This is a genomic window from Streptomyces yerevanensis, from assembly GCF_000716805.1.
In the GTDB taxonomy this organism is placed as follows: Bacteria; Actinomycetota; Actinomycetes; order Streptomycetales; family Streptomycetaceae; genus Streptomyces; species Streptomyces flaveus.
On the sequence record NZ_JNWJ01000020.1, the window covers coordinates 1 to 111497 of the forward strand.

106 protein-coding genes and 4 pseudogenes are annotated in these 111497 nt (G+C 70.2%); 63 read left to right on the forward strand and 47 right to left on the reverse strand.

The genetic code is table 11. From position 1 onward, the window contains the following. The coding region (locus OP79_RS21320; protein ID WP_063741960.1) for an ATP-binding protein at positions 1-1773 on the reverse strand (1773 nt) is incomplete at its 3' end. A gap of 547 nt (positions 1774-2320) precedes the next feature. Between OP79_RS21320 and OP79_RS21325 the strand changes: the two genes are divergently transcribed. The 5 genes from OP79_RS21325 to OP79_RS21345 all read left to right on the forward strand — a co-directional run bounded on the left by OP79_RS21325 (position 2321) and on the right by OP79_RS21345 (position 7680). After that, entirely contained in the window at positions 2321-3127 is an 807-nt protein-coding gene (locus tag OP79_RS21325; RefSeq protein WP_157857336.1) for a S1 family peptidase, read from the forward strand. Between the two features lie 371 nt (positions 3128-3498). After that, positions 3499-4260 carry a two-component system response regulator CseB gene (gene cseB / locus OP79_RS21330; protein WP_033322018.1) on the forward strand — a complete coding sequence of 254 codons (762 nt, stop codon included), beginning with the start codon at positions 3499-3501 and terminating at the stop codon, positions 4258-4260. Position 4261: 1 nt separating this feature from the next. After that, positions 4262-5518, forward strand: a complete 1257-nt coding sequence (locus tag OP79_RS21335; RefSeq protein ID WP_033321902.1) for a sensor histidine kinase — start codon at positions 4262-4264, stop codon at positions 5516-5518. A gap of 139 nt (positions 5519-5657) precedes the next feature. Further along, positions 5658-6683, forward strand: a complete 1026-nt coding sequence (locus OP79_RS21340) for a D-alanyl-D-alanine carboxypeptidase family protein (RefSeq protein WP_033321903.1) — start codon at positions 5658-5660, stop codon at positions 6681-6683. A gap of 55 nt (positions 6684-6738) precedes the next feature. Further along, a complete protein-coding gene (locus OP79_RS21345) occupies positions 6739-7680 on the forward strand; it encodes an endonuclease/exonuclease/phosphatase family protein (RefSeq protein WP_342669540.1) in 942 nt (313 codons plus the stop codon). A 168-nt stretch (positions 7681-7848) separates the two neighbouring features. On the opposite strand, the gene OP79_RS21350 is transcribed toward OP79_RS21345, so the two are convergent. Further along, positions 7849-8112 carry a hypothetical protein gene (locus OP79_RS21350; protein ID WP_033321904.1) on the reverse strand — a complete coding sequence of 88 codons (264 nt, stop codon included), beginning with the start codon at positions 8110-8112 and terminating at the stop codon, positions 7849-7851. 187 nt (positions 8113-8299) lie between these two features. Here OP79_RS21350 and OP79_RS21355 point away from each other — a divergent pair, with 187 nt between their 5' ends. The 10 genes from OP79_RS21355 to OP79_RS21400 all read left to right on the forward strand — a co-directional run bounded on the left by OP79_RS21355 (position 8300) and on the right by OP79_RS21400 (position 20151). Continuing rightward, positions 8300-9274 carry an EamA family transporter gene (locus OP79_RS21355; RefSeq protein ID WP_078491918.1) on the forward strand — a complete coding sequence of 325 codons (975 nt, stop codon included), beginning with the start codon at positions 8300-8302 and terminating at the stop codon, positions 9272-9274. Positions 9275-9417: 143 nt separating this feature from the next. After that, positions 9418-9762: a hypothetical protein gene (locus OP79_RS21360; protein ID WP_033321905.1), complete on the forward strand. Its 345-nt coding sequence runs from the start codon at positions 9418-9420 to the stop codon at positions 9760-9762. A 206-nt stretch (positions 9763-9968) separates the two neighbouring features. Further along, a complete protein-coding gene (locus tag OP79_RS21365; RefSeq protein WP_033321906.1) occupies positions 9969-10787 on the forward strand; it encodes a TIGR03084 family metal-binding protein in 819 nt (272 codons plus the stop codon). After that, positions 10784-12493, forward strand: a complete 1710-nt coding sequence (locus OP79_RS21370) for an acyclic terpene utilization AtuA family protein (protein WP_281193227.1) — start codon at positions 10784-10786, stop codon at positions 12491-12493. The genes OP79_RS21365 and OP79_RS21370 overlap by 4 nt, the downstream gene beginning before the upstream one ends. Then, on the forward strand, positions 12490-14088 hold the full coding sequence (locus OP79_RS21375) for an acyl-CoA carboxylase subunit beta (RefSeq protein WP_033321908.1): 1599 nt from the start codon (positions 12490-12492) through the stop codon (positions 14086-14088). The genes OP79_RS21370 and OP79_RS21375 overlap by 4 nt, the downstream gene beginning before the upstream one ends. Before the next feature lie 10 nt (positions 14089-14098). After that, positions 14099-15997: an acetyl/propionyl/methylcrotonyl-CoA carboxylase subunit alpha gene (locus OP79_RS21380; protein WP_033321909.1), complete on the forward strand. Its 1899-nt coding sequence runs from the start codon at positions 14099-14101 to the stop codon at positions 15995-15997. 8 nt (positions 15998-16005) lie between these two features. Next, a complete protein-coding gene (locus tag OP79_RS21385; protein ID WP_033321910.1) occupies positions 16006-17139 on the forward strand; it encodes an acyl-CoA dehydrogenase family protein in 1134 nt (377 codons plus the stop codon). Between the two features lie 59 nt (positions 17140-17198). Then, on the forward strand, positions 17199-18773 hold the full coding sequence (locus OP79_RS21390; protein WP_033321911.1) for a 4-coumarate--CoA ligase family protein: 1575 nt from the start codon (positions 17199-17201) through the stop codon (positions 18771-18773). Beyond that, positions 18770-19504 (forward strand): enoyl-CoA hydratase family protein, encoded by a 735-nt coding sequence (locus OP79_RS21395; RefSeq protein ID WP_033321912.1) that lies wholly within the window; start codon positions 18770-18772, stop codon positions 19502-19504. Before OP79_RS21390 ends, OP79_RS21395 begins: the two co-directional genes overlap by 4 nt. After that, positions 19492-20151: a TetR/AcrR family transcriptional regulator gene (locus OP79_RS21400; RefSeq protein WP_033321913.1), complete on the forward strand. Its 660-nt coding sequence runs from the start codon at positions 19492-19494 to the stop codon at positions 20149-20151. The genes OP79_RS21395 and OP79_RS21400 overlap by 13 nt, the downstream gene beginning before the upstream one ends. Positions 20152-20200: 49 nt before the next feature. Here OP79_RS21400 and pdxH read toward each other — a convergent pair whose 3' ends face one another. Continuing rightward, on the reverse strand, positions 20201-20839 hold the full coding sequence (gene pdxH / locus OP79_RS21405; protein WP_211270842.1) for a pyridoxamine 5'-phosphate oxidase: 639 nt from the start codon (positions 20837-20839) through the stop codon (positions 20201-20203). 358 nt (positions 20840-21197) lie between these two features. Here pdxH and OP79_RS21410 point away from each other — a divergent pair, with 358 nt between their 5' ends. The 3 genes and pseudogenes from OP79_RS21410 to OP79_RS54015 all read left to right on the forward strand — a co-directional run. Further along, the gene (locus tag OP79_RS21410) at positions 21198-22298 is read left to right on the forward strand and encodes a citrate synthase 2 (protein ID WP_033321915.1); all 1101 of its coding nucleotides are present in this window, start codon (positions 21198-21200) and stop codon (positions 22296-22298) included. 340 nt (positions 22299-22638) lie between these two features. Further along, complete coding sequence (locus tag OP79_RS21415; protein ID WP_033321916.1) at positions 22639-23469, forward strand: endonuclease/exonuclease/phosphatase family protein; 831 nt, start codon at positions 22639-22641, stop codon at positions 23467-23469. Positions 23470-23571: 102 nt separating this feature from the next. Next, positions 23572-23697 (forward strand): annotated as a pseudogene (locus OP79_RS54015) (IS5/IS1182 family transposase); the annotation flags it as partial. Between the two features lie 64 nt (positions 23698-23761). Here the strand turns inward: OP79_RS54015 and OP79_RS21420 are convergent. The 4 genes from OP79_RS21420 to OP79_RS21435 all read right to left on the reverse strand — a co-directional run bounded on the left by OP79_RS21420 (position 23762) and on the right by OP79_RS21435 (position 25649). Beyond that, positions 23762-24145 (reverse strand): hypothetical protein, encoded by a 384-nt coding sequence (locus OP79_RS21420; protein ID WP_211270839.1) that lies wholly within the window; start codon positions 24143-24145, stop codon positions 23762-23764. Continuing rightward, positions 24133-24417 (reverse strand): hypothetical protein, encoded by a 285-nt coding sequence (locus tag OP79_RS21425; protein WP_189322995.1) that lies wholly within the window; start codon positions 24415-24417, stop codon positions 24133-24135. Before OP79_RS21425 ends, OP79_RS21420 begins: the two co-directional genes overlap by 13 nt. An 87-nt stretch (positions 24418-24504) precedes the next feature. Next, a complete protein-coding gene (locus tag OP79_RS21430) occupies positions 24505-25251 on the reverse strand; it encodes a PP2C family protein-serine/threonine phosphatase (RefSeq protein ID WP_033321917.1) in 747 nt (248 codons plus the stop codon). Positions 25252-25328: 77 nt separating this feature from the next. Then, a complete protein-coding gene (locus tag OP79_RS21435) occupies positions 25329-25649 on the reverse strand; it encodes a GYD domain-containing protein (RefSeq protein ID WP_033321918.1) in 321 nt (106 codons plus the stop codon). 263 nt (positions 25650-25912) lie between these two features. Here OP79_RS21435 and OP79_RS51905 point away from each other — a divergent pair. Continuing rightward, positions 25913-26053, forward strand: a pseudogene (locus OP79_RS51905) (IS5/IS1182 family transposase); the annotation flags it as partial. Between the two features lie 344 nt (positions 26054-26397). After that, a complete protein-coding gene (locus OP79_RS21440; RefSeq protein WP_033321919.1) occupies positions 26398-27786 on the forward strand; it encodes a PAS domain-containing protein in 1389 nt (462 codons plus the stop codon). A gap of 79 nt (positions 27787-27865) precedes the next feature. Here the strand turns inward: OP79_RS21440 and OP79_RS21445 are convergent, their stop codons facing one another. After that, a complete protein-coding gene (locus OP79_RS21445) occupies positions 27866-28621 on the reverse strand; it encodes an SIS domain-containing protein (protein ID WP_033321920.1) in 756 nt (251 codons plus the stop codon). Positions 28622-28968: 347 nt separating this feature from the next. Here OP79_RS21445 and OP79_RS21450 point away from each other — a divergent pair, with 347 nt between their 5' ends. Both OP79_RS21450 and OP79_RS21455 read left to right on the forward strand, forming a co-directional pair. Then, positions 28969-29661: an iron-dependent transcriptional repressor DtxR gene (locus OP79_RS21450; RefSeq protein WP_033321921.1), complete on the forward strand. Its 693-nt coding sequence runs from the start codon at positions 28969-28971 to the stop codon at positions 29659-29661. A gap of 682 nt (positions 29662-30343) precedes the next feature. After that, complete coding sequence (locus OP79_RS21455; protein WP_033321922.1) at positions 30344-31213, forward strand: alpha/beta fold hydrolase; 870 nt, start codon at positions 30344-30346, stop codon at positions 31211-31213. A 44-nt stretch (positions 31214-31257) separates the two neighbouring features. On the opposite strand, the gene OP79_RS21460 is transcribed toward OP79_RS21455, so the two are convergent. From OP79_RS21460 to OP79_RS21470, 3 genes are all read right to left on the reverse strand, one after another. Then, positions 31258-32865: a hypothetical protein gene (locus tag OP79_RS21460; RefSeq protein WP_033321923.1), complete on the reverse strand. Its 1608-nt coding sequence runs from the start codon at positions 32863-32865 to the stop codon at positions 31258-31260. Continuing rightward, complete coding sequence (locus OP79_RS21465) at positions 32862-33653, reverse strand: ABC transporter ATP-binding protein (RefSeq protein ID WP_033321924.1); 792 nt, start codon at positions 33651-33653, stop codon at positions 32862-32864. Before OP79_RS21465 ends, OP79_RS21460 begins: the two co-directional genes overlap by 4 nt. A gap of 200 nt (positions 33654-33853) precedes the next feature. After that, on the reverse strand, positions 33854-34534 hold the full coding sequence (locus tag OP79_RS21470) for a bifunctional DNA primase/polymerase (RefSeq protein WP_033321925.1): 681 nt from the start codon (positions 34532-34534) through the stop codon (positions 33854-33856). A gap of 327 nt (positions 34535-34861) precedes the next feature. Here OP79_RS21470 and OP79_RS21475 point away from each other — a divergent pair, with 327 nt between their 5' ends. Together OP79_RS21475 and OP79_RS56430 are read left to right on the forward strand one after the other, a co-directional pair. Next, positions 34862-36247 carry an NsdA family TPR-like regulatory protein gene (locus OP79_RS21475; protein ID WP_033321926.1) on the forward strand — a complete coding sequence of 462 codons (1386 nt, stop codon included), beginning with the start codon at positions 34862-34864 and terminating at the stop codon, positions 36245-36247. A 1392-nt stretch (positions 36248-37639) separates the two neighbouring features. After that, entirely contained in the window at positions 37640-38698 is a 1059-nt protein-coding gene (locus tag OP79_RS56430; protein ID WP_157857337.1) for a hypothetical protein, read from the forward strand. A 377-nt stretch (positions 38699-39075) separates the two neighbouring features. On the opposite strand, the gene OP79_RS21485 is transcribed toward OP79_RS56430, so the two are convergent. Then, entirely contained in the window at positions 39076-40359 is a 1284-nt protein-coding gene (locus OP79_RS21485) for an ABC transporter substrate-binding protein (protein ID WP_078491932.1), read from the reverse strand. A 118-nt stretch (positions 40360-40477) separates the two neighbouring features. On the opposite strand from OP79_RS21485, the gene OP79_RS21490 reads away from it, so the two are divergent. Both OP79_RS21490 and purU read left to right on the forward strand, forming a co-directional pair. Beyond that, complete coding sequence (locus OP79_RS21490; RefSeq protein ID WP_033321927.1) at positions 40478-40978, forward strand: SCO4402 family protein; 501 nt, start codon at positions 40478-40480, stop codon at positions 40976-40978. Positions 40979-41065: 87 nt separating this feature from the next. Next, positions 41066-41950: a formyltetrahydrofolate deformylase gene (gene purU / locus OP79_RS21495; protein WP_033322030.1), complete on the forward strand. Its 885-nt coding sequence runs from the start codon at positions 41066-41068 to the stop codon at positions 41948-41950. A gap of 65 nt (positions 41951-42015) precedes the next feature. Here purU and OP79_RS21500 read toward each other — a convergent pair whose 3' ends face one another. Then, positions 42016-43446 (reverse strand): zf-HC2 domain-containing protein, encoded by a 1431-nt coding sequence (locus OP79_RS21500; protein WP_033321928.1) that lies wholly within the window; start codon positions 43444-43446, stop codon positions 42016-42018. Beyond that, on the reverse strand, positions 43443-44024 hold the full coding sequence (locus OP79_RS21505) for a sigma-70 family RNA polymerase sigma factor (protein WP_033321929.1): 582 nt from the start codon (positions 44022-44024) through the stop codon (positions 43443-43445). The genes OP79_RS21500 and OP79_RS21505 overlap by 4 nt, the downstream gene beginning before the upstream one ends. Positions 44025-44418: 394 nt before the next feature. Here OP79_RS21505 and OP79_RS21510 point away from each other — a divergent pair, with 394 nt between their 5' ends. Continuing rightward, positions 44419-44829, forward strand: a complete 411-nt coding sequence (locus tag OP79_RS21510) for an STAS domain-containing protein (protein WP_051744797.1) — start codon at positions 44419-44421, stop codon at positions 44827-44829. A gap of 241 nt (positions 44830-45070) precedes the next feature. Further along, a complete protein-coding gene (locus OP79_RS21515; RefSeq protein ID WP_033321931.1) occupies positions 45071-45583 on the forward strand; it encodes an EF-hand domain-containing protein in 513 nt (170 codons plus the stop codon). On the opposite strand, the gene OP79_RS21520 is transcribed toward OP79_RS21515, so the two are convergent. After that, positions 45567-47159 carry a class I adenylate-forming enzyme family protein gene (locus OP79_RS21520; RefSeq protein ID WP_078491920.1) on the reverse strand — a complete coding sequence of 531 codons (1593 nt, stop codon included), beginning with the start codon at positions 47157-47159 and terminating at the stop codon, positions 45567-45569. The two genes, OP79_RS21515 and OP79_RS21520, sit on opposite strands and share 17 nt — an antisense overlap. Positions 47160-47319: 160 nt before the next feature. On the opposite strand from OP79_RS21520, the gene OP79_RS21525 reads away from it, so the two are divergent. The 4 genes from OP79_RS21525 to OP79_RS21540 all read left to right on the forward strand — a co-directional run bounded on the left by OP79_RS21525 (position 47320) and on the right by OP79_RS21540 (position 51627). Continuing rightward, complete coding sequence (locus tag OP79_RS21525) at positions 47320-48513, forward strand: amidohydrolase family protein (protein WP_033321932.1); 1194 nt, start codon at positions 47320-47322, stop codon at positions 48511-48513. 24 nt (positions 48514-48537) lie between these two features. Further along, positions 48538-49692 carry an acyl-CoA dehydrogenase gene (locus OP79_RS21530; protein ID WP_033321933.1) on the forward strand — a complete coding sequence of 385 codons (1155 nt, stop codon included), beginning with the start codon at positions 48538-48540 and terminating at the stop codon, positions 49690-49692. Between the two features lie 9 nt (positions 49693-49701). Next, positions 49702-50577 (forward strand): acyl-CoA dehydrogenase family protein, encoded by an 876-nt coding sequence (locus tag OP79_RS21535; RefSeq protein WP_033321934.1) that lies wholly within the window; start codon positions 49702-49704, stop codon positions 50575-50577. A 486-nt stretch (positions 50578-51063) separates the two neighbouring features. Next, a complete protein-coding gene (locus OP79_RS21540) occupies positions 51064-51627 on the forward strand; it encodes an ATP-binding protein (RefSeq protein ID WP_033321935.1) in 564 nt (187 codons plus the stop codon). 449 nt (positions 51628-52076) lie between these two features. On the opposite strand, the gene OP79_RS21545 is transcribed toward OP79_RS21540, so the two are convergent. After that, positions 52077-53003 (reverse strand): cyclase family protein, encoded by a 927-nt coding sequence (locus tag OP79_RS21545; protein ID WP_033321936.1) that lies wholly within the window; start codon positions 53001-53003, stop codon positions 52077-52079. Between the two features lie 97 nt (positions 53004-53100). Between OP79_RS21545 and OP79_RS21550 the strand changes: the two genes are divergently transcribed. Genes OP79_RS21550 through OP79_RS21560 form a run of 3 tightly spaced genes read left to right on the forward strand, consistent with a single transcriptional unit; the run spans position 53101 to position 56256 of the window. Continuing rightward, entirely contained in the window at positions 53101-54015 is a 915-nt protein-coding gene (locus OP79_RS21550; RefSeq protein ID WP_033321937.1) for an SDR family NAD(P)-dependent oxidoreductase, read from the forward strand. 24 nt (positions 54016-54039) lie between these two features. After that, the gene (locus OP79_RS21555; RefSeq protein ID WP_033321938.1) at positions 54040-55197 is read left to right on the forward strand and encodes an acyl-CoA dehydrogenase family protein; all 1158 of its coding nucleotides are present in this window, start codon (positions 54040-54042) and stop codon (positions 55195-55197) included. Positions 55198-55206: 9 nt separating this feature from the next. Further along, positions 55207-56256, forward strand: coding sequence for a Zn-dependent alcohol dehydrogenase (locus OP79_RS21560; RefSeq protein ID WP_033321939.1), 1050 nt, complete (start codon positions 55207-55209; stop codon positions 56254-56256). 27 nt (positions 56257-56283) lie between these two features. On the opposite strand, the gene OP79_RS55315 is transcribed toward OP79_RS21560, so the two are convergent. The 3 genes from OP79_RS55315 to OP79_RS21575 form a co-directional block, all read right to left on the reverse strand. Then, entirely contained in the window at positions 56284-56472 is a 189-nt protein-coding gene (locus OP79_RS55315) for a hypothetical protein (RefSeq protein WP_033321940.1), read from the reverse strand. Between the two features lie 194 nt (positions 56473-56666). Then, positions 56667-57410 carry a TetR/AcrR family transcriptional regulator gene (locus OP79_RS21570; RefSeq protein ID WP_051744798.1) on the reverse strand — a complete coding sequence of 248 codons (744 nt, stop codon included), beginning with the start codon at positions 57408-57410 and terminating at the stop codon, positions 56667-56669. A 25-nt stretch (positions 57411-57435) separates the two neighbouring features. Further along, a complete protein-coding gene (locus tag OP79_RS21575; RefSeq protein ID WP_033321941.1) occupies positions 57436-58641 on the reverse strand; it encodes a serine hydrolase domain-containing protein in 1206 nt (401 codons plus the stop codon). A 283-nt stretch (positions 58642-58924) separates the two neighbouring features. On the opposite strand from OP79_RS21575, the gene OP79_RS21580 reads away from it, so the two are divergent. After that, entirely contained in the window at positions 58925-59752 is an 828-nt protein-coding gene (locus tag OP79_RS21580; RefSeq protein WP_051744799.1) for an SDR family NAD(P)-dependent oxidoreductase, read from the forward strand. A 99-nt stretch (positions 59753-59851) separates the two neighbouring features. Here the strand turns inward: OP79_RS21580 and OP79_RS21585 are convergent, their stop codons facing one another. Continuing rightward, complete coding sequence (locus OP79_RS21585; RefSeq protein ID WP_033321942.1) at positions 59852-61018, reverse strand: lactate 2-monooxygenase; 1167 nt, start codon at positions 61016-61018, stop codon at positions 59852-59854. A gap of 159 nt (positions 61019-61177) precedes the next feature. On the opposite strand from OP79_RS21585, the gene OP79_RS21590 reads away from it, so the two are divergent. Both OP79_RS21590 and OP79_RS21595 read left to right on the forward strand, forming a co-directional pair. Beyond that, complete coding sequence (locus tag OP79_RS21590) at positions 61178-61522, forward strand: hypothetical protein (RefSeq protein ID WP_033321943.1); 345 nt, start codon at positions 61178-61180, stop codon at positions 61520-61522. A gap of 196 nt (positions 61523-61718) precedes the next feature. Then, positions 61719-62612, forward strand: coding sequence for an alpha/beta hydrolase (locus OP79_RS21595; protein ID WP_033321944.1), 894 nt, complete (start codon positions 61719-61721; stop codon positions 62610-62612). 358 nt (positions 62613-62970) lie between these two features. On the opposite strand, the gene OP79_RS21600 is transcribed toward OP79_RS21595, so the two are convergent. After that, complete coding sequence (locus OP79_RS21600) at positions 62971-63987, reverse strand: GlxA family transcriptional regulator (protein ID WP_033321945.1); 1017 nt, start codon at positions 63985-63987, stop codon at positions 62971-62973. Between the two features lie 71 nt (positions 63988-64058). Between OP79_RS21600 and OP79_RS21605 the strand changes: the two genes are divergently transcribed. After that, entirely contained in the window at positions 64059-65393 is a 1335-nt protein-coding gene (locus OP79_RS21605) for an MFS transporter (RefSeq protein WP_033321946.1), read from the forward strand. A gap of 31 nt (positions 65394-65424) precedes the next feature. Here OP79_RS21605 and OP79_RS21610 read toward each other — a convergent pair whose 3' ends face one another. The 7 genes from OP79_RS21610 to OP79_RS21640 form a co-directional block, all read right to left on the reverse strand. Next, positions 65425-65724 (reverse strand): helix-turn-helix domain-containing protein, encoded by a 300-nt coding sequence (locus OP79_RS21610; RefSeq protein WP_033321947.1) that lies wholly within the window; start codon positions 65722-65724, stop codon positions 65425-65427. A gap of 4 nt (positions 65725-65728) precedes the next feature. Then, a complete protein-coding gene (locus tag OP79_RS21615; protein WP_033321948.1) occupies positions 65729-66073 on the reverse strand; it encodes a type II toxin-antitoxin system RelE/ParE family toxin in 345 nt (114 codons plus the stop codon). Between the two features lie 84 nt (positions 66074-66157). Further along, entirely contained in the window at positions 66158-66775 is a 618-nt protein-coding gene (locus tag OP79_RS21620) for a flavin reductase family protein (protein ID WP_033321949.1), read from the reverse strand. A gap of 82 nt (positions 66776-66857) precedes the next feature. Then, the gene (locus OP79_RS21625) at positions 66858-67742 is read right to left on the reverse strand and encodes an enoyl-CoA hydratase/isomerase family protein (RefSeq protein WP_078491923.1); all 885 of its coding nucleotides are present in this window, start codon (positions 67740-67742) and stop codon (positions 66858-66860) included. A 160-nt stretch (positions 67743-67902) separates the two neighbouring features. Continuing rightward, positions 67903-70128, reverse strand: a complete 2226-nt coding sequence (locus OP79_RS21630; protein WP_033321951.1) for an acetate--CoA ligase family protein — start codon at positions 70126-70128, stop codon at positions 67903-67905. A gap of 602 nt (positions 70129-70730) precedes the next feature. After that, positions 70731-71945 carry a flavin-containing monooxygenase gene (locus OP79_RS21635; RefSeq protein ID WP_033321952.1) on the reverse strand — a complete coding sequence of 405 codons (1215 nt, stop codon included), beginning with the start codon at positions 71943-71945 and terminating at the stop codon, positions 70731-70733. A 146-nt stretch (positions 71946-72091) separates the two neighbouring features. Continuing rightward, entirely contained in the window at positions 72092-72481 is a 390-nt protein-coding gene (locus OP79_RS21640; RefSeq protein WP_033321953.1) for a cupin domain-containing protein, read from the reverse strand. Between the two features lie 186 nt (positions 72482-72667). Here OP79_RS21640 and OP79_RS51920 point away from each other — a divergent pair, with 186 nt between their 5' ends. From OP79_RS51920 to OP79_RS21665, 6 genes and pseudogenes are all read left to right on the forward strand, one after another. Then, positions 72668-72847, forward strand: coding sequence for a hypothetical protein (locus OP79_RS51920; RefSeq protein ID WP_245685402.1), 180 nt, complete (start codon positions 72668-72670; stop codon positions 72845-72847). Positions 72848-72892: 45 nt separating this feature from the next. Continuing rightward, a pseudogene (locus tag OP79_RS21645) lies at positions 72893-73153 on the forward strand (Zn-ribbon domain-containing OB-fold protein); the annotation flags it as partial. Positions 73154-73184: 31 nt separating this feature from the next. Next, a complete protein-coding gene (locus OP79_RS21650) occupies positions 73185-73796 on the forward strand; it encodes a GNAT family N-acetyltransferase (protein WP_033321955.1) in 612 nt (203 codons plus the stop codon). A 231-nt stretch (positions 73797-74027) separates the two neighbouring features. Further along, positions 74028-74477, forward strand: coding sequence for a hypothetical protein (locus OP79_RS21655; protein WP_033321956.1), 450 nt, complete (start codon positions 74028-74030; stop codon positions 74475-74477). Then, on the forward strand, positions 74477-74896 hold the full coding sequence (locus OP79_RS21660) for a Zn-ribbon domain-containing OB-fold protein (RefSeq protein ID WP_033321957.1): 420 nt from the start codon (positions 74477-74479) through the stop codon (positions 74894-74896). The genes OP79_RS21655 and OP79_RS21660 overlap by 1 nt, the downstream gene beginning before the upstream one ends. A 98-nt stretch (positions 74897-74994) precedes the next feature. Then, a complete protein-coding gene (locus OP79_RS21665; RefSeq protein WP_033321958.1) occupies positions 74995-75270 on the forward strand; it encodes a type II toxin-antitoxin system Phd/YefM family antitoxin in 276 nt (91 codons plus the stop codon). Between the two features lie 197 nt (positions 75271-75467). On the opposite strand, the gene OP79_RS21675 is transcribed toward OP79_RS21665, so the two are convergent. Next, positions 75468-76124: a pyridoxine/pyridoxamine 5'-phosphate oxidase gene (locus tag OP79_RS21675; RefSeq protein WP_033321960.1), complete on the reverse strand. Its 657-nt coding sequence runs from the start codon at positions 76122-76124 to the stop codon at positions 75468-75470. Positions 76125-76245: 121 nt separating this feature from the next. On the opposite strand from OP79_RS21675, the gene OP79_RS21680 reads away from it, so the two are divergent. After that, positions 76246-77115 carry a GNAT family N-acetyltransferase gene (locus OP79_RS21680; RefSeq protein ID WP_033321961.1) on the forward strand — a complete coding sequence of 290 codons (870 nt, stop codon included), beginning with the start codon at positions 76246-76248 and terminating at the stop codon, positions 77113-77115. 61 nt (positions 77116-77176) lie between these two features. Here the strand turns inward: OP79_RS21680 and OP79_RS21685 are convergent, their stop codons facing one another. Both OP79_RS21685 and OP79_RS21690 read right to left on the reverse strand, forming a co-directional pair. Next, positions 77177-77602 (reverse strand): pyridoxamine 5'-phosphate oxidase family protein, encoded by a 426-nt coding sequence (locus tag OP79_RS21685; RefSeq protein ID WP_033321962.1) that lies wholly within the window; start codon positions 77600-77602, stop codon positions 77177-77179. Positions 77603-77813: 211 nt separating this feature from the next. Next, complete coding sequence (locus OP79_RS21690) at positions 77814-78980, reverse strand: thiolase C-terminal domain-containing protein (protein WP_425428587.1); 1167 nt, start codon at positions 78978-78980, stop codon at positions 77814-77816. A gap of 135 nt (positions 78981-79115) precedes the next feature. Between OP79_RS21690 and OP79_RS21695 the strand changes: the two genes are divergently transcribed. Continuing rightward, a complete protein-coding gene (locus tag OP79_RS21695; RefSeq protein WP_033321964.1) occupies positions 79116-80306 on the forward strand; it encodes an acyl-CoA dehydrogenase family protein in 1191 nt (396 codons plus the stop codon). Next, complete coding sequence (locus tag OP79_RS21700) at positions 80306-80782, forward strand: nitroreductase family deazaflavin-dependent oxidoreductase (RefSeq protein ID WP_033321965.1); 477 nt, start codon at positions 80306-80308, stop codon at positions 80780-80782. Before OP79_RS21695 ends, OP79_RS21700 begins: the two co-directional genes overlap by 1 nt. A 223-nt stretch (positions 80783-81005) precedes the next feature. Here OP79_RS21700 and OP79_RS21705 read toward each other — a convergent pair whose 3' ends face one another. After that, positions 81006-81653, reverse strand: coding sequence for a TetR family transcriptional regulator (locus OP79_RS21705; RefSeq protein WP_078491924.1), 648 nt, complete (start codon positions 81651-81653; stop codon positions 81006-81008). A gap of 180 nt (positions 81654-81833) precedes the next feature. Here OP79_RS21705 and OP79_RS57075 point away from each other — a divergent pair. The 3 genes and pseudogenes from OP79_RS57075 to OP79_RS21715 all read left to right on the forward strand — a co-directional run. Beyond that, a pseudogene (locus OP79_RS57075) lies at positions 81834-81992 on the forward strand (VOC family protein); the annotation flags it as partial. A gap of 165 nt (positions 81993-82157) precedes the next feature. Beyond that, on the forward strand, positions 82158-84548 hold the full coding sequence (gene afsK, locus OP79_RS21710; RefSeq protein ID WP_033321967.1) for a protein serine/threonine kinase AfsK: 2391 nt from the start codon (positions 82158-82160) through the stop codon (positions 84546-84548). A 258-nt stretch (positions 84549-84806) separates the two neighbouring features. After that, complete coding sequence (locus OP79_RS21715) at positions 84807-85340, forward strand: hypothetical protein (RefSeq protein WP_033321968.1); 534 nt, start codon at positions 84807-84809, stop codon at positions 85338-85340. Between the two features lie 15 nt (positions 85341-85355). On the opposite strand, the gene OP79_RS21720 is transcribed toward OP79_RS21715, so the two are convergent. Genes OP79_RS21720 through OP79_RS21730 form a run of 3 tightly spaced genes read right to left on the reverse strand, consistent with a single transcriptional unit; the run spans position 85356 to position 87729 of the window. After that, the gene (locus OP79_RS21720; RefSeq protein WP_033321969.1) at positions 85356-86129 is read right to left on the reverse strand and encodes an enoyl-CoA hydratase/isomerase family protein; all 774 of its coding nucleotides are present in this window, start codon (positions 86127-86129) and stop codon (positions 85356-85358) included. Next, a complete protein-coding gene (locus OP79_RS21725) occupies positions 86126-86569 on the reverse strand; it encodes a Zn-ribbon domain-containing OB-fold protein (RefSeq protein WP_033321970.1) in 444 nt (147 codons plus the stop codon). The genes OP79_RS21720 and OP79_RS21725 overlap by 4 nt, the downstream gene beginning before the upstream one ends. Before the next feature lie 11 nt (positions 86570-86580). Continuing rightward, positions 86581-87729, reverse strand: a complete 1149-nt coding sequence (locus tag OP79_RS21730; protein WP_033321971.1) for a lipid-transfer protein — start codon at positions 87727-87729, stop codon at positions 86581-86583. Between the two features lie 153 nt (positions 87730-87882). On the opposite strand from OP79_RS21730, the gene OP79_RS21735 reads away from it, so the two are divergent. Then, positions 87883-89523, forward strand: coding sequence for a FadD3 family acyl-CoA ligase (locus OP79_RS21735; protein WP_106972442.1), 1641 nt, complete (start codon positions 87883-87885; stop codon positions 89521-89523). A 3-nt stretch (positions 89524-89526) separates the two neighbouring features. Here the strand turns inward: OP79_RS21735 and OP79_RS21740 are convergent, their stop codons facing one another. Together OP79_RS21740 and OP79_RS51940 are read right to left on the reverse strand one after the other, a co-directional pair. Next, positions 89527-90162 carry a hypothetical protein gene (locus tag OP79_RS21740; protein WP_033321973.1) on the reverse strand — a complete coding sequence of 212 codons (636 nt, stop codon included), beginning with the start codon at positions 90160-90162 and terminating at the stop codon, positions 89527-89529. Between the two features lie 610 nt (positions 90163-90772). Further along, a complete protein-coding gene (locus OP79_RS51940; RefSeq protein ID WP_078491933.1) occupies positions 90773-90988 on the reverse strand; it encodes a DUF397 domain-containing protein in 216 nt (71 codons plus the stop codon). Between OP79_RS51940 and OP79_RS21745 the strand changes: the two genes are divergently transcribed. Both OP79_RS21745 and OP79_RS21750 read left to right on the forward strand, forming a co-directional pair. Continuing rightward, on the forward strand, positions 90982-91269 hold the full coding sequence (locus OP79_RS21745) for a ribbon-helix-helix domain-containing protein (RefSeq protein WP_051744800.1): 288 nt from the start codon (positions 90982-90984) through the stop codon (positions 91267-91269). The genes OP79_RS51940 and OP79_RS21745 overlap by 7 nt on opposite strands. Further along, entirely contained in the window at positions 91269-91664 is a 396-nt protein-coding gene (locus OP79_RS21750) for a type II toxin-antitoxin system VapC family toxin (protein WP_033321975.1), read from the forward strand. Before OP79_RS21745 ends, OP79_RS21750 begins: the two co-directional genes overlap by 1 nt. A gap of 161 nt (positions 91665-91825) precedes the next feature. Here OP79_RS21750 and afsS read toward each other — a convergent pair whose 3' ends face one another. Together afsS and afsR are read right to left on the reverse strand one after the other, a co-directional pair. Continuing rightward, positions 91826-92038, reverse strand: a complete 213-nt coding sequence (gene afsS, locus OP79_RS21755; RefSeq protein WP_033321976.1) for a regulatory protein AfsS — start codon at positions 92036-92038, stop codon at positions 91826-91828. 231 nt (positions 92039-92269) lie between these two features. Continuing rightward, on the reverse strand, positions 92270-95221 hold the full coding sequence (gene afsR / locus OP79_RS21760) for an SARP-family global regulator AfsR (protein ID WP_033321977.1): 2952 nt from the start codon (positions 95219-95221) through the stop codon (positions 92270-92272). Positions 95222-95488: 267 nt separating this feature from the next. On the opposite strand from afsR, the gene OP79_RS21765 reads away from it, so the two are divergent. The 3 genes from OP79_RS21765 (at position 95489) to OP79_RS21775 (ending at position 98561) form a co-directional block, all read left to right on the forward strand. Continuing rightward, entirely contained in the window at positions 95489-96721 is a 1233-nt protein-coding gene (locus OP79_RS21765) for an amidohydrolase family protein (RefSeq protein ID WP_033321978.1), read from the forward strand. A gap of 20 nt (positions 96722-96741) precedes the next feature. Continuing rightward, entirely contained in the window at positions 96742-97644 is a 903-nt protein-coding gene (locus tag OP79_RS21770; protein ID WP_245685403.1) for an LLM class F420-dependent oxidoreductase, read from the forward strand. A gap of 170 nt (positions 97645-97814) precedes the next feature. After that, a complete protein-coding gene (locus tag OP79_RS21775) occupies positions 97815-98561 on the forward strand; it encodes a response regulator transcription factor (protein WP_078491926.1) in 747 nt (248 codons plus the stop codon). 120 nt (positions 98562-98681) lie between these two features. On the opposite strand, the gene OP79_RS21780 is transcribed toward OP79_RS21775, so the two are convergent. Next, entirely contained in the window at positions 98682-99497 is an 816-nt protein-coding gene (locus OP79_RS21780; protein ID WP_033321980.1) for a hypothetical protein, read from the reverse strand. Between the two features lie 51 nt (positions 99498-99548). After that, a complete protein-coding gene (locus tag OP79_RS21785) occupies positions 99549-100295 on the reverse strand; it encodes a hypothetical protein (protein WP_211270840.1) in 747 nt (248 codons plus the stop codon). Positions 100296-100604: 309 nt separating this feature from the next. Between OP79_RS21785 and OP79_RS21790 the strand changes: the two genes are divergently transcribed. From OP79_RS21790 to OP79_RS21805, 4 genes are all read left to right on the forward strand, one after another. Next, a complete protein-coding gene (locus tag OP79_RS21790) occupies positions 100605-101381 on the forward strand; it encodes an SDR family NAD(P)-dependent oxidoreductase (protein WP_033321981.1) in 777 nt (258 codons plus the stop codon). Between the two features lie 107 nt (positions 101382-101488). Next, on the forward strand, positions 101489-102607 hold the full coding sequence (locus OP79_RS21795) for an LLM class flavin-dependent oxidoreductase (protein ID WP_078491927.1): 1119 nt from the start codon (positions 101489-101491) through the stop codon (positions 102605-102607). 93 nt (positions 102608-102700) lie between these two features. After that, positions 102701-104476: an N-acyl-D-amino-acid deacylase family protein gene (locus OP79_RS21800; protein ID WP_281193229.1), complete on the forward strand. Its 1776-nt coding sequence runs from the start codon at positions 102701-102703 to the stop codon at positions 104474-104476. 40 nt (positions 104477-104516) lie between these two features. Then, positions 104517-105974, forward strand: coding sequence for an aldehyde dehydrogenase family protein (locus OP79_RS21805; RefSeq protein WP_033321984.1), 1458 nt, complete (start codon positions 104517-104519; stop codon positions 105972-105974). Between the two features lie 22 nt (positions 105975-105996). Here OP79_RS21805 and OP79_RS21810 read toward each other — a convergent pair whose 3' ends face one another. From OP79_RS21810 to OP79_RS21820, 3 genes are all read right to left on the reverse strand, one after another. After that, positions 105997-106413: a prevent-host-death protein gene (locus OP79_RS21810; RefSeq protein WP_033321985.1), complete on the reverse strand. Its 417-nt coding sequence runs from the start codon at positions 106411-106413 to the stop codon at positions 105997-105999. Between the two features lie 95 nt (positions 106414-106508). Then, positions 106509-106739 carry a hypothetical protein gene (locus OP79_RS21815; protein ID WP_033321986.1) on the reverse strand — a complete coding sequence of 77 codons (231 nt, stop codon included), beginning with the start codon at positions 106737-106739 and terminating at the stop codon, positions 106509-106511. Between the two features lie 74 nt (positions 106740-106813). Then, a complete protein-coding gene (locus OP79_RS21820; protein WP_033321987.1) occupies positions 106814-107452 on the reverse strand; it encodes a LysE family translocator in 639 nt (212 codons plus the stop codon). Between the two features lie 206 nt (positions 107453-107658). Between OP79_RS21820 and OP79_RS21825 the strand changes: the two genes are divergently transcribed. Beyond that, a complete protein-coding gene (locus tag OP79_RS21825; RefSeq protein ID WP_033321988.1) occupies positions 107659-108111 on the forward strand; it encodes a DUF5707 domain-containing protein in 453 nt (150 codons plus the stop codon). A 43-nt stretch (positions 108112-108154) separates the two neighbouring features. On the opposite strand, the gene OP79_RS21830 is transcribed toward OP79_RS21825, so the two are convergent. After that, a complete protein-coding gene (locus OP79_RS21830; protein WP_033321989.1) occupies positions 108155-109303 on the reverse strand; it encodes a winged helix DNA-binding domain-containing protein in 1149 nt (382 codons plus the stop codon). Between the two features lie 101 nt (positions 109304-109404). Here OP79_RS21830 and OP79_RS21835 point away from each other — a divergent pair, with 101 nt between their 5' ends. Then, on the forward strand, positions 109405-110067 hold the full coding sequence (locus tag OP79_RS21835; RefSeq protein WP_033321990.1) for a hypothetical protein: 663 nt from the start codon (positions 109405-109407) through the stop codon (positions 110065-110067). Positions 110068-110197: 130 nt separating this feature from the next. Here the strand turns inward: OP79_RS21835 and OP79_RS21840 are convergent, their stop codons facing one another. Both OP79_RS21840 and OP79_RS21845 read right to left on the reverse strand, forming a co-directional pair. Beyond that, positions 110198-110443: a DUF397 domain-containing protein gene (locus OP79_RS21840; RefSeq protein ID WP_078491928.1), complete on the reverse strand. Its 246-nt coding sequence runs from the start codon at positions 110441-110443 to the stop codon at positions 110198-110200. Positions 110444-110453: 10 nt separating this feature from the next. Next, a complete protein-coding gene (locus OP79_RS21845) occupies positions 110454-111305 on the reverse strand; it encodes a helix-turn-helix domain-containing protein (protein ID WP_033322039.1) in 852 nt (283 codons plus the stop codon). Positions 111306-111497 lie beyond the last annotated feature (192 nt).

Below are 111497 nucleotides of genomic sequence, written 5' to 3' on the forward strand. Positions count from 1 at the left end.
GGGTTGCGGGGTGGTCGGCTCGGGGGCGGGCGTGGTGTCTCGTACGGGGTGATCGGCGGCGTCGGCTCGTACGGCCTCGTCCGCCGGCGAGGGCTCGAAGCGCGCCGTGCTCCGTACCGCCTGGCGGAAGCTGCTGAAGCGGGCGGCGCGGGTCCGGGCGTCTTCGGCCGGGGTGGGGCGTGGTTGGGGAGTGGCGACTGCGGGGCGGGCGCGTTCGGCCTGGGCCTGGGCTTGGGTTTCTGCTTTGGCCTCGGCTTCGGCGAGGGTGCGGCCGCGGCGGCGCTTGGGGAGGCCGCCGGCGGTGTCGCGCTCGCTGTTTCTGCCGTTCCCGGTCTTGCTCTCGCCGGTGCGGTCCGGGGACTCGTGGGTGGGGACGGGCTCCGGGTCCAGGTCGGGGAGAGCGCGGGCAGTGGCGTACGACTCCGGAGTGTGAGCCGGGATCGGGACCGGGAGCCCTGGCGTGGTCCGCGGCGAGGCGGGTGCGGATTCCGGGGCGGCGGGTCCGGTGAGGCCGTATGCCCCTGGGGTCCGGGCCTGGGACTGAACCTGGCCCTCGGGCGTGGTCCGCGGCAGGGCGGGTGCGGGCTCCGGGGCGGCCGGGCCGGCGAGGATGTCCTGGGGAATGAGGACGAGGACGCCCGTACCGCCGCGCGCGGAGGGGCGGAAGGAGATCTTCAGCCCGTACTTGCGGGCGAGGCGGCCGACGACGGCGAGGCCGAGGCGGGTGCCGGTGAGGCCGCCGAGTCCGGAGTTCTCGCCGGAGACGGCGCGTTCGGCGCGGCGCAGCTGTACGTCGCCCATGACCAGGCCCGCGTCCTCGACGGAGACGATGACGCCGGCCGGCACCTCCTCCACGTAGACGTGCACTTCGGCGGTGGGCGGCGAGAAGTTCGCGGCGTTGTCGAGGAGTTCGGCGAGCGCGTGCATCACGCCCTCGGCGGCGTGCCCGGCGACCGCGGCCTCGCTGGACGAGTGGAGGCGTACGCGCTGATAGCCGCCGATCCGGCCCATCGCGCCGCGCAGGATCGACTCCATGACGATGGGCCGTGCCCAGCGGCGCCCCGAGCGTGCGCCCGTGAGAACGGCGACGGAGTCGGCGAGACGGCCCGCCTGCGCGGTGCGGTGATCGAGGTGGAGGAGGTCGGCGAGTACCTCCTCGTCGGAGTGCTTCTCCTCCATGGCCCGCAGATCGGCGAGCATGCTCGTGGCCAGGGCCTGCATCCGGCCGGCCGAGTTGGCGGCGGCCGAGACTGCGGCGGCGCCTTCGGTCCTGGCCTGGCGCAACTGCTCGGCCAGGCGGTCGTTCTCCGCGCCGAGGCGGGTGCGCTCCCGGGCGAGTTCGGTACTCAGGCGCGCCTTCTCCTGGGTGAACTGCTCGGCCCGGCGCATCAGTTCACGCTCGAACTCCTCGGCCAGGCGGGTCTGTTCGCGGCTGGCCTCCTCCGCGATACGCGCCCGCTCCTGAAGCAGCCGCCCGGCGTCGTGGGTGACCGCTTCGAGGCGGCGGCGCAACAGGCGCGCTTTCTGCGCGGCATGGCTCGCGAACGCGACGACCGCACACAGCAGCAGAGCAGCGGCGCCCGCCCCGCACGCGAGGGGTAAGCGAAACGAGTCGGGAGCCGCGACGACCGCGCCGACGACGGCGAGCGCGGCCGGTACGGCGGTGATCAGCGGCGCGAGCGCGACTGCACGCAGGCGGGGACGTTCGCCTCTGGGGTGCGCGAGGGACGGCCGATCTGTGCTGGGGCGCGCTGGAGTGATGGGCGCGGTCATGAATCGTGTCCTCGGTCGTGTCCTGGGCGGGATGCGACACCTGGTGCTCAACTGGCGGTCACTATATGGGAGTTCGTGATCGTACCGGGAAGGTTCGGGAGCGGCCTTCACAACTCGGGTACGAATGCCGTTGCCTTGCCGCCGCGCTCAGTTCAGGTGGTCCAGCCGTCGGCCGCGGCTTTCGGCGACGCGGAGTGCGTCGCGGAGGGCCTCGGTCAGCTTATCTAGAGGTCCAACTCGATGGCTGACACGTGTGTTTGGGCCGTAGACCTCTCGTGCACCTCACTGATATCCGATAGCTCACTGGCACGTTGTGTATGTGTGATCTTCAGAGCAGAGAGGGCGATCTCGCCTGTGGACGGAAGCGTCTGCTGGGTGATCGCCCCTGTTACACAGCCGAGGGGAGGCCGCGATCGGCCCGATACGGGACGGAGGCCTGCTGGAGGAATGACGGACTCACAATCCTCGTCGGAAGGGGCGGCCGGGCGTCGGCCGCCCCGCGAGTCCGCCGGGGCCGCGCCCGGTGGCAGACGGAAGTGAGTCCACCTTGCGCAAGTCAGTGAGCCGACGGGCGGTCACCTCCCTCGCGGGTGTCTGCGCGTTGGGAACCGTGTTCGCCATGGCACCCGTCGCCTCGGCGATCGTCGGTGGAGTGCCGGTACCGGACGGCGAGCGGCCCTTCGTCGTACAGATCGAGCAACAGGGCGACGACGGGACCTGGTCGCACTACTGCGGCGGAGCACTCGTCCACAGCCGCGTTGTCGCCACGGCGGCGCACTGCGCCAGGTTCGCCGAGCAGGGCATGGTCAAGATCCGGCTGGTCCTGGGGCGGACCGACTCGAGCACGCCCGGCGGAACAGTGGTGACCGGCGACCGCTTCTCCGTCTACAGCCACCCCGACTTCGACACCGCGACCAACACGGACCTGGGGCTCATCGTGCTCGACAGCTCGGTCGACCAGCCTCGCGCGGCCCTGCCACCGCTGGGAACGCAGCTGCGGCCGGGGCGTCTCGTACGCGCCGCCGGTTGGGGACGTACCGATCTCGCCGATCCGAACAAGCCGTCCCGTATGCACGAAGTGAAGTTGCCCGTCAACAAGTTCGACACGGAGGGCGGTGTCTGGGACAAGGAGTTCATCTGCGCGGGCACCGCCGAATCCCGGGTCGGCCCCGGGGACAGTGGGGGACCGTTGTTCGATACGAAGGCCTCCGGCAAAACGGTCGTGTACGGGCTCGTGACCGGCGACACGAACACCTGCACCGGGCTCTTCACGAACCTGGCCGACCCCACCATCTGGAAGCCGTTCCGCGACCCGCTCGCCTCTCATGGGCTCGGGCACGTCATCCCGGACTGAACCACACGGGTGGCGTACTGGGTCAAGGCGCTCCCTTCGGGGGCGGCTTCACTTGGATTCGATTCGACCCAAGGGGTCGACGCTCTCCGACAGGGACTCTTGCGCTGCCGACCAGTCGTCATCCAATGCCGAGTGCATGGCGAAGGTAGGCCCAGGTGACCTGCTGGATCAGGGCTACACGCTCGAGGCTTTCGTCTGTTGCTTCCCGGACCTCGTAGCCCGCGATCCCGCCGAGAGATCGCCGATACGCGGCCGATACACGGTTGAGCCTGGGCGGAGGCACGGTTCTGGCAGGGTGAGAGAGCCCCCGAACCTACCTCCGGACGGAAAAGATGCCCTCTTCAGCAGCTGACGGGGGCGCGCCCGTGTCCATGCCCGCGCCCGTGACGATCCTGCTCGTCGAGGACGACGCGGTGATCCGCAGATCCGTCACGATGGCGCTGGAGCGCTACGGCTACCGCGTCACCGCTGCCGCCGACGGCCTGACCGGACTCGAACTGTTCCGGGAGGGCCGGCACGACCTGCTGTTGCTGGACGTGATGCTGCCCGGCCTCGACGGCATCGGGCTGTGCCGCCGGATCCGGGAGACCAGCGTGGATCCCGTCCTGATGATGTCAGCGCGCGGCGACGCCCTGGACGTCGTCTCCGGCCTGGAGGCAGGGGCCGACGACTACGTGGTCAAGCCCGTCGACACCGCCGTGCTGGTGGCCCGGATCCGTTCGCTGCTGCGGCGGGCCACATTCACCCCGGCCCCCGGCCCGGCGGCCGGGCCCGTGGCCGATCGTCCGGGCCTGTCGGACCAGCCGGACCCGCCGGACCGGTCGGGGAGGCCCGGCCGCGACCGGCACGCTCGGCTCGTCTTCGGCGACCTGGTCATCGACACGGGCGGCCTGGAGGTGTTCCGGGCCGGTGAACCCGTCGCGCTGGCTCCCACCGAACTGCGGCTGCTGCTGGAGTTCGCCGCGAACCCGGGCATCGTGCTGGACCGGCAGACCCTGCTGCGCGACGTGTGGGACTACGGCTGGGACGGCGACAGCCGCGTGGTCGACCTGTGCGTGCAGCGCCTGCGGAAGAAGATCGGGGCCGAGCGGATCGAGACCGTCCGCGGCTTCGGCTACAAGCTGCGGCGCTGACGTGGAGACCGTACGCGCGCTGCCGCACTGGCGTTCGCTGCGCTGGAAGATCGCGCTGCTCGTCACCGTGGCGTGCTGTGCCATCGCGGTGACCGTCGGGCTGCTGGTCCACCGCAGCACCCTGGATCGGTCGATGAACGACGGTGCGGCCAAGGCCCTGACCCAGTTGTCCGACGCTGTGGAGGACTACGAGCGGGACGGCGTCCCGCCCGACGGTCTGGTCGTCTCGCCCGGGGAGATGCCCGACGAACTCCTGCGCCGCCTCCAGGACCGGCAGGGCAGGGCGGTCGGCTCCGCCACCTGGTACGACGGTGACACCCCCGGCGACCACCCCTCGATGTGGGCCGTTCGGACCCTCCGTGGCGCTCCCGTGGCGGTGAGCGCCGACATGACCTCCGACCTGCTCACCCGGCGGGCGCTGGACCGGCACATGTGGAAGTACTCCCTGGCGGCGCTGGCGGTCGTCGTACCGCTGTCGGCGCTCGCCGCCGAGTTGCCGAACCGGAGGCTGCGCCGGGTGGCGCGGACCGCCCGCCGGATCGCCGGGGGCGATCTGGCCGCCAGGACCGCGGCCGGTGGCCGGGGCGGTGACGAGATCACCGAGATCTCGGCCACCGTCGACTCGATGGCCGACAGTCTGCGCGAACGTCTGCTGACCGAGCAGCGCTTCACCGCCGACGTCGCCCATGAGTTGCGTACGCCACTCATGGGCTTGGTGACCGCGAGCGGGCTGCTTCCCGAGGGCGAGACCACCGACCTGGTGCGTGACCGGGTGGGGGTGCTGCGGACGCTGGTGGAGGATCTGCTGGAGATCTCCCGGCTCGACGCGGGCGCCGAGCAGGCCGAACTCAGGCCCGTACCGCTCGCCGAGATGGTCGGAGAGTCCGTGGCCCGCACCGAGCTGGACACGCGGTTCACCGCCACCGGTGCCCTGTCGGCGGAGACCGATCCGCGCCGGCTCGACCGGATCGTCGCCAACCTCGTCGTCAACGCCCACCGGCACGGCCGCACGCCCGTCGAGGTCGAGGCGGCCGGGACGACCGTGACCGTACGGGACCACGGCCCGGGCTTCCCGGCGGAGCTGCTCGCGGACGGCCCGCAGCGATTCCGCACGGGTGCGTCGGAGCGCGGCCACGGGCACGGCCTCGGGCTGACCATCGCGCTGGGGCAGGCCCGGGTCATCGGGGCGTCGCTGGAGTTCGCGAACGCTCCCGACGGCGGGGCGCTCGCCACCCTCCGGCTGCCGCCCGCGGGCTGACGCCGAACGGCCGATACCGAACGGATGCCCGGCCGAGCGGCGCCCGATCCGTGGCCGGAGCCGAGCGGAGATCCGCCCCGCGGAAGGTGGTCGACGTGCGTGAACGCCGCGCACCTGCCCCCTTGGAGGTGTCCCTCCCATGTCACCGGTTCCCTTTTCCGGAGAGCCCGGCGCAGGCCGGGCCCAGCCCTCGTGGTCCACCGGCTCATGGCTCCCGCCCCGCCGGCACGACCAGTCCGGGCGGCGCTTCACGGCCGGCCTCGCCGCGGGCGCCACCGCACTGGTCACCCTGGCGGTCCTCGCCGTCGCCGTGTTCACCTCCGGCAACAGCCCGGGAACCGGAGCGGGTTCGCTGCCGTGGCCGGCAGAGGGGCAGACGAGCGTGGTGGTCGAGGGCCTCGGCGCCCACGGTGACCTCGGTACGCGGGGCGAGCGGACACCGGTGCCGATCGCCAGCGTCACCAAGGTGATGACCGCCTACGTGATCCTCCGCGACCGTCCGCTGCGCGCGGGCGAGGACGGCCCCCTCGTCACCGTCGACCGGACCGCCGCGAACGAGTCCGTCTCGGGCGTGGAGTCGAGCGTGCCGGTCAGGGAGGGTATGCGGCTGAGTGAACGACAGCTGCTGGAACTGCTGTTGATCCCCTCCGGCAACAACATCGCCCGGCTGCTGGCCCGCTGGAACGCCGGCTCGCAGGAGGCCTTCGTCACGAAGATGAACCGGGCCGCCCGTGACCTGGGCATGCGCCACACCACCTACACCGGCGCCAGCGGCATCGAACCCACGACCACCAGCACCTCGGCCGACCAGCTGAGGCTGGCCCGCCGGGTCATGCGCGACGAGGTGTTCCGGACCATCGTCGCCATGCCCAGCACCACCGTGCCCGGTGTCCCCGGGACGATCCGCAACACCAACACCCTGCTCGGCACGGCGAGCGTGATCGGCCTCAAGACCGGCTCCAGCACTCCCGCCGGTGGCGCCCTGATGTGGGCGGCCACCGCGTCCGACAAGGACGGCCGGGACCGGCTGATCCTCGGAGTGGTGCTGCACCAGCGCGTCGGCACCGACCCCCGGCAGGGGCTGCGGGCCGCTCTCGCCACGAGCCACGCGCTGATCGAGGGCGTACGGCGATGGCTATCGACGACCTCGCCCGGAACACGGTGAGACGGCAGTGACAAACTCCCTCGACACCGCGCCCGCCCGACCGGAACCCGATTCCATCCGCCCACGGAACGAGGACACCGGCGTCCGGCGGCCGCCGCTGGTCCTCGGCTCGCTCGCGGTCCTGGCCACGCTGGTGATGCTGGGCCACGCCCTCGTCCCCAACCGGGTCGGCCGTCTCGGCAGCCTCGTCGAGACCTTCCTGCCCTGGACGGGTCTGGCCGTGCCGCTGCTGCTCCTGTGCGCCCTGGCCCGCCGGTCCAGGGCCGCCGCCGTATCCGTGCTGCTGCCGGCCGTCGTCTGGTGCTCGCTCTTCGGCGGGACACTCGTCGACAAACGGGAGGACGGCGGCAACCTGACCGTCGTGACGCACAACGTCAACGAACACAATCCGCGGCCGGTGCGCACCGCCCATGCCCTGGCCGCCTCCGGCGCGGACGTGGTGGCTCTCGAAGAGCTGGGCGGCCTGTCGACAGCGACGTACGAGAGAACGCTGGCCGACACCTACCCGTACCACTCCGTGCAGGGCACGGTCGGTCTGTGGAGCAGGTATCCGGTCGCCGACGCCCGTGCGGTCGACATCGCGCCCTGGCCACGTGCCCTGCGCGCCACAGTCCGCACGCCCGAGGGACCGGTCGCGGTCTTCGTCGTCCATCTGATGTCCGTCCGCTTCACCGCCGGTTCGGGGTTCACCTCCGACGCACGTGACGCAGCCGCGCGGCGACTCACCGCCGCCGTGCGCGCCGAGCCGCTCCCCCGCACGATCCTCGTGGGCGACCTGAACGGTACGACCGACGACCGGGCGTTTTCCGGGCTCACCTCCCAACTGCGGTCCGTGCAGGCCGAGTCGGGCGCGGGGTTCGGTGCCAGCTGGCCGGCCTCGTTCCCGGTGGCCCGGATCGACCACATCCTCGTACGCGGTGTGGAGTCGCGGTCCGCCTGGACCCTCCCGGCCACCGGCAGCGACCACCTGCCGGTGGCGGCGTCGGTGCGGGTGTGAGCGCGGGCTTCCGGAACGGCTAGCTTGATCTCCTGGAACTGGCTGCCCCTGCGCGCTTGCGCTCCGAGCGCACAGGGGCAGCCCTCCGTTCCCGCCTTCTCTCAACGGAATGTGCCCAACGTCCCTCACCCCCTGAAGCGCCATAACCTGCGCAAATGCTCGACAGCTCTAGATGACCGAGGCTCCCGCCTCGGTCATGCGGCGGTCGAGTTCGGCGTCGAGACTCGTCTCCTCCGTCGGCGTGGGGTCGTAACCGTTCCATTCGCGCAGCATCTCGCAGGTCCGCTCGGCGCGCTTCGCCCGCTCGGCGGGAGTGAGGAGCGTCCCGACGAGGTGAGCGAGGTAGGCGCGCAGGGACATGCCTTCGCCTGCCGCTATGGCGGCGAGCCGATCGCGGACGGCGGTGGGGATGCGAATGTTCGCGTCAGTCATGGTGGCCTCCTGGCCGCCAGGGTGCGCGTGCGTACCCGTAGTCGCGCAAGCCTCATGCCCGACATGAGTGACCATTCGAACGGGCGAGCCTTGACGTCGTTCGTAAGCTGCTAAATACGTTTACGCCCCTGGGAAAGGTCATTACTCTGCACATTGAAGTGCAGCATACTGAACAGCCTCGTCCTGGATGGCCCTTGTGAATTCCCCCCGCTCAGACCGGTCCCCGTCGGCTGACGTAGCCCCGGGTGCCGCCAAGCCGCCGGAAGCAGTCGCGGCGCCCGACCAGTCGGGCCCGAGGCGGCGATGGGGCTCCCTCGGCCCCGTCGGGCTGGTGCTCGCCGGATGCGTGTCCGTTCAGTTCGGTGGGGCGCTTGCCGTGAGTCTGATGTCGCGGGCCGGGGCGCTCGGGGTGGTGAGCCTGCGGCTCATGATCGCCGCCCTCGTGCTGCTCGTCGTCTGCCGGCCCCGGCTGCGCGGGCATTCGCGGGCCGACTGGGGGACCGTCGTCCTCTTCGGGATCACCTTGGCCGCCATGAACGGGCTCTTCTACCAGGCCGCCGCCCGCATCCCGCTCGGCCCCGCCGTCACCCTGGAAGTGCTCGGACCCCTCGCGCTCTCCGTACTGGCCTCCCGTCGCGCGATCAACCTCCTCTGGGCCGGTCTCGCCCTCGCGGGCGTCTTCCTGCTCGGCGGCGGGGGCTTCGACAGGCTCGATCCGGTCGGCGTCGCCTTCGCCCTGTCCGCGGGGGCGATGTGGGCCGCGTACATCATCTTCAGCGTGCGTACGGGCCGCCGGTTCCCCCAGGCCGACGGGCTCGCGCTGGCCATGGCGATCGGGGCGGTGCTCTTCCTCCCGCTGGGCATCGTCGAGGCGGGAGCGAAGCTCCTGAACCCGACCACGCTCGCCCTCGCCGCCGCCGTGGCCATGCTCTCCTCCGTCCTCCCGTACACCTTCGAAATCGTCGCCCTGCGCCGCCTGCCCGCCTCCACCTTCGCGATCATGATGAGCCTCGAACCGGCCATCGCCGCCATCGCCGGTTTCCTCATCCTCAGCCAGGCCCTCACCCTGACGGAGTCCCTCGCGATCGGTCTGGTCATCGCGGCGAGCATGGGCGCGATGCGGACGCAGGTCGGGCGGGGGAAGGCCCGGAACGTCAACTGAGTCGTCGTACGGCTCCCCGTGGCTGTGACGCGCGCCACACGTGCGAATGTCATACGAGCGAGCCGCCCGCGTCGTGTCGGAAGTGCGTGTGTCCGCATGCGCACCGCAAGGAAGACACAGACCACACCACGGGGTGATTCACCATGCGAAAGACCCTTTCCCTCCTCGCCGTTGCCGCCGGAGCCGTCGCCGCGCTCGGTCTCGCCGGGCCCGCCGCGCAGGCACAGGACGCGGGGGACGTTCAGGCGCAGGACGTGAACTGCGAGACCGGCATCAGTGAGAGCGACGACCTGGAGGGCTATGCCCTCTGCGACAACAACACCGGCGGCCCGATCGAGTTCCGCGTGAACCTCGTCTGCGGCTGGTCGGCCGACGTCTCCAGCGACTGGGTCCGCCTGGAGCCCGGCACGGGCGCACAGGCGGTCGCGGCCTGCCCGTCGCTGAGCACCGGCATCGGTGAGATCAGCGCGGAGCACCGGCCGGTCTGACGAGCCGGTCTCACGAGCCGAGCCGGTCTGACGAGCCGGTCTCGCGAGCACTGCGCGAGGGTCCGCACGCTCCATGCGTGCGGGCCCTCGTGTGTCTTGAGCCGCACCTCGAAAACCATTCCAAGCACGCTTGCTTGTTTTTGCGACCACTGTCATGCTCCAGAACACACCGCGCCGCACACCGCTGCCCCCGGAGGGAAGCCCCCGTGTCCGACCCGACGCCCGTACTCGACGACCTCCGCGAGGAAGGCAACGAACTCGACCGACTCGTAAGGGAGTTGAGCGAGGAGGAGTGGGCGCGTGCGACGCCCGCGCCCGGCTGGAGCGTCGCCCACCAGATCGCGCACCTCGCCTGGACCGACCGGGCCGCGCTGCTCGCCGTCACCGACGCCGAGGCGTTCGCGACGTACGCGCAGAAGGCCCTCGCCTCACCGGCCACCTTCGTCGACGAGGGAGCCGAGGAGGACGCCGGACTCCCGCCCGCCGAACTCCTGGCCCGCTGGCGTCACAGCCGGGCGGTCCTGCAGGTCGCGCTGCGAGCGGCAGCGCCCGGCGCGCGCTTCGGCTGGTTCGGGCCGCCGATGTCCACCGCCTCCATGGCCACCGGGCGGATCATGGAAACCTGGGCCCACGGGCAGGACATCGCCGACGCGCTCGGCGTCGTACGCACCCCCACCGCCCGGCTCCGCCACGTCGTCCGCATCGGCGTCCGGGCGCGCGACTTCGCCTTCGCCGTACGGGGGTTGAGCGCGCCGGAAGAGGAGTTCCGCGTCGAGCTCGTGGCGCCGTCGGGGGGCGACGACGGGAGCGACGACGTATGGACGTACGGCCCCGAAGACGCACCCCAGCGCGTCACAGGACCCGCGCTCGACTTCTGCCTGCTGGTCACCCAGCGGGCCCACCGCGCCGACCTCGCCGTGCACGCCGAAGGGCCGGACGCCGACCGGTGGCTGGACATCGCCCAGGCCTTCGCGGGACCACCGGGGGCGGGGCGCGAGCCCAAGGCCAAGGGGGCCGCCGGGTGAGCCCGGGCCGCCGGGTGAGCGCGGAGCAGCCCCCGCCCCTCCGCATCGGCAACGCCTCCGGCTTCTACGGCGACCGCTTCGACGCGATGCGCGAGATGCTCACCGGCGGCCCCCTGGACGTCCTCACCGGCGACTACCTCGCCGAACTCACCATGCTCATCCTGGGCCGCGACCGCCAGAAGGACCCCGGCGCCGGATACGCCCGCACCTTCCTGCGGCAACTGGAGGAGTGCCTCGGGCTCGCACACGAGCGGGGCGTCCGGATCGTCGCCAACGCGGGCGGCCTCAATCCGGCCGGACTGGCGGACGCCGTACGGCAGTTGGCCGACCGGCTCGGTGTCCCGGTCCGCGTCGCCCATGTCGAGGGCGACGACCTCCACAGCCGGTATCCGGACAGCCTCGCCGCCCACGCCTACCTCGGCGGCTTCGGCATCGCCGCCTGTCTGCGGGAGGGCGCGGACATCGTCGTCACCGGGCGGGTGACGGACGCCGCCCTGGTCACCGGGCCCGCCGTCGCCCACTTCGGGTGGGAGCCCGGCGAGTACGACCGGCTCGCGGGCTCCGTCGTCGCCGGGCACGTGCTGGAGTGCGGGGCACAGGCGACCGGCGGCAACTACGCGTTCTTCGGCGAGAGCGGCGCCACGCGCCCCGGCTTCCCGCTCGCCGAGCTCCACGAGGACGGCACCTGCGTCATCACCAAGCACCCCGGCACCGGCGGCCTCGTCGACGTCGGCACGGTGACGGCCCAACTGCTGTACGAGACGGCGGGCGCCCGGTACGCGGGACCGGATGTCACCGCTCGCCTGGACACCGTACGGCTCACGCAGGACGGCCCCGACCGCGTCCGGGTCGACCGCGTCCGGGGCGAGGCCCCGCCCCCGGCCCTCAAGGTCGGCGTCAACCGTCTCGGGGGCTTCCGCAACGAGGTCGTCTTCGTCCTGACCGGTCTTGAGATCGAGTCCAAGGCGGCCCTCGTACGGAGTCAGATGCGGGACGTGTTCGCCAAGTCCCGTCCCGCAGAGGTGCGGTGGGACCTCGTCCGCACCGACCGGCCCGACGCCTCGACCGAGGAGACCGCGAGCGCGCTGCTCCGGCTGGTCGTACGGGACCCGGTCCAGGAGAACGTCGGACGGGTGCTGAGCGGAGCCGCCGTGGAACTCGCGCTCGCCAGCTATCCCGGCTTCCATGTGCTGGCGCCACCGGGGAAGGGCACGCCCTATGGGGTCTTCGAGGGTGTGTACGTCCCCCACGGTGCCGTCGACCATGTGGCCGTCCTCCACGACCGGCGCCGGATCACTGTGCCGCCGGCCCACGACACCGCCGTACTCGACGACGTTCCGGAGCCGCCCCTGCCGGAGCCCTTGCCTCCCGGGGCCACGCAGCGCGTCCCACTCGGCCTTGTCGCGGGTGCCCGCAGCGGGGACAAGGGCGGGAACGCCAACGTCGGCGTCTGGGTGCGGACGGACGACGCCTGGCGCTGGCTCGCGCACACCCTCACCGTCGACCGCTTCCGCGAACTCCTCCCGGAAACGGCCGACTTGACCGTCGTACGCCACGTACTGCCCAACCTCCGCGCCCTCAACTTCGTCGTCGAAGGACTCCTCGGCGAGGGTGTCGCCTCACAGCACCGCTTCGACCCGCAAGCCAAGGCCCTCGGCGAATGGCTCCGCTCCCGTCACCTGGACATCCCGGAGGTGCTCCTATGACCGTCCTGGCGTCCACGCTCGACACCACCGGCCCCGACTACACGGCCAATCGCGAGGCCATGCTCACCAAGCTCGCCGAACTCGACGCCGAGCACGCGAAGGCCCTCGCGGGCGGCGGCGAGAAGTACGTCGCCCGGCACCGCGAGCGCGGCAAGCTGCTCGCCCGCGAACGCATCGAGCTGCTGCTGGACCCGGACACGCCGTTCCTGGAGCTCAGCCCGCTCGCCGCCTGGGGAAGCGACTACGCGGTGGGCGCCTCGCTCGTCACCGGGATCGGTGTCGTCGAGGGTGTCGAGTGCCTGATCACCGCGAACGACCCGACCGTACGCGGCGGCGCCAGCAATCCCTGGAGTCTGAAGAAGGCCCTGCGGGCCAACGACATCGCGCTCACCAACCGGCTGCCGTGCATCAGCCTGGTCGAGTCGGGTGGCGCCGATCTGCCCTCCCAGAAGGAAATCTTCATCCCCGGGGGCGCGATTTTCCGCGACCTCACCCGGCTGTCCGCCGCCGGGATCCCGACCGTGGCGGTCGTCTTCGGGAACTCCACCGCGGGAGGCGCGTACATCCCCGGCATGTCCGACCACGTGATCATGGTCAAGGAACGGGCGAAGGTGTTCCTCGGCGGGCCACCCCTGGTGAAGATGGCCACCGGCGAGGAGAGCGACGACGAGTCCCTTGGCGGCGCCGAGATGCACGCGCGCGTGTCGGGTCTCGCGGACCACTTCGCGGTCGACGAACCGGACGCCCTCCGCCAGGCGCGCCGCGTGATCGCCCGCCTCAACCACCGCAAGGCGTACGGCGATCCGGGCCCGGCCGCGCCCCCCAAGTACGACGAGGACGAGCTCCTGGGGATCGTGCCCGGCGACCTGAAGGTGCCCTTCGACCCGCGCGAGGTCATCGCCCGTATCGTCGACGGCTCCGACTTCGACGAGTTCAAGCCGCTCTACGGGACGAGCCTCACCACCGGGTGGGCCACGCTTCACGGCTATCCGGTGGGCGTGCTGGCCAACGCCCAAGGGGTGCTGTTCAGCGAGGAGTCCCAGAAGGCGGCCCAGTTCATCCAGCTCGCCAACCAGCGCGACATCCCGCTGCTGTTCCTGCACAACACCACCGGCTACATGGTCGGCAAGGAGTACGAGCAGGGCGGCATCATCAAGCACGGCGCGATGATGATCAACGCCGTGTCCAACTCGACGGTCCCGCACCTCTCTGTGCTCATGGGGGCCTCGTACGGAGCCGGTCACTACGGGATGTGCGGGCGGGCGTACGACCCGCGCTTCCTGTTCGCCTGGCCCAGCGCCAAGTCGGCCGTCATGGGGCCTCAGCAGCTCGCAGGGGTCCTGTCGATCGTGGCCCGGCAGTCGGCCGCCGCCAAGGGGCAGCCGTACGACGAGGAGGGCGACGCGGCGCTGCGCGCCATGGTGGAGCAGCAGATCGAAGCCGAGTCCCTGCCGATGTTCCTGTCCGGGCGGCTGTACGACGACGGGGTCATCGACCCGCGCGACACCCGCACCGTCCTCGGCCTGTGCCTGTCCGCGATCCACACGGCGCCCTATGAGGGCGTACGCGGTGGCTTCGGCGTCTTCCGGATGTGAGGGGGTCCCCGTGATTTCCAGTGTGCTGGTCGCCAACCGGGGCGAGATCGCCTGCCGTGTCTTCCGCACGTGTCGTGAGTTGGGTATCCGAACGGTCGCCGTGTACTCGGACGCCGACGAAAGCGCCCTCCACGCGCGCGTGGCCGACGCGGCGGTACGCCTCCCCGGTGCGGCGCCTTCGGACACGTATCTGCGCGGCGAGCTGATCGTGAAGGCGGCGCTGAGCGCGGGAGCGGATGCCGTGCACCCCGGATACGGCTTCCTCTCCGAGAACGCCGACTTCGCCCGAGCCGTCCTCGACGCGGGCCTCGTCTGGATCGGGCCGTCGCCCGAGGCGATCGAGGCGATGGCCTCCAAGACGCGTGCCAAGGAGCTGATGGGGCTCGCCTCGCTGACCGATGCCAAGGACGTCAAGGAGGACGATCTGCCCGTGCTGGTGAAGGCCGCCGCGGGCGGCGGCGGTCGCGGCATGCGTGTCGTACGCCGACTCGCCGACCTGGAAGGCGAGCTGGCTGCGGCGCGGGCCGAGGCCCTGAGTGCCTTCGGAGACGACGAGGTGTTCATCGAGCCCTACGTGGAGGGCGGCCGGCATGTCGAGGTCCAGATCCTGGCCGACGCGCACGGCACGGTGTGGCCGCTCGGCACCCGCGACTGCTCCCTCCAGCGCCGCCACCAGAAGGTGATCGAGGAGGCCCCGGCCCCGGGTTTGACATCCGAACTGACCGACTCCTTGTGCGCGATGGCCGTACGCGCCGCCCGCGCGGTCGACTACGTGGGCGCGGGCACGGTCGAGTTCCTCGTCGCCGACGATCCTGCGGCCGACCCCGGGGCCGGGGCGAAGGCCCACTTCCTGGAGATGAACACGCGCCTCCAGGTCGAACACCCCGTCACGGAGGCGGTGTTCGGCCTCGACCTCGTGGCCCTCCAGATCCGGGTCGCCGAGGGCGCCGCCCTCGAAACCGCCCCTCCACGCGCGCGTGGCCACGCGATCGAGGCCCGCCTGTACGCGGAGGACCCCGCGAACGGCTGGACCCCGCAGACCGGCACCCTGCACCGCCTCACCGTCCCCGACGTCCGCCTGGACACCGGCTACGAGGACGGCGACGAGATCGGCGTCCACTACGACCCGATGCTCGCCAAGGCCGTCGCCTATGCCCCCACGCGCGCGGAGGCCCTGCGCAAGCTGGCAGGCGCCCTGGAGAGGGCGACGATCCACGGTCCGGTCACCAACAGGGACCTCCTCGTACGCTCGCTCAGACACCCGGAGTTCGCGACGGCCCACATGGACACGGGCTTCTACGACCGGCACCTGCCCGAGCTGACCAGCTTTGGGTCGGGCGCCCCGTACGCACCCCTGGCAGCCGCCCTCGCCGACGCCCACGGCCGCTCCCGCTTCGGCGGCTGGCGCAACCTCCCCTCGCAGCCCCAGCTCAAGCGCTACCGCGACGAGGCGACCGGCACCGAGCACGAGGTCCGCTACCGGCACACGCGGGACGGCCTGACCGCTGACGGGGTACGCGTCCTGCGCACGGCCACCGACCTGGTGGTACTCGAAGCAGACGGCGTACGGCGGCACTTCGAGGTGACGAGGTACGGCGACGAGGTGTACGTGAACAGCACCGCGCTCACGGCCCTGCCCCGCTTCCCCGACCCCACGGCCCAGCAAGAGCCGGGCTCCCTGCTCGCACCGATGCCGGGCACGGTCGTACGGGTCGCCGAGGGCCTCACCGAGGGATCCCCTGTGCGGGCAGGAGAGCCCCTCATCTGGCTGGAGGCGATGAAGATGGAACACAAGATCTCCGCCCCCGTCTCAGGGACGCTCAGCGCCCTGCACGCAACTCCAGGCCGACAGGTGGAGGTCGGCACCTTGCTGGCGGTGGTCCAGGACAACGAGCCCCCTTCTCCCTGAGGAGCCCCATGCCCCCCGTAGTGGAAACCGAAGAACACACAGCCCTGCGAGCAGCGGTCGCAGCCCTCGGCAAACGCCACGGCCGCAACCACGCCCCCGACGAACTCTGGTCGGAAACAGCCAAACTCGGCTACCTGGGAGTCAACCTCCCCGAGGAACACGGCGGCGGAGGCGGCGGCATATCCGAACTCTCCATAGTCCTGGAGGAGTTGGGAGCCGCAGGCTGCCCCCTCCTCATGATGATCGTGTCGCCGGCGATCTGCGGCACGGTGATCGCCCGCTTCGGCACCGACACCCAGAAACAGGAATGGCTCCCAGGCCTGGCAGACGGCTCTCGCCTCATGGCCTTCGGCATCACCGAACCAGACGCCGGTTCCAACAGCCACCGCCTCACCACCACAGCCCGCCGCGACGGCACCGACTGGCTCCTCACCGGCCGCAAGGTCTTCATCTCCGGCGTGGACAAGGCCGACGCCACCCTCATCGTCGGCCGCACGGAGGACGCGCGAACAGGCAGGCTCAAGCCCTGCCTGTTCATCGTCCCGCGGGACGCGCCCGGCTTCGAACACCGGCGCATCGACATGGAACTCCACACCACGGAGTACCAGTTCGAGCTCACCCTCGACGACGTACGCCTGCCCGCGGGCGCCCTCGTCGGCGACGAGGACGCCGGACTGCTCCAGCTCTTCGCGGGCCTCAACCCGGAGCGCGTCATGACCGCCGCGTTCGCGATCGGCATGGGCCGTTACGCGCTCTCCAGGGCGGTCGAATACGCCCGCGAGCGCACCGTCTGGAAGGAACCCATCGGCGCCCACCAGGCCATCGCGCACCCCCTCGCCCAGGCCCACATCGACCTCGAACTCGCCCGCCTGATGATGCAGAAGGCTGCCGCCCTGTACGACGCGGGCGACGACACCGCCGCCGGAGAGGCCGCCAACATGGCGAAGTACGCGGCGGGCGAGGCGTGCGTGAAAGCCGTCGACCAGGCCGTGCACACCCTCGGCGGCAACGGCCTGACCAGCGAGTTCGGCCTCGCCTCGCTCATCACGGCGTCCCGCGTGGCCCGCATCGCCCCCGTCAGCCGGGAGATGATTCTCAACTACGTCTCCCACCAGACCCTGGGCTTGCCCAAGTCCTATTAGGCCGTGCAACAGTCCTGCCAGGCAGTACAGCGCCGTACAACGCCGCCCCAGGAGGAACCATGTTCCGCAGCGAGTACGCAGACGTCCCAGCCGTAGAAGAACCCATCCACGAGGCGGTCCTGGGCCGCGCCGCCGAACGGGGCGACACACGGGCCCTCATCGACGGCGTGGAGGGTACGACCCTCACGTACGCCCAACTCGACACGTTCCACCGGCGGATCGCCGCCGCGCTCGCCGAGGCGGGCGTCCGCAAGGGGGACGTACTGGCCTTGCACAGCCCGAACACCATCGCCTACCCCGCCGCGTTCTACGCCGCCACGCGCGCCGGGGCGTCGGTCACCACCGTGCATCCGCTCGCCACGGCCGAGGAGTTCGGCAAGCAACTGCGGGACAGCGCCGCCCGCTGGATCGTCACCGTGTCACCCCTCCTCCAGACGGCGCGCACGGCGGCCGAACTCGCGGGCGGCGTCCAGGAGATCTTCGTCTGCGACCAGGCCGAAGGGCACCGCTCGCTGCTCGACATGCTCGGCTCGACGGCCCCCGAGCCCGACGTGGACATCGACCCCGTAGAGGACGTCGCGGCCCTCCCGTACTCCTCCGGGACGACCGGCGTCCCCAAGGGCGTGATGCTCACCCACCGGTCCATCGCCACCAACCTCGCGCAGCTCGCGCCCACCATGCCGATGGGCCCGGGCGACCGCATCCTCGCCGTACTGCCGTTCTTCCACATCTACGGGCTGACGGCTCTCATGAACGCGCCCCTGAGGCAGGGGGCCACGGTCGTCGTGCTGCCCCGATTCGACCTCGACACGTTCCTCTCCGCCATCGAGAAACACCGCATCACAGGGCTGTACGTGGCCCCGCCGATCGTGCTCGCCCTTGCCAAGCACCCCGCCGTCGACGGCTACGACCTGTCGTCCCTGGAGTACATCATCAGCGCGGCGGCACCCCTGGACGCCGAGCTGGCAGCCGCCTGTTCGCGCAGGCTGGGACTGCCGCCCGTCGGCCAGGCGTACGGCATGACGGAACTCTCGCCCGGCACCCACGTCGTCCCCCGGGACTCTGCGAACCCGCCCCCCGGAAGCGTCGGAAAACTCATCGCCGGCACGGAGATGCGCATTCTCTCCCTGGACGACCCGTCCAAGGACGTCGGCGTGGGGGAGCGCGGCGAGATCGCCATCCGCGGACCGCAGATCATGAAGGGTTACCTGGGACGCCCCGAGACCACCGCCGCGATGATCGACGAGGACGGCTGGCTGCACACCGGAGACGTCGGTTACGTCGACGCCGAGGGCTGGCTGTTCGTCGTCGACCGCGTCAAGGAGCTGATCAAGTACAAGGGCTTCCAGGTGGCCCCCGCAGAACTCGAGGCCCTCCTGCTGACACACCCCGGCATCGCCGACGCCGCCGTCATCGGGGTCTACGACTCCGACAACAACGAAGTCCCGCACGCCTACGTAGTGCGCCAGCCGACGGCAGGCGACCTCACCGAAGCCGAGGTCATGCAGTACGTCGCCGAACGCGTCGCCCCGTACAAGAAGATCCGGCACGTCGACTTCATCGGCGGGGTGCCCAGGGCGGCCTCCGGGAAGATCCTGCGCCGCGAACTGCGGGACCTGAGGGAGCGCGCATGACCCTGGTGCGCCAGTCGCACGAGCGCGGCATCACCACCCTCACCCTCGACTCACCGGCCAACCGCAACGCCCTGTCGATCGCCCTCGTGGCCGAACTGGCGGACGCGCTGAAGCAGTGCGGCAAGGACGGCGACGTACGCGCCGTCGTCCTCACCCACACCGGGAACACGTTCTGCGCGGGCGCCGACCTGCGCCACACGCCGCAGCCGACGGCGCTCGTCCGGCTGCTGAAGCGGATCATCGAGCTGCGCAAACCCGTCGTGGCCCGCCTCACCGGACACGTACGGGCGGGCGGCCTCGGCCTGCTCGGCGCCTGCGACATCGCGGTCGCCTCCGCCGAGGTCACCTTCGCCTTCACGGAGGTACGCATCGGTGTCGCGCCCGCCGTCATCTCGCTGCCGCTCCTGCCCCGCACCGACCCGCGCGCCCTGGCCCGCTACTACCTCACCGGCGAGGACTTCGGATCGGCCGAAGCGGCCCGCATCGGCCTGCTGACGGCGGCCGGCAGCGACGTCGACGAGGTACTCGAACCCATCCTCGACGGCCTGCGCCGTGCCTCCCCCCAAGGCCTGCGGGAGACGAAACGGCTGCTCACGGCTAAGGTGCTGAAATCCTTCCACCAGGACGCCGGCGAACTGGCCGGGCTCTCGGCCCGGCTGTTCGCCTCCGCCGACGCCCGCGAGGGAATGACGGCCTTCCTCGAACGACGGGATCCCCCATGGGTGCTGTGAACACCGACGTCGTGGACCACGCCCCCAAACAGGACCGCGCCCCCAAACAGGACCGCGCCCCCAAACAGGACCGCGCCCCCAAGCAGGACCGCAGCCGCGCCACCCGCAAGCGCCTCCTGGAGGCCGCCGTCGCCTGCCTCGCCGAGCACGGCTGGGCGGGCTCCACGGTCTCCGTCGTCGCCGAATGCGCCGGTGTCTCACGCGGTGCCGCCCAGCACCACTTCCCGACCCGCGAGGACCTCTTCACGGCAGCGGTCGAGTACGTCGCCGAACAGCGCTCCACCGCCCTGCGCGCCCTCTTCCCCGACGGCCCCACGGACCGCCGCGCCGTCGTCCGCGCCCTCGTCGACCTCTACACCGGCCCACTCTTCCGGGCCGCCCTCCACCTCTGGGTCGCCGCCTCCAACGAGGACCAGCTCCGCCCCCGCGTCACGGAGCTGGAGGCCCGCGTCGGCCGCGAAACCCACCACATCGCCGTGGACCTCCTCGGCGCCGACGAATCCCGCCCCGGCGTCCGCGAAACCGTCCAGGGCTTCCTCGACATGGGCCGCGGTCTCGGCCTCGCGAACCTGCTCACGGATGACGGGGCGAGGCGGGAGCGGATCGTCGCGCAGTGGGCGAAGCTCCTGGACGACGTACTGGACTGACCGACCGCGGACGGGACGGTATCGACCGGTCACGGACCGAGTCGCCTGCTCAGGGACTGAGCCGCTCCACCCGCCACCCGCCCTCGGGGGTCGCGACGTACCGCAGCCGGTCGTGCAGCCGGTTCTCCCGCCCCTGCCAGAACTCGACCGCCTGCGGCTCGACACGGAAACCACCCCAGTTCGGCGGCACCGGAACCTGCTCACCCTCCGGGTAACGGGCGGCCAACGCGGCGTACGCCGCGTCCAGTTCGGCCCGCGAGGCGACCACAGCGGACTGCGCGCTGGCCCAGGCGCCGAGCTGGGAGCCATGCGGACGGGTCCGGAAATACGCCGCCGTCTCGTCACGCCCCGTACGCCGCGCGACACCACTGACGACGACCTGGCGGGCCAGCGCATGCCACGGGAACAGCAGCGAGACGTACGCGTTCTCCGCCAGGTCGCGCGCCTTACGGGACTCGTAGTTCGTGTAGAAGACGAAGCCCCGCTCGTCGTACTGCTTCAGCAGCACCGTCCGCGAACTCGGCCGGCCCTCCGCGTCCGCCGTGGACACGACCATGGCGTTCGGCTCGTACACCGCGCCCTGCAACGCGGCCTGCGCCGCCTGCCGGAACCAGCGCGCGAACTGCTCCACCGGGCCGTCGGCCAGCTCGGTCTCGTCGAGTCCCTCGGCCCGGTACTGCTTGCGCATCAGGGCCGGATCGAGGACAGGGTCATGGTCATGGTCGGTCACGCGGTCATCTTGCCGTATCCCGATCGCCGCATACCGAGGGTTACCCGGTGGGCGTGTGCTTCGTCACACGTGGCACTGAGTGCCGCGAACTCTCCCCAAAGATGGCACCAAGGGATATCGTCCTGTGGCCGAAACGGGTGACCGCCCGCCGCAGCGGGCATCACCGGGGTACGCACGCACGTGCGGACCGCGAGTCCAGCAGTGACCGTGGAACCGCACGTCGGCAACCCGACCATCACCGACGTACGCACACCCAGCAACTCCAAACGCAACCCCCACAACGCCACCCGTCGCACACATCATGAGGAGCCGCCTGATGTCCGACTTCGTACCCGGACTCGAGGGAGTCATCGCTTTCGAGACGGAGATCGCCGAACCGGACAAGGAGGGCGGCGCCCTGCGATACCGGGGCGTCGACATCGAGGATCTGGTCGGCCACGTCTCGTTCGGAAACGTCTGGGGCCTGCTCGTCGACGGCGCCTTCAACCCCGGCCTGCCGCCCGCCGAGCCCTTCCCGATCCCCGTCCACTCCGGCGACATCCGCGTGGACGTCCAGTCGGCCCTCGCCATGCTGGCGCCCGTCTGGGGCCTGAAACCCCTGCTGGACATCGACGAGCAGCAAGCCCGCGAAGACCTCGCCCGCGCCGCCGTCATGGCCCTCTCCTACGTCGCCCAGTCCGCCCGCGGCCCCGGCATGCCCATGGTCCCGCAGCGCGAGATCGACAAGGCCCAGTCCGTCGTAGAACGCTTCATGATCCGCTGGCGCGGCGAACCCGACCCCAAGCACGTCGCCGCGGTCGACGCGTACTGGACGTCGGCCGCCGAACACGGCATGAACGCGTCCACCTTCACGGCGCGCGTGATCGCGTCGACCGGCGCAGACGTGGCGGCAGCACTTTCTGGTGCGGTCGGCGCGATGTCCGGCCCCCTCCACGGCGGCGCCCCCTCCCGCGTACTCGGCATGATCGAGGAGATCGAACGCACCGGGAACGCCGACGCCTACGTACGCCAAGCCCTCGACAAGGGCGAACGCCTCATGGGCTTCGGCCACCGCGTCTACCGCGCCGAAGACCCCCGCGCCCGAGTCCTCCGCCGCACCGCCCGCGAACTCGGCGCCCCCCGCTTCGAAATCGCCGAAGCCCTGGAAAAGGCAGCCCTCGCCGAACTCCACGCCCGCCGCCCCGACCGCGTCCTGGCGACCAACGTCGAGTTCTGGGCCGCCATCGTCCTCGACTTCGCCGAAGTCCCGGCCCACATGTTCACATCCATGTTCACCTGCGCCCGCACGGCAGGCTGGTCCGCCCACATCCTGGAACAGAAGCGCACCGGCCGCCTCGTACGGCCGTCCGCGCGCTATGTGGGCCCGGGCACGCGCGACCCGCGCGAAATCGAGGGCTACGGGGACATCGCGCACTGAGTGCACTGAGTCCTCGCGTACCTGGGGCGCTGGAACGCAGACGACCCGCGAGCTCTGGTCCCCTCCGAGGAGGGAGCCGGCCGGACTTACCGGCGAGCTCGCGGGTCGGGTGACTGCTTGAGATTGGGCCGGCTGCGCGTAGCTATCCCGCGCTGGTCCGGCACCGCACTGGGTGTGGTGACGGGCCGCTAGCCCGCAGCCACCTCTCCTGTCCGGTTTTCATACATCTGCCGAACCACCTCCCTTCTGGATTAGCCACACCCTAGGAACCGCTCGGACTTCGTTCAACCGGTTTTTGGGTACGCCACGAATCTGCGGACTCTGGGAGGGCGGGCAGCGCATGCGCGTGGTGACGTGGAACCTGTGGTGGCGGTTCGGGCCGTGGGAGCAGCGGCGGAAGGCGATTCTGGCCGTGCTGCGGGACTTGCGGCCGGATGTGGTCGGGCTGCAGGAGGTGTGGGCCTGTGGCGGAGAGAACCTGGCGGAGTGGCTGGCGGACGAGTTGGGGCTGTACTGGACGTGGGCCGCTTCGGAGGCGCCCGAGTGGTGGCAGCGGCGGCTCGGGGACTCGACGGTCGACTTGGGCAATGCCGTGCTCAGCCGGTGGCCCGTGGTGGACCGGGCGGTGGTGCGGTTGCCGGCGCCTGACGGGGAGGACGACGGGCGGCTGGCGTTGTATACGCGGCTGGACGCGCCGACGCACCCGGTGCCCTTCTTCACCACACACCTGACCTCCCTCACGCACGCTTCGGCCGTGCGATGCGAACAGGTCCGCGTTCTCGCCGGGTTCGTCGCGGATCATCGTGGCGGGACGGCGTTTCCACCGGTCGTCACCGGCGATTTCAACGCCTGGCCCGACTCGGACGAAATCCGGCTGTTCGGCGGCTACAAAACGGCACCGGCCTTCCCCGGTCAGGTGTTCCTCGACGCCTGGGAGTACGCGGCTCCGGGGATCCCGGCGGCCACTTGGGCCGCGGCCAATCCCTACATCAAGCCCGGCAATCCCGACGTCCGCCTCGACTACATCCACGTCGGTCCACCGGGCCCGGACGCCCTCGGCCACGTCCGCTCGGTCCACCGCGCGGGCGACGGCCCCGTCGACGGCGTATGGCCGTCCGACCACGCAGCGGTCGTCGCGGACCTGGCGCCAGTCCCGGTACCGCGCCCCTAAGAGGTCGCGCAGACAGGCGCGGTGATGGCACCTCGGTCGCAAGGCAGGCACAGGTCCTGGCGATCATGGAGTTGCGACGCTCTGTGATCACCGGGGAGACCTGTGCCTGTACTGCCATCACGGCTGACCGAACCACTCTGGGGCCAATTCGTGGTCCTGCTGCCCGAGCGGCCGGGCTACCACCCGGACCATCCGCTGGGCTGCCACCGCCCACGCATCAGCGACCGGGCGCCCCTCGGAGTGCGCGGGATATACGCCGATCCGGCTTGCTGTCGCGGGATAGCGGTTTCCGTCACGGTGCCGAGCATTCCGGGTCGTCGACGATCACCGCGTTCGCCGGAATGATCACGACGTCTTCCTTGTCCTCCGCCTGCTCGAACTTTGTGGTGGCGTAGCCCCGCTTGCCGTCCCCGACACACTTCGTGGCGAGGTTTCCGAAGCCGTCCGGGAAGTTGTAGACCTCCGCCGCGGTGTCCTCGCCCGCGTTTCCCTTCACCGGGGCGTCGCCCTTGCCCCGCTCGTCGTCGTGCTCCTGGGAGCAGCCGGTGAGCAGGACGGCAAGCAGCAGCGCACCGCAGGTGGCGACGCCCGCTTGCGCCGGGCGCCGACGGCGCTGACAAGGCCGCGGGCGGCGCTTCCCCGACCGCGGCCCTGCCCGCATGCTCAGCTTGCGCATGACTTGTCCTCGACGATCTGGACGTTCGACGGAGCGCCGGCGTTCGTCGTGACGTACGCGCGGAAGCCGTGCCCCACGCACTTGGTGGCGAGATTCCCGAAGCCGTCCGGCATGTTGTACACCTCGGCCGGGCTGTCGTCACCCTCACGGCCCTGCACCGGGGCGTCACCCATGCCCCGCTTGTCGTCGTACTCCTGCGAACAGCCCACAAGAAGGCTTCCCGCAGTCAGCGCCAGGGCCGCGGCCCAGACCGATGCTCGTACACGCCTCATCAGGAGTCCCCCGTACCGCCAAATCGGATGGTGTCCTTGAAGACAGCGCGGTGGCCTGGCCCGGTTCCCCTGTTGGGCACGAACCGGCTAATCGTCCGAGACGCGTACGAGCGCGAGTGTGATGTTGTCGGGGCCGCCTGCCTCGATGGCGGCCTTCCACAGCTCGAAGACGGCCCGGGCGTCGTCGTACTCCCGCAGCAGGCGGTCGAGGACGTCGTCCGGCAGTGGGTCGGTCAGGCCGTCGGTGCAGATGAGATACGGGTCTCCGGGCGCCAGGGGCGAGGCCGTCAGGTGAGGGGTGACTTCGCGGTACCGCAGGGCGCCGCCGAGCGACTGTGTCAGCAGGGAGGTGGTGCGCTGCCCCGGTTCGAGCGGCGGGTTGTCGTCCACGCTCACCTGGCGCAGTCCGTCCTGCGGGGCGGCGAAGACCCGGCTGTCGCCCACGTTGAACGCCAGCAGCGATTCGGGCATCACGACCACACCGGCGACTGTTGTGCCCATGGTGGCGAGATCGTCGCCGTGGACGCCTGCCGCTTCGTATATCTCGCGATTGCAGGTGTGCAGCGCATCACGGACGGCGTCCTCGCTGTTCAGGACGGGTCCTGTCACCGCGAGTCGGTGGGTGACGAGGGCACTGGCCACCTCGCCCCCGGGATGCCCGCCCATGCCGTCGGCGACCGCGACGATCAGGGGTGTACCGAGCGGGAACACCAGCGTCTGCGGATTTTCGGTCACGGTGCAGGGCAACGTCCACGGGCCGATGACAAGGCTGTCCTCGTTCCGGTCGCGGATCAGCCCGGGATGGCTCAACGCGCTCACAGTGACGTGCGGCACCGCATGCCACCGCCTTCATTCAGCGACCTGGATGATTATTGCGATGAGGTCCGCGTACCCCCTGGAGGAGTCGTGCGTCATGCTCCAGGCGCGCGGTACTCCACTTTCTGTCGGACCGCCTCGTCGATCTCGTCGGGCGACAGCAGGACGACCGTGCTCGTGCGTACGCCACCGGCCGCCGACGTAACCAGACCCATGGCCACGGCAGAGGTGTTGCTGGGCAGGTCCACGGTGATGTAGGCGTCTTCGTCGCCGAAGGCCCAGTACATCGACTCGACCCGACCCCCGAGGCTCTGGACCATGCGGTCGACGACCTCGCGACGCGCTGTACCGCCCTCCTTGAGCAGTCCTTGCAGTCCATCCACGGTCAACTTGACCTTGAAGAGGTATTTCGACATCGGCTCGGTCTTTCATTTAAGTCCAGTACATCCAGGTAATTGCATTTCCTCCCTATTTTCCTTCCGAGGTGCGCTCACCGTCGCGAGCAGGGGCGCCGTACGGCTTACTGCCGCCCGACCGATGCTCCTGCCGGCCCTCCGCGGTCACGCCGACGGACTTGGAGGTCGCGCAGACAGGCGCGGTGATGGCACCTCGGTCGCAAGGCAGGCACAGGTCCTGACGATCATGGAGTTGCGACGCTCTGTGATCACCGGGGAGACCTGTGCCTGTACTGCCATCACGGCTGACCGAACCACTCTGGGGCCAAATCGTGGCCCTGCTGCCCGAGCGGCCGGAGTGCCACCCGGACCATCCGCTGGGCTGCCACCGCCCACGCATCAGCGACCGGATCCTCTTCGACAAAAGGAGGCCGCAGGCCCCTTAGGGGGCGGGGCTGTGACATATGCGGCTCCGCCGCGATGGGGGTCCCCCGCTCATGGGGGTCCCCCGCTCGAGCGAAGCCGAGAGTGGGGGAGAAGCCGAGAGTGGGGGAGCGACCAGCCACAACGAACCCGCAGCTTCGAACTGCCCTCCCAGCGGAGCGCTTCCGTTTCTGGCGTGCAACGATTTTCTTCAATCTTGTGGGAACCCGGTGTGTGCTGCGTCACGTTCGAGTTGAATGATTCCTAGTGAGTGATTCGCAGTGAGGGAACTGACGCGCGGGCCTACCGCGCACGACACGCCGACACGGCCTGCAGGGGGTGCCAGGTGAGTGCTTCCCGGCGTAGTGGGACCACGGACGAGCTGGGGCCGCAGGAGCCCGAGCGGGACGGGTCCGATCTGCTTGCCGCTTTGCTGGACGGGATGGACGCCGCGCTGTGCGCTTTTGACGCCGACGGAGTCGTGACCCACTGGAACCGTGAGGCGGAGCGGATTCTCGGGTGGAGCGCGGACGAGGCGGTCGGGCGGCACGGGTTCGCCGGGTGGGCCGTACGGACCGCGGACGCCGAGGAGGTCGAGAGCCGGCTGATGTCGGTGATGCACGCCCCGGGCCGGCAGGTGAACGAGTTCGCGCTGCTCACCAAGGACGGCGGACGGGTCCTCGTACGAACCCAGTCCGCGGCCGTGCGCGGACCGGACGGGAAGCCCGCGGGCGTCTACTGCGCCTTCAGTGAGGTGCACGCGCAGATCGATCTGGAACGGTCGATCGCGCTGAGCGAGGCGTTGCTCGAGGACGCGTCGTGGGGTGTCGTGCTCGTGGACGCCGATCTGCGGCCCGCCGTCGTCAACGCGCACGCGGCTCGCGCGCTGGGCGTAGGGCGTACGACCGTACTGGGACGCCCGCTGGGCGAGTTGCTCGCGCAGGGTGTCGAGGAGTTGGAGAGCGCGCTCACGCATGTGCTCGCCGAGGGGGCGCCGCCCGCGCCCGCCGAGATGTGGGTGAGCGTGCGTACGCCGGAGGGCGAGAAGCGGCGGTGCTGGCGGAGCGGCTTCCTGCGGCTGTCCTCGCCGCTCGCGGAAGAGCCCGTTCCGCTGGGTGTCGGCTGGCTCTTCCAGGACGTGACCGAGAGCAAGCAGAGCGAGCAGGAGGCCTCGCAGCTGCGGTTCCGGGCCAACCAGCTGCACCGCGCCGCGCGCGCGGCGGCCGAGTGCGAGGACCCGGCCGAGGCCGCTGTCGTCCATCTGGACTTCTCGCTGGCCGGGTTCGCCGACCACGCGCTGATCGACCGGGTCTCCGGCGCCGCCGTGCCCGACGGAGAGGGGACGGTGCGGCTCGTACGGGTCGCCGCCACGCCCTCGGGCGCTCCGGGCCCCAGCCTGCCCGCCGACGGACGCGCCGGACTGCCCGTGCGGTACGCCGAGGGGCATCCCGCCCTCCAGTGCGTGGAGCGGATCGGTCCCGTACGGGCGAGCGCGGGCGCGTCCGATCCCGACCAGGTCCGCGAGTGGGCCATCGCCCGGCAGTGGCCGGCCGACGCGGTGCACGCCCTGTGCGCGGTGCTGCGCAGCCGCGGCCGGACCTTGGGCGTCGTGACGTTCCTGCGGGGCGCCAGCCGTACGCAGTTCGAGCGGACCGACGCGATGTACGCGGAGGATGTCGGGGTACGGATCGCCGCGCTGCTGGACCTGGCGGAGGAGCGGCGGGAGCGGGACTGAGCCGCGCCGCCGCCCAGGAGCCGCGGCGCACCACCGCCCGCCTCACCGCCGAGAGATGATCCGGCTCACCGCCGGTGCCTCACTGCCGATAGAAGATCCGGTCCGCGTACTCCTCGAAGACGCGGCCGTTCCACTCGTGGCCACCGTCCACATTCCCCGAACGCAGCAGCGGGGGCTCGATGCCACGGTCCGCGAGGGTGCCGGCCGCCGTGGCCATCACCGCCTGGAGCAGGGCCGATGTGACGACCGTGGAGGCGGGGGCGAAAGGGGCGGGGACGGTGTCGAGGGTGAGTTCCGCGTCGCCGACCGCGATCTTCGAGTCGAGTACGACGTCGCAGTGGTCCTTCAGGTATGTACCCGAGGAGTGCCGGGACTTCGTCTCGGAGCCGTAGGCGACGGACGTGACCCCGATGACCTTGAGGCCGAGTTCGCGGGCGTGCAGGGCCATCTCGACGGGGAGGGCGTTGCGGCCGGAGAGGGAGATGATCACGAGTACGTCGCCCGCGCGCGCGGGGCTCATATCGAGGACGGCGGTCGCGAGGCCGTCGACGCGTTCCAGGGCGGAGCCGAGTGTGGCGGGCATGACGTCCACGCCGACGGCACCCGGTACGGCGAGCAGGTTCATCAGGGCGAGGCCGCCCGCCCGGTAGACGACATCCTGCGCGGCGAGCGAGGAGTGCCCGGCGCCGAAGGCGAACAGTCGCCCCTCGGCGGCGACGGTGTCGGCGATCAGTGTGCCGGCGGCCGTGATGGCCTCGGCCTCCTCGTCACGCACCCGCTCCAGCAGTCCGATCGCGGCGTCGAAGAACCGCCCGGCCAGCTCGCTCCCGCTCATCGGCGAAGCCCTTTCGAAGTCGCGTCGGTGTCGCGTCGGTGAACCCTTCGGTGAGCCACTGAAGGTGAGCCGCTGAACCGGGCGCCCCACCACAGCCGTACTCCCGTCGTGCCGCGGATCCGCAGATCCGCAGATCCGCAGATCACGTTGCGGTCTGGACCAGTGCGCTGTCAATACGGCCACGGGGCGGGTTCGGCGGCGGTCCCAGTACTGCCGTGGGAGCAGTTCCGTCATGGGTTCCTGCCGCGCGGCACGGTTGTCACCGGGATGCGTCAGAATTGACGTCAGGGCCAGCGCACACGCCGGTGAGCCACTCAGCCTCCGGCAGATCTCATCGAGGGGCACGTATGTCCGGACTGATCGACACCACGGAGATGTATCTCCGCACCATCCTCGAGCTGGAAGAGGAAGGTGTGGTCCCCATGCGCGCCCGTATCGCCGAGCGGCTCGACCAGAGCGGGCCGACCGTCAGCCAGACGGTGGCGCGGATGGAGCGCGACGGCCTGGTGGCGGTCGCCAGTGACCGGCACCTGGAGTTCACGGACGAGGGCCGTCGGCTGGCCACGCGCGTGATGCGCAAGCACCGCCTCGCGGAGTGCCTGCTCGTCGACGTGATCGGTCTGGAGTGGGAGCAGGTGCACGCCGAGGCCTGCCGCTGGGAGCATGTGATGAGTGAGGCGGTCGAGCGCCGCGTCCTGGAGCTGCTGCGCCACCCGACCGAGTCGCCGTACGGGAATCCGATCCCGGGCCTGGAGGAGCTGGGCGAGAAGGACGGCGCGGACCCGTTCCTGGACGAGGGCATGGTCTCGCTCGCCGACCTGGACCCCGGGACCGACGGCAAGACAGTCGTCGTACGCCGCATCGGCGAGCCCATCCAGACGGACGCCCAGCTGATGTACACGCTGCGGCGGGCCGGCGTGCAGCCCGGCTCGGTGGTCAGCGTGACGGAGTCGGCGGGCGGCGTCCTGGTGGGCAGCGGCGGCGAGGCGGCCGAGCTGGAGGCGGACACCGCTTCACATGTTTTCGTAGCGAAGCGCTGACGCCGAGTGATCGGGCGGGTTAGGGTTCCAACCTCCATGCAGGGATCGCTGAAGGGGTGACTCCGGCATGCGGCGGTTGCCCCGGGCGCCCATCAGGGAGGTGCGGGGCAATGGCCGGTCACCCCAGCCACTGTGGTGAACGGACGCACCACGTTCATCGAAGCCATCGATGACCCGACTGCCAACTCGCCTTTCTTTGCGGGCAGTTGACCAATCCGAAGCGCAGCGAATTCACGGGTTGCGTGTAAGTCTTTTCTTGGGAGGGGGGAGGCATATGCATCGCGGAACGTTCGAGGGCCCCGGCGCCCTGCGGCGCCGGGGCCTGTCCTCCCCTGTGCTGACCCGGAGCCCCGAGCTCCCAGGGTCATCCCCTTCGGACCGATTTCCCCGAGCGGCCCGCCTCCCGCTGAAGATCTCCCCTCGGCGGCGGCGATCAATCCCTGAAGGGTGTCACTCGAAGGAGGGGTGTTACCGTGCAAGGACCTCGTTTTCGAACGGACATTCGATAACGTGGGAGTAACGGAACCCCCGCACGGGACGCAGGAACATTCAACGGGCACAACCAGCGAGCACAAGCAGCGGCAACAACCAGCAGGAGCAGCGGTACGACGAGCCAGTACGAGCGCGACGGCCGACTCGTGCGGGACGAGCGGGCCGAGTGGATCAAGGGGGGTGCCAACGTATGGTGCGGCGCATCGACGTGACCGGAGCGGGCGGCGTAAGCCTCGCCGCCTGGGAGTTCGCCGATCCTCCCAAGACCGGGGAGGTCGAGCGGACGCCGGGCGTGCTGTTACTGCACGGCCTGATGGGCCGTGCCTCACACTGGGCGTCCACCGCCCGCTGGCTCTCCGAGCGGCATCGCGCCGTCGCACTCGACCAGCGCGGCCACGGCCAGAGCGACAAGCCCTCCGAGGGCCCGTACACACGTGAGGCATACGTCGACGACGCCGAGGCCGCGCTCGAACAGCTCGGTCTCGCCCCCGCCGTCCTGATCGGTCACTCCATGGGCGCGCTGACCGCCTGGCAGCTCGCCGCGAAGCGCCCCGACCTCGTGAGCGGCCTGATCATCTGCGACATGCGGGCCTCCGCACTCGGCGCGGCCTCACAGCGCGAGTGGGAGGAGTGGTTCAAGTCCTGGCCCGCCCCCTTCGCCACGCTTGCCGACGTCCGCAAGTGGTTCGGCGAGGACGACCCCTGGGTGGAGCGCCCGAACCCCTCCCGCGGCGAGTTCTACGCCGAGGTCATGGCCGAGTCCGACGACGGCTGGCGCCCTGTCTTCGAGCCCGGGCAGATGCTCAAGGCCCGCGAGACCTGGGTGTACGACGCCCACTGGGAGGAGCTGGCCCAGGTCCGCTGCCCCGCCCTCGTCGTACGCGGCCTCGACGGCGAGCTCGGCCGTGCCGAGTCCCAGGAGATGGTCCGCGTACTGCCCCAGGGCCAGTACGCGGAGGTCGCCGACGCCGGCCACCTCGTGCACTACGACCAGCCGGACGCGTGGCGGGCGGCGATCGAACCGTTCCTGGACGGGCTCGCTCCGCCGGGGGCGCGGTGAAAAAGCGAGCGCCGAGCCCCCTCACCCGTAAGACGCGCTCCGCCTCACCCTTTGCTGACCGCCGCCAGAATCTCCGGCAGCCGCCGTGCCGTCCGCGGTGCGGCGAGCCGTAGTCCCAGCAGGGTGATCCCCGCGCCGTACGCGGTCCCGAGCGGCAGCAGCAGCCATGTCCAGTCCTCGCCGCCCGCCGACACATGCAGCCAGATCGTGAGCGCGATGACCGGTGCGCACAGCAGGGCTGCCGCGACCATGCCGCCGAAGATGGAGATCCAGGCGAGGCCCGCCTGCCCGGGGGCCACGTTCTTGTAGCCCTCCTGCGGGATCGAGTACGGGAAGCGCGCGGAGGACCAGGCGCCGGTGGCCAGCATCGCGCCGAGCAACGCGAAGGACAGGCCCAGGACTTCGGGCAGGGCGGGCCAGTCGCCGAGCATCGCCGTGGTCAGGACCGTCACGAGCGTCGCGTACGGGAGCGTGATCAGCAGGAGCGCCAACGCCCGCGCCCGCAGCTCGACATACGCGTCCCGCGTGGAGGAAATGGTCAGCGCGACCATCCAGAACGCGGACGTGTCCTGCCCGAACTGGTTGTACATCTGGATCCCGAGCATCCCGGCGGCGAAGCAGGCGAAGTAGATCGAACCGGTGCCCTGCAGCGCGTTGAACACCGGCACGATCAGCCCGATCGCGAGCGAGGTCACCCACGCGGCCTTCGTCTTCGGGTCGCGCCACACATACCGCAGGCTGCGTTCCATGACCGTGCCCGTGCGGCCCGCGGGCAGCAGCCGGGACAGGCCGGACGAGCGGCCCGCCTTGTCCCGCGTGGGCTCGGCGGCCTGGAGCGTGGAGCCGTCCGGCGAGGTCATCAGCCGGGTCAGACTCCGCTGCCAGAGCGCCAGCAGGGCCACCAACGCCCCGGCACTCAGGACGAGTTGGGCGACTCCAGTGGCGTACGAACCCTCGTTCACCGAGTCCACCGCGCCGATCGCCGAGGCGGGCGGCACCCAGCGCAGCACCTCGGCCGCAGGGTCCAGCGTCGACAGGCCGGACGAACCGAGCTTCTGCGCCCCGAAGTTGACGAGCTGGGCGCCCACGGCGATCACCAATCCGCTCAGCACGGCGAGATCGCGGCCTTTACGGCTGGTCAGCAGCTGGATGTTGGCCGTCGCGACGGCACGCGCGAGGGCCACGCAGACGAGCAGCGCGAGGACGATCGCGACGACCCCGGTGACGTACGCGGCCGTGCTGTGCGCCATCGCGATCACGGAACCGGCGAACATGCACAACGTGAACAGCGGCCCGATACCGACCAGCGAGGCCACCAGCAGGGCCCGCACGAGCGGGCGCGGGCGCAGCGGCAGCATCACAAGGCGGGTCGGGTCGAGCGTCTCGTCGCCGCCGGCGAAGAAGAGGGGCATCACGGCCCAGCCGAGCGCCAGGACGGCGGTGAGCAGCACGGTGACGCTCGCCGCGTGCGTGTTGCCGCGCAGCGCGATCAGGCCGATGAGCTGGAGCGCGGCGAAGAGCAGCACGACGACGATCGACGCGACGTACGCGGCCCGTCGTCCGGCCGACTGCCGCAGACCGTTGCGCAGGAGGGACAGCTTCAGGCGTACGACGACGGGGGTGACCGAGCCGACGGAGGCGGTCGTGCTCATCGGGCGCCGCCGCCCAGCCAGTCGAGGTCGGAGGCGGTGTCGCGGCTGTTCGCCCCGACGAGTTCGAGGAACGCTTCCTGGAGGGAGCGCTCCGAGCCGCGCACCTCGGCGAGCGTGCCGTGGGCGCGGATACGGCCCGCGGCCATCACGGCGACCCAGTCGCACAGCGACTCGACCAGCTCCATGACGTGGGAGGAGAAGACGACGGTGGCGCCGGAGGCGGTGTAGCGCTCCAGGACGCCACGGATCGTCTGCGCGGAGACGGGGTCGACGCCCTCGAACGGCTCGTCCAAGAAGAGGACTTCGGGGTTGTGGAGGAGTGCGGAGGCGAGCCCGATCTTCTTCCGCATCCCGGTCGAGTAGTCGACGACGAGCTTGTGCTGGGCGCCGGCCAGGTCGAGTACGTCCAGGAGCTGGGTGGCCCGCTTGTCGACCTCGGCACCGGGCAGCCCCCGCAACCGCCCGGTGTACGCGAGGAGTTCCCGCCCCGAAAGCCGCTCGAACAGCCGCAGCCCCTCGGGCAGGACACCGATACGGGCCTTGACCTGAGTCGGATCACGCCACACGTCATGCCCGACGACCTCGACGGACCCCTGGTCGGGCCGCAGCAGCCCGGTCACCATCGACAGGGTGGTGGTCTTCCCGGCCCCGTTCGGCCCGACCAGCCCGATGAACCGCCCCGCGGGCAACTCCAGATCAACCCCCGCAACGGCGACCTGCTCCCCGAACCGCTTCCACAACCCCTGCACGCGCACGGCGACTTCGCCCACGTCGGCTCCCTCCGTCATGAGTGCACGATACGGGGAGGGGTCCTGTAAGAGCGCCCCGTAAGGGGCGCGGGGAACTGCGCGCTCAGCCACGTATAACCCGCAGGTAGATGTGTACCCGACGGGGCAGCGCCCCTATTAGGGGCGCGGGGCTGTTGTCGATTTGCGGCTCCGCCGCGTGGGCGCGACCAGCCACGACGGACCGCAGCCTTCGTACGGCCCTACCCGCGAAGCGACCGCCGTACGTCCCGACCACATGCGTAAGCGATAGGCGAGATCAACTCCTCCACATCAGGCAACCACCGGTTGGTGGGCGTGGGCCGACAGGCCCACTGAACCCTCCCGTGCGCCCCGGACCGCGTAGGCGGCGCAGCCACATACGTACCCTCACCGAGCACATCCAGATCGAGGGAGGCAAGCGGCCACCCCAGCTTCCGTACGAGATCGGGCACCTTCGCAGCGGCACCCGGCAGTACGAAGAACTGCACCCGCCGGTCCGGTGTGCAGGTCACGGGCCCGAGCGTCAGCTCCATGCGCCGCATGCGGGCGAGCGCGAGGAACCCCGCCGTCTCCGGGACGGAAACCGCGTCGAACGTACGGCCCGTAGGCAGCAGGATCGATGCCGTCGGCTGCTTCGCCCAGAGTCGGCGCGCGGCGGTCGCACTGCCCGTGGCCTGTGTCGGCCAGTCCTCCCGCGCCGGATGCGCGCCGGGTGCGATGCAGGCGGGCTCGCCGCACGAGCAGCGCTGCACCCCGTCGACGGCTTCCAGCCAAGTGCCGGGAAACACGTCCCAGTGGCGCTCCTCGGCATAGCGCACGGCGATGTCCTGCAGTGTTTCCAGTGCTTCCCCACGCTGCTTGGGGATCCGCGCGGCTTCGGTGCTGGTGATGGTCTCTTCCATGCACAGCTCAACTCCCGCACCCACCGGGCGTTACGGCCCCTGCGTGCGCGGTGGGGGAGCACCGTTTTCGCATGTGGGGCGCATGGATGCATGGGTGGGGGCGCGCACGGGCAACGGCAGCGGGGGCTGGGTAGCCACGTGTGGGGTACGGCAACGGTCCGTACCCCGGCAATCCTCGCATGTCTCGCATCTTCGGTTTGTCCGCGGGGCATTGATCTTCGAGGCCGGATCTTTTCGTTCCTTTCACGGAAGCCGGAGGAGGTTCCGGCCGCTGAGGACACGTCAACTCGGTGCGTGGGCAGGCACCGCAGCCACAGGGGGTACGCCATGGCCGCAAGGCCTCTCGTCGCCAGGCAGCCGAACGAACGGCTGCAAGCGCTCATCCAGGAAGCGGGCTGCTCGAACGCCGGGCTGGCCCGCCGGGTCAACATGTGCGGCGCGGAACACGGTCTCGATCTGCGCTACGACAAAACGTCCGTGGCGCGCTGGTTGCGCGGTCAGCAGCCACGCGGGCGGGCGCCGGCCATCATCGCCGAGGCGCTGGGCCGCAAGCTGGGCCGGACGGTCACGATCGACGAGATCGGGATGGCGAACGGCAAGAACCTCGCCTCCGGGGTGGGCCTGCAGTTCTCGCCGACCGTCGTCGGCGCCATAGAGCAGGTCTGCGAGCTGTGGCGCAGTGACGTGGGGCGGCGGGACTTCCTGTCCGGCTCGTCCGTCGCCGCTTCCGCGCTCGTCGAGCCGAGCCGCGACTGGCTGATCTCCGCGCCGGACTCCCAGGTGGCGCGCTCGGCGGGGCCGCGGGTCGGGACGGCCGACGTGGCGGCGGTGAAGGCGATGACGCAGGCGCTGGTGGATCTGGACCACCAGTACGGCAGCGGGCACGTACGCCCGGTGGTCGTGCACTACCTGAACAGCGTGGTCTCCGGGCTGCTGGCGGGCTCGTACCGGGAAGCCGTCGGGCGTGAACTGTTCGCGGCGGTCGCGCGGTTGACGGAGCTGGCGGGCTATATGGCCGTCGACACCGGGCAGCCGGGGCTCGCGCAGCGCTACTACATCCAGGCGCTGCGGCTGGCGCAGGCGGCGGGGGATCGCGGGTACGGCGGGTACGTACTGGCCGCGTCCATGAGCCACCTGGCCGCGCAGCTCGGGAACCCGCGGGAGATCGCGCAGTTGGCGCGGGCGGCACAGGAGGGGGCGCGCGGGCGGGTGACCCCGCGCGCGGAGGCGATGTTCCACGCCGCGGAGGCGCGCGGGCACGCACTCATGGGTGACGCGCGGGCGGCCCAGGTGGCGTCGGGGCGGGCGGTCAACGCGATGGAGGCGGCCGACGACGCCTCCGGGGACGATCCGCGATGGATCGCGCACTTCGATGAGGCGTATCTGGCCGATGAGTTGGCGCATTGTCATCGGGACCTCGGGCAGGCCCAGGCGGCCGCGCGGTGCGCGGAGGAGTCCCTCGCCGGGCACCCGGAGTCGCGCGCCCGGCGCCGCGCGATCGGGTTCGTCCTGCTGGCCACCGCGCAGGTGCAGCAGCGTGAGGTGGAACAGGCCTGCCATACGGGGACGAAGGCGGTCGAACTCCTCGGCACGCTCCGTTCCAACCGTGGCGCCGAGTACCTGGAGGACTTCCAGCAGCGGCTGGAGCCGTACCAGGACGAGCCGGTGGTACGGGAGTTCGGGGCGCGGCTGGATCTGCAGGCGGCGGCGTGAGAGGGCTCGAGGGGTCATTAACAGCGTCCTGCGCGGCGATTCTGTTACACGTGCGCGGTGGGGCGAGAGTCACGTCCTGAGCTGCGTGGCATCGGATTGTGGGGACCCGGTAGCGTGAACCGATGATTCCATAAGTCCCCCATTCGTAGGAGTCCCGGTGACGCAGAACGGACAGGGCGAGGAGCCCTCGCCGCGCCCCGCGCGCGAAGGCATCGTGCTGCCGTCCGACGCAGCGCCCCTCTGCTGCCGGGCACCCCACCGGACCACACGACGCCGGCGGGCGGCCAGTCCTGGGACCAGCCCTGGGGCCCCGGCCGGCCACCGCAGGCTCCGCCGGGCCAGGACCAGGGTTGGCAGGACCCGGCACAGGACGGGAGCGCCTCTGCTCCGTCCTGGGGCACCCCGTCCGACCCCGCGTCCGGCTGGAGCGGCGACCAGGGCTCGGAGTACGGAGCGCAGGGCTCCGCCACGGCGCCGCAGTACGGCCAGTACGGCACACAGAGCGCCGACGCCCCGCCCCAGTGGGGCGGGGCGTCGGCACCGAGCGGAGAGGGCCACCAGCCCCCTCCGGCCAACGCACCGGCTCCACAACCGCACCAGTCACCTGAAACGGGAGGGCTCCCCCCGGAGGGCCCGACCACGCCGCCACAGGGGGCGGAGGGATACGGTGCGCCGCAGGGGACGAACGGATTCGGACCGCCACAGGGGACGGCCGGATTCGGCACGCCGCAGGCGCCAGGTGGCTCCGCAGGGCCGCAGGCGCAGGGCGGATACGGCGCTCCGCAGGCGCCCACCGGTGCCTCCGGCTCGCAGACGCCGGATGCGTGGACTCCCCATGGCCAGTCGGCGCCACTGCCCCCGGCCGAGCACACGGCTCCGCAGACACCAGGCGGCTACGCCGCTTCACCGGACTTCGCGGGCCAACCGACCCCGCAGGGGTCCGGCAGACACGGTGCCCCGCAGGCGTCTGCCGAGCCGGACGCCTCGCAGGCGCCGGGCAATCCTGGTGGGCCGCAGGCGCAGGGAGGCGCCGCTGGTTCGCCGACGTTCGCCGGTCACTCGGCGCCGCAGGGGTCCGGCAGGCATGGTGCCCCGCAGGGGCCCACCGGTCCTGCTGCCCCACAGGCCCAAGGCGGTTACGCCGCCCCACAGAGGGTCGGCGACCCCGCAGCCTCCCGGACACCAGCCGCGTACGACGGCCCCTCCCAGCCCTCAGCCGGTCACGCGGCGCCCCTTCCAGCGCAGTCGCAGCCCTCCGGGCCGGGCAGGCACTCCGCGCCCCTGCCTCCCGCAGCCGGTGGAGACGAAGGCGCCACCCAGTACCTGCCGCCCGTCCCGACCGGAGCGTCCGGGGCGCCCGGCGACGAGGGCGCCACCCAGTACATCCCTCCCGTGAGTCCGGGTGCTCTGCCGCCGGAGGCCCCGGCGCCCTCCGACGCCGAGGCGACGCGGTTCCTCGGCCGGGTCCGGCAGGGCGGGCCGGGGCCGATGCCCGCCGCGGGAGCCACGGCCGCAGGGGCGGGCGCCGGGCCCTTGCCCCCCGCCGCCGACCCCAATGCCGAGGCCACGCAGTACATCGCGCCGATTCCCGCGCAGCCGCAGCCCACAGGCGCGGCGTACGGGATACGCCCTGGCGCGCCGGACGACCGGCAGCCGCCGGCCGAGTTCGACAACCTCTTCCGGGAGACGTCGGACGGCCCGGACGCCACGCAGCAGCTGCCGCAGTTCGACCTGCAGTCGGCGCCCGGCGGACGCGCCGCCAGGCGCGAGCGCGGGGCGGCGGCAGACAGCGGCCACGGCAACGGCGGCGGCAAGAGCAGCCGCGGTCGCATACCCCTCATCGCCGCCGTAGGCGTCGGCATCGCCGTGCTCGGCATCGGCGCGGGCGCCCTGCTCAGCGGCAGCGGAGGCGACGACAGCGGCGACGAGAACAAGACCGTGGCAGACACCGCCCCCACCGCCGAGGAGTCCCCGTCCGCCTCCGCCTCCGCCGACCCGGCCAAGGCCCAGGCCGTGGCCCTCGACAAGCTTCTGGCGGACAGCAACGACAGCCGTGACGCGGTGATCAGGGCCGTATCCAACGTACGGGCGTGCACCAACCTCGGCCAGGCCGCCACCGACCTGCGTAACGCCGCCGAGCAGCGCAACGGACTGGTCACCCGCCTCGCGAGCCTCCCCGTCGACAAGCTGCCGAACCATGCCCAGCTGACCGCCGCGCTCAACAGCGCCTGGAAGGCCTCCGCCTCGGCGGACACCCACTACGCGACCTGGGCCGACCAGGTCGCAGCCAAGAAGGGCTGCCCCAAGGGCCAGGCCCGCACCACCCCCCAGACCCGGGCGGGCAACCGCGAAAGCGGCACCGCAACCACCCAGAAGGCGAAGGCCGCTCCGCTGTGGAACGCCATAGCCCAGACCTACGGCCTGACAGAACGCCAGCCGACCCAACTCTGACGGGGGCGCCTACCGGGTGGGTGGGTTCGGTTCATGGGCGACTGCGGGCCGTCTGTGGCTGGTCGCGCAGTTCCCCGCGCCCCTAAAAGCAAAAGCCTGCGGCTTCCCGGCCCCTGGACAAGCCCGCACCCCCAACGACCCGCGACTTCCCTCCGGCGGGAGGGGGCGTGGGCCGGTGCGTCGTATGCCCGTCGCGTAGCTTCGGTCTCGGAGAACCCGCACCCTGTACCGGGCCAGGGTCGTATGCCCGCCCTGCGACGGGCTGACGCACCGGCCCACGACCCCGCACCCCTACCCACCCCAGGGGCGCGGGGAACTGCGCGACCAGCCACAACGAACCCGCACCAAAAAACGAACCCCCTGCTCAACCAGCGGAGCTAACCGGCGTTCTCCAGGATCCGAGACACGTTCGTAAACCCCTTCCGAGCCGCGACCAGTTGCCCATCGCGCACCACCTGGAAGGTCACATTCGAGTTGATCACCCGCGGGAACCCGCTCGCCGCGATCAGATCCTGGAAGGCCCAGCTCAGCGTGGGCGTCAGCCCGCCCGTATCGATCTTCAGTCCGTCATCGAGCGCCCGCCGCACCGTGCGTGCGGACACCTCACCGTCGCCCAGCGACTCGATGGTCTTCTCCAGGACGGTGTACGCGATCCACGTGGTCTGCACGCCCGCGTCCGAGGCATCGATCCGGTTGTCGCCGAAGGCCTCCTTCTGGATCACATCGCGCATCGCGTCCCAGCGCGCGTCGCTCGACGCGGGGTACCAGCCGGTGACGTACGCCCCCTCGTACGTACGGCCCGTTTCGTTGATCACCGACTGGTCGACGCTGCCGAGCACGGTCGCGGTCCGCACCGCCGGGTAGTCCTCGGCGATGCGCCGGAAGGAGTCCATGAAGGTGTTCGTGCGGTCGCCGAGCGCGGGCACCACGCATCCCTTCTTCGTGGGGTCGGACGTGGCCCGCTCGATGGCGTCCTCGGCATGCCGCGAGTACTCCGTGGCGTCCTCGATGGCCCGCAGGTCGCCGGCCTCCGCGTGCTTTCCGGCGGTGAGGCCGGCGTCGAGCAGCACCGGCAGGTCGTCGCCGGCGATCGTGTCCGGGCGTACGAGAGTGACGGGGCCGCAGTTCTTGGCGAGCTCCCGGCCGAGGCCGGCCAGCAGCGCGGGCTGGCCGCCGTTGACGGGGTAGGAGTTCGGGCTGGTGAACTCGTCGTAGGTGAGGCCGTATCCGCCGATGTACGGGATGCCGGCCGCCTCCAGCGGGGAGAGGAGGGAACGGCCGTACTGGCTGTACGAGCCCACGACCGCGACGACGTTCTCGTCGACAGCGCGCCGGGCGCACGCGGCGGCGCCCACCGAGTCGTTGCGCTCGTTGCAGGTGATCACGTTCAGCTCACGGCCGTTGATGCCGCCGCCCTTGTTGACCCAGCGTGCGTAGGTCTTCGCCATGGCGGGCATACCGGGCTTGTTCGTCGTCCTGGTCTTCTCCGGGGCCATGGTCATGACGGTCACGGGGCCGTCTCCGGAGCCCCCCGTGACCCCGGAGACCACCCCGCAACCAGCGGCGAGGGACGCACACGCCACCAGGGCGCCCGTGGACAGCATGGTGGCCCTGATGCGTCGGGGGCGGGGATGGTGGGGGGTGCTATGCCTGCCGGTCATGAGCATGCACGATTCCGCCACATTCCAAATGCCCGTGTGATCCTTGCTCAACAATCGGTGACGCCAAGGTGAATAGCAGGGGTCCACGCGGACGGATTCGGGTGGGAACGTACGATCGGTGACTGTGCAAGGTTCGGAGAACTCTTCCCGTCATGGCCGCCGCTCATCCACCATGGGCGGCATGCCACTCAACGACATGCCGTGGTGGCGCTGGCGCAGCAATGTGCGCTCCGCGCTGCACATGCTCTCCGACCCCGGCTTCCAGCAGAACGTCTGGCTCGCGGGCGTGGACGGATACGGCGACGTCACCGACGCCGTGTACCGCCTCGTCGAGGACACCTGGCTGGACAACTGGTCCGCCGAGAAATACGTCGGCACGATCTTCCGGGACTCGCAGGAGGCGGCGCTCGTCGACAGCGCCGTACTGCGCGTGCTGCGGATCATGCACCAGGTGGGGCCGGACGCGCCCGTCTCCGCCTACCTCGAGCACCAGGCGTGGCCGGAGGCCGTGCGGGCCGCCCGGGACGCGCATGTGCGGATGGCGACGAGCGACGGGGAGGACCCGGACGCACAACCGCGCACGCTCGAGGTGCTCCGGATCATGACGCGGTCAGCCTGACCGTACGTCCGGCCGTACGAGCGGTCGTACGTCCGTGGAGTGGAACGTGCGCTCTTCGCGTCGTACCGGTATGGGACCCTGGCCTGCATGACCGAGCAGTCCGTCCGCGGGGCCGAGCCCGCCGCCGACCAGTACGTCCTGACCCTCTCCTGCCCGGACAGGAAGGGGATCGTGCACGCCGTGTCGAGCTACCTCTTCATGACCGGGTGCAACATCGAGGACAGCCAGCAGTTCGGTGACCACGACACGGGGCTGTTCTTCATGCGGGTCCACTTCTCCGCGGAACCGCCGGTCACCCTGGACAAGCTGCGTGCCAGCTTTGCCGCCATCGGTGACTCCTTCCAGATGGACTGGCAGATCAACCGCGCCGAGGACAAGATGCGCATCGTCCTCATGGTCAGCAAGTTCGGCCACTGCCTGAACGACCTGCTCTTCCGCGCCCGGACCGGTGCGCTGCCCGTGGAGATCGCCGCAGTGGTGTCCAACCACACAGACTTCGCCGAACTCGTCGCCTCGTACGACATCCCCTTCCACCACCTCCCGGTCACCAGGGACAACAAGCCGCAGGCCGAGGCGCAGCTCCTGGAGCTCGTGCGCGAGGAGAGGGTGGAGCTGGTCGTCCTCGCCCGCTATATGCAGGTCCTCTCCGACGACCTGTGCAAGCAGCTGAGCGGCCGGATCATCAACATCCACCACTCCTTCCTGCCGAGCTTCAAGGGCGCGAAGCCGTACCACCAGGCGCACACGCGCGGGGTGAAGCTCATCGGCGCCACCGCGCACTATGTGACGGCCGACCTCGACGAGGGGCCGATCATCGAGCAGGAGGTCGAGCGCGTGGGCCACGAGCTCACACCGGACCAACTCGTCGCCGTGGGGCGCGATGTGGAGTGCCAGGCGCTGGCGCGGGCGGTCAAGTGGCATGCGGAGCGCCGGATTCTGCTGAACGGGCGGCGGACGGTCGTCTTCGCCTGAGGCCTGTCGTCTTTGCCTGAAGCCTGGCGCGTGGGCGTACGCGCCCCTGCATCACGTCCCCTGCATCACATCCGGCTCATCGAAGCCGCCGCGAACAGTACGTCCCTGATCGCCTCCCGGTCCCCCTTCTGCCCGGCTGCCGCCTCCTCAGGCGAGACATGGCCGGCCGCCAGGCGGCAGAACTCGACCCCGTCGAGCGCCACATGGGCCACTTCGTGGTCGGCGGAGGGCAGCGCGCCGGGGGAGTCGAGCGGGATGAGCCACTCGCCGCCGCCGGAACCCTCGATCTCCAGGCGCAGGCTGCGGCCCGGCGCACCGGCCGGAACGAGATGCCGCGCGCGGCCGGGCCCGGCGAGCCCCGCCTGCCGGCGGGCGGCCAGCGCCCCCGGCAGCATGCGTGCTCCGAGGTCGATCACCCGGTGCAACTGCCGCGGGGCGGGCGGCTCGTACGGATAGTCCACGGCCTCCGCGATGTCCCACGCGTGCACCCAGCACTCGAAGGCCCGGTCCAGCATCGCGTCCCGCAGCGGCAGCTCGAAGTCGCCGTACGGCACGGACAGTTGCCCGGAACCTCCGGCCGCGAACGACACCGTACGCACGAGGTCGTGACTCTGCTCGCGCCACGGTCCGCGTACGGAGCGGGTGTGCGGGAAGTGTGCCGCGTGCCAGAAGGCCTCGGTGCGGCCCGCCGGGGTCTGGGCGCGCGCGGCGATGTCGCCGAGCGGGTCGTCCAGGCCGAGAGCGACCGCTACGAGACCGTCGACGGCCAGCAGGTGGGCGATGACCTTCGCGACGGTCGTACGCCGGTTCGTGGGCTTGTCGCCCTCGAACCAGTGCAGCCGTACGGGCGCGTGCCACTCGGCGTCGCCGAAGTCCTGGAGCAGCGCGTCGAGCCGGGCGGTCTCCGCGTCGTACGGGGCCGCCCATTCGGGCACCGGTATACGGGGCGGGCGCCGGGCGAGGCAGCCCTCGAGCACCCGCGTGCGCAGCGTCGGGTCCAGATCGAGGCTCTCCGGCTTGTGCAGCAGCCCGACGGCCTCGCGCAGCCGCAGCGCCTCGTCCGCGCAGGCACCGCAGATCCCGAGGTGCTCCTCCACGGCCGCCGTCTCCTCCGGCGAGCAGGCGGCCAGCGCCCAGGCGCCGAGCAGCGACTTCAGCACCCGGTGTTCGAGCAGGAGCGGCGCCGGCGGCGGATCGGGCAGCGGCAGTCCGGTGTCCTCCACGGAGGAACGCGGCATGGGGATGCGCGGCGGCCCGTCGGGCGCCTGACCGTTCCTGGGTCCCTTGGCGTTGCCCGGCCCTTGCGGTCCGTTCCCGAAGTCCCCGCCGTCCCCTCCGTCCTGGCTGTCCCCGCCGTCCCGGCCGGGTGGGCCGTTGCCCTGGGCACCCACAGGGCCGCGGTACTCCTCCTCCGATTCCGCTTGCTCCCCGAGCGCGTCGTGGGCGTCGTCCTTCTCGTCTCCGTCGTGCTCCCCGAAGTGGTCCGCGTCGTTCACCGTCCACCCCCGTGTTCGGGCGGGGTCCCGGACGGTCCGCTGTCGTGGGCGGTGGCCAGCAACTGGAGACCGAGACGCAGCCGGCGGCGGGCCTCGTCCTCGGTGACGTCCAGGTCGGCGGCGGCCTGGCGGTAGTCGCGGCGCTGGACGTACGCCAGGTCCAGGGCCGCGCGCAGCGGGGCGGGCATGGCCGTGACGATGTAGTCGGCGCGGGCGGCCACCGAGGCGCGGCGCACCTTGCGCTCCAGCTCCTCCGTGCTGCCACCGCCGCCCCGGGCGAGCGCGGCGGTCTCGGTCTGGCGCAGGCGCTGCACGGCGAGGCGGTGGGTCAGCGTGGCGATCCAGGAGCGGAGGGGGCCCTGCCTGGGGTCGTACGCCTCCGGGTCCTCCCAGACGTGGGCGAAGACCTCGCGGGTGATGCTGTCGGCAGCCTGTTCGTCATTGAGCACGCGATGGGCAAGTGCGTGCACAAGTGAAGAGAAGCGGTCGTAAAGCTCACCGAGCGCGGCAGCCTCCCCCCGTGCGAGCCGCTGCTGCATCTTGCGGTCCCAGCGGGGTGGCGCGTCCCTGTCGGCCATGCGGCCCCCTCACCCCCGGTTGTGCCCGGCACATGTCCCTTGTTCACCGGATTCTTGTCCCCGGCATACTCTCGAATGTAGTCGGCAGCCCTGACGGCGCACGCCCCTTTGCCGCAATGCGCGCCCCTGAAAGGGCCGCGGATGGTAGTGACCTCCTCACGCTGTGCATGCGTCTACCCTTTCTCGTTCTGATCAGACAGGATCGAAGTAGACCGAGTACGACCGAAACGGGGCCCCTGAGACGCAATTCGTTTCGGGATCCGGGAGTTTCGCGGAGCGAGGGCGGGGCAGCCGCGCACCCAGGGAAATGCAGGAACCGCTTCCGCTTCCCTTCCCAGGTCTTCGCGGACTTTGCGGACATTATCGGGACCTTTTGGGGCCCGGTCCGGGCTCAATGGGAGATCAGCATCGTCGAGGGAGAGGCAGGCGCGTGACGCTCAGGGTGACCGACGGCGAGCAGGGTGGCTGGGCCGTGCTCCAGGTATCGGGCGAGATGGATCTGGTGACGTCACCGGTACTGCGACAACGGGTGCACGACGCCGTGGCCGACGGCCGGCACAGCCTCGTACTCGACCTCTCCGATGTGCTGTTCTGCGACTCCAGCGGCGTCGGCGTACTCATAGCCACCCGTCGGCTGATCAGCTCCTGCCAGGGCCGCCTCCGCCTCATCCTCCCCGCCCAGGGAGCCGTGGACGGCTCGCACGTCAACCGCGTCCTCGGCGCCCTCGGCGTCCGCCGCCTCTTCGATGTCTACCCGGACGTCGGCGCGGCCGTGGACGACGAGTCGAGCCCGCTGTCGGCGTGAACCCCTTCTGACCGATCTCCTTCCGACCGGTCCCCTTCGGACCCGTCCCTCCGGGCGGTTCCTGTCGGAGTGATCTCTGTCACGCGCCGACGTTGATCACCCTTGAGACATCGCGACGCCGTTGTCGCGGAATTACCCCGGTCTTGGCACAAGCGTCGTTTTTCGCTCCTCGGGAGCCCCCGGCGTCGTACGCTCCCTGCCAGACGCACCCCATCTGATGTGTAAGGCGGCCTGAAAAGACATGGTCAGCACCGAGTACGAGCGACGGATCGCCGCCCGGTTCGCCACCTTCGACCAGGACGGCAACGGCTATATAGACCGCGCGGACTTCAACGCGGCGGCCAAGGCGCTGCTCGCCGAGTTCGATACGACGGCCCGGTCCGAGAGAGGACAGGCCCTCTACATCGGCGCGGAGGCCTTCTGGCAGGGCATGGCCGGGATCGCGGACCGGGACGGCGACCAGCGGATCACCCGCGAGGAGTTCGTGAACGGCGCCGTCAAGCGGCTGCGCGACAACCCGGACCGGTTCGCCGAGATCGCCCGCCCGTTCCTGGACGCGGTACTCGCCGTGGCCGACAGCGACCAGGACGGCGCGGTGACGGTCGACGAGACCGCGCGCGTCCTCAAGGTCCTCGGCGTACCCGAGGACATCGCCGCCACCGCGGCCGGCGCACTCGACACGGACACCGACGGCCGCGTCACCGAGCCGGAGATCGTGACCGCCTTCGCCCGCTACTTCACGGTGCCTGAGTAGTTTTCGTCGCCTCCGTGGAGGCCGTACGCCCTGATGCAGTCCCTGGAGAAGACGCGTCCCCTGCAGAGCCCGAAAAACGCTCCCTCAGCTTGTACTTGAGGACCTTCCGCAGCGTCTCGTTGCGCGGAAGGGCGTCCACCACCTCCAGCTGCTCCGGCAGCTTGTGCACGGACAGCCCTTCCGCGCGGAGATACGAAGTAACCGTCTCCAGTGTCAACGCCGAAGCCTCCGATGGCTGTTCGACCGCCTCGATCACGGCACAGACCCGCTCCCCGCGCTCGGCGTCCGGCAGCCCGATCACCGCGGCGTCGCCGACGTCCGGATGCCGGTGCAGCAGATCCTCGATCTCCTTGGCCGAGATGTTCTCGCCCTTGCGGATGATGACGTCCTTCAGGCGCCCGGTGAGGACCAGATGGCCGCTCTCCGTGAGATGCCCGAGGTCCCCGGTGATCAGAAAACCGTCCTCGTCGAAGGCCTCGGCGGTCTGCGCCGCGTCCAGATAGCCCTTGCAGACGGCCTCCCCGCGCAGCCGCACCTCGCCGTCCACGATCCGTATCTCCATGCCTTCGGGAGGCCGGCCCTCGGTCGTCGCGAGGTCCTCGGGGGTGTCGTCCGGCGACCCCATCGTGATCATCGGCACCTCGGTCATGCCGTACCCGTGCGTGAGCTGGACCCCCATCTCGCGTACGACGGCGTGGTGCACCTCGGGCGGCTTCGGCGCCCCGCCGCCCGCGAGCAGCCGCAGCGTCGGGATGACCGGAGTGCCGGGCTGCTTGCGCTGCTCGGCGAGGAACATCGAGTAGAACGCCGTCGACCCGCCCGCCACCGTCACCCCGTGCTTGCGGTACCCCTCCAGAGACTCCGGCAGCGCGAACTTCTCGAAGAGCACCGCAGGAAACCCGTACAGCAGCAGCATCACCAGATAGTCCGGGCCGCCGATGTGCGCGAAGGGGAACGCGATCGAGCCGACATCGTCCGCCGACAGACGCAGCGCGTGCGCGAGACACGACCCGCCCGCGATCAGCGAACGGTCCGTGTGCAGCACGCCCTTGGGGTCGGAGGTCGTGCCCGAGGTCCAGTAGATCCAGCGCACGTCGGTGCCCGCGGAGGGCGGCGGGGGCAATACGTCCGGATCGCCGTCGGGCAAGGAGTCGTACGCCTCGAAGACGCCCCGCGCCCCGATGCGGTGCGCCATCGCCGTGTGGTCGAAGCCGCGCCACTGGCCCGGCACGGCGAAGTACGCGGCTTCGGACTCCCGTAGCGCGAAGGCGACTTCACGGTCCCGGTAGAAGGGGATGATCGGAGTCTGCACGGCCCCGAGCCGCGCCAGGGCCATGGCCAGCAGCACCGTCTCGATCCGCGTGGGCAGCTGCCAGGCGACGACCGAGCCGGGCCGCACACCCATGCCGTACAGGCCCGCAGCGGCCCTCTCCGCCCCCGAACGCAGCTCCTCGAAAGTGAGCGTGCGGTCGTCCTGGAGCAGGACGGGACGGCCGGGCGTGAGCGCGGCACGGCGTTCGACGAGTTCCCAGAAGGTGCGCGAGGCACCGAGGGCATGCGCGGTATCAGCAGTCACGACGGCTCCCCCAAGAGGCCTAAAACTGACGACCAGTCAGATCGTAGCCAGGAGCGTAGGCCGCGCCGCCTTGTCGGTCCAGGGGTGCGAAGCTAGCCTTCTTTCTGACGGTCCATCAGATACGGGCTGTCGCATCCGCCCGCCGGAGGGGACTGGACCCATGACCGAACTGCCTCGGATCATCAGCGTCGACGACCACGTGATCGAGCCCGCGCACCTCTTCGAGACCTGGCTGCCGAAGAAGTACCAGGACCGCGGGCCCAAGCCGCTGACCGCGGGCATCGGGGAACTCGCGTACGTGGGCGGCAAGTACCAGATCACGATGGACCCGGACGGACCGCCGACCGACTGGTGGATCTACGAGGACCTCAAGTTCCCGTACAAGCGCAACATCGCCGCCGTCGGCTTCGACCGCGACGAGATGACGCTGGAGGGCATAACGCGCGCGGAGATGCGGCCGGGCTGCTGGGACCCGGTCGAGCGACTCAAGGACATGGAGGCCAACCACGTCGAGGCCAGCCTGTGCTTCCCGACCTTCCCGCGTTTCTGCGGGCAGACCTTCGCCGAGGCGCACGACAAGGAAGTGGCTCTGGCCTGTGTACGCGCGTACAACGACTTCATGGTCGAGGAGTGGTGCGGCGACAGCGGCGGCCGGCTCATCCCGCTGTGCATCATCCCCCTGTGGGACATCGACCTCGCGGTCGCCGAGATCAAGCGGAACGCGGCGCGCGGCGTCAAGGCGGTGACCTTCTCCGAGATCCCCACCCACCTGGGGCTGCCGTCCATCCACTCCGGCTACTGGGACCCGTTCTTCGCGATCTGCCAGGAGACCGGAACGGTCGTCAACATGCACATCGGCTCCAGCTCCCAGATGCCCGCCGCCTCACCGGACGCGCCCCCCGCCGTGCAGGCCTCGCTCAGCTTCAACAACGCGATGGCCTCGATGATGGACTTCCTGTTCAGCGGCGTCCTGGTGAAGTTCCCGCGGCTCAAACTCGCCTACTCCGAAGGACAGATGGGCTGGATTCCGTACGCCCTGGAGCGCGCCGACGACGTCTGGGAGGAGCACCGCGCCTGGGGCGGGGTGCGCGACCTGATCCCCGAGCCCCCGTCGACGTACTACTACCGGCAGATCTTCTGCTGCTTCTTCCGCGACAAGCACGGCGTCGCCTCGCTGGACGTGGTCGGCCGTGACAACGCGACCTTCGAGACCGACTACCCGCACGTCGACTCGACCTTCCCGCACACCAAGGAGGTCGCCCTCGACCATGTGAAGGGTCTCGACGACGAGACGGTCTACAAGCTGATGCGCGGCAACGCGATCCGCATGCTGGACCTGGACTTCGACAAGTAGCCGGACAGGACGAGCGGACGCGTCATGGACCTCGCGTACACGCCCGAAGAGGAGGAGTTCCGCGCGCGGCTGCGTGAGTGGCTGGGCAAGGTGCTCCCCACGCTGCCCCCGAAGCCGTCCCCCGACGACTGGCCGGCCCGGCGCGCGTACGACCTCGGCTGGCAGCGCATGCTGTACGACGCCGGGTACGCGGGCCTGCACTGGCCCGTCGACGCGGGCGGGCGCGGGGCGACTCCGACGCAGCATCTGATCTTCCTGGAGGAGACGGAAAAGGCGGGTGCCCCCTACGTAGGGGCCAATTTCGTCGGCCTGTTGCACGCCGGGCCGACGATCGCCGCCGAGGGCACCGACGAACAGCGGGCGCGCTGGCTGCCGCCCGTGCTGCGCGGCGAGGAGGTGTGGTGCCAGGGGTTCAGCGAGCCGGACGCAGGGTCGGACCTCGCGGCGTTGCGCACGCGCGCGTGGCGGGACGGCGACGACTACGTGGTGAGTGGGTCCAAGATCTGGACTTCCCATGCGGAAGTCGCCGACTGGTGCGAGCTGCTGGTGCGTACGGATCCCCAGGCGCCGAAACACCGGGGCATCTCCTGGCTCGCGATGCCGATGGACGCCCCGGGGGTCACGGTCCGCCCCTTGCGTACGCTCGCGGGCTCCACCGAGTTCGCGGAGGTCTTCCTCGACGAGGTGCGGGTGCCCGTGGCCAACCGGGTCGGTCCTGAGAACGACGGCTGGCGCGTGACCATGGTGACCCTCTCCTTCGAACGCGGCACGGCCTTCGTCGGCGAGGTGGTGGCCAGTCGGCGCGTCCTGGGCGAACTGGCCCGTGAGGCGCGCAAGAACGGCCGCTGGGACGACCCGGCGCTGCGCCGGCGGCTGGGCAGGCTGAACGCCGAGTTCCGCGCCCTGTGGCGGCTCACGCAGTGGAACGTCAGCGAGTCCGAACGGACCGGCGGGGTCCCGGGCGTCGGGGGTTCGGTTTTCAAACTGAGGTACTCGCACGCGCGGCAGGAACTGTACGACGCCGCCGCCGAGGTCATCGGCCCGGAATCGCTGGACCTGTCCCGCGAGTGGACCCTGGACCGACTGTCGTCCCTCTCGTACACCATCGCGGCCGGCACCTCACAGATCCAGCGGAACATCGTGGCCGAGCGGATCCTGGACCTCCCGAAGGGGCGGTGACCTCCCGACATGGACTTCCAACTCACCGATGACCAGCGGGCGTTGCGGACAGGCGTACGCGAACTGCTCGCCGGCCGCTTCGGACGCGAACAGCTCCGGGCCGCGGTGGACACCCCGGGCCTCGACCGCGCACTGTGGCGCGAGCTGGGCGAGGCGGGCTTCTTCGCGCTGCGGCTCCCCGAGGCGGACGGCGGTGTCGGACTCGGGCTCCCGGAGGCGGTCCTGGCCTTCGAGGAGGCTGGCCGCGCCCTGCTGCCCGGCCCGCTGGTGGCCACGCACCTGGCAGCCGGCGAGGTCCCCGGAGCGGCCACCGGCGAGCGGGTCGTCGCGGCCGTGGACGGCACCCTCGTGGAGTGGCTGGACGAGGCGGACGTCGTACGCGGGGACGTGACGGGAGCCGTCGCGATGCGCTCGGCAGACCCGCTGACACCCCTTCACCGGGTGCCGCGGGCCGCTCCGGCCGACCCCGTGGCCATCCTGCTCACGGCCGCCGAGCAGCTCGGCTCGGCGGCCCGTACCTGCGAGCTGGCCGTGCAACACGCCCGGACGCGTGAGCAGTTCGGGCAGCCGATCGGGGCCTTCCAGGCGGTCAAGCACCTGTGCGCGGAGATGCTGGTACGCGTGGAGGTGGCACGCGGCGCGGTGTACGCGGCCGCCGTCACGGCCGATCCGCTCGACATCGCCGCGGCCGGACTGCTCGCCGACGAGGCGGCCGGACAGGGTGCTCGCGACTGCCTTCAGGTGCACGGCGGCATGGGCTTCACATGGGAGTCCGACGTGCACCTTCATCTGAAACGTGCCTGGGTGCGGGCCCGGCGGGGCCACAGTGCGGCGGACGCCGAGGAGGCACTCGCGGAGGATCTGCTGTCCCCGGCGGCGCGATAGGCGAGCCACTTGAACGGCCTCCGCGTGACCCCTTTGTCGCCGATCGTGGCACCCCGAAACGGACTGATGCCGCGGAATGTGGCATACCGGAATTACCGTGCGTCGATATCGGGTTGTGTCCGAGGTGTGATCCGTCACGGCCTGGAGTCGGCGGCGTGCTCCGGTACCTTGTGTGGGATGCGAGTGGTTCTGAGGCCGAGCCATCCCGGTGTTGCCCCTGAGGCGGCTCCGGGCCCGGCGGTGCGCCGCCCTCGCAGGGCGGGATCAAGCCCCGGTCCAGCCCGTTCGGCTCCCCACGGCGAGCGTCGCACAGTATGCCGCACGCATACTCCTTCGCGCTGGAATATGCCCGAAGCGCTTGTTGGGGTGACTGTACGTCAACCATGCTGTCACGCAAGGGAATCACGGTCCGTGACCCCTGTTTTGCCCATGATCGTGGCCCTTGGCCGCGAGGCGATGTGTCCGCCGGTTCGGATGGTGTGAACGGTGCAGGTGCTTCAAGCGCAGCTGGAGATCGGGCCCGACCCCGCAGAGGTGGGGCGCGCCCGCAGATGGGTCCGTTCGCGGATCGCCGGATCCGGTATAGGAGCCGATGAGCCGCTGGCCGAGACGCTGATCCTGCTCGTCTCCGAACTGGTCACCAACGCCGTGGTGCACACCGGCTGTCCGGCCGTACTGCGTCTGTCACTGCCGGATGCGGCGGGTGACGAGGTGACGGAGAGGGGTGCTTCGGGAGAGGCCTGCAGAGAGGTCCCCGCCACGGTCCGCCTGGAGGTGGCCGACACCAGCGACCGCCCGCCGCGCCCCCGGTGCGCGGACGGCGACGAGACCAACGGCCGCGGCCTGGCGCTCGTCGACGGCCTCGCCGACCGCTGGGGCTGGAGCCCCGAGGGTGCCGGCAAGCGCATCTGGTGCGAGGTGGACCGCTGTTCGGACCGGAGCGCGGACGCGGAGACGTGCGACGCGGCTCCGGCGGCGTGCGAGGGAGGCGCGGCAGCGTACAGGGGTGGCGCGACGACGTACGAGGACTTGGCGTACGAGGCGGTCTGATCGGACGGTGCGGTACCGCGCCCCTTAGGAGGCCGCAGGCCTCCTAAGGGGCGCGGGGAACTGCGCGACCAGCCACGACGAACCCGCAGCTTCGAAACGCGCTACCCGGCGGAGCGCCAGTGCGCCGGGTAATGCTTCCGTGCGTGCGCTCACAAATCGGTCGTAAGTGATGAATCCCCGAACAGGTGTTGACGTGACGTGTCCGTTTGATCACGCTTGTGGGCAGCGATTCGCCGTGAGGGGACGACGAGGGTTTCGGTGACGGGAGCCCTCGTCGAGTGCGGGTCGTGATTCGGCGTCGGCTCCTACAGGGCCACGGGGTGTCCTCGCTCGGGCGGGGGTCGTCCGAGGGGCAGGGCGGGTACGTCGGAGCCGGATGGCGGCGCGCAGTGCCGTGCTCGGGGCAGCGGAGCGCGCCGCCAGCCGATCAGTGCGACATCAATGGGGGCTCAGAGGATGGCGACCGGTGCCACGGGGGTTCCCGTGCCGCCGACGAACGGTTCGGGCATCGCCGACAGCAGGAACGTATAGCGGGATTCTTGTCCACAGGCTGTGGACAACTCTTCGAGATTCCAGTTCTGGCCCTGAAGCATGCCCATCTCGACGAGATCGAGGGCATGGACCGGCAGCCACAATCCTTCTATTTCCGGCGGAAACATCTCAAAGGTGAGGGTGTCGTTCGCGACCGCCGCGACATCGCGCGCATGAAACCACTCCGGAGTACGGACGGACAGTCCGGGCGAGGGGTACGCGTACGCGTGCTTGTCGCCCGCCAGATAGAGCTGGATCTGTCCGGTGCGTACGAGGACGATGTCGCCGGAGCGGACACGAATGCCCGCGAACTCCTCGGCCGCCTCCAGGTCCTCCGGTGTCACCGCGTGATCGCCCGCCAGGCGATCCGTCCCGCGCGCGCGGGCCACGTCCAGCAAAACGCCGCGCGAGACGATGTGCCGGGGCTTGTCGATACCACTGAACTCCGCGCCGGCGTGGGCCGTGACGGTGTCGGCCGGACGGCCGTTGTAGATCTTCCCCGAGTGCGAGACATGGGTGAGCGCGTCCCAGTGGGTCGCCGCCTGGAGCCCCATCGTCACGGCGTCGTCGCTGCACGCCACCGTTCCCGGACCGAAGATCTCCTGGTTGATCTGCACCATGGCATGCAGGGGATTGACGCGCCCCGGAATCATCCCGGTCTGCACGCCGTCCTGCTGGAGAGGGAGAGCGAGCGGGACGCGACGGCCGGTGCGGACGGTCGCGGCGGCCTCGCGTACGACCTCGTCGGTGATCAGGTTCAGCGTGCCGATCTCGTCCTCGGCTCCCCAGCGGCCCCAGTTGTTCACGCGCTTGGCGATCTCATGGAACTCGGCCGGCAGTGACATGGGTCCTCCCCGGGGCTTGTCTCCAGGTATCTGACGGGTCGTAGAATCAACTGAATCTAACGGTCCGTCAGAAACTCTGGGACGGGAAGGGGCCGGTGTGGGGAACTTCTTGGCAGACAAGGTCGTCGCCGTGACCGGAGCGGGGCGGGGCATCGGACGCGCCGTCGCGCTCGCGGCAGCCGCCGAGGGAGCGCGGGTCGTCGTCAACGACTACGGAGTCTCCGTTGACGGTGGTTCACCGACCAGCGACGTCGCCGATGCCGTGGTGAAGGAGATCCTGGCGGCCGGAGGTGACGCGGTCGCCGTCGCCGACGACATCTCGACGATGGCGGGCGGACAGCGCGTCGTCGACACCGCGCTGTCGTCGTACGGGCGGCTCGACGGCGTCGTCTGCGTGGCCGGGATCCTGCGCGAACGGATGCTGTTCAACATGTCCGAGGAGGAGTGGGACCCGGTCCTCGCCACCCACCTGAAGGGCACGTTCACGGTCTTCCGGGCGGCCTCGGCGGTGATGCGGAAGCAAGGCTCGGGCACGCTGATCGGCTTCACCAGCGGCAACCACCAGGGGTCCGTCTCCCAGGCCAACTACAGCGCCGCGAAGGGCGGGATCATCTCGCTGGTACGGAGCGCCGCGCTCGGCCTGCACAAGTACGGGGTGACCGCCAACGCCGTGGCACCCGTCGCCCGTACGCGGATGTCGGCGAACGTACCCATGGAGCTCAAGGAGATCGGCGAACCCGAGGACGTGGCCGCGCTGGTCGTCTACCTGCTGTCGGCCCGTGCCCGCGACGAGGGGATCACCGGGCAGGTCTACACGATCGCCGGGCCCAAGATCGCGGTGTGGGCGCAGCCGAGGGAGCTGCGGGCAGCGTACGCGGAGGGCGCGGGCTGGACTCCGGAGCGGATCGCGGACTTTCTGCCGGGGACGGTGGGGGCGGATCCGATGCCGATGCTGGAGCAGTTGGAGGCGATGGCCAAGGCGGCTTCGGAGAAAGCGCGGCCGAACGAATAAGAGCGCACAAGGGGTTGGGGACCTATGGAGTTCGGATTCAGCGCCGAGGACGAGGTCTTCCGGAGTGACGTACGAGCCTGGCTTCGTACGCACCTTGTCGGCGACCCGCCCCGGCGTGAGTGGGAGCGGGAGCTCGGGCGGGGCGGATGGATCGGGCTCGGCTGGGGCGTCGGCGGATACGGGAACCGCACCGCGAGTCTCATCCAACAGGTCGTCTGGGCCGAGGAGTACGCCCGGTCCCGCGCGCCCGCCCGATCGGGGCACGTCGGGGAGAACCTGCTGGCCCCGACGCTCCTCGCGCATGGTTCTCAGGAGCAGAAGGACCGTTTCCTGCCGCCGGTCGCCCGGGGTGAGGAGCTGTGGTGCCAGGGGTACAGCGAGCCGGGGGCGGGGTCGGATCTCGCCGGGGTGCGCACCGCGGCCGTACGCGACGGGGTTTCCTACCGGGTGACCGGCCAGAAGATCTGGACCTCCCTCGCCCACGAGGCGGACTGGTGCTTCGTGCTGGCCCGTACCGAGCCGGGGTCGCGGCGGCACCACGGGCTGAGCTTTCTGCTGGTTCCGATGGATCAGCCGGGGCGGATCGAGGTGCGGCCGATCCGGCAGATGACGGGGACCAGTGAGTTCAACGAGGTCTTCTTCGACGGGGCGCACGCGCGCGTGGAGCACGTTGTCGGGGGAGAGGGGCAGGGGTGGCGGGTCGCGATGGGGCTGCTCGGTTTTGAACGGGGGGTCTCGACGCTGGCCCAGCAGGTGGGCTTCGCGCAGGAGTTGGGGCAGGTCCTGGAGACGGCCGTCTCTACGGGGGCGGCGGACGATCCCGTCGTACGCGATCGTCTGGTGCGGCAGTGGGCCGAGCTGCGGACGATGCGGTGGAACGCGTTGCGGACTCTGGGCAGTTGGGGACCAGGGGCTTCTGCGGACGCCGGGGCTCCCAGTGTCGCCAAGTTGCTGTGGGGTCGCTGGCATCAGCGGCTCGGGGAGCTGGCGATGCAGGTACGGGGCCCGGAGGCGACGGTCGGGCCGGCGGACTGGACGCCTTCAGAGCCGTACGAACTGGATGCCCTGCAACACCTGTTCCTGTTCAGCCGGGCCGACACCATCTACGGCGGCTCGGACGAGATCCAGCGCACCATCATCGCCGAGCGGGTGCTCGGCCTGCCGAGGGAACCGAAGGGCTGAGGTGGCCACATGCGGGGCGTGATCTTCGACGGAAAGCAGGCCCAGGTCGTCGACGACCTGGAGATACGGGACGTGGGGCCGGGCGAGGTGCAGGTGGCGATCTCGGCGGCGGGGCTGTGCCACAGCGATCTCTCGGTGGTGGACGGGACCATTCCGTTCCCCGTTCCCGTGGTGCTCGGGCATGAGGGCGCGGGGGTGGTCGAGGCGGTGGGCGCGGGTGTCACGCATGTCAGGACCGGAGACCATGTGTCGCTCTCCACGCTCGCGAACTGCGGTGCCTGCGCGGAGTGCGACCGGGGGCGGCCGACGATGTGCCGCAAGGCGATCGGGCGGCCGGGGCAGCCGTTCACGCGGGACGGCCGGCCGGTGTACCAGTTCGCGTCCAACTCGGCCTTCGCGGAACGCACCTTGGTGAAGGCCGTCCAAGCGGTCCGCATACCCGAGGACATCCCGCTGCCCTCCGCCGCGCTGATCGGCTGCGGGGTGCTCACGGGCGTGGGCGCGGTGCTGAACCGCGCGCGCGTGGACCACGGGGACAGCGTGGTCGTGATCGGTACGGGCGGGATCGGACTCAACGTCATCCAGGGGGCCCGTATCGCGGGCGCGTCCACGATCGTCGCCGTGGATGCGAACCCGGCGAAGGAGGCGGCGGCGAGGCAGTTCGGCGCGACGCACTTCCTGACGTCGACGGAGGGCACCCGGGACATCCTCCCGACGGGCGCGGACCACGCCTTCGAGTGCGTGGGTCGAGTCGAACTCATCCGTCAGGCCATCGACCTGCTCGACCGCCACGGCCAGGCGATCCTGCTGGGTGTCCCGCCGGCGACCGCGGAGGCGTCCTTCCGCGTCTCGTCGATGTACCTGGACAAGTCGATCCTGGGCTGCCGCTACGGCTCCTCGCGCCCGCAACGCGACATCGCCCTGTACGCCCAGCTGTACCGCGAAGGCCGCCTGCTGCTGGACGAGTTGGTGACGGCGACCTATCCGGTCGAGGACTTCGAGAAGGCGAAGGCGGACGCGGAGGCGGGGCGGGTGGCGCGGGGGGTGCTGACGTTCTGAGGGCCGGGCTGCGTGGTCGTGGCGCGGTCATTGGGGGGTGTCGGGGCGTTTCCAGAGGGTGACGTGGCCTTTGTAGGTGGGCAGTTCACCGGGGATGACGTCGGTGATGAGGACTTCGGCGGTGTTGTTGGCGGAGGTGATGGAGCACAGCAGGAGACCGGGTTTGAGGACGCGGCCGTTGCGGAGCTCGGGGGCGGGCAGCGGGTGGGGAATCATCGCGGTCTCCTCGGCGAGGTCGCAGACGGTGGTGCGTTCGCCGCAGTCGGATGCGCCCCTGCGGCTGCCCGGTGACCCCCTCGCCCGTCCACACGGCGAAGTCGAGGTCGATGGCGGCCACGTCCTCCCAGGCCGGCAGAGACTCCGCCGGCGCCTGCGCGGTCTCGCCAATTGCCCTGTTGCCCGACGAGGCGTCAGTTCTCCGTGTGTTCGCTTCCTTCTGCGCGGGCTGCGCGGGCGCGCTGCGCGCGGAGCTCCACGGCGTCGAGGAACAGGCCGATCGCGGTCTCGAACTGGTCCTCTTCGTCGATTTCCGCGAGATAGGGGGCGACCTGTGCCAGGTTCGGGTACCGCTGTGGCGAGGCTGTCAGGTACTCGCGGCGCCAGGCCAGCCGGTCGCCGTCCTGAGCGCCCTTGTCCAGCACGTTGAAGGAAGCCTCGAAGGCGCCGACGGCGAGTGCCGTATCGGCCAGGACCCGGTAGTACGAGGCCGCTTCTCTTCCCTGGAGGCCGGCCTCGAGCAGGGCGCCGATGACCACGTCGGCGCCCTGGAACTCCGGCTCGCGCCGTGAGGTGCGGGCCGCGACCAGGACGGCCACACCCGGGTGCCGCAGGCATGCGGCACGGATCCGTCGGGCGAGCGACGCGAGGGTCTCGCGCCAGTTTTCCGACGGTGCGAAGTCGTGCAGGGCATCGCCGACCAGCCGGGCGGCCAGGCCGAGCAGCAGGTCGTCCTTGCCGCGAAAGTACCGCAGGACGGCTGTGTGGTCGGCGCCCAGATCGGTGCCAAGCCGGCGGAAGGTGAGCGCCTGTGGACCGTCCGTCTCGATCACGGCCATCGCGGTGTCCAGGATCAGATCCGGGGTGAGGAAGGATGCCTGACGCTGCTTCCGCCGCGCGGGAGTGGCTCCTGCCGAGTTGGTCTTCGCGCGTGTCATGGCTGTCACCTTATCGACGGCGTTGTCAACGGTGGTCATCCTGCAGATGGTCGGCCACCGCCTGCAGTGCCGTGACGGACTCCGCGTCGCGTGAGGGGTCGTCCGCCGTCGGCCACGCGCTGGTCTTGACGATCACCACGTCGGCGTCCGGATCCACATACAGGTACTGGCCGTGGATCCCCACCGCGGTGAACGGACGTCGCTCGCCGCCGAGTGTCCACCACTTGTTGCTGTACCCGTAATACGGGTAGCCGCTGGGGCCCAGCGCGCCGACCTCCAGGTGCGGCACTCCGCGTCCCCGGCTGCGCGTCACCCATTCCTCGGGCAGGATGCGCTGTCCGTTCAGCTCTCCACCACGGGACATCAGCAGCCCCAGCCGGGCCATGTCGCGGGCGGTGGCATTGAGCGAGCCGCCGGCGATCGCGGTACGCGGATGCCCCCGGGTGAGCCAGTAGTACGCGTCGTGCTCAGCGCCGATGCGGCTCCACAGGCGCTCCGTGGCGTACTGCGCGAGAGAGCGGCCGGTGGCGGACTCCAGCACCCATCCCAGGACCTGGGTGTCGATCGTCGAGTAGCTGAACTGCGTGCCGGCCTCGGTCGAACGCTCGGCTGAGGACACTACGTCGTGCAGTGAGCCGCCACCTGTAGTGGCCTTGGCGAACCGGTTGATCAGACTGTCCCGAACGGTGTGGTCCTCCACCAGGTCACCCGCCCCGCTGCTCATGTCGAGCAGATGCTCGATGGTCACCCCGTCGAAGGCGGAGCCCACCAGCCTCCTGCAGTACACCGTCACCGGCTCGGTCACATCCTTGATCGCCCCCTCGTCGAGGGCGATCCCGACCAGCATCGACGTCACCGACTTGGTTATCGAGAACATCTGGAACCGTACGTCGTCCCCGGCGAAGCACCCCGGATACGACTCGTGGACGATCTCGCCACCATGCAGCACGAAGAAGGAGGTGGTGTTCGTTCGAGCGTGCAGTTCGGCAAGGCTCCGCTCCCGCCCCTCGAAGCTGTAAGTAACTTCCAGGGGGCGCGGTCGCCGGGGCAGGGGGAACACATCCCCGCCGCGGCGGACGTCTTCGGTGGGCATGAGGAGATTCATGTGAGTGAACGTCCACTCATTGACCGGGCGGCTGGTCATCACCTCGTCCTGGTGGCGCCACAGCCACAGCGCCCCGGCGCCCGCCGCGGCGGCTCCCAGCAGCCATCCACCCGCTTCAATGCGCATTACTGAACTCCTTCATCGCATGGACATGTCGAGCTTCGGCGCCCTCACTCTGGCTTTTCGATCCATCGGTGTCAACAGTGGTGCTAACACTGGTGTCAGTATTGGTGTCAACAACGTTGACTTGCTTTGAATGAGTGGTCATGATGACGACAGGGTCGTTGAACCCCCTCTCCGACACTCCACGAAGGACAGTGCATGACAGCCATCCGAGAAGAGCTGTACTGCAGGCCCGTCCCAGACGGACGTACGGTGAAACGCTCGCGGATCACAGGAACGGTGACCGATGAACGGCACTGAACTGCCCACCGCGCGCCGCCTGTTCGGGAAGCTGCCCTTCGTCGACCCGGGCCGGCCCCCGCTGCCCGCGAGAACCGCGTTCCTGACCGGTGCCAGCTCGGGCATCGGCAAGGCGCTGGCAGCCGAGCTGTGCGCCCGCGGCTACGACGTGTACCTCACCGCGCGCAGAATCGAGGTCCTGGAAGAACTGCGGGCACAGCTCACCGCCGCGTTCCCTCAGTGCTCGGTGACCGTGGCCGCGCTCGACGTGACCGAGCACGAGGCCGTGGCGCGGACGATCGACGACGCGGCCCGGCAATTGGGCGGACTCGGAATGGTCATCGCCAACGCAGGGGCCGACGACTGGGGCAACATCGGGGAGGGCCGCTTCGAGGCGCACCGCGCGGTGGTCGACGTCAATCTGCTGGGTGCGATGGCGACCATCGACGCGGCCGTCACACATTTCCGCAGCAAGGGCGGCGGGCAGGTGGTGGGCGTCACCTCCGTCGTGGCCGCGGCGGGCCTGCCAGGTGGGGCGCCGTACTGCGCCTCCAAGGCAGGGCTCACGAGGTACCTTCAGTCGCTCCGAGGCGAGCTGTGGAACAGCGGCATCACCGTGACCACGGTCGCACCCGGCTACATCGACACCCCGATCAACGAATCCCTGGGCGACAAACGACCGTTCCTCATCGACACCCGCACGGGCGCCCGCAAGATCATGGACCGCATAGAGTCCGGCGCCGTCCACGCGACAGTGCCCCGAGTGCCCTGGACCGTCGTCGAATACCTGCTGGCCCGGCTCCCGACTCGTCTGCTGCGGAAGGTCCATGCCTGACCGCCCAGGCCCGGGGACCACTGACGCACCGGTGCCGAGCCGCCATCACCCGGTGACCGTCGGGCCGGTGGTTCCTCGAGGCGAACGCGTTGTGGCGTCTCACATGACGCGCTGGATGGCTTCCGGAGTGAGGTGGCCGAGGGTGGGATAGCCGTCGACGGCCATGATCAGGTCGGCTTCGGCGAGCAGTGAGCGCAGCACGTGGACGATGCCGTCGGTGCCGCCGAGGGCGAGGCCGTAGGCGTAGGGCCGGCCGATGCCGACGGCGGTGGCACCGAGGGCGATGGCCTTGACGATGTCGGCCCCGCTGCGGATGCCGGAGTCGAACAGGACCGGCAGCCCGTCGGCGGCCTCGACGACAGCGGGCAGTGTCTGAAGGGCGGGGAGGCCGCCGTTGGCTTGCCGGCCACCGTGGTTGGAGCAGTAGATGCCGTCCACACCGCTGTCCTTGGCGCGCCGGGCGTCCTCGGGGTGACAGATGCCTTTGACGATCAGTGGCAGGTCGGTGAGTGAGCGCAGCCACGGCAGGTCGTCCCAGGTGAGGGGGTTGCCGAAGACCTGGACCCACTGCAGGACGGCCGCTTGGGGATCCTCCTCCGGTGTGCGGGACAACCGGGACCGGAAGACCGGGTCGGTGGTGTAGTTGGTCAGGCAGTGCCCGCGCAGCTGGGGGAAGTTGCCGCCGGCGAGATCGCGCGGACGCCAGCCGGGCACCCATGTGTCGAGGGTGACGACGATGCCCTTGAACCCGGCCGCCTCGGCCCGGTGGACGAGGCTTTCCGCCAGGTCCCGATCGGAAGGGGTGTACAGCTGGAAGAAGCCTGGTGTGTCGCCGAGTTCGGGGGTGACCTGTTCCATCGGGTCGGCGGAAAGGGTGGAGGCGACCATGGGCACTCCGGTGCGGGCAGCAGCCCGTGCGGTGGCCAGGTCGCCGTGCCCGTCCTGGGCGCACAACCCGATGACCCCGACAGGGGCCATGAACACCGGTGACGGCCACGTCATCCCGAAGAGCTCCACCGACAGGTCGCGCTCGGCAGCACCGACGAACATTCTCGGGATGAGCCCCCAGCGGTCGAAAGCCGTGACGTTGGCCCGCTGAGTCCGCTCGTCCCCGGCGCCTCCGGCGACGTACGACCACACCGAGGGCGACATCGCCGCCTGAGCCCTGGCTTCCAGCTCCTCATGGCTCATCGGGAAGGGCGGCAGCACCCCCGCCAGCCCGTTGAGGTAGATCTCGTCCTGGTAGGAGCCGAACGTCTGCTTCATGTGATGTCCTTCCCATCGCATAGGCGGGCAGGGTGCCGCACCCGCCAGGATGGAAGACTGGAAGCCGAAGGGCAGGAAATCGCAGGAATTCCGCACTCAGACGGACCCGCATGCAGGATGACGTCAGGTTGCTGAGCGAGGAGGACCTGGCGCTCATCCATGCACTCCAACTGCAGCCACGGGCATCGTGGAGCGTTCTGGGCCAGAGTCGCACCGGCGGACCTGCCAGACCTCGGACATGCCCTGACCCGGCTGCCGGAGACGCGCAACTGCGCCGCGATCAACAGCCCCAACAACCTCATGCTGCAGGCCATCCTGCATTCGGTGACCGACGTCCTTCGCTTCGAAACCCACCTGGCCGCCGCACACCCCGACCTCGGCATCGTCGAACGGGTGATCACCATGCGGCACGAGAAACTGCTGGGGCGCCTCCTCGACCCTCACGGCCGCACCATCGCAACCGTCCCTCCGGACATCTGGACGAAGCTGCGCGGAGACCTCTGACCTGACGTCTGGTTTCGCCACTTCCAGCGTCCGGCGACGCAAGCCGGACGGACGTGGAGCTTTCCACGCGGCGCCGGATGAGCGTGTCGTCCGGCTGGTGAAGGACGGCTCCTGTCTGCCTATTGCGCGAAGAAGAGCGAGCGCCCATTATCAGGAATCCTGTTGTTTTAAAGTTGCATCGAAGGGTGGCCGAGGCATGCCATTGAGCCCCAGAATCCAGGCCAGAGGGATCCAACTGCTGCTCGGTCGGATGATGTCGCGCGTCCACAAGGACCTGCGCTTCGCGGACATCCCGAAGCGCACCGAAGCCCTCCTGGTGGAGACCGGCGCCGGCCCGGTGCCCTGCACGGTCTACCGCCCGCCGGCCGGCACCGGAACTCCTGCCCCCGTGTACGTCAACTTCCACGGCGGCGGTTTCGTGGTCGGCCGCCCGGAGCAGGACGACCACATCTGCCGTTACATAGCCGCCACGGCCGGCTGTGTCGTGATCAACGTGGACTACGCCGTCGCCCCGCAGCGGCCCTTCCCCGTGCCCGTCACCCAGGCGTACGACGTCACCGCGTGGGTCGCCGAGAACGGCCCTGCCCACGACTGGGACGGCTCGCGCCTTGCCGTGGGCGGACACAGCGCCGGGGCCAACCTGACGGCCGCGGTCTGCCGCATGGCCCGAGACCGCGGCACCTTCTCGCCCCGGCTCCAGATCATCGACTCCGCAGCGCTCGACCAACTCGCCGACCCGGCCACCAAGCAGTCCCTCATCGCCAAGCCGCTGCTCACCCCCCAGATCATGCGGGTCTTCACGGCTGCCTACGTCCCCGACCCCGCCGACCGTGCCAACCCCCTCGTCTCGCCCGCACTGGCCGATGACCTCGCCGGGCTCCCTCCCGCCCTGGTCATCACCGCGGAGAACGACCGCCTGCGCAACGAGGGCGACGCCTACGCCAAGGCTCTGGAGGCCGCCGGCGTTCAGGTCACCCACCGTGTCTTCGAGGGAGTCGATCACTACTTCACCCACATCGGCCCGGTACCGGAGGGGAAAGCAGCCATCGACCTGATGGCAACCACCTTGCGCACCGCACTCAGCGTCTGATGCCGACCGGTCGAGGCAGGCGAATTCGGTTGCGGTGAGACGGGGCCACGGAGCAGGCGGGTGTCCTGGCGGCCGGCCTCCTCCGGCCAGATGGGGCCGCTCATGCGCGAACAGCGCCCGCCGCTCCGCCCCATGCAGACACGACAGCATCGCCGTCGACGCCACCACCCGCGGCATCCTGCCGTGCGGTCGATGACATTCTCCCCGGCCGCTCCTGCAGCGGGGTGGCGGCGGCCTTCAGCACCGCGGCCCTTCCCGCCAGTCGTGCAGCCACACCGCACGGCAGCACGCACGCCGCCACCACAGCCCCAGTGCCGGAATCGCCACCCGGCCGGTGACACCGTCGTACGGGACCGCCTCACGCGCCTCCTCTGCCGACGGCCCGGTCGTGGCCGCTCCAGGATCGGAACGTTCGCCGATACGCGGTCGGAGTGATTCCTAGCGCCGCCTGGAGGTGCTGCCGCATCGACTGGGCCGTGCCGAAGCCGGCGTCGCGGGCCACCTGGTCGATGGACAAGTCGGTGGACTCCAGGAGGTGGCGGGCGCGTTCGACGCGCTGCTGGGTGAGCCACTGGCCGGGGCTGACACCGGCCTCCTCGCGGAAACGGCGCGTGAAGGTGCGTACGGACATGGACTCCTGCTCGGCCATGTCGCGCAGCTGGATCGGTTCGTGGAGGCGGGCCAGCGCCCAGGCGCGGGCGGCGGTCGTGGTCGCCATCTGCGGCTCGGGCACCGGCCGCTGGATGTACTGCGCCTGCCCGCCGTCACGGTGCGGCGGTACGACGGTGCGGCGGGCCACGTCGTTGGCGACGGCGGTGCCGTGATCGCGCCGTACGAGATGGATGCACAGGTCGATCCCGGCCGCGACACCTGCGGAGGTGAGGACGTCCCCGTCGTCGACGAAGAGCACGTCCGCGTCGACCCTGATCTTCGGGAAGAGCCGCTGGAAGTGCTCGGCGTGGAACCAGTGCGTGGTCGCCGGGCGGCCGTCGAGGTAGCCGGCGGCGGCGAGGACGTATCCGCCGGTGCAGATGGAGACGAGGCGGGTGCCGGGGCGGATGTGGTCGAGGGCGGCGGCCAGTTCGTCGGTGAGTACGCCCTTCTCGAAGACCGGGCCGAGCTCGTACGAGGCGGGGATCACGACGGTGTCGGCCGTGGCCAGCGCCTCGGGACCGTTCTCGACGAGCACGGCGAAGTCGGCGTCCGTCTCGACCGGGCCGGGTGGCCGGATCGAGCAGGTGACGACCTCGTACAGCTGCCGTCCCTCGGCGGTCCTCGCGCGGCCGAAGATCCGCTGCGCGATGCCCAGTTCGAAGGGGAGGAGTCCGTCCAGGGCGAGGACGACGACGCGGTGCCGAGCCTGAGAACCACTCATGGCCCGATCCTAACGAATACTGTCTTTCGGGCCACTCGATCGCGGTCATCGCAGCACAGAAGCTCTATGACGTGACTGAGACGACCGAAGCTTCAGCAGTCCAGGACCCCGCGAGGACGTCCGAGGGGCAGTCCGAGGGGGCGAGAAAGCGGCGCCGCACGCGCGTGCACCGCGCGTGGTTCGTCGCCGCCGTCACCTTCGTGACGATCCTCGGCGCCGCGGCCTTCCGCTCCCTCCCGGGCCTGCTCATCGATCCTCTGCATCAGGAGTTCCACTGGTCGCGCGGCACGATCGGGCTTGCGGTGTCCGTCAATCTCGCGTTGTACGGGCTCACCGCGCCGTTCGCCGCCGCGCTGATGGACCGCTTCGGGATCCGCCGGGTGGTCGCGGTCGCGCTGCTGGTGATCGCGATCGGCTCGGGCGCGACGGTGTGGATGACGGCGGCGTGGCAGCTGATGCTGTGCTGGGGGCTGCTGGTCGGGCTGGGATCGGGCTCGATGGCGCTGGCGTTCGCGGCGACGGTCACGAACCGGTGGTTCACCGAGCGGCGCGGACTGGTGACGGGCATCCTCACGGCGGCCTCGGCGTCAGGTCAGTTGATCTTCCTGCCGCTGCTGTCCTGGATCATCTCGGAGCACGACTGGCGTCCCGCCGCCGTGACGGTGGCACTGGCGGCCCTCGCCGTCGTCCCCTTCGTATGGCTGCTGCTGCGGGACCACCCGGCGGACGTGGGGCTGAAGCCCTACGGTTCACCGGAGTTCGTGGAGAAGCCGCCGCCCGTGCCCGGCGCCGCCCGCCGCACGGTGAACGTCCTCTTCTCGGCGGCCCGCACCGGCCCCTTCTGGCTGCTGGCCGGTACCTTCGCGATCTGCGGCGCGTCGACGAACGGCCTGATCCAGACGCACTTCGTGCCCGCCGCCCACGACCATGGCATGCCGATCACGGCGGCGGCTTCGCTGCTCGCGGTCATCGGGATCTTCGACGTCGTCGGCACGATCGCCTCCGGCTGGTTCACGGACCGCTTCGAGCCGCGGCGGCTGCTGGCCGTCTACTACGCCCTGCGCGGCGTATCGCTGCTGTTCCTGCCGATGCTGCTGGCGCCCTCAGTGCAGCTCCCGATGGTCTTCTTCATCGTCTTCTACGGCCTCGACTGGGTGGCTACCGTCCCGCCGACCCTCGCTCTGTGCCGCGAGCAGTACGGCGACGACAGCGCGATCGTCTTCGGCTGGGTACTGGCCTCCCACCAGGTGGGCGCCGCCCTCGTCGCCTTCCTCGGCGGCTTCGCCCGCGACACCTTCGGCTCGTACGACGTGGTCTGGTACGCCTCGGGAGCACTGTGCGCGGTGGCGGCGCTGATGGCGTTGGTGATCAGGAGGAGGCCGGGGACGAAGGTGGCTCTCGCCTGAGCCCGGAGGGCATTCAGCCTGAGGACAGGATTCAGCTCGCGCGGTCGAGCGGCTCGAAACCGACGCGCAGGCGCAGGCCGAGCGCCATGGCGAGGCGTTCGAGCAAAGGCAGCGTCGGCATGGTGCCTCCCGCCTCGAACCGGGCGACCGCAGGCTGCTGCAGCCCGGCCCGCTGCGCGAGCTGCGCCTGCGTCATCGCCAGGGCCTCTCGGCGCTCCCGCACGGCCGCGCCCAGCTCGAAACGGATTCTGGCAGCGTCGTAAGCCTCCCGGGCCTCCGGCGAGGCAAGGGTTTCGTCCCGCAGCTCGTTCCAGCTTCTGCGTTCGCTCATGGTCTCACTCCTCGTCCGTGCTGTGCTGCTCGTCGACGCACCGGGCGAGGGCCCGCCGGGCACGTTCGACCTCGCCGAGCTCCCGCATTCGCTGCTTGCGGAACACGGTCAGCAGGATGATCCGGCGTCCTGACGCGATCCAGTAGGTGATCCGGACCGAGTCCGTGTTCAAGTGGAAACGCAGCTCCCGGAGCTTGCCGTCCAGCTGCCGCGTGTACGGTTCGCCGAGCAGCGGTCCGCGATTGGCCAGAAGGTCGACGTAGAACGCGACCGTACCGCGATGGTTGTCTGTTAGCCCGAGGAACCATCGCTCCACCTCCGGCTCGAGTTCTACTTCACCCCACGTCATAACAGCGACGTTATGAACAGCCTAGCCTGCGTGCTCGAAGATCACGAGAGGTGCACTCGATCGAGTGGCGGACGATGCTCGGTGTCAGAGCGTGAACTGCCCGAACTTCCCCCGATGGAACAGCAGCGGAGCGTCATCACCGTCGGTCGCCCCCAGTGCCTGCACCCGCCCCACCACGATCAGATGGTCCCCGCCGGTGTGCACGGCGTGGATCGTGCAGTCGATCCACGCGAGCGCCCCGTCCAGCCGAGGCGACCCGGACACCGGCGCCGCGTCATAGGTGACCCCCGCGAACTTGTCCGTCCCGCTCACCGCGAACCCGCGGCACAACTCGCCCTGGTGCGCCCCCAGTACGTTCACGCAGAACACGCCCGCGCGAGCGATCCGCGGCCACGTCGTCGACGTACGCGCGACCATGAACGCGACCAGTGGCGGATCGAGGGAGAGGGAGGAGAAGGACTGGCAGGCGAAACCGGCGGGGCCGCCTTCGCCGTCGGCGGCGGGTGCGGTGACAACGGTCACTCCGGTCGCGAAGTTCCCCAGTACGCGCCGGAATTCGCCCTGATCGACCGGCGCCCGCTCATCGTCCCCGACAGCGCGCAGATCCGGCCGCGGCAGGGCCTCGACGGGCCCCTCTGCGGTGGAGGCCCCGGTCGACCTGAGGTAGCGGACGGCGGCGGCGGCCATCCCTGCATGTCCCATCACGCCCTCCATTGAACCTGACGGCCCGTCAGATAGGAACCCTCTGAACCCTCAGCGCCCGCACCCTCAGCGCCCGCTACCCTCAACGTCCCCTGAACTCGGCCCCGCGCCGCTCCACGAACGCCGCCACCCCTTCCTTCGCGTCCGCCGTCGTCATATTGATCTCCTGCGCGGCGGCCTCGGCCGCGAACGCGGTGGCACGGTCGACGTCCAGGGACGCGTTCACGAGCTGCTTCGTGAGGGCGAGGGCCCGGGTCGGCCCGGCGGCGAGGCGCTCGGCCCACTCGCGGGCCGTCTTCTCCAGCTCCTCCGTCGGTACGACGCGATTGACGAGCCCGAGGCGTTCCGCGTCCGCGGCACTCAACGCGTCGCCGAAGAACATCAGCTCCTTGGCCCGCTGCGGTCCGATCAGCCGGGGGAGGAGGTATGCGCCGCCCCCGTCGGGAACCAGACCGCGCCGTACGAACACCTCCACGAACCTGGCAGGCTCGGCGGCGATCACCAGGTCGCAGGCGAACGCGAGGTGTGCGCCGATGCCCGCCGCGGTGCCGTTCACCGCGGCGATCACCGGTTTCTCGCAGTCGAGGACGGCGGCGATGAGGCGCTGGGCGCCGAGACGGATGACCCGGGCCACATCGCCGGCGACCCGTTCCGCGGCGGGCGGCCCGCCGCGCAGGTCGGCGCCCGCACAGAAACCGCGGCCCGTCGCGGTGAGTACGACGGCCCGTACGTCCGGGTCGGCGGAGGCTTCGGAAAAAAGTTGGATCAGGCGTTCTCGCTGGTCAGAGGTGATGGCGTTCATCGCCTCGGGCCGGTTGAGGGTGATCCACGCGACCTGATTGTCAGTGGCGTGCCGTACCAATGACTCGAGGGAAATTTCGGGGCCGGAGCGCTGGTCGGGACCGGCGCTCCGGGATGAGCGGGACGAGTCAGGGGATTCGCGGGAAGCACGGGGGGAGTCGGACATGGGGGTACTCCGTTTCGTACGGGGGATGAAGGGTGCCGTTCGCGAAATCGCCGGCGCCGTACGCGGGGACGTGGGCACCGTACGGGGGATCGTCGGCGCCGTACGCATGATCGCGGGCGCCGTCCGCGCGGTGGCGTGGCGGTGGCGAGGACCGCTTGCCTCAGTGGCACACCGCCATCGCGTCCAGCGCGACGGCCCCTTGCCCCCTGGGCAGCACCATCAGCGGGTTGATGTCGAGCTCCGCCAGCTCGCCGTCGAGTTCGAGCGCCATGCGCTGCACCCGGAGCACGACCTCGACCAGCGCGTCGAGGTCGGACGGGGGGCGCCCGCGGACCCCGTCGAGCAGCGCCCGACCGCGCAGCTCGCCCAGCATGGCCCGCGCCTGCTCCTCGCCGAACGGCGGCACGCGTACGGCCGTGTCCCGCAGCACCTCCACGAGTACGCCACCGAGCCCGACCGTCACAGTCGGCCCGAAGAGATCGTCCTGCGTGACGCCCACGACCATCTCGACTCCGGGATCGACCATCTGGCACACCAGGACCCCGTCGAGCGAGACGCCCTCGTAGCGGGCGATGTCGGTCAGCTCCCGGTAGGCGTCGCGGACCTGACTGGCGGAGGTCAACCCGACCTTCACCAGGCCCAGTTCGGTCTTGTGGGCGAGCTGCGCGCCGGAGGCCTTCATCACGACGGGGTAGCCGACGAGCCCGGCCGCCCGCACGGCAGCCGCCGCGCTGGTCACCAACTGCTCGCGGGGTACGCGGATTCCGTATGCCCGCAGAAGCTGCTTCGCCGCATGCTCGCTCAGCTGCTGTCCCGGCCGCATCAGCGCCTGCGCCTTGCGGAAGGAGGGCGAGTGCGTGCGCGGCGCCTCGTCGAAGGGGGAGCGGTACGAGGCGGTGAAGCGGGCGTGGTCGAGGTGGGCGCGGACGGCCGTGATGCAGTTCGCGAAGGTACGGAAGGTCGCGACGCGCGAGGATCCCAGCAGGGTGTCGCGGTACGCGGATTCGGTGCCGACCGGCGATCCCCACACCACGCACACCAGCTTGTCCGTCTGTTCCGCCGCGTCCACCAGGTCCTGCGCCAGCTGGTCACTCATCGGCGGGAAGGGCCCGGTGATCGGGCAGATCAGCACGCCGACCGCCGGGTCGTCGAGGATCGCGTCGATGATCTTGCGCCCGCGCCAGTCGCCTACGGGGTGCCCGCCGTTGTCGACGGGGTTGGCGACGTCGAGGTACTCCGGTATCCACTGGTGCAGCTCGGCCTGCTTGGCGTCCGACAGCCGCGGCAGACGCAGTCCTGCCTCGGTCGCCAGGTCCGAGAAGTGCGCGCCCGTGCCGCCCGAGATCGAATAGACGACGACTCCGTCGGCGCTCAAGGGACGGGCGCGGGCCAACAAGGCTGCGGTGTCCTGGAGTTCGTCGAGCCCGTCGACGCGGATCACGCCGTACTGCCGCATCGCCGCGTCCACCACCGCGTCGGCGCCGGTCAGCTTGCCGGTGTGTGAAGCGGCCGTGCGGGCGCCGGTCTCGGTGCGGCCGACCTTGACCGCGACGACGGGGACACCGCGCCGGGCGGCCCGGTCGGCGGCGAGCATGAAGGAGCGGCCGTCCTTCAGCCCTTCGACGTAGCAGGCGATGGCGCCGACCTCGGGCTGCTCGGCGAAGTAGGAGATGAAGTCGGCGGTCTCCAGGTCGGCCTCGTTGCCGGTGGGCGCCCAGTGCGAGAGCCGTACGCCCAGCTCCTGCATCGTGAAGACCGGACGGCCTTGGTGTCCGGACTGGGTGATCAGCGCGATCGCGGGTCCGTCCAGGTCGTCGCGGAACTTCTCGAAGGCGTTGAGGTTGGTGTTCGGCCCGAGCAGTCGCAGCCCGGAGCGCTCCACGGCGGCGGCGAGGCGGGCCTGCGCGGCGGCGCCCTCCGCTCCGGTCTCGGCGAATCCGGAGGCGAAGGCGACCGCGAACTTCACCTTGGTCTCGGCGAGTTCCTCGATCACGGGAAGGGGGTCGGAGACCAACAGCACGGCCAGATCGACCTGTTCGGGCAGGTCCGCGACAGAAGGGACGCAAGAGATGCCGAAGACGGACTGACGGGTGGGGTGCACCGGGTGCAGCCGGGCACCGACCCGCTCGGCCCAGGAGAGCAACTGCCTGGTGATGCCGGTGTTCGGCCGCCCCTCGGCGTCCGAGGCGCCGACGACGGCCACGGACTCGGGGCGGAAGAAGCGGTCGAGGTCGGGTACGCCGGCGTACAGCGGCCGGCCGCTGACGTCGAGGTCGTCGGTGGCGGCGGGCCTGCCGTGCACGGCAGGCGCCGGTTGCTCGCCGCAGGCGATGACCCGGGCCCGGCGGGAGTCGGTGGTGAGGGTGCCGTGGGTTGATCCAAGCATCGGTCCGCCCGCTCCTGTGTGACTGCCAATAACTGACGCAGTGTCAGATTACTGAACTGACGCCTCGTCAGGAACCGGGCTGCACGCAAAGAACTTGTGGCGGACACATGGTTGGTACCCGCGACGGTCGTCACAGGAACGTGGCGGGTTGGCATCCGGGGCGCTAAGCGCTCCGCTGGAGGCGCAGTGATTCGGCTGCGGGCCGGTGAGGGCTGGTTGCGCCCGCGCGGCGGAGCCGCAAATTGGCGCAGTCCCGCGCCTCTAACCCCCGCCAGGGAGTGGGGGTGACACGTTGTGTCGCGGCTGCGGGTGCGTCGTGGCTGGTCGCGCCCACGCGGCGGAGCCGCAAATTGACACAGCCCCGCGCCCCTAAAGAGGCCTGCGGCCTCTTTAGGGGCGCGGTACCGCACCGGACTTCACCAAGACCGCTTAGGCGCCCGGATACCGGGCGCGCGGGCCGACTGGACCGGCTCGCCCCGGACGCGCCGGACGGTGCAGCCCTCCGGAAGCGAGGGTCGCGCCCCCGCCGTGCCCGCTGCACTCGCTGTGCGGGCTACCCCGCCCGCACCGACGCGGGCGGGTAGCTCACGCGGACGCGGGCGCTACCTCCGTGCCCGCGTCCCCGCCTTGGTAGTCGCCTTCACAATCGCCTTCGCGATCTTCTGGGCGTCCAGGGCGAGTTCGCGGAGCATGCCGCTGATGGGGTTGCTGAAGCCGGTGAAGTAGAGGCCGGGGGCGTTCTTCGGGGTGCGGGGGCCGTGGACGATCGGGCGTCCGCGTTCGTCCAGGACGCCGAGGTGGCCGACGAGGTCCTCCAGGGCGCGCCGGTAGCCGGTCGCGGCGATGACGACGTCCGGGTCGATCCGGTCGCCGTTCGCGAGGACGACCTTGCCGTCCTCGAAACCGTCGACGGCGGGCACGATCTCGACCTGCCCCTTGCGTACGGCGTCGATCAGGCCGACGTCCTGCACCGGGATCGAGCCTTCGTTGACGCGGGAGTAGAGCCCGGTGTCGGGCCGGGGCAGGCCGTGGGCCGACAGATCCGGCACGCTGATCTTCCCCACCGGCCCGGCCAGCCGGTCCACCAGGCCGACCGGCAGCCGCCGTACGAGAATCCCGGTGCGCTGGGCGGGCCACCCGGCCGTGGACCGGCGCAGGATGTGCGGCGCGGTGCGTACGGAAAGCCGTACGCGCGAGGCTCCGCCCTCGACGAGGTCGACGGCGATCTCGGCACCCGTGTTGCCGATGCCGACGACGAGGACGTCGCGGCCGGCGTAGGGGGCGGCGTTGCGGTACTGGCCGGCATGCAGCAGCTCGCCCTTGTGCGCGTCGCGGCCCGGCCAGTCGGGCACGTGGGGCGTGTGGTTGTAGCCGGTGGCGATCACGACCGCGCTGCCGGTCAGCTCACGACCGCCGGTGGCGCGCAACAGCCAGCCGGTGCCGTCCGCGGCGGGCTCCACGCGGGAAACCTCGACCCCCGTCACGACCTCCAGCTCGTGGTGCTCCGCGTACTTCTCCAGATACCGCACCACGTTGTCCCGCGAGACCCAGCGCCCGAACGAGCGCGGCATCGCAAGGCCCGGCAGGGACGACAACCGCCGGGTCGTGTGCAGATGCAGCCGGTCGTAATGCCGCCGCCAGGACGCCCCGACGTGCTCGGATCTCTCCAGTACGACGGCTCGTACGCCCTGGGCGCGCAGGGCGTACGCCGCGGAGAGCCCGCCCGGGCCGCCACCGATGACGTACACGGGTCGGTCTTCGTGGGAGGGCACCGCGTGGTGCGCCGGAGAACGCGTCGCGTCGGGAGAGTCGGCCATGTGCCAGAGCGTATTCACCACGCCACTTGATGGGTATCGGTCAAGCCCGGAATCGATTGCGAATCGATCACGGCTGTGGGAGGAGTGGGTGGGATTCGTGGCGCGGGCGCCTCAGAGTGCGCGATCGATGAGGTTATCGATGAGGTTCATGTACGCGAAGCCGTCTGCTCCTTCTCCGGCACCGCGTACCCGGGAACGGACGGCCACCGCACGGTCAACACCACCGACTCCTCCTCCGCGACCCAGGAGTGGTCCACTCCGTGGCCCCATACGACGTAGTCGCCCTGACGTTCCAGCAGGACGCTGCGGCCGGGAAGCTCGACCCGGAAGCGACCGCTGATGAGAACCAGCAGGGCCGTGCGTTCCTCACCCCGCACCCACTGCGCTCGCTGGTCACCACTCGGGTGGACACCCCACTTGATCTCCACCGCGTCGCTCCGGCGAGGATCCCCCTCGCCCTTGAAGTGTCCGAGCAGCCACCCGCGGTCAAGCGCCGCGTCCCTGCCCGCATTGCCCACGTACACGCCGTCGTCCATGCGGCCGAACGCTAACACCGGCCCACCCCGCCACTCACAGCCCGACCAGCACTTCCGCAACGGGCCTGGGTTGCAGTCCGAGCGCGCGGGGTTCGGAGTTTCTTAGGAGTGGCTGTCGTCGAACCGGGGTTCGGAGGGAGCCGGCCTTCGGTCGCTGTCCTGGGTGAGGTGAAGCGGGGGACCGTCATGGGAGTCACACACCTGGAACGGCTCAGTCGCGCCCGGGAGTTGCTCGCAGGGCGGGGAATGAACACCACGTACTGCAGGCTGGCGTGCTTCAGTGCCGCGGGCTTCAGCGATGCGCTGCGCACTGAAGCCGCGCGGGGCGGTGTGCTGCTGGTCGGCCTCGACGAGTTCTATGGGTAGGTCTCCCCTTGGGTTTCCCCTCCTGATGATCTTGCGTGAGCGCTGCGCATCCGCGGGCGCGCCGCGCTTTACACCTGGTCCGTGGTCCACCGCAACGATCTCCCGCCGTTCGGGGGTCGTACGCCGTACGTCGCTGCCGTCGTCGATCTCGCCGAGGGGCCGCGGATGATGACCGAGGTGGTGGAGTGCGAGGAGGGCGCGCTGCGGGTCGGGATGGGGCTTGAGGTGGCGTTTCGGGAGGCGGGAGAGGGGGCGGGGGAGGACGCGGCGGATGTCGTGGTGCCGGTGTTCCGGCCCCGGGGGTGAGGCGTGGGGACGTACGGGTTTCAATGGAGTGATGGCCCATATCCACGAGCGGTTCCTCGTCAATCCGTTCCCCGAACTGCAAGGCCACGGACTGCGGTTGTGTGCCTGGGACCCGGAGTCCGACCGTGATGTCGAGGCGTGGCTGCATGGCGTGACCGACCCGGAGTTCCAGCGCTGGAACATGCCGCTGAAGACGGTCACCGACATCGACACCGCCCGGGACGCGCTCCGCGCGCGGGCCGAGAAGGCGGCGGACGGCAGCGCCGCCTCCTTCCGTGTCACGGACGCGGAGAGCGGCGCGACGCTCGGCCACATAGGCGTCAACGAGATCGACACCGTCACACGCTGCGCCCGCGTCGGCTACTGGGTCCTTCCAGAGGCCCGCGGCCACCGGGTCGCCACGCGGGCACTTGTGCTCGCCTCCCGCTGGGCCCTTACCGAACTCGGCCTCCACCGTCTGGAGTTGGGCCACGCCATCGGCCACGACACCTCCTGCCGCGTCGCGAACCGCTGCGGCTTCCTTCTCGAGGGCACACTTCGCGGCGCGATGTTCGAGGCGGGGCGACGGGACGCGTTCCGGGATGAGCACCTGCATGCACGGCTCGCCACGGATCCGGAGCCGCAGCCGCTCGCTCCGCGATGAGCTGCGGGGGAGGGGAGGCAGGGGCTGGTTTGTAAAAGTGTGACACTTCGGCGCCAAGTGTCACACTTTCGCGAACCAGCCCCCGGGTCCTCACGGCCACAGCAGTTGCCTGGCCCAACCCTCCTCCGTACGGCGACAGTCGAGCCGCTGAGTGTCCGCATGTCTTGCGCAGAGCGCGCCTCATGCGCTGAACTGACGTACCGTCAGATTTGTGCGGGAGGAGCCGAGGGCATGGACACGATCTGGCTCACCGGTGCGGAATGGGTCGCCGTGCTGCGTATCGGGCTCGGGCTGTGGTGGCTGGAGAGTTGGCGGCACAAGGACAAGAAAGGGTGGTTCGAGCGGGGGACGGGGATCGCCTGGGCGGCGGATGTCGCGGCGAAGCACCGTTGGACCGCCGTGCGCAGCGGCTTCGACGTCGTCGTCGCGCCTCGGCCGAGGGCCATGGCGTACGTCGTCGTGTATGCGGAACTCGCCCTGGGGCTGGGCCTGGTCGTCGGCTTCCTGACGCCGATCGCCCTGGTCGGCGGCCTGCTCCTCAACCTCCTCTACCTCGTTCTCATGATCCATGACTGGGCCGAGCAGGGGCAGAACTCGATGATGGCGCTGATTTCGCTGGTGGCCCTGTTCGGGATGTCGTGGCAGACGTGGTCGCTGGACAGCGCGTTGGGGCTCTTCTGATGGGGGCGGCGCGGTTCGATGTGCCGGAGGTGGATGCCTTCACGCGTGCGTACTGGGAGGCGGCCGGCCGGGGCGAGTTGCTCGTGCGGCGGTGCGGGGAGTGCGGGAGGGCTCACCACTACCCCCGCGAGTTCTGCCCGTACTGCTGGAGCGAGGACGTGGCCTGGGAGCGGGCGAGCGGGCGCGCCGCGCTCTACACCTGGTCCGTGGTCCACCGCAACGATCTCCCGCCGTTCGGGGGTCGTGTGCCGTACGTCGCTGCCGTCGTCGATCTCGCCGAGGGGCCGCGGATGATGACCGAGGTGGTGGAGTGCGAGGAGGGTGCGCTGCGGGTCGGGATGGGTCTTGAGGTGGCGTTTCGGGAGGTGGGAGAGGGTGCGGGGGAGGTCGTGGTGCCGGTGTTCCGGCCCCGGGTGTGAGGCGTGCGGACGTACGGGATTCCATGGTGCCGGCCCAACTCCACCCACGCGATTCCGGCCTGTAGCACAGTGAGACACGGCGGGCGACAATTGTGCTCATGAAGACGATCACCCAGCGGGAGTTCCGCACCGACTCCGCCGCCGTCATGGACGCGGTCGAGGCTGGCGAGACGTACCACATCACGCGTAACGGCATAGAGGTCGCCGAACTGCGTCCGCTGGCGCGTCGGCGCCGGCTGAGCGCCGAGGAACTCGTTGCCCGGCACCGGACGCTGCCGCGTGTGGACTACGCGCAGATGCGCGCGGAGGCGGACGAGGCCGTCGGCAGCGATGAACTCGTCGAGTACGACCCATGGGAGCGCAAGCGCGGCTGATCTTCATACGGCACTTTGGTGGCGTTGACCCTCGCTGCCAAGAGGGATCTCCGCCCACGGCGCGTGGACCTGGTGATCGCTGCCAATCGCTTCGGTGAGGGGCCTGCCACTCTTCACGTGAAACTCTGAGGATTTCAAGGGGCTGGAGGGCACAGTGCTCGTGGTCTCCATCTGACCGGTGAGGTCCGCCCCGCCCCTCACGGCCACAGCAGCTGCCTGGCCCAACCCTCCTCCGTACGGCGATAGTCGAGCCGTACGTGCCGTCGTCGGGCGTCACCCTGGAAGAACTCCACCTCGTCCGGCCGGACGAGGTACAAGGTCCAGGACGGGGCCTGGGCCTCCGGCTCCCGTTGCGCCCGCTCCCAGGCGGACTCCGACGCTCGTGCCAACTCCCCGACGGAGTCCAGTACTTCGCTCTGGTGGCCGACCAGAGCCGCCGCCAGGGCGCCGGTCGAGCGGGCGTGCAGGTCTGCCTGGGACTCCTCCGGTGAAGCGGGCGTCACCGGGCCGCGTACGCGTACCTGGCGGCCCTGGGCCGGCCAGTAGAAGCCGAGTGCCGCGTAGGGGCGGGTGGCCAGGTGGCGGCCCTTGCGGCTGGTGGCGTGGGTGGCGAAGGACCAGCCGTTCGCGTCGGCGCCGTGCAGCATCACCGTGCGGACGTCGGGCAGGCCGTCCTCGTCCGACGTCGCGAGCGACATCGTGTGCGGCTCGGTCTGCCCGGCCGTCACGGCTTGTGCGAGCCACCGCGCGAAGAGGGGCAGAGGCTCCTCGGGCGCCTCGGCCGGGTCGAAGACGGGCAACTCGGTGTCCCACACGCGCAGGGAACGCAGAAGCTCGTGAAGATCCGTTTCCATACGGCGAGTATCGCGCGACGGAGCATCCCGCCGGTCGCGGGCGGCCGCATACCGGACAAGCGGCGACTCGGGCCCGGAGTAAATCGCGAGCGTGGCGGGGCGGTCCACGGGACCATTGCGTATGGCTTCCGTTGCGCCCGACTGGCATCTCACCCGTGACCTCGAGGTCTTCCTCGACCGCGCCGGGAGCTTCCTGCGCTCGGAACCCGCCCTGCACACCGTGCAGTTGACGGTCACCGATGCGCTGGGCAGATCGGGCTCGGCCACCTTCGGGCCGGAGCCGCCGCACTTCGCCTGGCTCACGGACCGGGACGGTGCCGTGCGGGCCACCGCCCTGCGGACACCTCCGCACCCACTGAACCTGACCGCCACCACCACCGAGGCCGCCGACGCGCTCGCCGCGCGGCTCTTGGAGACAGGTCATCCACTCCCGGGAGTCAACGGCCTCGCGGACACGGCGGCGGCCTTCGCGACCGCCTGGGAACGCCGTACCGGAGCCACCGCCCAGCTCACGACGAACCAGCGGCTCTACCGGCTCGGCACGCTCACACCACCCGAGCCGGCCCCGCCCGGCAGGGCGAGGCTCGCCACCGGGGACGACCAGGGGCTGGTCGCACGGTGGCACGCCGAGTTCGGCGCGGCGACCGGCCAAAAGGCCAACCGCGACCCGGACCGCTGGGCCGAGGGTCGTATCGCCCACGGCGGCATCACGTTCTGGGAGACGCCGGACGGCACGCCCGTCGCGATGGCGGGCGCCATCCCGAAGGTCGCCGGGCAGATCCGCGTCGCGCCCGTCTACACCCCGCCCGCCCTACGGGGCCGCGGTTACGCGAGCGCCGCCACCGCCGCGGTCAGCCGCGCCGCGCTCTCCGCGGGCGCCGACGAGGTGCTGCTCTTCACCGACCTCGCCAATCCGACCAGCAACGCGCTGTATCAGCGGATCGGCTATCGGCCGGTACGGGACTTCGCCACGCACACGTTCCATGCATGACGTTCCGTACGTGACTTCCGTGCGCGATGACCCGTACGTGATGTCCCGTACGTGACGCGCCTCAGACCGAACCGAGGTCCGACGACAACCAGTGCTCGGGGCGCATGCGAACGATCACCTGCTCGCCGTGCTCCTTCCAGGCGAAGTCGACATAGCCGTCGACCTTGTCGGCCGGGAGGTAGCGGGCGGCGAGTTCCCGGAGGTGCTCGATGGTGGCGGGGGTCGTGTCGATGACCGGGCCCTCGACCGACACGTACCGGATGGTGGGTTCGAGCCGGTCGACCAGCAGGGAGAACCGGCCTGCCGCGCCGAGCAGCCGGTTCTTGCGGGAATCGAGCCCGATCAGGATCCATACGGTGCCGTCGGATTCGTACTGGTACCAGACCGGCACGGTGACCGGACCCCGTCCCTCCCCGCCATCCACCGCGAACGCGGCGACGTGCGGCTCAGCCAGGAACTGCTCACGCTCTTCGCGACTCAGGGCCATGTCGGTCTCCTCCGGCTTCCAGGATGCGGACAGTGCGGACAATTCTCGTCTGAGTCAGCGTGCCCCGTACTGCTCGGTATTTCGACATATGTGACTCACGCCTGCAGACTCGGCCGGGTGCCGACTGAGCCATGGGCAGAGTTAGTGCACGCGGCAACCCTCGGAGTGTGGATCACCCCCGGTTCACCTGAACGAGGAGTTCGCCCGCCCCTTACCCCCGCCCCAGCACCACCGTCCCCGACGAGCAGAACCACCCACCCGTGCCGGACGCGACGGCCAGCCGGGGCAACTCCCCATCCCTCCGCCACACTTGACGCGCCCCCGCCTCCCCCCGCAACTGCCGCACCGCCTCCACCAGCAAGAACAGCCCCCGCATACCCGGGTGTTGAGCGGAGAGCCCGCCTCCGTCCGTGTTCACCGGCAGGTCCCCGCCCACCAGCAGCCGGCCCTTCTCGACGAACGCGCCGCCCTCGCCCTTCTCGCAGAAGCCCAGGTCCTCCAGCGTTACGAGCGTCATGTACGTGAAGGCGTCGTAGAGCTGGGCCACGTCCACCTCCTCCGGGCGGACTCCCGCTCGCTCGAACGCCAGTTTCCCGCTCACCGCCGCCGGGGACACCGTGAAGTCCGGCCACTCGGACATGGTGGTGTGGGAGACGTGTTCGCCGGCGCCGAGGATCCAGACGGGGGGCGTACGGCAGTCGCGTACGTACTCCTCCGCCGCCAGAAGAACAGCCGCGCCGCCATCGGAACGTATGCAGCAGTGGAGCTTGGTGAAGGGGTCCGCGATCATCGGGCCGGACAGGACGTCCTCGACCGTGATCGGATCGCGGAACATCGCCTCGTCGTTCAGCGCGGCGTTCGCCCGCGCCTGGACGGCCACGGAGGCGAGCTGTTCCAGCGTCGTCCCGTACTGGTGCATGTGGCGGCGGGCGGCCATGGCGTACTTGGCGATCAGGGTGTGCCCGTACGGGACCTCGAACTGCAGCGGACCCCGTGCGCCGAACGACAGGTTCCCGGTGCGACGGCCCGCCTTGATGTCCGCGCGGGCCGTGGACCCGTACACCAGCAGGACCGCGTTCGCGTGCCCGGCGGCGATCGCGTCCGCCGCGTGGGCCGCCATGACCTCCCAGGTGGAGCCGCCGACCGAGGTCGAGTCGACCCAGGTGGGGCGCAGGCCCAGATACTCGGCGACCTCGACGGGGGCCAGAGTGCCCAGGCCCGCCGAGGCGAAGCCGTCCACCAGTGACCGGTCCAGGCCCGCGTCGGCCACGGCGCGGCGGGCCGCCTGGGCATGCAGCGCGTACGGGGTCGCGTCGTCCACGCGGCCGCAGTCCGAGAGGGCCACGCCGACGACGGCCACTTTCCTCCGGGCTCCCATGACCATGAATCTGACGGTACATCAGATACGGAGGGAAGTGGCAGGTGTCGTGCCTCTGGGCATCCCCGCCCCGCCGCCCTAACATGACGGCCCGTCAGATCACATCACTTGCAGGCCGTCGTCCCGGAGGTGGCCATGGACGCCCGCTTCACCGCCGAACAGGACGAGATCCGCCGTACCCTGCGCGAGCTGCTGCACAAGCGCTGCGGTGCGGAGGAACTGCGGGCCGCCGTCGACACCCCGGCCGGGCACGACCCCGCGCTGTGGACCACCCTCGCCGAACAGCTCGGCCTGCCCGGACTCGCGCTTCCGGAGGCGTACGGCGGTGTCGGCTGCTCAGTGACCGAGCTCGCCCTCGCCTGCGAGGAGACGGGCCGGGCACTCGCCCCTTCGCCCCTGCTCGCGACCACCGTCCTGGCCGCGCCGCTGCTGCTCGCCCTCGGCACCGAGGAGCAGCGAAGCAACCTTCTCCCGCGCCTCGCCTCCGGCGCCCTCACCGCCACCCTCGCCGTGCCCGGCGCGTGTCTCGCCACCGCCCTCGGCCTGATCGGCGACAACCGCGGCGACTGGGCGGGCGGGGGCCGGGCGGGGGGCGTACAGGCCAAACGCTCGGAAGACGGCGCCTGGCGGCTCTACGGGCAGGTCGACCAGGTGCTGGACGGGCACAGTGCGGGGCTGCTGGTCGTGGCCGCGCACACCGGCGGGTTCTCCCGTTCCCGCACGCTGCTGTACCTCGTACGGGCAGGGGCCGACGGGCTCGTACGCATGCGGCAGACGTCCCTCGACGCGACCCGCCCACAAGCCCGCCTCCAACTCCGGGATGTGGACGCGGAGTTGCTGGGCCGGGAGGACGCGGACGTGCTGTCTGCGGTGGCCCGCGTCGGGGACACCGCCGCCGCCGTCCTCGCTGCCGAAGCCGTCGGCGGAGCCGATCGCGTACTGGAGCGGACCGTCGAATACGTCAAGCAGCGGGAGCAGTTCGGGCGGGCGATCGGGTCGTTCCAGGCGGTCAAGCACCGGCTGGCCGACCTGTATGTGCAGGTCCAGGCGGCCCGCTCGGCCGCCTACTACGCGGCCTGGGCGACGGCCGCGAGCGACGAGCGCGTGGGTCCGCTCGCGCTCGCGCAGGCTCTCGAGGCGTTGCGCGCCACCGCGTCCGAGGGTGTGCAGTTGCACGGCGGGATCGGGTTCACCTGGGAACACGAGGCGCATCTGTACTTCAAGCGGGCGGCCGGCGACGAGCTGCTCTTCGGGCCCGTGCACCGGCTGCGGGCGTACGCGGCCGAGGAAGCGCGGCTGTTCGGCGGCGGGGAGGTGGCGGTCTGATGGCCGTTTCGATAGGAGTCCGGGTGGTGCAGAAGGTGTCCTCGACGCGGGCCTTCGCGCGGATCGCTCCGCGCGTCGTTCCCGCGCTCGACCGCGCGGTACACCGGCTCACCCGTGGAAAGGTCCTGCTCAGCGCCCAGCTGCTGCCCGGCGTCATCCTCACGGCGCGCGGGGCGAAGAGCGGACTGCCCCGGCGTACGCCGCTCGCCTGCATGCCGGAAAGCGACGGAACCTGGATTCTCATCGGCTCCAACTTCGGGCGTACGGATCACCCCGCCTGGACCGCCAACCTCCTCGCCCACCCCGACGCGGAGATCAACTGGAAGGGCAGGGACATCCCGGTCACCGCCCATCTCCTGCGGGGCGAGGAACGGGACACGGTGTGGAAAGCGCTGCTGGACTTCTGGCCGCCGTACGCGACGTACCAGGCGCGGGTCGCTCGCGAGATACGGCTCTTCCGGCTCGTACGACGTTGACGGGCCGGACGGCGCCGACGGGCCGGACGAGCCGACGGCCGTACGACGCCTGAGGGGCCCGTACAACGCCGACGGCCCCGTAACGCGACGGACGGCAGCCCACCGGAGCGAGCTCCGAAGTGAACTGCCGTCTGCCTGACAGGATTTGGGCCTACGAAAGCGTGGGGGGCCAGTGGGGGGTACCAAACCGTACTGACAACTAACAAACAGATACCAGAATGACCTATCTCGTCGGCTTCTTGCCGGTCACGCCCATATGCACCAACAGGGCCAGATTCGGCTTGAGTTCGGCCTGCTTGACGCCCCAGGACTGGAAGCCCTTCTGGTGCGAGGCCACCGCCGCGAGCATCGCGACGATCGAACCGGCCATCGCCGCCGGGCTCACGTCCTTGTCGACCTTGCCCTTGGCCTGGAGCTCCTTGACCGTGTTCGTAAGGGAGTTGTTCACGGAGTTCAGGATCTTCATACGGATCTTGTAGAACCGTTTGTCCCCCTCGGCGGCGCCCAGGTCGACGACGCGCAGGATGGCATCGTTTTTGCGCCAGAAGTCGAGGAAGCCGTCGACGAGTTCCTGAGCCGTCTGCCAGCCCGCCTTGCCGGCCCAGGAACGTCCCTCGAGCAACTCGGTCAACCCGGCGCCCTCCGCGGCCATTTGCTCGGCGATCTCCAGGACGGCGCCCTCGACGTCCGGGAAGTACTGATAGAAGGTCGCCGGTGACGTGCCCGCTTTCCGCGCGACGTCAATGACTTTGACGTCCCGGTAGGGCGACGAGCTGAGCATCTCGCTGAGGCAGTCGAGCAGCTTCTGCCGAGTCGCCTGCCCACGCCGTCCGGCCACTCGGCCGTCGACGGTACGCACTTGTCCTGTCATGACGTCAGCTTACCGAGGGGTGATCGGGGCGCGATTCGGCCGACTGCAAATGGGGTGCAACTGCTCTGCGGGATGTGCGGGAGGCGATTAGCTTGGGCGGTATGGCCGAATTCAGACCGTCTGCCGCCGACGCCGGTTTCGGGAAGGGCGTCCCCTGCCGGCTCGACGACCGGCTTCCCCTTCCTCGTCCACTTCCAGGTGGAGGACTGTGACGCCGCACTCGGTACGGTGAGGCGACCGGGCGGCCGAATCCAGGCGCTGCCCTTCGACACGTCGTACGGGAGTGTGGCGGTCGTCACCGACAATCAAGGGGCGTCTTTCGCGGTGCTCCAACGCTGAGGATGCTTTTGTCCTGGAACGCCCCGAGACATCCAGGTCCGGCCCCGGGTTCGCAACCGATGGCCGGGCCAGGAAGAATCGGAGTGCGTGCCGCCGGAGCGGTTCGGTGGTGAGACGCTGCGCAGTGGCTGGAAACACAGCCGCGTACGGGGAGGTGGCAGGCAAGTGGTGGATCAGCTGACGCAGCACGATCCGCGGCGGATCGGGCCGTTCGAGGTGCTGGGACGGCTGGGTGCCGGCGGCATGGGGCTGGTCTATCTGGCGCGCTCGGCTTCGGGCCGGCGGGTGGCGATCAAGACGGTCCGTACGGAACTGGCCGAGGACCAGCTGTTCCGGGTCCGCTTCGCGCGCGAGGTCGAGGCGGCCCGTGCCGTGTCCGGCTTCTACACGGCGGCCGTGGTCGACGCCGACCCGCGCGCGGCCGTGCCGTGGCTGGCCACCGCGTTCGTGCCCGCGCCCTCGCTCGAGGAGATAGTGACCGAGTGCGGGCCGATGCCGGCCCAGGCGGTGCGCTGGCTGGCGGCGGGCGTCGCGGAGGCGCTCCAGTCCATCCATGGCGCCGGGCTCGTGCACCGGGACCTCAAGCCGTCCAATGTGCTGGTGGTCGAGGACGGGCCGCGCGTGATCGACTTCGGTATCGCGTCCGGTGTCTCCAACACCCGGCTGACGATGACCAACGTCGCCGTGGGTACCCCCGCCTATATGTCGCCCGAGCAGGCCAAGGACTCACGCAGTGTGACCGGCGCGAGCGATGTCTTCTCGCTCGGCTCGATGCTCGTGTTCGCCGCCACCGGCCACGCCCCCTTCCACGGCGCGAACCCCGTCGAGACCGTCTTCATGCTGCTCAGGGAAGGCCCGGACCTCGAAGGCCTCCCGGAGGAACTGCGCCCGCTGATCGAGTCCTGTATGCAGATGGAGGCCACGGCCCGCCCCAACCCGGCCGACCTCCAGGCCCAGCTCGCCCCGCATCTGTTCGGCTCCGGCTCCGACGACAGCGGTACGGCGTCCGCGTGGCTGCCCGAGCGGGCCGTGAGCCTGATCGAGACCCGGCGAGGGGGGCGTCCGGCGAAGCCGTCGTCGTCCGGCGGCGGACGCAGTGGCGGGCGGGGCGCGCCCGATGCCGGGGCTGCTGCCAGGCCCGCGACGCCCGCTGTGCCGCCTCCGCCGGCGCATGATCCGCCGATCCCCGTCGGCGCGGGCACAGGGCGGCACGGCGGCGGCCCCGACAACGGGCCCGTACGTCTCGCCGGGGCCCCCGTGCCCATCGGGCCAGGCCCGCGCGTCGCCGACGCCCGCGCCGCCGCCGTGAAGGCGCCTCCTCCGGAAGCGGGACTCTCCGCCTCCTGGGCCCGGCCGCGCCCCGGCGTCAACGGCGCCGACCCCGCCGTACCCGCGCCCACGGCGGCTCCCGCACCCGACTCCGGCTCGTCCTGGCGGCCGTGGCGCTTCCGTATGTCGAACGACGTGTGGGGTACGCCCGCCGTAGCCGGCGATCTCGTCTACGTCACCTCCTTCGAAGTCCACGCCCTGGACGTGGCGACCGGCCGCCGCCGCTTCAAGACGCGGGACGTCGCCTGGTCGATGACGGTCTCGGACGGCCGTATCCACGCCTCCGACGGGCCCACTCTCTTCGCCCTGGACGCCCGCGAGGGCGGCGACCTGTGGCGACTGCCGACCGACGCCTGGGTGTACTCCCTCAAGGCCGACCGCGGCACCGTCGTCACCGGCACCCGCGGCGGCGGCGTACAGGCCTGGGAGGCCTCCAGCGGCCAGAAGCTCTGGGAGATCACCGGCGCCCAGGGCGACTTCGAGTCCCCCGAGGCCGGGCCCGTCGTCCACGACGGAACGGTGTACGTGTGGAAGGACGCCCGCCTGCGCGCCCTGGATGCGCGCACGGGCGAGGAGCGCTGGTCCTACCCCATCGGCGACGCGGCCTCCTGCGGTGGCGTCCCGATCCGCCTCACCCAGGCCGACGACGGATACGTGTACGTGTCCGCCGGCACCCGAGTGCTCGCCATCGACATCGCGAACGGCCACGTCCGCTGGCACTTCGAGGCACCCGCCGTCTTCCTGAGCCCGCCCACCTTCGCGCCCGGCCCCGCGGTCACGGGCGGCGGTATCTACCTCGCCGACTACCTCGGCACGGTGTACGCCCTCGACGCGACGGACGGCCGTGACCGCTGGCGTATCGCCACGGAGTCCCGCGCCTCGATCGACCCGGTACTCGTCGAGGCCGGACACGTCCACGTGGGCAGCGGCAAGGGCCTCTACACCCTGGACGCCGTCACCGGCACCCCGAAGTGGCGCTTCCAGGCGGGCGGCGACCTCGTCGGCGCCCCCGCGGTCGCCGACGGCCGCATCCACTTCGGCTCCGCGGACCACCTCCTCTACACCCTGAAGGCGGACGACGGGCGGCTGCGCTGGAAGCTCGCCACGGGCGGGGAGATCACGGGGGCTCCGGTCGTCAAGGACGGGGTGGTGTACGCGTGCAGCAAGGACCGGTGTGTGTACGCGCTGGACGCGGAGAAGGGGACGGGGACGGCTCGGACGGCTTGAGGGGGCTCCGCCCCCTCCGGCCCCCGCTGGGGGCTGTGTCCCCGGGTCCCCTCGGGGCTCCGCCCCGGACCCCGTTTCGGGGGCCGGCCCCCGGACCCCCGCTCCTCAAACGCCGGAGGGGCTGAATTTTCGCGGCCCCGGGCTGGATCCTGGGGCCGCACCCCCGAACCCGCCGGGCTCCGCCTCAGCGCTACGCCCCGTACGGGCCCATCACCACCTGGTGACATGCTCGTGACAGGCGTTGCATAGAGTGACGGCATGCAACTACGGGGACGCAAGCTCAAGTTCACAGCGGTGGCGGCACTGGTGGTGCTGTCCCTCACCGGGTTCTCGACGGGGCGCGGTCACCGCAGCGGTGGGGACGGCGGAGGCGGCGGCTGCAGCAGCTCCAGCCAGTCTCACGACAGTTCGTCGTCGAGCGGCGGGAGCTCGGGAGCGGGGACGTACCGCGACTACGACGATGACGACGACTACACGGACGACACGTACGACGACAGCGGCTCCTCGGACGCGACCACGCCGCTTCAGGACGCCACGGTGAAGCTGATCGACTGCGCGACGCCGACCGACTCGTACGCGACGGTCGAGGTCACCAACCCGAATGCCGAGGGCGCCAACTTCACCGTCACGGTCGACTTCCTCGACGCCGGTTCCGACCGGGTGGAGGTGGGGACCGCGGACGAGTTCGTCGCCGCGAACGAGACGGCGACGGTGCAGGTGGACCTGTCCAGTCCGGGCGTCGCGGCGCGGGTCGAACGCTGCGTGGCAGACCGGGACGCACCCGCGAACTGACGGACACGCACCTTCTCATCGGACGCGGTGACCACCGGCCCGCCGGGCGGCGAACAGTTCCGCCTGGCGGGCCGCGGGCAGGTTCCCCAGCGAGATGAGATGCGGAGCCTGTGCGAACCCCTGCGCCCGCGCCGCCTCCTTCGCCGCCCACAGCGCACGGACCGTGCCCTGCACACCCTCGGCCGGATACCCGGCGATGACGCCGGCGCAGGCCACCGCGGCGTCCAACGCCCCACCCGCCTCGGTGAGTTCGGACACCAGCCCCACCTCGTACGCCCGCCGCGCCGAGATCCGCTCCGCCGTCCCCATCAGCATCATCCGCGCGACCTCCCCGTACGGCATCCGCTGTGCCATCAGCACCGACTCGTACGCGCTGACCATGCCGTACGCGGTGTGCGGGTCGAAGAAGGTGGCGTCGGCACCGGCGATGAGGAAGTCGCTCTCGCCGAGCAGATAGAAGGCCCCGCCACAGGCCATCCCCTCCACGGCTGTGACGACCGGCTTCCACAGGTCGTTCGTCTTCGGCCCGATCCGCAGCAGCGGATCGTCCTGCATGTACGGCGAGTTCGGCTGCGGCACGACGGCGTCCCGGTCGAGGCCGGTGCAGAAGGCCCGCTCCCCGGCCCCTGTGAGCACGGCGGCCCGCACGGAGTCGTCGAACCGCAACTCATGCCACAGCTGGGTGAGTTCGTCGGCCATGGCGACGTCGATCGCGTTCAGTCGCTCGGGCCGGTCGAGGGTGACGACGGCGACGCCGGTGTCCTTGTCGGTGGTGAGGCGTATGGTCATGGGCGCTCCAGGATCCACTGGGGGAGGTGGGCCGTCCGCTCGAACACCACCTGTACCTTCGCCCCGATCCGAATCCGCTCCGGCGGAAGGGAGCCCAGAGGGGCGTCGGCGCCGCTGACCAGATTCCCGACGAGCCGGATCTGCGGCGCTTCGGCGAGCTCGACGACGATCACGTTGTACGGGGCCAGCTCCGCGTACGCCGGAAGAAGCGGCGGATGCGGGACGACGTACGACCAGATCCGTCCCTTTCCGCTCATCAGCCGCCACTCGCTCGCGAAGGACTGGCAGTGGGGGCAGCAGGGCCGGGGCGGGAACCGGAGTTCGCCGCAGTCGGCGCAGGCCTGGACGCGGAGTTCGCCTCGAGCGGCGTACTCCCAGAAGGGGGCGCCGTCGTCGTCGCGGACGGGGGACAGGAGTTCTCCCGGCATCGTCGACTCCATTCCTCAACTCCTCAGTTCCGTAGGAGGATCGCGGAGGTCGGAACCCCCTCGCCCGCCGTGACCAGGCAGGTCGAGGCGTCCGGGACCTGGGCGGTGCTCGTCCCGCGCAACTGCTTCACGCCCTCGTTGATGAGGTTGAAGCCATGGACGTACGCCTCGGAGAGTCCTCCGCCGCTGGTGTTGAGCGGCAGCCGCCCCCCGATCTCGAGGGCGCCCCCTTCCGTGAACGCACCGCCCTCGCCCCGGCCGCAGAAGCCGTAGCCCTCCAGGGAGAGCGGGACGAGTGCCGTGAAAGCGTCGTAGATCTGCGCGACATCGACGTCGTTGGGCCCGAAGTCGGCCTGTTTCCACAGGTGTCGGGCGGTCGTCCAGGCGGGACCGGTGAGCGGGTCGTCGTTCCAGTAGTTGACCATGCCGTGGTGCTGGGCGGGCAGGCCCTGGGCGGCGGAGTGGACGTACACGGGTGTGTGCCGGCAGTCGCGGGCCCGTTCCTTCGACACGATCACGCAGGCCAACGCCCCGTCCGTCTCGAGGCAGTTGTCGAAGAGGCAGAGGGGTTCGCTGATCCAGCGGGAGGTCATGTACATCTCGCGGGTCAGCGGGCGCTCGTACATCATCGCGGCGGGGTTCTGGTTGGCCCGGTTGCGGCAGGCCAGGGCGACGTTGAAGAAGTGGTCGCGACTCGCGCCGTACTCGTGCATATAGCGGCGCGCGAGCATCGCGATCTCGTCGGCCGGGCGGAGGAGCCCGAAGGGGCGGGTCCACTGGGCGGGGGTTGGGAGCTGGACGGCCGTGTTCTTCCAGGGCCTTGGCCCGGACCCCCTCTTCCGTGACCGCCAGGCGACCCCGACGGAGGCCTGCCCGGTGGCGATGGCGGCGGCGAGATGGGCGACGGTGGCGCAGGAACCGCCTCCGCCGTAGCCCACTTTGCTGAAGAAGGTGAGATCCCCGGCGCCGATCGCCTTCGCCAGCTCGACCTCGTCGGTCTCCTCCATGGTGTACGAGGCGAGCGCGTCGACCTCGCTCGGCGGGATCCCGGCGTCGTCGAGGGCGGCGAGGACGGCGCGGCAGGCCAAGGTCTTCTCGGACTCCGGGAGTTGCTTGGCGAAGGCGGTCTGACCGATGCCGACGATGGCGGTCGCGTCCTTGAGCCCCGCCATGCCCCCCGCCGTGAGTCCTGCCATGGGCACGCACCTCCGCTGCTGTGGTCCGTACTGCTCCCGGACTGCTGACAGTGCGTCAGGCTACAGCTAATCTGACGGGTAGTCAGCTAGTGGTGCACGGGTACGCCTGTTGGTATGGGGAGGCTTGCGATGCGCGGGGACTTGGTGCGCGGGGACCTGGAGTGGGGCAGCATCCCGGGGCTGGTCCGTGCGGCGGCCGACCGGTACGGGGACGCCGAGGCGGTCGTGGAGGGGCGTACGCGCATCTCGTACGCGGAACTGGGCGCGCGCGTGGAGCGAGCGGCTGCGGCCTGTGTCGCGAACGGTGTCCAGGCCGGCGACCGCGTGGCGATCTGGGCGCCGAACTCGCTGGACTGGATCGTCTCGGCACTGGGCGCGGTGTCGGCCGGGGCGGTGCTCGTACCGCTGAACACGCGCTTCAAGGGGGCGGAGGCGGCGTATGTGCTGGCGCGCAGCCGGGCCAGGTTGTTGTTCGTGACGGGGACGTTCCTGGGGACGTCGTATGTGGCGTCGCTGCGGCGGGCGGCTTCGGAGGGACCCGCTTCGGAAGGGCCGGGAAATGGACCTCTCCCCGGACTGCCGCACCTGGAGCAGGTGGTGGTGCTGTCGGACGACGCGCCCGCCGACTTCCGTACGTGGAAGGACTTCCTGGCGAGCGGAGACGGCGTCGGGGAGCCGGAGGTACGGGCGCGCTCAGCGGCCCTGACGCCCGACTCACCCTCCGACATCATCTTCACCTCGGGTACGACCGGCCGCCCCAAGGGCGCCGTGATCACGCACGCGCAGACGCTGCGGGCGTACGCGATATGGAGCGAACTGGCAGGCCTCCGCACCGGCGACCGCTACCTGATCGTGAACCCCTTCTTCCACACCTTCGGCTACAAGGCGGGCGTGATCGCCTGCCTGATGCGGGGCGCAACGATGATTCCGCAGCCGGTGTTCAACGTGGACACCGCGCTGGCGAACATCGCGGCGGAACGGATCTCGGTTCTCCCCGGCCCACCAACCCTCCACCAGTCTCTCCTGGACCACCCGTCCCGCGACTCGTACGACCTCTCGGCCCTGCGCCTGGTGGTCACGGGCGCGGCTGTCGTGCCACTCCGCCTGGTGGAGCGCCTCCGTACGGAACTCGGCGTAGGGACGGTCCTGACCGCGTACGGACTCTCCGAGGCGAGCGGCATCGTCACGATGTGCCGCCGCGGGGACGAACCGGCGGTGATCGCGTCCACGTCGGGGCGGGCGATCCCGGACACGGAGGTGAAGGTGGTGGGACCGACGGGAGCTGCCTTGCCGCCCGGCTCCCCGGGGGAGGTCCTGGTCCGCGGCTTCAACGTCATGCGGGGCTATTTCGAGGACCCGCAGTCGACGGCCGCCGTGCTGACACCGGACGGCTGGCTGCGTACGGGCGACGTCGGCGTCCTGGATTCCGCGGGCAACCTCCGCATCACCGACCGCATCAAGGACATGTTCATCGTCGGCGGCTTCAACGCGTACCCGGCGGAGATCGAGCAACTCCTCGGCCTCCATCCGGACGTGGCGGACGTGGCGGTGATCGGCATCCCGGACGGCCGGCTGGGCGAGGTGGGCAAGGCGTATGTCGTACGCCGCCCAGGGGCGCCCCTGACCTCGGACGACCTGATCGCGTGGGCGCGACGCGAGATGGCGAACTACAAGGTGCCGCGGGTGGTGGAGTTCGTGGAGGAGCTGCCTCGGAACGCGAGCGGGAAGGTGGTGAAGGGGGAGTTGCGGGGGCGCGTACGGGGGGCGTGAGGTTCAGAACAGGGTGGGCGGCTCGGAGCGCTCGATCTTGATGTGCCGCATGGTCTCCTCCCCGTAAGCCTCCCGGAGGACCGGCGCGGCCTTCTCGGGATCGGAGACACCCATGACCACGGAGTGGGCGTTCATGCCGACCGTCCAGATCATGAAGGTGCCCTTCCAGCGGTCCATGTCACCGCTGATGCGATCGACGAGTTCCTTGAGCTCGGTCTCGGTGACCTCGGTGTCGTACAGCCGCACCGTGACGCCCTTCTCGGCGGCACCGCAGATGTCGGCGTCGAACTTCTCGGCTTCCTTGCCGGGGATGCGGTAGACGTTCGCGGCCCCGTTGGCGTCGTCGACCGAGAAGCCGGTGAAGATGCCCGGGTGCGCCTTACCCATCCTGTCGATGTACGCCAACACCCGGTACAGCGGAGTGTCGTCGGGGCGGCTGCCCTTGGGGCCCCAACTGGGAAGCCGCCCTTCCGGCTGCGTACCGACGCACACCTTGGCCGGCTCGAGGGCGGCCGGGGCGCCGCCGCCTCCCTTGGTTTCGCCGTCGGCCCCGGCGGCACTGGCACTCTGCAGCGCCCCGAGCGCCAGCGCTGTGACGGCGGCGCCCGTCGCGCTCCTGGTGATCCTGCGCTTGTCCATGTCGCCTCCCTGATGCCCTGCGTACTCTGCGACGCCCTGCGTCCGCATCGATCGGTACTGGGACGTGGGCAGCGGCGGAGGGGTTCGTTCCATTATCCGTTCGGCTGAGCGCTCCCGGGGCGGAGGCGGGCCAGGGCGGCCCGGATCTCCTCGATCATGCGAGCGGGCCGGTGGAAGACGTCTTCGGCGGTGAACCGGAGGAGAGTGCGGACCTCCGGGCACTGGAGGACCTCGTTGAAGCGGGTGATGTCGCGGCGGTGGGACTCGCGGGTGCCGTGGTAGGCGTAGCCCTCGACCTCGACGGCCAGGCCCTCGGCTCGGAACCGGCATCGAGGGCACGCGAGACCAGCAGCACCCCGCCCTCAGCCAACTCCACCAGTTCACTCCGCTCCACACCCAAACTCTCCCGAACTCCCCCCACCCTCGCTGCCCCTGTGGACAACCCGAGCCGGGACAAGGAAGGGAGGGATTGGAAGGTTTGGGCCAGGGCTGGTCCCGTGTTCTCGGGTGATGGGGTGGCGTCTGGTGGCCCAAACCTTCCAAAGGCTCCTGCCACGTGGAGCGCGCCAGGTGTGCGAGCTGGTCGAGGGATGCGGTGCATGGCGACCACTCAGGTCGTACGCCCCTGCTTCACCTCTGCCAGGAAGGCGGACCAGGCCGTGGTCCGGAAGAGGAGGACGGGGCCGCCGTGGTGGGCGGTCTTGGAGTCGCGGACGGGGATTGCTTCGGGGTGGCCTAGTGCTACCTCTACGCAGTTGCCGCCGTCCCCGTCTGGAGCGCGGCGGGCCGGTTGCGGCGAGGGTCGGTATGGTAAGTGGTATGGCAACTAAGAAGTACACCGTGACGCTGCCGGAGGAGCTTGCCGAGGAGATCCGGCGGGAGGTCGGGCCCGGAGGGTTCAGTGCCTACGTCACTCATGCCATAGAGCGTCAGCGGGAGCAGGACCGGCTGGGGGAGCTGGTTGCGTGGATGCAGGAGGAGGGCGGGCCGCTCACGGAGGAGGAACTGGCCGAGGCCGAGGCCGAACGTCGCGAACTTGAGCGTTACTTCGCCGAGCGCGGTGCCACGGCCGAGAACGGCGGATCCGACCTTCCGATGGTGGGCTGATGGGCGTCGGAACCTATGTGCTGGACTGCGAGGCCCTGTCCCGGGCAGCACTGCGCGAACGGAAGATGACGCTGCGGCTCACGGAGGCCCACCGCTCCGGCATCCGCGTGGTGACCAGCTCCATGACGCTGATCGAGGCGTACCACGGTCAGGTGAAGCGTGGGGCCTGGGCGTGGGCGATGTCCCGTGTCGTGGTCGAGCCCGTGTCGAGGGAGGTCGCCGATGACGCGATCGCGCTGCTGGAGGACGCCGGGCTGCACGGCCACAAGTACGCGATCGACGCTGCGCTGGCGGTGATCGCGGGGCGGCAGGCCGGGAACGTCGTGCTCTACACCTCGGACGAGGACGACATGAAGAAGCTGTGCGGGGGGCGGGTGGCGGTGAGGGGGTTGTAGCGGGGCGTCGGCCGAGCATGCCGATGGGGGCCGAGCCGGGTGGGCTCGGCCCCCATCGGGTGGTGCTGCCTCAGCCGTACCCAGGACAAGCCTCGGCCGCGGCGGCTCCCCCTCCGCGCCGCCGCGGCCGATCCCCGTCGGGAGGTGGGCTACTTGGAGCGTCAGCTCGGCGGGCTGTTGTCCTCGGGGGTGGCGTCCCCGTCTGACACCGGCTGGCTGGGCGGGCTGTTGTCCTGCGTGGTCGCGCCCCCGTCTGACACCGGCTCGCTCGGCGGGCTGTTGTCCAGCGTGGTGAAGGTCTCCTTGCCTACCGGCGCGCTGGGCGGGCTGTTGTCGTGGGGCTTGAGGTCCGTGTCCTTGGCCTTCTCGGTCATGTGCTCAGCTTCCTCTTCTCTGGTGAGTGCGGAGTGAGGAACGCCCGCCCGGATGCTCCCCCGAGGGCCACCGGACGGGCGTCGTGGAGCCGTATCCCCCGCGATCGGGCTCCTGGTCCCACCGCCTGCCCCCCGACGCGACGGTGTGACAGATATGAGAGTGCCTGGCGGCGATAAACGAATGCTGAACGCCCGCAACACACTGGAGCGCCTCTTGATGCTCAGGCACGCTCAGGCCGCCGTGGCAGGGCTGAGCAACGCGCGTACCTCGTCGGCTTCCTCGGCGATGCCGTTCACTTCGTAGAGGTTGAGAGCCTCCCGCCAGCATGCCTGCGCACGGTCCGCCTGCCCCAGAGCGGAGAGTGCCCGCCCGAGGAGGGTCAGGACGTTGCCTCGCATCCAGTCGCCGCCGACGCAGCCCAGGGCGAGCGCCTGTTCAGCTCCTTGGGCTGCTCGTGCGGGGCGACGGACGGCGAGATGCACTTCGGCGATCCGGAAGTGGGTGTTCCCCTGCCAGAGCCGCTGTCGATGGTCGGTGAAGATGCTCAGCGCGTCCGAGAACTCGCTGAGCGCCTCGGCGTGACGTCCGGCCCCGGCCAGAGCCATGCCCAGGTTGTAGTGCCCGTTGGCCTTGCGCATCGGCTTCCCCAGCTCGGCGTGGGCCGCGAGCGCCTGCTGCGCGAGCTCGACGGCCTTCGCGACGTTGCCCATCCCCAGGTGGGCGCGGGAGAGGTTGGCCAGGGCGACTGCTTCGTTGAGCCTGTTGCCGACCGCTCGGTAGCCCTCTATCGACTGGTCGAAGAGGGTCTTGGCGTCGACGTACCGCTTCTGCCGCAGGAAGATGTTGCCCCGGTCGTTGGCCGCCCAGCTCCTTGCGGTGATGTCCCCCGCGGAGGCCGCGAGTTCCATGGCGAGCTCGGCCTGTTCCGCCACCTGCTCGATTCGTCCGGAGACCAGGAGGACTTGGGAAAGGGTCGTACGTGCTCTGCCCTCCGCACGTACGTCTCCCGCGGCCCGTGTGGCCTCGCACGCCGCCCTGGCCGTCGTCTCGTACTGGTGGGAGTTCGCGCCCGACTCGGTCAGGTCCTTGGCCATCCACAGGAGATCGACCGCACGCCGCAGCCTGTCCGTGCCCGCGGACTGGTGTACGCAGGCCAACAAGGAAGCCGCCTCGGTGTACAGCCAGTCCAGGGCGGCGGCGCCCTCGGTGAACCTGAGCCCCGCGTACTCCGTCGGCTCCAGGTGATCCACGAGCCGGTCACCGGGCCGCTCGATCGCGTAAACCCCTGCCGCCGTAGCCAGATAGAAGTCCAGCAACCGTGACATGGCCGCCTCCCGCTCGCTCGGCGGCTGCTCGTCCCTCTCCGCACATGCACGCGCGTAGAGGCGCACCAAGTCGTGGTACCGATACCGCCCAGGAGCCGCCGACTCCAGCAACGACGTGTCGACCAGCGACTCCAGCAAGTCCTCCGTCTCCTCGGCCGGAAGGTCCAGCACCGCCGCAGCCGCAGCCAGCGAGATGTCCGGCCCGTCCGCCAGCCCCAGCAGCCGGAACGCCCGAGCCTGCGCGGGCTCCAACTGCCCGTACCCCAGCTCGAAGGTGGCCTTCACCGCCAGATCCCCGGCCTGCAGCTCATCGAGCCGCCGCCGTTCGTCGCCCAGCTTGGCCGCCAGCACCGACACCGTCCACGTACGACGGGCCGCCAGCCGTGACGCCGCGATCCGGATGGCGAGAGGCAGGAAGCCGCACGCCGCGACCACATCCAGCGCGGCCTCCCGCTCCGAAGCCACCCGTTCCTCGCCCACGATCTTCGTGAACAGCAACAGCGCTTCCTCCGGGGACATCACGTCCAGGTCCACGAGGTGCGCGCCCGCCAGGTCCACCATCCGTACGCGCGAGGTGACCAGCGCCGCGCACCCCTCCGTCCCGGGCAGCAGTGGACGTACCTGGGCGGCGTCCCGCGCGTTGTCCAGCAGCACCAGGACCCGCCGCCCGTCCAGCACCGACCGGAACAGTGCCGCCCGCTCCTCCAGCGAGTCCGGGATGGCGGAGTCCGCCGTCCCCAACGCACGCAGAAAGGCACCAAGCACCGTCTCCGGCTCAGCGGCCCGCGCTCCCGCCCCCTGCAAGTCCACGTACAACTGCCCGTCCGGGAAGGCGGAACGCGCCTGGTGCGCCACATGCACCGCCAGCGTCGTCTTGCCCACGCCCCCGATGCCGGCCACCGCCGAGACCGCCATGACCCGGCCCTCGGCGGAGGCGAGGACCTCTCCCAGCTCGGAGACGAAGGAGGCGCGTCCGGTGAAGTCGGGAACGGTGGCGGGGAGTTGGGCCGGCTTCACCGGCGCAGCGGCGGGCTCCTCCACCGGAGCGGACGGTTCCGCGAGGGCCGGGTCCGCCTGCAGGATCCGTTGCTGCAAGTCCTTCAGCCCCGGCCGCGGGTCCACCCCCAGCTCGTCCGCCAGCAGGCGCCGCGTGTCCGCGTACACCGCCAGCGCCTCCGCCTGCCGCCCGCTGCGGTACAGCGCCAGCATCAGCAGTTCCCGCAGACGCTCACGCAGCGGATGGGCCGCCGTCAGGGCGGTCAGCTCGGAGACCGCCTCCGCGTGGCAGCCCTGTTCGAGGTCCATGTCGAGCCGGGTCTCGGCGAGTTGGAGACGCCACTCCTCCAGCCGCGTCCGCTGCGTGTCCGCGTACGGACCCGGAACGCCCGCAAGTACCTCCCCGTCCCACAGGCTCAGCGCCTTGTTCAGCAGGGTGCGCGCATGGCACAGGTCCCCGGCGGTGCGGGCCTTCTCCGCGTCCGCCGCCAGCTCCTGGGCCAGGGCGAGGTCCAGTGCCCCCTCGCCGAGGGAGCGGATCGCGTACCCGCCCGACTCGCTGACCAGGACCCCGGAGCCGAGGACCTTCCGGAGGCGGGAGGCGTACGTACGGACCGCCGCCAGCGCCTGGGACGGGGGTTCCTCGCCCCAGAGGGCGTCGATCAGTTCGGACGCCGTGGCCGTACGGCCCTCGCGCAGGAGCAGTGCCGCGAGCAGCGCGCGCTGCTGCGGGGAACCGGTGGGCAGGGACTCCGCGCCCTGCCAGGCGCGTACCGGGCCGAGCAGGCTGAAGCGGAGCGATGCCGCCGATTCCTCGGGGCGCCCCTGCTCCAGCGGCTCTACTCGCGGTACACCGTCCATCGCTGTCCCCCTGCCGAACTGTCATGACAACCACGCCAGTTTGCCTTGTTCACGGCGGATACGTCAGCCGTGGGAGACACCGATCACAGGCGGACATGCCATGAACTGAAACGTCTCACACGGCCCCCACACGGTCCCCTCAACCTGGAGACCGCTTGCCGCGGACAGATACAGGGGCGGACGGCCGGCATACGTAGCTGGCGCCGTAGCTGACGTCATAGCTGACGCCCCGTCAGATCAGCGCTACCGTAAGACCCCATGGAGACCATGGAGACCTTCCCGAAGATCATCTCGGTGGACGACCACACGGTGGAGCCCCCCAACGTCTGGCGGGACCGGCTCCCGTCGAAGTACCAGGACCGAGGCCCCCGTATCGTCCGCGCGCCACTGAAGGAAATGACCTTCCTGGGCGGCAAGTTCGCCCCCGTCATGGGTAACCCTGGAGACGACGGCCCCATCGGCGACTGGTGGGTCTATGAAGACCTGCACCGGCCCCTCACCCGTCTCGACACCGCCGTCGGGTACTCCCGCGACGAGATCAAGCTCGAGATCATCACGTACGAGCAGATGCGCCCGGGCTCGTACGACGTCCCGCAGCGCCTCGCCGACATGGACGTCAACCACGTCCAGAGCGCGGTCTGCTTCCCCACCTTCCCCCGCTTCTGCGGCCAGACCTTCACGGAGGCGAAGGACCACGAGCTCGGTCTGCTGGGGGTGCGCGCGTACAACGACTGGATGGTGGAGGAGTGGTGCGGCCCCGAGGCGCAGGGGCGGCTGATACCGCTCACGCTCATCCCTCTCTGGGACGCCGAACTGGCGGCGCAGGAGGTGCGCCGCAATGCCGCTCGCGGCGTACGCGCTGTCGCCTTCTCCGAGATACCCCCGCACCTCGGACTGCCGTCCGTCCACACGGACGACTGGGACCCGTTCCTCGCCGCCTGCGACGAGACCGGCACCGTCATCGCCATGCACATCGGGTCCAGCAGCAAGATGCCGTCCACCTCGGCGGACGCGCCGCCCGCCGTCGGCTCCACCATCACCTTCGCCAACTGCTGCTTCTCGATGGTCGACTGGCTGATGAGCGGCAAGTTCGAACGCTTCCCGAACCTCAAGGTCATGTACGCGGAGGGGCAGATCGGCTGGATCCCGTACATCCTCGAGCGCGCGGACGTGGTGTGGGAGGAGAACCGCGGCTGGGGCGGAGTCGCCGACAAGGTCCACCGGCCGCCCTCCGAGCTCTTCGCCGAGCACGTCTACGGCTGCTTCTTCGACGACGCCTTCGGCCTGAAGAACCTCGACGCGATCGGCGTCCCGAACGTGCTGTACGAGACCGACTACCCCCACTCCGACTCCACCTGGCCCGAGTCCAGGCAGGTCGGCGAGGCCCAGATGGGGCACCTGGACGCGGACGTCGTCGACCGGATCGTACGGCGCAACGCGATCGAGCTGCTGGGGCTCACGGAGGACGGGCTCTGGGCCGGACCGGGCGGTGCCCGTTGAGCAGCCCGATGCTGTACGGGATGCAGCTCCCGGTCCAGTCGCAGAGCACGATCTACGCCGAGGCGTGGGAGGCGGCGGCCGGTCCCGACGACCTCGTCGAGATCGCCCGTACCGCCGATCGCTCCGGCTTCGCGTACGTCGCGAGCTGCGACCACGTCGCCATCCCGCGCCGTCTCGCGGCGGCGATGAGCACCGTCTGGTACGACCCGGTCGCCACGCTCGCGTTCCTGGCCTCGGTCACCGAGCGCGTACGGCTGCTCAGCCATGTCGCCGTGGTGGGGCTGCGGCACCCGCTCGTCACCGCCAAGCAGTACGCGACCCTCGACCACCTTTCGCGCGGCCGTCTGATCCTCGGGGTCGGCGCCGGGCACGTACAGGAGGAGTTCGAGGCGCTGGGCGTCGACTTCGAGCGGCGGGGGGCCGTGCTCGACGAGAGCATCGACGCGCTGCGGTCCGCTCTCGGGCGCGACGAATTCCCCGAGCACCACGGCAAGCTGTACGACTTCGAAGGGCTCGGGCAGCGGCCCCGGCCGACGCAGGCACAGGTACCGGTCTGGGTCGGCGGGTCCTCGCCCGCCGCCGTGCGCCGGGCCGCGGTCAAGGGGGACGGGTGGCTGCCGCAGGGGGATCCCAGGGACCGCCTGCCGGACCAGATCGCCCGCCTGAAGCGGATACGGGAGGAGGCGGGCATCACCGACCCCGTCGCCATCGGCGCCATCACCGAGCCGCTGTACGTGGGGGAGCCGGGCTGGGACGTCGGCCGCCGTACCCTCTCCGGCCGCCCCGAAGCGCTCGCCGAGTCGCTGCGGGCGTACCGGGCGATGGGGGTGCACCAGATCCAGGTGCGATTCCGCTCCCGGAGCCGGAGCGAACTCACGGACCAGATGGGGGCGTTCGGGACGGAGGTGGCGCCGCACCTGTAACTCGGCATCTTTGACTCCGCAACCATGGGGAACTGGCCGGGGCGTCGGTGAGATGGCGAGAACTGACTGCCTGTCTGACAGCCTGACAGCGATTTCTTTGAAGATTTGAACAGGCTCCGCCCGAGTCACGTACGTAGAGACGTCATGACTTCGGCTGAAGGACACGCGAAATGCGATCTTCCAGGCATGTCAGTACGGCGGATCACGCGCCCCACCCCCCCACACCTGCCGTTTCGTCCCGAGGCCTGACGGTCGTCCTGGCCTGCGCCCAGGACGACTGGCCGCATGACGACTGGCCGACCTCGGACGATCCGCACGTGAGCCAGGTGCTGTACTCCCCGGCTCCCTACCGTTTCCTGCGCGACCGTGCCCGCAACGGCGACAACGAGGCCGTGGACGTCGTGGTGCTGCCCTGCGAGAACCCGACGGTCGCCTTTTCCGGGCTGCTGAACGCCATGGGTGACATGAACGCATCAGTAATCGTCCTCAGCCCCGAGCGCGACCCCGACGTGATCGTCGACGTCTTCCGCGGCGGAGCCGGCTACATGGTGGAGGGCGACTACTGCACCTGCATGCTCTCCGCGGCGGTCGTGGGCGCCACGGTCGGGCACACCTATCTCTCGCCCATGGCGTGCGCGGCCCTCAGAGAGTGCGCCCAGCGCATGGCGGCTCCGCGCGACGACGCCCTGGAACGGCTCCGCTCCCTGCTCTCGCCCCGCGAGCGGGAGGTCATGGAGCTGCTGTCGACCGGCCTGGGCGCGCAGGAGATCGGGGTGCGGCTGGGCCTGAGCGAGAAGACCGTCCGCAACAACCTCAGCAACATCTACGCCAAGCTGGACGCCCGGGGGAGTACGGACGCGGTCCTGCGCTGGCTGGGCGCCAGGCAGGGCGACAGCCTGGGGTCCGCGGCCCGCTGACGCTGTCGTCGATCTGCCGCCGACGGGCAGAGGCACGGGCACGGAAGAAGCCCCCGCGTGAGCGCGGGGGCCGGTTGTGTTCCGTTTGCCGTCGTCGGCTGTCGCTGTCCGCCCGACGAGTTACGGTGCCGGGATCTCCGACAGCGGGACCTCGACGTCCGTGACGTTCGCGCCGCCCTTGTTGAATCCGGGCTGCTGCGACTCGGCGCGGAGCTCGGCGATCTCGGCGCTCTGCGGGCTGTCCTGGAATTCCTCGGCCTCCGGCGTACCGCACTTCACGTTGCGTATCCAGAGACGGCCGTCAGGAGCGCCGTTCTTCAGGAGCTGCGGATAGAAGACGTGCACGCTCGTGCCGCCCTCCTTGGGAGAGAAGAACACCTTCTGGCCGTTCTGCTCCTCCTTGTACGTGGCCTTGAGGAATCCGCTCACGTCGGTGCGCTTCTCGGACCACATGAAGAACCCGATGTGGTCGGGCATCACCGTGCCCGGCAGGGTGAAGTCGAAGCCGGTCCCCTTGTCGTCACGCGTGAGGTTGAACTCCGTCGTGTTGAACTTGGCGCCGATCTCGAAGAACGAGTTCCCCAGCTTCGATTCGGCGTCGGCGACGAAGCCGTCTTCGAGCGTGATGAACCTCGTCACGGACGTGGCCACGCCGAAGGACTTCTCGCGTTCGGTGGTGGACCCGCAGTTGTTGGACGGGGTGGAAACGCGCTTGTTGGGTCCCAGGTTGTTCCTCTTGACCTGGACGTCAACGAATTCGCAGTTCTCCAGGGTGGCGGCGTCCTCCGCGCAGTCCCTGGACACTTCGGAGGGGGTGGCGGCACCCGCCGAGTACATCAGCGGAACGGCCACGCCGGCGGCCACCACTGGAGCCAGCATGAAGGTGATGCGCTTCTTCCTGCTCCGGTGATTTCCCTTGTGACTGCTGCGTGTCATGGTGCGTCTCCTTGAGGGGGGAAGTGCGAGGGGTTGGGCTGCGGGCGTCCGTCAGCAGTCGGTGAAGACGGGATCGGGCGTCCCGTCCGCGATTCCGGCAGCGCCGGCCACTCCCGGCAGAATGACGGGTCCCTCGACGACTTCCGACGCCGTGTAGTTCTGCTCGGGGACGGCATTGGTGGTGGTGGTCGCCTCACGGGCGTTGATCTTCACTCGCCATTCGCCCGTCATGCGCTGCATCTTCGGCGTGAACTCCATGTGGAGGACTTTGCCGACCGGAACAGGTATTTTTTCGCTGTCGCTGGCGGTGACCGTATCGACGGTGATGTCGGTTGTTCCCTTGTGCTTGAGCCAGGACCCGCTCAGGGCGCCGAAGAGCCCTCCACCGGCACCTTGCTGTGTCGCGGTGTACTTGCCCTCACCCTGGCCCACGGTCGCTGTCCATTTGAACTCGGCCTCCGTCGGCTTGGTGGAGTTGGGCTCGCAGTTCGGGAAGTCGATCGAGACCTTCTCCGTGGGGCCGTCGAAGAACTCCAGCTTCGTCGTCTCGACGAAGTCGCAGGTGTCGGACTCGAAACTGGGGCCGGCGATCCCATGGCCACCAAAGTCTTCGAGGGCCTGTTTCTCGCCGTTGAGGACCTTGGTCCTTTCGCACAGCCTGATGATCTCTTCCGCCGTCTTCTCATCGGCGGCGTTGGCCGACGGCAGGAGGACGGTGGCAACGGCGGCACCCGTCGTGATCGCCGCGCCGATCGCCACGTACCGGACCTTCTTGTTCTTGAATCGCCTCTTGGCCACGCTCTTGTCTCTCTTTGAGGGGGGATTTTTATTGGGAGTTCCTTTGCCTTCCCGTTGAGAAATATTGGCGTTCGCTTCGTGGCCTCGACAGAGTCAAATGTCCCTACCGGTCGGTCACTTGGCGTGTCCATTGCCACACGCCTCGAACGTCGTCACCCCTTGCCTCGGCAGGCGCTGTGCTGTCCCGCCGAAGCCGCCAGCCCTTGCCTGACGACCCGTCAGCTAAGACCATGGGGGTCGCCGCCGCGTGTGTGGCGAAGCGTCAGGAATGCAGTCAACGCGCGTCCTCCACCACTGAAGGAGAAACCCATGGGCAAACTCGACGGACGCGTCGTCCTCGTCACCGGTGCCGCACGCGGCCAGGGTGAGCAGGAGGCGCGGCTCTTCGTCGCGGAGGGCGCCGAGGTCGTCATCGCCGACGTACTGGACGATCAAGGAGAGGCGCTGGCCAAGGAGTTGGGCGCGCGGTACGTGCACCTCGACGTGAGTCGGGAGGCCGACTGGCAGTCCGCGGTGGCCGCCGCCAAGGAGGCGTACGGGCGGATCGACGGGCTGGTCAACAACGCCGGGATCCTGCGCTTCAACGACCTGGTCAGTACGCCCCTCGAGGAGTTCCAGCAGATCGTGCAGGTCAACCAGGTCGGGGTCTTTCTCGGCATCAAGACCGTCGCGCCCGAGATCGAAGCGGCGGGCGGCGGCACGATCGTGAACACCGCCTCGTACGCGGGGGTGACGGGCATGGCGTATGTCGGCGCGTACGCCGCGACGAAGCACGCGATCGTCGGCCTGACGCGGGTGGCCGCGCTGGAGCTGGCCGGCAAGGGGATACGCGTCAACGCCGTCTGCCCGGGCGCGATCGACACCGCCATGAGCAACCCCGCCCAGCTCGATCCCGACGCGGACACGGAGAAGGCCGCCGAGGGAATCGACCGGCTGTACCGCAAGCTCGTGCCACTCGGGCGGGTCGGGCAGCCGGAGGAGGTGGCACGGCTGGTGCTCTTCCTCTCCGGTGACGACTCCTCGTACATCACAGGGCAGCCGTTCGTGATCGACGGGGGCTGGCTGGCGGGGGTCAGCGTTCTCTGACGTCCTGACGCCCCGTCAGCTATTGACCCTTCGCGAGCGCGGTGCAACAGTCGGCGAAGCAGATCTGACGCAACGTCAGATACCGATGTTGGGGACGGTGAACCTCCTTGGAATTCGGGCTCTTTGTACAGGGATACGTGGGCAAGCGGGCCGAGACCGATCCGCTCGCCGAGCACAAGGCGCTGATGGAGGAGACCGAGTACGTCATCCAGGCGGACAAGTCCGGCTTCAAGTACGCCTGGGCGTCCGAGCACCACTTCCTGGAGGAGTACTCGCACCTCTCGGCGAACGATGTCTTCCTCGGGTATCTGGCGCACGCCACCGAGCGCATCCACCTCGGGTCCGGGATCTTCAACCCCCTCGCCCAGGTCAACCACCCGGTGAAGGTCGCCGAGAAGGTGGCGATGCTCGACCATCTCTCCGAGGGCCGCTTCGAGTTCGGCAGCGGACGGGGCGCGGGCTCGCACGAGATCCTCGGCTTCATCCCCGGCGTCACCGACATGAACTACACCAAGGAGATCTGGGAAGAGACCATCGCCGAGTTCCCGAAGATGTGGCTCCAGGAGGAGTACGTCGGGTTCCAGGGCAAGCACTGGTCGCTGCCGCCGCGCAAGGTCCTCCCCAAGCCGTACGGGAAGGCGCACCCCGCCATGTGGTACGCGGCCGGGTCCCCGCCCTCGTACGCCATGGCCGCCCGCAAGGGCCTCGGCGTGCTCGGCTTCAGCGTGCAGAAGGTCTCCGACATGGAGTGGGTGCTGGAGCAGTACAAGACGGCGATCGTCGAGGCGCAGCCGGTCGGGGGCTTCGTCAACGACAACGTGATGGTGACGTCGACGGCGATCTGCGCGCCGACGCACAAGGAGGCGGTACGGATCGCCGCGGGCGGCGGCCTCCACTACCTGCAGTCGCTCGTCTTCCGCTACCACGACACGTTCCCGCGGCCCGAGGGTTTCCCGGTGTGGCCGGAGACGCTGCCCGAGTTCAACGAGGAGATCATCGAGCACCTCATCGCCGAGGAGCTGCTGATCTGCGGCGATCCGGACGAGGTGCTCACGCAGTGCAAGCGGTGGGAGGCGGCCGGGGCCGATCAGCTTTCTTTCGGGATGCCGATCGGGATCTCTCGTGAGGACACGTTGCAGACAATTCGGCTCGTCGGGGAGCACGTGATTCCGAAGATCGATACGGATCCTGTGCATCGAACCTCGCGGTTCCGGCAGAGCGCGTGAGCGCCGTAGGGCTGCGGGCCATGCGCGACTGCGGGCCGTCTGTGGCTGGTCGCGCCCACGCGGCGGAGCCGCATATGTCACAGCCCCGCGCCCCTGAAGGGCGCGTCCAACGCACCGGAGTTTAAGGAGGCGAGCTCCATGCTCGATCACGTCATCAAAGGCGCGACCGTCGTCGACGGGACGGGCGCGCCTGCCTACACCGCCGATGTGGGGATACGCGATGGGCGGATCGCGGCCATCGGTACGGTCACCGAGGCGTCCCGCACCACCGAGGACGCCTCTGGCCTCGTTCTCGCGCCCGGCTTCGTCGACCCCCACACCCACTACGACGCCCAGCTCTTCTGGGACCCGTACGCGACGCCGTCCCTCAACCACGGCGTGACGACCGTCGCCGGCGGGAACTGTGGTTTCACCCTCGCTCCCTTGAATCCCTCCCGGCCCGAAGACGCCGACTACACGCGGCGGATGATGTCCAAGGTGGAGGGGATGTCGCTGGTGGCCCTTGAGGAGGGGGCGCCGTGGAGTTGGCATTCGTTCGGGGAGTATCTCGATGCTCTCGAGGGGCGGATCGCCGTCAACGCCGGTTTCATGGTGGGGCATTGTGCGCTGCGGCGGTATGTGATGGGGCCGGACGCGGTGGGCGGGCAGCCCACGGAGCAGCAACTGGCGGACATGCTGCGGCTGTTCCACGAGTCGATGGACGCGGGCGCCTGGGGGCTGTCGACCACCCAGTCGTCCACGCACTCCGACGGCGACGGAAAGCCGGTCGCGTCGCGGCACGCGAAACCGGCCGAACTGCTCGCGCTCTCCAGGGCGGTCGCCGATCACGAGGGCACGCAGATCGAGGCGATCGTGGCGGGCTGCCTCGACCAGTTCAGCGACGACGAGATCGACCTCTTCGTGGAGATGAGCGCCTCGGCGGGCCGCCCCCTGAACTGGAACGTCCTGACCATCGACGCGGCCGTCCCCGACCGCGTACCGAGGCAACTGGCCGCAAGTGAGCGCGCCCGCAAGGCCGGTGGCCGGATCATCGCTCTGACGATGCCGATCCTCACGCCGATGAACATGTCGCTCGGCACCTTCTGCGCGCTCAATCTGATCCCCGGCTGGGGCGAGATCCTCGGCCTGCCGGTACCCGAACGGATCGCGAAACTCCGCGACCGGGACGTACGGGCCGAGATGCTGCGTCGCGCGGACAGCAAGGAGGCGGGTGTCTTCCGCCGGCTCGCCGACTTCGGGCGGTACGTCATCGGGGACACGTACAGCGCGGAGAACGAGGGTCTGACCGGCCGCGTCGTACGGGACATCGCGGCCGAACGCGGTCAGGAACCCTTCGAGTGCATCGTCGAGATCTGCGCCAACGACCAGATGCGTACGGTGCTTTGGCCCATGCCGCCCGACAACGACCCCGCCTCCTGGGCGCTGCGCGCCGAGACCTGGCAGCACGAGGACGTCATGCTGGGCGGGTCCGACGCCGGGGCACATCTGGACCGGATGTGCGGGGCGCCGTACACGACGCGGTTCATCGGGGACTGTCTGCGCGGGCGGAAGCTCGCGACGCTGGAGCAGGCCGTGCAGATGCTCACCGACGATCCCGCCCAGCTCTTCGGCCTGCGCGAGCGCGGGCGGATCGCCGAGGGGTGGCATGCCGACCTCGTCCTGTTCGACCCGGAACGCATCGACGCCGGTACGGCCACGCTGGTGCACGACCTGCCGGGAGACAGCCCGCGGTTGGACTCCAAGGCGATCGGGATCACGGCGGTCTGGGTGAACGGGGTCGAGGCGATTCGCGGGGACCAGGTGACGGGGGCGGTGCCGGGGAAGGTGCTGCGCTCCGGTCGGGACACCCGGACGGTGAGCACCAAGTGACCGAGGCGAGTAGCGAGGTGCGTACCGAGGTGAGTACGGAGTGACGGACGAGCAGCGGCTGTTCGTCGGCGGTTCGTGGGTCGAGCCGGACGGCGGTCACTACGAGGTGATCGACCCGGCGACCGAGTCGGTCGTCGGTTTGGCGCCGGAGGCCTCGCGGGATCAGGTGCTCGCGGCGGCGGCCGCGGCTCGGGAGGCCTTCGGACCGTGGTCGCGTACGTCCCCTTCCGAGCGCGCGGCGATCCTGGACCGGGCGGCGGACATCATCCAGCGCAACCTCGTGCCGTACGCCGAACTCGCCCAGGCGGAGAGCGGCGCCACGACCGGGACGGCGCGCGGGATGCAGGTCGGGGTCGGCGCGGCCCGTTTCCGGCGGTACGCGAAGGGCGCGCTGGAGCCGGTCGAGGAGGCGCTGGTCCCGCAGATCAACGAGGCGGGCCCGTTCGGCAAGGCGGCCGTCATGGGCGCCCTGGCCGTACGCCAGCCGGTGGGCGTCGTCACCTGCATCACCTCGTACAACAACCCCTGGGCGAACCCGGCCGGCAAGATCGCCCCGGCCCTGGCGATGGGCAACACGGTGGTGGTGAAGCCCGCGCCCCAGGACCCGCTGTCCGTCTACCGGATGGCGGAGGCCCTGGAGGCGGCGGGTGTCCCGCCCGGTGTGGTGAACGTCGTGTCGGGCTCGCGGGCCGGGGTCGGCGAGGCGGCGGTCGACTCGCCCGACGTCGACATGGTGAGCTTCACCGGTTCGACGGCGGTCGGGCAGCGCATCGCCGAGGTGTGCGGGCGCGACATGAAACGCCAGCTGATGGAACTCGGCGGCAAGGGCGCGGCGATCGTCTTCGACGACGCGGACGTGGCGTCGGCGGTACGGGGGATCGGGACGACGTTCTCCTTCTACAGCGGGCAGATCTGTACGGCACCGACGCGGGTGCTCGCGCAGAGGGGTGTGTACGACCGCGTGGTCGACCAACTCGCCGCGTACGCGGGCTACTTGAAGGTGGGCGACCCGCGCGCCGAAGGCACGGTCGTGGGCCCGGTGATCTCGGCGGCGCACCGGGACAGGGTCGAGTCGTACGTCGAGCTGGGCCGCAAGGAGGGCGCACGGGTGGTCGCGGGCGGCGAGCGCCCCGCGTACGACACGGGCTTCTACGTCGCCCCCACCCTCCTCGCGGACTGCACGAACGACATGCGGGTCGCTCGGGAGGAGATCTTCGGCCCGGTCGTGGTCGTCATCCCCTTCGACGAGGAGGAAGAGGGCGTCGCCCTCGCCAACGACTCCGACTACGGCCTGATCGACTACGTCTGGTCGGGGGACGTGGCGCGTGCGTTCCGAGTGGCTCGGTCGTTGCGGGCCGGCGGCGTCGGCGTGAACACCGTCGGCCGCAACATGGAGGCGCCGTTCGGGGGCTTCAAGAAGAGCGGGGTGGGGAGGGACGTGGGGTCGTACGCGCTGCACGCGTACAGCGAGATGCAGGCGATCGTGTGGCCGGGGTGAGACGCCGCCCACGGGGCCGGGTTCACCGCGCCGCACCCACCAGCCAGTCGCGCAGTTCCGCGTCGTCGCTCAGGGCGATGAGCTGCACCAGGCCCCAGTTCCCCTCATGGTTGGGCGCGGTACGCAGCCGGTCCTGCCAGTCCTCGGCGTACTCGCGCAGGACTTGAACCATCTCCTCCATGGCTTCGTCGAAGGTCGCCCCGTCGGCGACCAGCGGCAGTCCGGGCAGGAAAACCGACCAGCCGCCCGCCTCGGGGACCACCTCCGCCTTCGAGGGGCACCCCAGCGACAGGTGGCGGCGCAGCCGCTCCACGTCCACAACCGCGGCACGGCCCGATTCGCGGCGTACGGTCGCCACCCGTCCCTCTTCGGCCGCGTCGAGGAGGTCCTTCATATGCGCACGCGCCTGGCTGTAGCTCTCGTAGTGCACCGCCGACACGCTCTGTCTCCTCGCTCCTGATCCAACGTCTCCAGGGTGCTGTTCCCTGGGGCGAGTACGTCACGTACTTGCTTGTCCTGAGGTGCCTACTGTGCCTACCGGCCCGCCACCTCACCCCAACGCCCCAGAGTGTCGTCCTCGCTTTCGCCGGCCTCCGAGGATGCCGTCGCGATCCCGGCCTCGCCCCGTACCCGCGCGGATTTCTCCAGCGCCTCGGCGAGCATCTGGCGGCGCAACACGCGTGCGGTGTACGCCGAGACGTCCCCCTTGGCCTTCACGAAGGTGGCCACGTCGTCGGGCAAGCTCATCGTCACGTCGACTGTCATGTGGGCATCATGCCGCGCACGTCGTCCGGTGTCCGCCGCAGCAGCGTCCGGCCTGACCGGCTCGGCGGGAGCAACTACTCCTTGCGCCCTGTCGCGGCGACCGTGACCCCGAGGCCCACCATGGTGAGTCCGCCCACCCCGCCGACCAGGGACAGCCGCCGCGGTGACCGGGCGAACCAGCCCCGTGCGGTGGCGGCGACCAGCCCCCACACGCTGTCGGACGCCAGCGCGATGACGTTGAAGACCAGGCCGAGCAGCAGCATCTGGGCCACGACGTGTCCTTGGGCGCGGTCGACGAACTGGGGCAGTACGGCGGCGAAGAACACGATGGTCTTGGGGTTGGCGATCCCGACCGCGAACCCCTCCCACAGCGTGCGCAGACCGTCGGCCGTGGCCGCGTCACCGCTGAACGCGGCCTGCAACGAACCCCGTTGCCGCCACGCCTTCACCCCCAGGTACACCAGGTAGGCACCACCGGCCAGTTTCAGCGCCGTGAAGACCAGGACGGAACGCTCCACGAGGGAACCGATACCCAGCGCCACGGCCACGACGAGCACGTACGCGCCGATCGTGTTCCCCACGACGGAAGTCAGCGCAGCACGGCGCCCCTGCGCCAGCGCCCGTCCGATCACGAACAGCACGCTCGGACCGGGCACCACGATCAGCAGGAAGGACATGGCCGCGAAGGCGAGCAGTCGGTCGGTGGACACCATGGGGCCATGCAACACAGGGAGGGCCTACCGGCGCATCCCCTTTTCGCAGGGGGCGACCGGACGACGCGACCCGAACTGGCCCTACTCAGGCCTGGGTTGAGTACGTGTGCTCATACCCTGCGCCCGCTGCGCGGCCAGTATTGGTGCAACGGCGCGCAGCCGAGAGCGCCGGTCCGATCCAGCTGAGTCTGTTGGGGGAATTTCTCATGTCGCGACGTGTCGTTTTGTCCGTGGCCGCCGGTGTCGTCGTCCTCGCAGGTACCGGAGCGTTCGCCGTCGCCTACGCCGGGGACCAGCCTCTTTCTGTGGCGCACAGCACTGCCCGCTACGCTGCCCCCGACGGCGACCGCAGCGGCTCGTTCACCTTCACCACTGACGTCACGGCGTCCTCTGGCGTCAAGGACGTGAAGGTCCTGGCCTGGCCGGCGAACTCGTCCCTCGCCAAGCAGGGGCTGACCGCCAAGGACATGGCCGCCGTGGAGTCGGCCGTCTGCAAGCCGTCCGGTGAGGACACCGCGCGCTGCACCTACACCGTCACCGTCACCCGCGGCGAAGCCGACACATCCCCGCGCGGTCTGTGGCACGTCGCCGTCCTGGCCACCGCCGAGGACGGCGACACGATGCTGGACACCAAGGCGGCCGACTTCACCGTGGGGTGATCCAGACACGCATGTGATCGTGGCATGCGTGCAGTTCTCCCGGCTAGGCCGGGAGCAGTCGGACCTGGGCGTCAGGAAGCTTGGCCCACCAGTGGTGGTAGCGGCTGTAGACCCGGGGATCGCGGTCGGCCAGCACCGTGATCAGGGACTGCGCCTCCGCGGCGAGTCCCTCCCACGCCGCGGGCGGAAGGTCGTGGAAGGCCGTGGCCTCGATGCCGCCGTCGACCGGCCGCCACACCCCGGCGACGTAGCCGTCGACCAGCAGGGTGGGCAGGACGTCGCCGTTGTTGCGGATCACCAGCCGCCGATAGGCCGGAGGGATCACGCGGCTGCGGTCGGCGTATGCCAGCAGGGTGCTGTCCCACATGGCCATGAGCCGCGGTGGGGCCGGGGTGTCCGCGGGTGGGCGCGGGGCAGCGGGGACGTCGAACAGCGCGGTGCTGTCGGGCCCTTCGAGCTGTTCGACGGCTCCCTTGCGGTCGAGGGCGAGGAGCGCCTGGCGGATCGGTGCGCGCTGCACCGTGGCGAACTGAGCCACGTCCGCCACCGAGGCCGGACCGAACCCTTCCAGATAGCGCAGTACGAGGCTCTGCAGCGCTTCCGGCGCCGTCTCCTTCCCTGTGGGCACGGGGCCCGTCCGCGCCGCGACGTACGACGACCGGGGGGCGCCGAACGACCACGGCCCGCCCGTCGGGACGTGCAGCAACGGCGCATACGCCCGCAGCCCCCACCAGGCCCCGGGCTTCCTCTCCGCGCCGAGCCGCTCTTCGACCCACGCCTCCATCTCGGCGGCCGTCCGCGGCTGTTCGGCGAACGTCAGCAGCTGTGGCACCAGTTCGTCGCCGTCCGCCGGGGTGAGCCCCGCGGCAGCGAAGCGGTAGCCCAGACGCGAGGCGTACAGGGTCGGCTGCATCGCCTCACGGAACACCTGGTAGTCGTCGGCATGGACCGCGTGCAGTGTGATCCGCATCAGGGTCGCCTTGACGACCGCGCGCCCGGTGAAGGCGGCGTCCACATCGGCCGACGAGAAGCGTGTGAGCCGGTTCCACAACGCGAGGTACGGAGAAGCGGCGTACTGCGCCTGCAGCGCGACAACGCGACGGACCGCGTCGACAACGCTCAACGGCTGTCGTTCCAGCATCAGTTGGCGGCTGAGGGTGGCCCGGTTGAGTTCGCGCGCGGTGATCTCCACGCCGAGGATTGTGCCGTGGGCCGACCCACGGCCGCCAGGCTGATTCGCGCGCCGTGGGTTTCAGCACTGAACTGACCGGCGCGGTTCGTCATACTGCGCGCATGCACTTCGGGGTGGTCGTAGCGGTCCTTTACTGCGTGCAGTTCAGCCGGGAACTGGGCGAGAGCGAGGTCGAGCGCATCGCTCGCATGATCCTTGAGCAGCCGATTTACGACCTCACCACGGAGGAGCAGTACGCCTCGATCAAGGCGGCGCTCGCCGAGGATTCCTGGGAGCGGGACCTGTCCTGGCAGCCGCATGACGAGCCGTCGGTCCGGGACTTCCTGCGGCGTCTGCTGGAACGACTGGACGCGCTGCGGCCGTGGCAGGAGCCGCCGTTCCGCGCTCTCCGGCTGGACCGATGGCTGGACCGCTGGGAGGAGTACAAACGCGGGACCCTTCTGGCTCACGTACGGCTGGACTTCCTGCCGAAGGACCCGCTGCAGGTGCGCATGCGCCCTGTGCCCGGGGATGAGCACCAGCTGCGGGCACTGGTCCTGCGTCTGAGGTCCGGGGACGAAGTCGCCCTGGTGGCACCGCCGTTCCCGGACGACGACGCGGTGCTGATGGCGGCGCTGCCGCACCGGCCCGCGGCGACGGTGATCGAGGCGTTCCTGACCCATACGGCATACCCACGCGAGCGGGTGTCCCCGGCGGCCCGGCGCTGGTGGGAGGGACGGAGCGGCGGAACGCTGCCGCCGGGGGTGCACCCGCTGCGGGACTGAACGGCGAGCCGCCCCAGGTGGGCCCGCCAGAGGCAGCCGTCCGGCTCGGCTGCACGCCGTCTCGTCTCCGCACCTGGCACGGTGCTCCGCATCGCTCACCCTCGTATCCCACTCGTATCCCAGGAGTGCTTCAGCCGTGGTTCGGGCTCGCCTTCAGTGTGTGGAGGAGCGCGCTGAAGGCGGTGGGGGTGGCGGAGAGGATGGCTTGGGTGGGGTCGGCGCTTTCGGTGAGGTGGATGGTTTGGGGGGCGGCGGATATGTGGACGCAGGATTCGCCCTGTCCGCAGTAGGACGACTTCTGCCAGGTGCTGGCTACGTGCAGGCAGGATTCGCCCTGGGCGCAGTGGGACGACTTGTGCCAGGCGTAGGTGGGCATTGGTTCCCCTTCACAGGTCGTGTACGAGGTTGTGGATGAAGTCGCGGGACTTCGACGGTTCCAGCGCTACCTGCTCCATACGGTCCAGGAGGACGCGGTACATCGCCAACTGGGCTTCTGCATCTACGAGTACAGGGCCGTGTGACTGGTCAAGTGTGACCGTGTCGAGCTGGGGGACGGGGCCGTACGCGTAGAGGATGTTCTGCCCGGCTCCTGGATAGGCGCCGATGGCGAACGGGATCACCTGGATAGTGATGTGCTCGCGTTCGCTCTGAGCCACCAGGTGTTCCACCTGGCGCTTGGCGACGGACGGGCCGCCGACCGGCACGCGGAGGGCCGCTTCGTGGATGATCGCGCGGAATGGGATCGAGTCGCCCTTGTCCAGCAGGGCTTGGCGCTGGAGACGGTGGCTCACGCGGTGCTCGATGTCCGATCGCGAGAACTCGGGGACGACCTGCCGGAAGATCTCGCGAGCGTGGTCCGTGATCTGCAGCAGGCCGGGGATGTGCGCGGTGTTGGCCGACCACAGCATCGTGGCGTGATGCTCCAACTCGGCGATGTTCAGGAGCATAGGCGGGAGCACCTCTCGAAAGGTCTCCCACCAGCCGCGCGTCTTGTCCGTCGCGATGTCGACCAGGGCCTCGACGAAGGCCTGGTCCGAGCACGTGTACGCACGGGCCATCGCCCGGAGGCGGTCCGGGCTGACGCCGAACCGGGCTGACTCGATGTTGCTGAGTTGACCCTGGCTGACCCCGAGGGTGCGGGCCGCCTCGGTTGCGGTCATACCCGCTCGCTCCCGCATTTTGCGCAGCTCCACGGCGAGCCGCAGACGGCGTGCCGACGCGACGGGCTTCGGGGGCATGCAGAACTCCTCTTGGTCCATGCCGAGTTGAGTTGTCACTCACACGAGGGAAGTTCCTCGAAGTATTCGATGTACCGCCGGAAGACGCTGAACAGGGGCGCGGCTTGCACCTCGTACGGGCGTGTGCGGACTCGTTGGGAGTTTCCGTTCTGCGGGAGTGGGGTGCCTCGAAGGGCGGGAAGCTGCTGTGGG

What these genes read in the sequence shown, in the direction of transcription:
- OP79_RS21640 (WP_033321953.1), bottom strand. Translation starts at nt 72,481, where the DNA reads ATGGACGACGGCGTGTACGTGGGCAATGCGGGCAGGGACGCGGCGCTT.
- OP79_RS21680 (WP_033321961.1), top strand. Translation starts at nt 76,246, where the DNA reads ATGGCTTCCGTTGCGCCCGACTGGCATCTCACCCGTGACCTCGAGGTC.
- afsS (WP_033321976.1), bottom strand. Translation starts at nt 92,038, where the DNA reads ATGACCGAGAAGGCCAAGGACACGGACCTCAAGCCCCACGACAACAGC.
- OP79_RS21350 (WP_033321904.1), bottom strand. Translation starts at nt 8,112, where the DNA reads ATGACTGACGCGAACATTCGCATCCCCACCGCCGTCCGCGATCGGCTC.
- OP79_RS21455 (WP_033321922.1), top strand. Translation starts at nt 30,344, where the DNA reads ATGGTGCGGCGCATCGACGTGACCGGAGCGGGCGGCGTAAGCCTCGCC.
- OP79_RS21595 (WP_033321944.1), top strand. Translation starts at nt 61,719, where the DNA reads ATGCCATTGAGCCCCAGAATCCAGGCCAGAGGGATCCAACTGCTGCTC.
- OP79_RS21445 (WP_033321920.1), bottom strand. Translation starts at nt 28,621, where the DNA reads ATGAGCGGGAGCGAGCTGGCCGGGCGGTTCTTCGACGCCGCGATCGGA.
- OP79_RS21570 (WP_051744798.1), bottom strand. Translation starts at nt 57,410, where the DNA reads ATGACACGCGCGAAGACCAACTCGGCAGGAGCCACTCCCGCGCGGCGG.
- OP79_RS21420 (WP_211270839.1), bottom strand. Translation starts at nt 24,145, where the DNA reads ATGCGCAAGCTGAGCATGCGGGCAGGGCCGCGGTCGGGGAAGCGCCGC.
- OP79_RS21660 (WP_033321957.1), top strand. Translation starts at nt 74,477, where the DNA reads ATGGGGGCGGCGCGGTTCGATGTGCCGGAGGTGGATGCCTTCACGCGT.
- OP79_RS21690 (WP_425428587.1), bottom strand. Translation starts at nt 78,980, where the DNA reads ATGGGAGCCCGGAGGAAAGTGGCCGTCGTCGGCGTGGCCCTCTCGGAC.
- OP79_RS21400 (WP_033321913.1), top strand. Translation starts at nt 19,492, where the DNA reads ATGGGTGCTGTGAACACCGACGTCGTGGACCACGCCCCCAAACAGGAC.
- OP79_RS21560 (WP_033321939.1), top strand. Translation starts at nt 55,207, where the DNA reads ATGCGGGGCGTGATCTTCGACGGAAAGCAGGCCCAGGTCGTCGACGAC.
- OP79_RS21630 (WP_033321951.1), bottom strand. Translation starts at nt 70,128, where the DNA reads ATGCTTGGATCAACCCACGGCACCCTCACCACCGACTCCCGCCGGGCC.
- OP79_RS21580 (WP_051744799.1), top strand. Translation starts at nt 58,925, where the DNA reads ATGAACGGCACTGAACTGCCCACCGCGCGCCGCCTGTTCGGGAAGCTG.
- OP79_RS21835 (WP_033321990.1), top strand. Translation starts at nt 109,405, where the DNA reads ATGCACTTCGGGGTGGTCGTAGCGGTCCTTTACTGCGTGCAGTTCAGC.
- OP79_RS21525 (WP_033321932.1), top strand. Translation starts at nt 47,320, where the DNA reads ATGACCGAACTGCCTCGGATCATCAGCGTCGACGACCACGTGATCGAG.
- OP79_RS21780 (WP_033321980.1), bottom strand. Translation starts at nt 99,497, where the DNA reads ATGACACGCAGCAGTCACAAGGGAAATCACCGGAGCAGGAAGAAGCGC.
- OP79_RS21665 (WP_033321958.1), top strand. Translation starts at nt 74,995, where the DNA reads ATGAAGACGATCACCCAGCGGGAGTTCCGCACCGACTCCGCCGCCGTC.
- OP79_RS21360 (WP_033321905.1), top strand. Translation starts at nt 9,418, where the DNA reads ATGCGAAAGACCCTTTCCCTCCTCGCCGTTGCCGCCGGAGCCGTCGCC.
- OP79_RS21675 (WP_033321960.1), bottom strand. Translation starts at nt 76,124, where the DNA reads ATGGAAACGGATCTTCACGAGCTTCTGCGTTCCCTGCGCGTGTGGGAC.
- OP79_RS21355 (WP_078491918.1), top strand. Translation starts at nt 8,300, where the DNA reads ATGGCCCTTGTGAATTCCCCCCGCTCAGACCGGTCCCCGTCGGCTGAC.
- pdxH (WP_211270842.1), bottom strand. Translation starts at nt 20,839, where the DNA reads ATGCGCAAGCAGTACCGGGCCGAGGGACTCGACGAGACCGAGCTGGCC.
- OP79_RS21735 (WP_106972442.1), top strand. Translation starts at nt 87,883, where the DNA reads ATGCGCGGGGACTTGGTGCGCGGGGACCTGGAGTGGGGCAGCATCCCG.
- OP79_RS21465 (WP_033321924.1), bottom strand. Translation starts at nt 33,653, where the DNA reads ATGACGGAGGGAGCCGACGTGGGCGAAGTCGCCGTGCGCGTGCAGGGG.
- OP79_RS21625 (WP_078491923.1), bottom strand. Translation starts at nt 67,742, where the DNA reads ATGTCCGACTCCCCCCGTGCTTCCCGCGAATCCCCTGACTCGTCCCGC.
- OP79_RS21765 (WP_033321978.1), top strand. Translation starts at nt 95,489, where the DNA reads ATGGAGACCTTCCCGAAGATCATCTCGGTGGACGACCACACGGTGGAG.
- OP79_RS55315 (WP_033321940.1), bottom strand. Translation starts at nt 56,472, where the DNA reads ATGATTCCCCACCCGCTGCCCGCCCCCGAGCTCCGCAACGGCCGCGTC.
- OP79_RS21820 (WP_033321987.1), bottom strand. Translation starts at nt 107,452, where the DNA reads ATGGTGTCCACCGACCGACTGCTCGCCTTCGCGGCCATGTCCTTCCTG.
- OP79_RS21470 (WP_033321925.1), bottom strand. Translation starts at nt 34,534, where the DNA reads ATGGAAGAGACCATCACCAGCACCGAAGCCGCGCGGATCCCCAAGCAG.
- OP79_RS21750 (WP_033321975.1), top strand. Translation starts at nt 91,269, where the DNA reads ATGGGCGTCGGAACCTATGTGCTGGACTGCGAGGCCCTGTCCCGGGCA.
- OP79_RS21740 (WP_033321973.1), bottom strand. Translation starts at nt 90,162, where the DNA reads ATGGACAAGCGCAGGATCACCAGGAGCGCGACGGGCGCCGCCGTCACA.
- OP79_RS21650 (WP_033321955.1), top strand. Translation starts at nt 73,185, where the DNA reads ATGGCCCATATCCACGAGCGGTTCCTCGTCAATCCGTTCCCCGAACTG.
- OP79_RS21815 (WP_033321986.1), bottom strand. Translation starts at nt 106,739, where the DNA reads ATGACAGTCGACGTGACGATGAGCTTGCCCGACGACGTGGCCACCTTC.
- OP79_RS21585 (WP_033321942.1), bottom strand. Translation starts at nt 61,018, where the DNA reads ATGAAGCAGACGTTCGGCTCCTACCAGGACGAGATCTACCTCAACGGG.
- OP79_RS21530 (WP_033321933.1), top strand. Translation starts at nt 48,538, where the DNA reads ATGGACCTCGCGTACACGCCCGAAGAGGAGGAGTTCCGCGCGCGGCTG.
- OP79_RS21695 (WP_033321964.1), top strand. Translation starts at nt 79,116, where the DNA reads ATGGACGCCCGCTTCACCGCCGAACAGGACGAGATCCGCCGTACCCTG.
- OP79_RS21715 (WP_033321968.1), top strand. Translation starts at nt 84,807, where the DNA reads ATGCAACTACGGGGACGCAAGCTCAAGTTCACAGCGGTGGCGGCACTG.
- OP79_RS21510 (WP_051744797.1), top strand. Translation starts at nt 44,419, where the DNA reads ATGGGAGATCAGCATCGTCGAGGGAGAGGCAGGCGCGTGACGCTCAGG.
- OP79_RS21555 (WP_033321938.1), top strand. Translation starts at nt 54,040, where the DNA reads ATGGAGTTCGGATTCAGCGCCGAGGACGAGGTCTTCCGGAGTGACGTA.
- OP79_RS21375 (WP_033321908.1), top strand. Translation starts at nt 12,490, where the DNA reads ATGACCGTCCTGGCGTCCACGCTCGACACCACCGGCCCCGACTACACG.
- OP79_RS21340 (WP_033321903.1), top strand. Translation starts at nt 5,658, where the DNA reads ATGTCACCGGTTCCCTTTTCCGGAGAGCCCGGCGCAGGCCGGGCCCAG.
- OP79_RS21600 (WP_033321945.1), bottom strand. Translation starts at nt 63,987, where the DNA reads ATGAGTGGTTCTCAGGCTCGGCACCGCGTCGTCGTCCTCGCCCTGGAC.
- OP79_RS21610 (WP_033321947.1), bottom strand. Translation starts at nt 65,724, where the DNA reads ATGAGCGAACGCAGAAGCTGGAACGAGCTGCGGGACGAAACCCTTGCC.
- OP79_RS21410 (WP_033321915.1), top strand. Translation starts at nt 21,198, where the DNA reads ATGTCCGACTTCGTACCCGGACTCGAGGGAGTCATCGCTTTCGAGACG.
- OP79_RS21845 (WP_033322039.1), bottom strand. Translation starts at nt 111,305, where the DNA reads ATGCCCCCGAAGCCCGTCGCGTCGGCACGCCGTCTGCGGCTCGCCGTG.
- OP79_RS21635 (WP_033321952.1), bottom strand. Translation starts at nt 71,945, where the DNA reads ATGGCCGACTCTCCCGACGCGACGCGTTCTCCGGCGCACCACGCGGTG.
- OP79_RS21685 (WP_033321962.1), bottom strand. Translation starts at nt 77,602, where the DNA reads ATGGCCCTGAGTCGCGAAGAGCGTGAGCAGTTCCTGGCTGAGCCGCAC.
- OP79_RS21825 (WP_033321988.1), top strand. Translation starts at nt 107,659, where the DNA reads ATGTCGCGACGTGTCGTTTTGTCCGTGGCCGCCGGTGTCGTCGTCCTC.
- OP79_RS21415 (WP_033321916.1), top strand. Translation starts at nt 22,639, where the DNA reads ATGCGCGTGGTGACGTGGAACCTGTGGTGGCGGTTCGGGCCGTGGGAG.
- OP79_RS21515 (WP_033321931.1), top strand. Translation starts at nt 45,071, where the DNA reads ATGGTCAGCACCGAGTACGAGCGACGGATCGCCGCCCGGTTCGCCACC.
- OP79_RS21700 (WP_033321965.1), top strand. Translation starts at nt 80,306, where the DNA reads ATGGCCGTTTCGATAGGAGTCCGGGTGGTGCAGAAGGTGTCCTCGACG.
- OP79_RS21450 (WP_033321921.1), top strand. Translation starts at nt 28,969, where the DNA reads ATGTCCGGACTGATCGACACCACGGAGATGTATCTCCGCACCATCCTC.
- OP79_RS21745 (WP_051744800.1), top strand. Translation starts at nt 90,982, where the DNA reads ATGGCAACTAAGAAGTACACCGTGACGCTGCCGGAGGAGCTTGCCGAG.
- OP79_RS21615 (WP_033321948.1), bottom strand. Translation starts at nt 66,073, where the DNA reads ATGACGTGGGGTGAAGTAGAACTCGAGCCGGAGGTGGAGCGATGGTTC.
- OP79_RS21425 (WP_189322995.1), bottom strand. Translation starts at nt 24,417, where the DNA reads ATGAGGCGTGTACGAGCATCGGTCTGGGCCGCGGCCCTGGCGCTGACT.
- OP79_RS21395 (WP_033321912.1), top strand. Translation starts at nt 18,770, where the DNA reads ATGACCCTGGTGCGCCAGTCGCACGAGCGCGGCATCACCACCCTCACC.
- OP79_RS21590 (WP_033321943.1), top strand. Translation starts at nt 61,178, where the DNA reads ATGCACTCCAACTGCAGCCACGGGCATCGTGGAGCGTTCTGGGCCAGA.
- OP79_RS21730 (WP_033321971.1), bottom strand. Translation starts at nt 87,729, where the DNA reads ATGGCGGGGCTCAAGGACGCGACCGCCATCGTCGGCATCGGTCAGACC.
- OP79_RS21435 (WP_033321918.1), bottom strand. Translation starts at nt 25,649, where the DNA reads ATGTCGAAATACCTCTTCAAGGTCAAGTTGACCGTGGATGGACTGCAA.
- OP79_RS21390 (WP_033321911.1), top strand. Translation starts at nt 17,199, where the DNA reads ATGTTCCGCAGCGAGTACGCAGACGTCCCAGCCGTAGAAGAACCCATC.
- OP79_RS21840 (WP_078491928.1), bottom strand. Translation starts at nt 110,443, where the DNA reads ATGCCCACCTACGCCTGGCACAAGTCGTCCCACTGCGCCCAGGGCGAA.
- purU (WP_033322030.1), top strand. Translation starts at nt 41,066, where the DNA reads ATGACCGAGCAGTCCGTCCGCGGGGCCGAGCCCGCCGCCGACCAGTAC.
- OP79_RS21485 (WP_078491932.1), bottom strand. Translation starts at nt 40,359, where the DNA reads ATGACCGGCAGGCATAGCACCCCCCACCATCCCCGCCCCCGACGCATC.
- OP79_RS21505 (WP_033321929.1), bottom strand. Translation starts at nt 44,024, where the DNA reads ATGGCCGACAGGGACGCGCCACCCCGCTGGGACCGCAAGATGCAGCAG.
- OP79_RS21475 (WP_033321926.1), top strand. Translation starts at nt 34,862, where the DNA reads ATGGCCGCAAGGCCTCTCGTCGCCAGGCAGCCGAACGAACGGCTGCAA.
- OP79_RS21545 (WP_033321936.1), bottom strand. Translation starts at nt 53,003, where the DNA reads ATGTCACTGCCGGCCGAGTTCCATGAGATCGCCAAGCGCGTGAACAAC.
- cseB (WP_033322018.1), top strand. Translation starts at nt 3,499, where the DNA reads ATGCCCGCGCCCGTGACGATCCTGCTCGTCGAGGACGACGCGGTGATC.
- OP79_RS21575 (WP_033321941.1), bottom strand. Translation starts at nt 58,641, where the DNA reads ATGCGCATTGAAGCGGGTGGATGGCTGCTGGGAGCCGCCGCGGCGGGC.
- OP79_RS51920 (WP_245685402.1), top strand. Translation starts at nt 72,668, where the DNA reads ATGGGAGTCACACACCTGGAACGGCTCAGTCGCGCCCGGGAGTTGCTC.
- OP79_RS21775 (WP_078491926.1), top strand. Translation starts at nt 97,815, where the DNA reads ATGCGATCTTCCAGGCATGTCAGTACGGCGGATCACGCGCCCCACCCC.
- afsR (WP_033321977.1), bottom strand. Translation starts at nt 95,221, where the DNA reads ATGGACGGTGTACCGCGAGTAGAGCCGCTGGAGCAGGGGCGCCCCGAG.
- OP79_RS21620 (WP_033321949.1), bottom strand. Translation starts at nt 66,775, where the DNA reads ATGGGACATGCAGGGATGGCCGCCGCCGCCGTCCGCTACCTCAGGTCG.
- OP79_RS21725 (WP_033321970.1), bottom strand. Translation starts at nt 86,569, where the DNA reads ATGGAGTCGACGATGCCGGGAGAACTCCTGTCCCCCGTCCGCGACGAC.
- OP79_RS21790 (WP_033321981.1), top strand. Translation starts at nt 100,605, where the DNA reads ATGGGCAAACTCGACGGACGCGTCGTCCTCGTCACCGGTGCCGCACGC.
- OP79_RS21655 (WP_033321956.1), top strand. Translation starts at nt 74,028, where the DNA reads ATGGACACGATCTGGCTCACCGGTGCGGAATGGGTCGCCGTGCTGCGT.
- OP79_RS21705 (WP_078491924.1), bottom strand. Translation starts at nt 81,653, where the DNA reads ATGACAGGACAAGTGCGTACCGTCGACGGCCGAGTGGCCGGACGGCGT.
- OP79_RS21385 (WP_033321910.1), top strand. Translation starts at nt 16,006, where the DNA reads ATGCCCCCCGTAGTGGAAACCGAAGAACACACAGCCCTGCGAGCAGCG.
- OP79_RS21535 (WP_033321934.1), top strand. Translation starts at nt 49,702, where the DNA reads ATGGACTTCCAACTCACCGATGACCAGCGGGCGTTGCGGACAGGCGTA.
- OP79_RS21770 (WP_245685403.1), top strand. Translation starts at nt 96,742, where the DNA reads ATGCAGCTCCCGGTCCAGTCGCAGAGCACGATCTACGCCGAGGCGTGG.
- OP79_RS21720 (WP_033321969.1), bottom strand. Translation starts at nt 86,129, where the DNA reads ATGACCATACGCCTCACCACCGACAAGGACACCGGCGTCGCCGTCGTC.
- OP79_RS21460 (WP_033321923.1), bottom strand. Translation starts at nt 32,865, where the DNA reads ATGAGCACGACCGCCTCCGTCGGCTCGGTCACCCCCGTCGTCGTACGC.